Here is an 89,677-nt window from a genome sequence, read left to right on the forward strand (position 1 = left end):
GAGCTTCGCACCTTCTGGTGTTCGCTTGGACTCGTCATCATCGGTGGCCTCGTCGCCCTGCTGTTCACGCATGAGCCGACCGGTAAAAAGCGTCTTCTTCCCGACCATGTGCCCACCAAGGACATCTTCTTTGGTTCCATGAGCATCATGTGGCGTGAACCAAAGACGCTGATCGCGGGTATCGTCCGCGTGATCGACACATCTTCGGAATACGCCTTTCTCGCCATTATGCCGGCGTTCTTCGTGGACCATCTCGGATTTTCCCTTGGCCAGTGGCTGAACCTGCTGTCGCTCATCTTCCTGAGTAACATCCTGTTCAATCTCGTCTCTGGTATGGTGGCTGATAGCCTTGGGCACCGCTTCGTTGTGGCCGTGTTCGGTGGTATCGGTGGCTTTATCGCCATTCCATTGTTCTACTACGTGCCGCTGTGGTTCCCCGGAAACTTCTGGGCCGTGGCGGCCGCAGGCATCTTCTATGGCGCGACCGTGGCGGCTTTCGTTCCGTTGTCCGGCCTGATGCCGCAGATCTGTCCGCGCGAGAAAGCGGCTGCCCTGTCCATTCTGGGTCTGGGTGCAGGGGCATCCACCTGGGTTGGGCCCGCGGTTGTGGCAGGCTGTGAGGCTGTGTTCGGGCCGGGCATGCAGTATGTGATCTGGACGTTTGCCGTGATCTATCTCGCATCTGCCGGCATGACGATGGCTCTGACCATCTCGCCGGAAGCACGTCGCTACAGCGAAGAAGCTGCGGCACGGGGCGAGAGCACTCCGGCCGTGGGTCACTGATTCAGGGCATCCCGTCATCGCCCTGACACTGTAAAAGAAAGGGGCAGTCCGGCATCGGGTTGCCCCTTTCTGCGTTGGGGAACTGTGATGTCAAGGAGAAGACCTATGGAAGCCGATCTGGAACACTATCTGGAGCCCGGGGTAGGGCTGCTGCAGGACAATGCCAGTGGCTGTGCCTGGAAGAACGCTGCAGGAAAAAAAATATCCTGTGCGGCAAGAGAAACAGAGGCCCTTGTCAGTGATCTGATGGTGGATCAGCCTCTGCTCTGGCTTCTGGTCTCTTTTTCTGTCGGTATTTTGTTGGGGAAACGTCTTTTTCGAGGAAATTAAACTTCCTCAGTCGCCTCACGTTACGACATGACCACAAACTCTTGGGCGAGGAGCCTGCGTCATGCTGCATTATGCGATTGTTTTCTTCATCATTTCCATCATTGCCGGTGTTTTCGGTTTCTCGGGCATTTCCGCGGCGACGGCAGGGATCGCCAAGCTGTTCTTCATCGTCTTCCTCGTGCTGGCAGTTCTGGCCATTCTCGCAGGTGTGGCGGGGCTGCACGCTCTCTGAGAACCTGACGCAGGGCTCATGTGAAAAGGGCGGGCGCCGATGGCCCCGCCCTTTTTTTGTTGCTCAGTTTCCGTTCTTGTCCCTCTGGATAAAGGACGGGAGAAGCGGGTTGTCCGTCTGCAGTGAGTTCTTGGTCGGAAGCTGCTGTGTGGTCCAGCCACCGCCCAGATCCGTCATGAGCCTGACCTCGGCCAGAAACTGCTGCTGCCGTACGCTGAGCTGGGTTTCCTGATACTGGAGGGCATTCTGTTCGGCGGTGATGACCGTCGTATAGATCTGGGTGCCCGCGAGATATTCGTTCATCGAGACCTGAACCGCCGCTTCTGCGGATTTTACGGCTGCGTTCTGAAGCGCCAGCTGCTGGTCGAGATAATGCAGGCCGGACATCTGGTCCTCGGTATCCTGAAGTGCTGCCAGAACAGTCTGCCGATAGGTGGCGACAGCATTGTCGTAGTCGGCTTCCGCACTGCGAACCGCTGCGGATCGGGCGCCCCCCTGGAAAATGGTTTCGGTCGCTGCGGCACCAAGGCTCCATGTCCGCGTGGCGGTCTGGATTAATTGCTCAAGCGGATTGCCGCTGTAGCCATAGGAGGCTGAGAGGGTGACCTGCGGAAAGAAGGCTCCGATCTCATATCCGATTTCCGCATTATAGGCCTCCATGTTGCGTTCGGCCTGCGCCACGTCCGGCCGGCGCTGAAGCAGCATGGAAGGAACCGCAACGGGGGCCGCGGGGATCGTCTCGGGGAGGGGGGACGGGGCCAGAGTGAGCTCGGCTGGAGCGCGTCCCGTCAGCGTGGCAATCGCGTGTTCGTACTGCGCGCGGGCAATATGGGCATTGGACAGGTTGGCCTGTGTGGATTGCAGGAGATATCGGGCCTGAAGAACGCTTGTCGGGTCAGCAACACCGGCATCAAGCTGGTTCTGGAGGATCTCCAGATTGTGACGGTACAGATCCACGTTGCGGGCATAGAGCGCAATCAGGCTGTCCTGATAGCGCAGGTCAAAATAGTCCTCTGCGAGCTGAAGCTGGTAGGACAGGCGCATGTTTGCGACGAGCGCGGCATCAGCCTGTGTGGCGGCGACCTGTTCCTGAACCTGGCGCCGGATCATGCCCCAGACGTCCACGGTCCAGCTGGCGGAGGGGCCGGTGGTCCAGGTGTTGGAAGTGTAGGACTGGCTGGAGGTGTAGGGGATGCCGTTGCTGGCATTCGAGGTGCTGCCGCCCTGCGAGTTTCGGTTGAAGCTGAACTTGCCGCTCAGGGTCGGGAAGAGCTGGGCCCGGATCGAATCAATCGTGGCAGCAGCCTTGCGGTACTGCGCCTCGTATTCCTTCAGGCTCTGGTTGGATGTGGCAACGCGTTCCTCCAGATCGTTCAGGACGGGGTCGTTGAAGATCGTCCACCAGTCTCCCTTGGGCATTTTTGCAAGGTCCGGGGCGGCCATCTGCCAGCCCGGCGGGGGAGGAGATTCCTTGAACTTCGCAGAGATGATGGCCTTCGGGCGATGGTAGTTCGGCCCGATCATGCCGCCGATGCAGCCGCTCAGGAAAGGCAGGGTTGCTGCCCCCAGCAGGGCAGTGCGCAGGGTAGACTTACGGAGGGCGGTCATCAGGACTGTGTTTCCCGGGATGAAAGATGGAAGAAGGAGGCGATATGGGCCCGCAGACGGCCCATGGCGCGTCCGAACCGGTCGAGATACAGGAAAATGACGGGTGTGCTGTAGAGCGTCAGAAGCTGGCTGACCACGAGGCCGCCAAGGATCGCGATGCCCAGTGGACGGCGGAGTTCGCAGCCATAGCCGTTGCCGATGATCAGGGGTACGGCGCCAAAGGCTGCCGCCAGTGAGGTCATGAGGATCGGGCGGAAGCGCAGATGACTGGCCTGCCGGATGGCATCCGTGGCGGACAGGCCCTCACGCTGTGCCACCAGGGCGAAGTCGATCAACATGATGGCGTTCTTCTTGACGATGCCGATGAGCAGGATCACCCCGATCATGGCCATGAGGGAAAACTCTTCCCCGCAGACCTGAAGGGCAAGAATGGCACCCACACCCGCAGAAGGCAGGGTCGAGAGGATCGTCAGCGGGTGGATCAGGCTCTCATACAGAATGCCCAGAACGATATAGACGGCAGCAAGCGCGGCCAGGATCAGTACTACCTCGCTGCTGGCCGACTGCTGGAAGGCAGCTGCGTTGCCGGCAAATCCGCCATGAATGTCCGACGGGACATGCAGCTTGACCATGGCCGCCTGAACCGCATCGACAGCCGGCCCAAGCGAGACACCCGGGGCCAGATTGAACGAGATCGTTGTGGCGACGAACTGCCCCTGATGGCTGACGGTCAGGGCTGTATTCGTGTTGCGCTGCCGTGAGACGACGGAGAGCGGAACCATGGTGGCTGCGCTTGTGGCGACCGCTGAACCGCTCGAAGCCGATCTGCCACCGGCGAGCGCGTTGGCGACCGAGTTCTGATAGGAAATCTCGCTCTGGGACAGGGTGGTGGCCGTCGTCGCGGCTTTGACACGGATGTTGTTGGACGCTGTTCCGCCTGCTGCTGTCCCGCCGGAGATGCTGACCCACATCTGTTTCAGCATGGACGGGTCCTGCCAGTATCGCGGCGCCGCTTCCATGACGACGCGGTACTGGTTGAGGTTGCCGTAGATGATGGAGGCCGCGCGCTGGCCGAAGGCATCGTAGAGCGTGTTGGAGATCAGTTGGGGGGTGACGGAATAGCGTGCTTCCGTATCGCGGTTGATGGCGATGTTGATGCCCTGTCCGCCCTGTTCCACGTTCGAGGTCACGTCCATGAGCTGCGGCAGTTTCGAGAGCGCCGCCACGATCCGGGGCGTCCATTCGAACAGGTCTTCGGCTGAGGCGCCTTCCAGTGAATACTGGTAGGCGCCGTCGCCGGAGCGCGCGCCCATGCGCACGCTGCCCGGCGCCATCAGGCGGAGCTGGGCACCGGGAGTATGGGAAAACCTGCGGGTCAGGCGCTGGATGGTGGTGGCGAGATCGTCCGTGCGCTCGGATTTGGGTTTCAGGGCCACGAATATGTTGGCGGAGTTGGCTGAACGTCCGCCCACGCCCCCCATGACGCCTACGACGTCGCGGTCGGCCGCGACGACCTTCATGGCCTTGACCACGATCTTCTGCAGGGCCTGGAACGAGATCGACTGGTCGGCGACCACGCGGCCCATGATCTGTCCGGTGTCCTCGGACGGGAAGAAGCCCTTGGGCATTTTCACGAACAGCACACCTGCGAGCACCAGCGTGGCGGGGAGGGACAGCGCGATCAGGAACTGGTGGCCCAGCGCCCAGTCCAGCGATCTGCCATACCCCGCGGTGGTGGCGTTGATCATGCGCTCGCAGAACCGGCCGGCTTTTTTCCAGAAGCCCGGTCCCTGATCGTTCGAATGGGTCAGGAGCTGGGCGCTGATCATGGGGGTCAGCGTCAGGGAGAGCACCAGGGAGATGCAGAGCGTGATGACCATGGTCATCGCGAATTCGTGGAAGAGGCGGCCAGCAATCCCGCCCATGAACATGATCGGGGCGAAAACGACGATCAGCGAGACGGTGATCGAGACGACGGTGAAGGCGACCTCGGTCGTGCCCCTGATGGCGGCTTCCTGCCGGTCGTAGCCCATCTCCATGTAGCGGGTGATGTTTTCCAGCACGACGATGGCGTCATCGACCACGAAGCCGGTCGAAATCGTCAGGGCCATCAGCGACATGTTGTCGAGCTGGTATCCCATCAGCGACATGACGCCGAATGTGCCGACGATCGAGACCGGGACCACGATCGCCGGAACCATGATGGCGGACAGGCTGCGCAGGAAAAGCAGTACGACCCCCACCACAAGGACGACGGCGATGATGAGGGTCTGTTTCGTATCGTTCAGTGAAGCACGGATCGTCTTGGAACGGTCGATCAGGATCGAGATATCGGTGTTGCCGGGCAGGGCGGACTGAAGCACGGGCAGACGGGTGCGGATCCCGTCGATCGTCTTGATGACATTGGCCCCGCCCTGCGTGAACACGGTGCAGATGATGGCAGCCTCACCGTTGAGATAGCCGGCCTGACGCAGATCTTCGACGCCGTCATTGACTTCCGCAACATCCGTGAGACGGACGGGCTGGCTGTCGCGATAGGCAATGATCAGGTCGCGGTATTCCTCTGCCTTCGTGGCCTGATCGTTGGTGGACAGCATCATGCGCGCGCCGTTGGCATCCAGAAAGCCCTTGGGCGTATGGGCATTGGCGGAAGCCAGGGCGGCGCGAAGATCCTCGAAGCCGATCCCGTAGCGGAACAGGCGGAGCGGATTGATCTCGACGCGCACGGCGGGAAGGGATGCGCCACGGATGTCCACATCACCCACCCCCTGGATCTGGCTGAGCTGGGGGATGAGGATGTTGCTGGCGAAGTCGTAGAGTTCCTGGGGTGTCCGGGTGCTGGAGGTCAGCGTCAGCGCGAGGACGGGTGGACCGTTCGAGTTTGCCTTCATGTAGGTCGGGTTGCTGCGCAGGGTCGTGGGCAGGTCCTGCCGCGCGCCTTGAAGGGCAGCTTCCACGTCACGCGCTGCGCCATTGATGTCCCGAGAGAGATCGAACTGAAGGGTGATGCGCGTCTGGTTGACCGTGGATTCCGACGTCATTTCGGTCACGCCGGAAATTGCGCCCAGGTGGCGTTCCAGAGGTCCGGCGATCGTGCTTGCGATTTCGGAGGGGGAACCGCCGGGCTGGTTCGCGGTCACCATAATGACCGGGAAGTCCACGTCCGGAAGATCGGCGACGGGAAGGGTGAAGTACCCCATGATGCCGCCGATCACGAGAGCAATGGCCAGCAGCGTCGTGCCGACGGGCCTCAGAACGAAGAGGCGGACCAGATTCACGGAGCGCCTGTCTGGGGGTTGGAGGTCTGGGGTTTCGGGGGCTGTGACGGCGGGCTGCTGCGACGGTGGCGCTTGATGAAGGCGCGGGTTTTCGTGCCGAGTTCATCCATGAACAGATAGATGACGGGCGTGGTGAACAGGGTCAGGAGCTGCGACATCATCAGGCCGAAGACGATGGCCACACCCAGCGGACGACGCAGTTCGGAGCCGACACCCGTACCGACCAGCAGGGGCAGGGCGCCGAACAGGGCGGCCAGCGTTGTCATCAGGATCGGACGGAAGCGGAGCAGGGCCGCGCGCTTGATGGATTCAAGTGGGGTATGGCCTTCCAGACGTTCGGCTTCGAGCGCAAAGTCGATCATCATGATGGCGTTCTTCTTCACGATGCCGATCAGCAGCACGATGCCGATGATGCCCATGATGTCGAGATCCATCCCGAACAGATAAAGCCCGATCAGAGCACCGATGGCGGCGGAAGGCAGGGTGGAGAGGATCGTGATCGGATGGACGTAGCTCTCATAGAGAATGCCCAGCACGATATAGACCGCGATCACGGCCGCCATGACCAGCCAGACCTCGTTCGATAGCGACGAGCGGAACGCCGCAGCCGTGCCCTGGAAGGCGGTCTGGAACTCGGGCGGCAGGCCGATCTGCTTTTCCACGCGTTCGATGGCGTCGGTCGCGGTACCCAGCGAATAGCCGCTGGCCACGTTGAACGAGACGGTGGTGGCCGGGAACTGGCCGTAATGGCTGATGAGCAGCGGCGACAGCGAATGTGTCATCGTCGTCACCTGCGACAGCGGCACGAGACCGGATGTCGGCTGGCGTGTCGGACCCGACGTGCTGCCACCGGCTTCGGACGAAATGCCCGGCAGGTAGAGCTGGCTCAGGGAGGTCAGATCGGTCTGGAGTTTCGGATCGGCTTCCAGAATGACGCGGTACTGGTTGGACTGCGTATAGATCGTGGTGATCTGGCGCTGGCCGTAGCTGTCATACAGAAGGTTGTCGATCGTCTGCGGCGTGATGGAATAACGCGCACCGGTCGGACGGTCGAGCGAGAGCTGGGCGACCAGTCCCTCGGCCTGAAGATCGGACGTGACATCCGTCAGCGACGGCTCCTTGCGCAGTGCATCCACGAATTTCGGCACCCAGGTTTTGAAGGTGTCGTAATCCGGGTTTTCCAGCATGAACTGGTACTGCGTGGCGGAAATCGAGGAATCCAGCGACAGGTCCTGAATCGGCTGGACATAGAGTTCGGCGCCGATCACCTGCTGTCCGACGGAAGACAGGCGGCGCAGGATTGTCTGGAGATCGCTTGTCCGCTGCTCGCGCGGCTTGAGGTTGATGAGGAAGCGGCCGACATTCAGCGTCATGTTCTGGCCGTCGATCCCGACGAAGGACGAGATGCTGGCGACGTCCGGATCCTTGAGGATCACGTCTCCAAGGGCGGCCTGACGATCCTTCATGCCCTCGAAGGAAATGGCCTGCGACATCACGGAGATGCCCTGGATGACGCCGGTGTCCTGTGTCGGGAAGAAGCCCTTGGGGATGGTCCAGGCCAGAACGCCGGTCAGGACGATCGTGCCGAGTGTGACCAGAAGGGTCGTGACACGGAAGCGCAGCACGACGTCGAGCCAGCGGCCATAGCCCGCGATCAGCGCATTGATGCCGCGTTCGGTGCTGTTGGACAGACGGCTCCACACGGTGTTCTTCGTGGAGGGTGCATGCGTGTCAGACAGCAGGCGTGCACACATCATCGGGACCAGCGTCAGGGCGACGATGGCGGAAATGATGATGGTGATGGACAGCGTCATCGCGAATTCATGGAAGAGACGCCCGACGACATCCTTCATGAACAGCAGCGGGATCAGCACGGCGATCAGCGAGACCGTCAGCGAGATGATGGTGAAGCCGATTTCGCCCGCGCCTTTCAGGGCGGCAGTATAGCGGTCTTCGCCGGCCTCGACGTAACGGGCGATGTTTTCGATCACCACGATGGCGTCATCGACGACGAAGCCGGTCGCGATGGTCAGGGACATCAGCGAGAGATTGTCGAGCGAGAAGCCCAGCAGATACATCGCCGCCAGCGTGCCGATCAGCGACAGCGGGACGGACAGGCTGGGAATGATCGTCGCCGGAACGTTCCGCAGGAATACGAAGATCACGCCCACAACCAGCAGCATGGCCAGTGCGAGTTCATATTCCACGTCATTGACCGAGGCGCGGATGGTCGTGGTGCGGTCGGTCAGGGGCGTGACGTCAATGCCAGGCGGCAGGTCGAGCTTGAGCTGCGGCAGGACGCGCAGCACGTTGTCCACGACGCCGATGACGTTCGCGCCGGGCTGGCGCTGTACGTTCAGGATCAGCGCGGGCGTGCGGTTGGACCAGGCGGCGAGCTGCGCATTTTCGGCACCTTCGACGACGGTTGCGATGTCGCGCACTCGGATCGGGCCATTGTTCTGGTACGCGATCACCTGGTTCATGAGCTGTTCGACGGACTGGATCTGACCGTCGATGCGCAGCGAGGTGGAGCGTTTGGGGCCGTCGAACGTACCAGTCGGCGAATTGACGTTTACCGTGCTGATGATGGTCCGCAGTGTGTCGATCGCGATGCCGTAGGAGGTCAGCTTCGGAATGTTGACCTGGATCCGGTAGGCTTTGCGGTTGCCGCCCGACAGCGTGACGAGGCCGACGCCGGAAATCTGGCTGATCTTCTGCTCAAGACGCGTGTTGACGTAATCCTCGACCTCGGGAAGCGGCAGCGTCTTGGACGTGATGCCGAGCGTCAGGACGGGGGTGTCAGCCGGATTGACCTTCGCATAGATCGGGGGCGCGGGCAGATCGCTGGGCAGCAGGGAGGTGGCGTTGTTGATCGCCGCCTGCACTTCCTGCTCGGCCACGTCCATCGACATGTCGAGCCCGAAGCGCAGGGTCACGACCGAGGCGCCACCGGACGACTGGGACGTCATCTGGTCCAGCCCGGCCATCTGGCCAAGCTGGGTTTCCAGCGGCGCGGTGACGGACGTGCTCATGACGTCCGGGCCGGCACCCGGATAGAAGGTCGAGACCGTGATCGTCGGATATTCGACCTGCGGCAGGGCCGACACGGCCAGGAAATGGTAGCCGAGCAGACCGCTCAACAGGATGGCGAACATCAGAAGGCTGGTGGCAACCGGGCGCTCGATGAACAGGCGGGACGGATTCACGGTCTTGCTGTTCCCTAATCTTGCTGTTCTGGTCGGCGATCAGTGGTTGCCGGTATCGGCGGGCGAGGACGGATCGTTCGTTTTCTGCGGTGCATCGGAGCTCTGCTGGCCGTTCCGGTGACGACGGTGCTGGCCAGCCGTCTGCTGTTCGGCTTCCGTGGTCTGCTTTGCTGCCGAAGAGGTATCGGGGATTGAGACCTTCTGGCCCGGACGCAGATGGCTGACGCCATCGGTCACGACGCGGTCGCCATCATTCAGGCCCTTCTGGATTACGGCATTCGTGCTGTCTGTCGTGCCCACGGTAACGGGGACGACTTCCACGGTCATGTCCGGCTTGACGCGATAGACGAAGCGGCCATCCGGGCCGGTCTGCAGGGCGTTGCCGGGGATGAGCAGGGCATTGTGCAGTGTCGTGACCAGCAGGTGGGGGTTAACGAACTGGTTCGGGAAGAGGTGCTCGTCCTCATTTGCGAAAATGCCACGCATCCGGACCGTTCCGGTGGAGGTGTCGATCTGGCTGTCGAGGGCTTTGACGGTGCCGGTGGCGAGTTTCTGGGTGTTGTCGCTGTTCCAGGCTTCGACCGTCAGCTCGCCGGCCTCACGCAGATGTGTTGCGACTTCACCAAGCTGGTTCTGCGGAACCGTGAAAATCACGGAAATGGGCTGCATCTGTGTCAGGACCGTCAGCCCACCGGACTGGCCAGCGGTGACATAGTTGCCAACGTCGAGGGCGCGGATACCGACACGGCCTTCGACCGGGGCGATGATGTGACAGTACATCACGTTCAGCTCGGCGTTGCGGACATTGGCGCGGTCGAACTCGACCTGACCTTCAAGCTGCTGCACCGTGAACTCCTGATCCCGGGCCGTCATGGCCGAGGTCGAGTTCTGTTTGATCAGGCGCTGGTAACGGGCGTTGTCCACACGGGCCTTTTCAAGCTGCGCAATATCCGCGGCAAGCGTGCCGCGATACTGGGCGAGCGTGGCCTCGTAGGGGCGCGGATCGATCAGTTCCAGTTCGTCACCCTTATGGACGTGCTGGCCTTCCTGATAATAGACGGCCGCGATATGGCCGTTGACGCGGGGCGTGATGGTCACGTTCGTGACCGGAACGACCGTACCGATTTCCTGAAAGATCACGGGCATGTCGCCGGTATGGGCGGTCGCAACGGCGACGGGCTGGACGTTTCCGTCGGTCGCGGCGGAGCCATGACCATGTCTGTGCGTCGCGCCATGGGGACGGAAGATCGCGAACAGGATCAGAAGAGCGACCAGAAGGACAACGCCCCAGAGGATCCAGCGCCGACGGGACCGTGCGGGAGGTGGGGCGGACTGGGCGGTGCTGTTCGTAAGGCGGTCGCTGGAGCCGGCCGTCTGCTGATCCATGGTGGTTCTGTCTTTCCCGTATACCAGAGCGCAGTGCTCTCAGGCGGCGATGCTGTATGTTTCCATACTTATACGGCAGGTGGTCCCCGCCTGCCATGACGCGACCTTAAATCCTGTTCAGTTTTGGTAATGAAAGGCAAAATGAGCGTAAATGATACGTTCTGTTACTTGTTCGTGGGGCTTGTCTCTTTTCCGGTCAGGGATCATATCGGACTGGAACCGGATGCTCCCGTCACGCGTTGGAATGCGGACACAGGTTTATCCGGACAGAGGAGAACAAGATGGCTGATACAACTGAAACGAAGGTCGAGGGCCTCCTTGATGACGTCAAGGGCAAGGTCAAGGACGGTGTTGGCGGTCTGACCGGCGATGCCAAGCTTCAGGCAGAAGGCAAGTTCGACCAGCTTTCCGGCATGGCGCAGCAGGAATTCGCCGATCTGTATGATGAGGGCGAAACCAAGCTCGAGGCCGCAACGGCTTTCGTTCAGGATCGTCCCCTGATCTCGCTGGTGATTGCCACGGTTGTGGGCATGATCGTGGGCGGACTGCTGTTCGGTCGCAAAAGTTCCTGAGGCGGCAACGGCCCTTTCGACCACAGCAGGGTCTTTGTGCTAGAAGCCTTCCGGAGTAATCCGGGAGGCTTTTTTGCATGGAATGGTTTTACGAGAACAACGGGCAGCAGGCCGGTCCCGTTTCCCGTGAAGAAATCCTGCGCCTGATCATGCAGCAGCGCATCAGGCCCGAGACGCTGGTCTGGACGCCGGAGTTTGGCGAGGCCTGGCGACCGGCCAGCGCTGCCGGGCTGGTGTCTCCGCTGACGGGCCTCCTGCGCATGTCCTCGGGCATTTCGGAACACTGGGCCTGGGTCCTGCTGGTCGGACCATGGCTGATCCAGCGTCTGACGCTTCTGATTCTCGACTGGCGCCAGATTCCGGACAGTGAGCGGATGGGGACGTTCTCCATCATCGGGATCATGTCACTGGCCCTGTTCTTCACGGCTTTCACGCTGGACCGCAATTCCATCCGTGAAGGTGGACAGACGCCGCCGGGTTTCTGGTGGTGGCTGTTTTTGCCGGGATACTTCTGGCGGCGGCGGCAGATCGTCGGGCGCGGCCTGTCCCTGCTGCTGGTCAGTCTGGTGCTGCTGGCGGCCAATGTGACGGAAAAGATCTACCAGCTTCCCCAGATCGAGAGCGAACTTCAGACCCGTCAGGGGCAGATGAATCAGCCCGCGCCATCGAAACCGCCGGTGTCCGGGCAGGATGACGATCAGGAAGAACTCTGAAGCCTCGGGGAAAGAGTCTTTCGAACCACACTTGACATACTAAACTTGGGAATAATGCATTTTTAGGCTTCCCTTTCGAGTCGCCATGATTCACAACCGATTCGGTCACCTGTTTTCGGGGTGATCTGTCGGGGAGAATGCTCAGGAATGCCGGATTACGCCCTTGAAGCTGCCCATGGGGGGCTGGTCGTCGGGATCGACGAAGTCGGGCGTGGTCCTCTGGCGGGGCCGGTTGTGGCATCTGCCGTCGCATTCACAGCGCCTCCGTCAGAAACCCTGTCTTCCCTGCTCGATGATTCCAAGAAACTGACAGCCCGGCGCCGGATACTGGCCTATGAGGCCCTGATTGCCGATGAGCAGGCTCTGATTGGCATTGGTGCGGCATCTGTTTCGGAAATCGAACAGATCAATATTGCCCAGGCCTGTTATCTGGCGATGCGGCGTGCCCTGTCCCGGCTTGGCCGGACACCTGATCTGGCGCTTGTGGACGGCAAACATGCCCCGAAGCTGCCATGCCCCATAAAAATGGTGATCGGTGGCGACGGGATCAGCCTGTCCATTGCGGCGGCTTCCATCATCGCCAAGGTGACTCGGGACCGCCTGATGGCGCGTCTGGCGATACGGCATGATGCCTATGGCTGGGAGCGTAATGCCGGTTACGGCACGGCTGCGCACATGCAGGGTCTGAAGCTCCGGGGGGTGACACCCCATCACAGGCGCGGGTTCGCGCCAATACGAAACATGATTGAAGCAGAGGCACACGCAGCATGAGCGGTGAATTTCCCGTCGACCAGATCCTGCGTGGAGAGTGCATCGAGACGATGAAGACGCTTCCCGATGGGAGCGTGGACTGCATTTTCGCCGACCCACCGTACAACCTTCAGCTACGCGGCGAGCTGCGCCGTCCGGACGAAACTGTCGTGGACGGTGTGGATGATGACTGGGACAAGTTCGCGGATTACGCGACCTACGATAATTTTACGCGCGAATGGCTCAGTGAAGCGCGCCGGATCCTGCACAAGGATGGCACGATCTGGGTCATCGGGTCGTATCACAACGTCTTTCGGCTGGGTGCGATCATGCAGGATCTGGGCTTCTGGATCCTGAACGATATCGTCTGGCGCAAGTCCAACCCGATGCCGAATTTCCGCGGGCGACGTTTCACCAATGCACATGAGACGCTGATCTGGGCGGCGCGTGGTCCGCAGAGCAAGTACCGGTTCAACTATCAGGCCATGAAGGCCCTCAACGACGATCTTCAGATGCGTTCGGACTGGTATCTGCCGCTGTGCACGGGAAATGAGCGCCTGAAGAACGAGCACGGCCTGAAGCTTCATCCGACGCAGAAGCCTGAAAGCCTGCTTCATCGTGTGCTGGTGGCATCCACCAATGCCAATGACGTGGTGCTGGATCCGTTCTGCGGAAGCGGAACGACGCCGGCGATGGCGAAGCGTCTGGGACGTCATTACATCGCCATTGAACGGCATCCGGATTACGTCAAGGCGGCGCGGGAGCGTGTGGCGCGTGAAGAGCGCCTGACGTCCGAACAACTGGCGACGACGCCTGCCAAGCGTGAAATGCCACGTATTCCGTTCGGAAGTTTCGTGGAGACGGGAGCACTCCCGGCCGGAACGCTGCTCTATGATCGGCAGAAGCGTCTCAAGGCGACAGTCACGCCCGATGGTACGCTTGTGTCGGGCAGCCAGCGCGGGTCCATTCACAAGCTCGGTGCGATGTTGACCAATGCGCCGTCCTGCAATGGCTGGACGTTCTGGTATTTCGAGCGGGACGGTCAGTTCGTCCAGATTGACGTGCTGAGGCAGGAAAGTCAGGCACTGCGCAACGTCGGCTGACGGCTGAACGCTGTGGGTATGAAAAAAGCCGGAGGCTAATCTCCGGCTTTTTTTTGTGTCTGGGTCAGAAAACCTAGTGTCCTGCGAAACCGAGGAAGCCGACCGAGGGATCTGCTTTGCCTCCGCTTGTATCGAAATGGGGAGTGGCTGCGACCAGGGATCGTTGCGGGGTGACGGATTTGCCGCCGATCGTCAGATGGCCATTGCCGTTCTTCATCTCGATCCCATGATCGGAGACGCTGTTCTCGATCCTGCCATCCGGGTTGTAGGTTCGCATCGACAGCAGCAGGAACATGATGTCCTTGCGATTCAGGTCGATGGCCATGTCCAGCGGCGTCTGATCCAGCACATTGTGCCCGCCCATGTCGGCACCACGGTTGAGCGCCTCCTTGGCGGCATTCAGCGAGCCCCGGTTGATGGCGTCAAAAAGAGCCGTGGTCGGGTTCACGTCGGCGCGGGCATGACCGGCATCGTCGCCGGACCCTTCTGCTCCAGGTAGGGCGGAAGGGGGAGCGGCGCGCTGGGCGGCCTTGCGCGCCTCGGCCTTTTTCTGGTTGGCCTCGGCTTCCTGTTCAGCCTCGGCGTCGTCGGCATCCTGAGCCTGGGCATGATGCCAGGGTACGAGAATCGTCGGCGTCATTGCCAGAGCGGCAACGAGCAGCAGGCGGGGCAGGGTGGGGAGCAGTCGCATAATGCCAATATACTGTGATCGATCGTCCTGTGCGAGTCTGCAGATGCGTCCTGAGGGGGGCGGAATGTGACATTTTTTCAATGCCCCTCCCGCCACCATCCGATTGCGAGGAAAATCAGGGCTGCGAGCAGGGCCGCCCAGGCGGGAATGAGGTCTTTCGTCCGGGTCTCGCCTGCGACTGCTGCGGTGGTGATGGGCAGGCCCATCCAGTCCGAACCGCTCATGGCCGAGCCTGTGGGAACCTGGCGCAGATGCGGCGTGTGATCCGCGATCCATGACACGGTTCCGCCGGAAGCTTTGGCTGTACCGCCCATGACGGTCGCAGTTGCGCGCAGATCCTGACGTTCCAGCGGATCATGGGAGACCGGGCTGGCAAAAGCGACGAGACCATCCTGCCGGACGCTCCAGATTCCGGGGATCGTGGCAGGGGCCGTGGCGTGCCAGACGCCGTTCGTCCGGGTCAGTGTCAGGGGCTGGCGCTTGCCGTCCGGGGCGGTCACGAAGGCTTCAGGTGAAACCGCCTGACCAGCGGCATGACGCTCTACGGTGAGCTGTCCGTTCTCGATCCGGGCCGTGAGACGGTTTTCCTCGAGGTCCGGTTCTTTCATCAGCCAGTGCGACAGGCGGCGCAGGAGTTCGGCCTGCGGTCCGCCGCCGCCTTCACCGCGCGACCAGAGCCAGAGCTGATCCGACATCAGCATGGCTACGCGCCCACGATCCACCCGGTCCAGAAGAAGCAGCGGTGCTCCGTCAGGGCCGTGCATCAGGTCCTCGCCATGGGACTGGTCGGGGCGAAGTGCACGGTACCAGGGCCCCCAGTCTTCCGTCAGGCCAGCCGTGACCGGATGCGTTTTACCCAGATCGGTCAGGGCGGGCCGGAAAGCGCGTGTAACGATTCCGTCCGTGCCGACATGCGCGGGCAGAACCTGCGCGAGGCTGGTGTCCTGAAGAGTGCCGTCCTGCGTGAACTCTGGTCCGGCGGTGACGAGAAGGCCGCCGCCATTGCGCACGTAATCGGCGATATTGGTCAGGTATTCGTCGGGCAGGATGTTGCTGTTGCGGAAGCCGTCCAGAATGATGAGGTCAAAGCTGCGGATCTTTTCCTGGAACAGTTCCCGAATGGGGAAGGGGATCAGGGCCAGATCCGACAGCGGGGTGCCGTCATCGGTGTTCGGGGAACGCAGGATGGTGAAGTGAACGAGATCCACGGATGGATCGGCCTTCAGCAGACGGCGCCAGACGCGCTCACCCTGATTGGGCACACCCGAAACCAGCAGCACGCGCAGCCTGTCCCGGACGCCACGGATGCGGACGACCTCACTGTTGTTCTCGGTGGACGCTTCCCCGGCCAGAGGGGATACGGACAGGCCGACCAGCGTCTCGCCGGGATGCTGGACCGGCAGCGTGATGTCCTGCGGCGTACCGGTCTGGATGGGGCGTGTCTGCGGCGGGGCGTCGCCGGAGCGGATCGTGAGAATGGCATCCGAAGCGTTCGGAGCGCCCAGATCGTCTACCTGAACGCGGATCGTGGCGTTCTGCCCGACGATGGCATAGGGCGGTGTGCTCAGGATGCGCAGGCGTCGGTCCTGTTCCTCGCCATGCGCCGTCAGCAGAAGATGCAGCGGAAGCGTCTGCCCGTTCGCCCCATGAAAGCGGGGGGGCAGATGGGGCGGAACGTCATGATCCATGCCATCGGTCACGACGATGGCTCCCGCGAAACGCCCCTGCGGCAGATCGGCGTGGTCCAGCGCCTCGAACAGACGGGTTCCGTGACCGGTGCCGCCGGGGACATCCACGCGGTGCAGCGTCAGCCCCGGAAGATGGGCTGCGTCCTGCATGATCTGTTCGGCGGCCTGATCCGCGATGGCGGTCCGGTGGCCGACCTGCATGGACGCCGAGCGGTCCACGACCAGCAGGGCATCCTGCGGCACGGGACGCAGCACCGGATGGAGCGAACGCGGTCCGGACAGCCAGCCCAGAAGAGCCAGAACCGCCAGTGCCCGCCAGAGCATGCCGCGCGCGCCACGCACGGCTCCATAGAGTGCACCTGCAATGGTCAGAACGGCCAGAGTGATCAGAAGCCAGACCGGCAGCATGGGAGAAAGGTCGAACATCATGGTGCGTCCTCCTCATCAACGCTGTCGGGGCTGGCGGCCGCTGCTCCCGGATCGGGACTGCCGAGACGGCGGAGCATTTCGGGGTATTGGGCCTGATCGTTCTTGTAGTTTCCGGTCAGGGCATACAGGACCATGTTCACGCCGAAACGGTAAGCCTGCGTGCGCTGGTCCTCGCTCCCGGGAATGACCGCGAAAGGATGGTTGCCCGATCCGTCTACGGCCCAGGCATGCGCCCAGTCGCCATTGCCGATGATGACGGGGCTGACGTCATCATTCGCCTCGTCCCCGTTGCGCGCGACATAGACCGGCTGCCCGGCAACGCGGCCGGGAAAGCCGCTGTGCAGCAGATAGAAGGTGTGCGCCAGAACGTGCTTTTCGGTCAGCTTGGCGAGCGGCGGCACGACGAGGCCGTCCGTCACGCGCTGAAGCGCGGCCCGGGCTGCGGAACTGGTTCCGGAATCCGTATCGGTCCCCGCGCCCTGCTCGTCGATCAGCAGGATACCGCCATGATCCATGAAGGCGTTGAGGGCTTTGGTACGTTCAGCATCGGGCTGGGCATCCGGCCTGATCGGCCAGTACAGGAGTGGATAGAACGCCAGATCATCTTTGCCCGGCGTGACACCGTCCGGATGGCCCAGCGTCGCGGAACTGCGGGCTGTCGTATAATCGGAGAGGCCCTGAAGTCCCTCGCGGGAGACGGTGTCGATATCGTCATGCCCCGTGAGAACATAAGCCAGCCGTGTCTCGAGTGCGGCCTGCGGCACTGTTGCCGGAAGCGAAGCCGGTGCCTGAGCGTGGGATTGGGCCATTGGCAGAAGCAGGAGACCGGCGACCGCCAGAGCACCCAGCAGGCCCCGCCTGCGTAGGGACAGGACCAGATCCAGCAGCAGCAGCAGCAGGCCCGCAGCCATCAGCGCGGGACCAATCGGGCGATCCGCATGGGCGCCGTCCGGTGAGATCGCGGTTCCGAGCAGGGGCTCTTCCTTCATCTGTGGTGCGGTATCGGCCAGGTTGAGGGCGCGCGTTCCGTGGGCCGGACCATAGAGCCCGGCAGGGTGACTGACCGAGACGGGTGTATGGGTCAGATCCGAGGCGCGGATGGAGCGTGCAGCCTGTGGCGGCATGACGAGCCCCCCGTCGCTTCCAAGGATGCGCCATGGTGCCAGTTCCGAAGGACCGCCGCCTGCAACGCCGGCCGAACGTTCGATCAGGCGTTCCAGCATATCGGGGAACAGGCCGGACAGGGGCACATTGGACCAGTCGGGCGAGGCCGTGACATGGAACAGGACGATCTCGCCATTGCCTTCTGCCCGTGCGGTGACGAGGGGTGTGCCGTCACTCAGCGCGGCCCAGACATGATCCGTCAGGCCGGTCTCGGGCTTCGCCAGCACCTGTCGGGAGACAGTGACATCGGGCGGGATCGTCAGGTCCGAGAACGGTGAGGTCTCGGGGAACGACGCCAGCGTCTGCGGCTTGCCCCAGGACATGGGACCGCCGAGTTGCCGCATCCCGCTCATGAGATGGACGGGCAGGAGCGCATCGGACGTGGCATCGGAATCCGCAGCCTGATCGGCAGCGAGGCCGGGGCCTGCAAAACGGACGAGCATGCCGCCATGACGGACCCAGTTCAGGACGCGGGTCCGCGTCTGATCGCCGGAAAGCGCCCCGTCGGTTGCGATCAGGACAGACAGGGGGGCACCGAGAAGGGCCGTGGCGTCCCCGCTATGCAGGTCGGAAATGGGCTGCAATGCGCGGTTGAGGAAGAAGGCCGATCCGACGAGCGGCGTGGCATCGCCGGGCGTCTGTAGGATGCCCACGGGGCGGCGGTGATCGGCCTGTCCCATCAGATGGACAGCAGCCGGGCCGGTCGCGCCTTCCAGTGTCAGATGATCGAGCTGGTTCCGCAGGAGAGGCGGGAGCGAAATGGTCTGGTCCTGACCGGTTTTGACGGGATACGCCGCGAGTGTTCCGCCATTGGCGTTGGCGGCATGCAGCGTCATGGTCCGTGTCGGGCAGGAGAGCGTGTCCACTCTGGCATGAAGGGCGCCGTCCTGGCCGGTAGACGCGGCAAGACGCAGAATGTTGCAGCCATTCCAGCGCATGTCCTGAACGGAACGGGCCTTTGCGAGCGCCCCATGCAGAGCGGTGTCTCCGCCTGTGGCCAGCCCGTCCGAAAGGATCATCATGCGCTGGCCGGACAAGTCCCGGTGCTGGAGCAGGGTCGCGAGTGCCTGACGGTCAGTGGGCCAGGGCTGAGGACGCAGGCGGGACAGATGTTCAGACAAAGCGTGCGCGTCATGTGTCGTGAACGCTTCAGGCATCGCGCCATCGGGCGCTCGCGCGGCATGCAGGAGTGTCACATCCTGACCGCTGCGGATCGCAGTCTCGCCGAGGGCCAGAGCCGCGGAAATACGCTCGTTCCAGTGGGGAATGGCGGCCCAGCCATCATCGAGAACGAGGGTGAGAGGACCGTTGCCGGCTTCAGCCTGATGTGGCGTCAGCACAGGGCGGGCCAGTCCGAAAATGACGAGGGCCACGGCCGCCATGCGCAGAAGCAGGAGCCAGAGCGGAGAGCGGGCTGCATCTTCACGCCGGGCGGTCAGCCGCTTCAGGATCAACAGGGACGGAAAGGACTGCTCCTGCGGAGCGGGCGGCGTGGCACGGACCAGCCACCACAATGCGGGCAGCGTGAGAAGACCGAGCAGCAGGAACGGGGCGAGAAGGATCATCGGCCGCCTCCCAGGGCCATGTGAAGCGCCAGTAGGGCGGGAAGCGGGTTCTGCGACGTATCATGCACGATGCAGTCGGCATGGAAAGACGCCGCATTCTGTTTCAGGGCTGCGAGATGGGCATTCATGGCCTGTTCATAGGCGGGGCCAAGGCTTTCCATCGCCGGAAGCGTCAGAACGCCGCCTTCAAGGCCCTCGAAACGGATTCGTCCGGAGCGTTTCAGCTCCCGTTCCGCAGGATCGAGAATGCAAAGAAGATGGGTTCTTACCGGGCGGCTGGCGCAGGTCTTGAGAAAGGTGTCGATACGGTCTTCGTCCCACAGAAAATCGCTGATCACGACCAGATCGGAGCGGGAGGGAACGAGCGCCATGCGCGGGAACTCTGGTTCGTCCGCATCGGGATGCAGGAGGGAGGCGGCCAGCCGCGGTAGGACCTGTCGGCCAGCCAGCGCACGTCCCGCCTCAATCCCGGTTAGCAGTCCCGCGCGCTCACCACCCCGAAGGGATGCGGAAGCCAGCGCCAGCGTGCAGAGCTGGGCCCGCTCCGCCTTGGTCGGCAGGGCATCGGACGAGCGCCACTGCATGGATGGCGACGGGTCGCACCACAGCATCAGCGACTGGGCATTTTCCCGCTCGCGTTCACGGACCCAGAACGTGTCCTCGACCGGAGAGCGGGCAGACTGCCGCCAGTCGATGGACGTTGCGGGTTCGCCGGTGTGATAGGGGCGAAACTGCCAGAAATCCTCGCCCGCGCCTGAACGTCTGCGACCGTGAACACCGCTTTGCAGGCTTGCGGCAATCTTTTCGGCTTCAAGAACGAGCGCGGGGAGAGCCAGACTTTCTGCCTGTGCGGACGGCGTGCCGGATGCGGTGCCCCGGTTGCGGCGGAAGAAGCTGCGCAGGGTATCAGACGGACTTTTCACGGCGATCAGAGGAGGGCCTGCGCCTGCTTGCGGATCAGGGCTTCGCGATCCGTTCCCGAGGCGCGGGCGCCAAAGCCCAGTCCGATACGGTGGGACAGGACCGGGCTTGCGAGGGCCACGACGTCATCAAGGCTGGGTGCCAGACGGCCATCAAGCAGCGCACGGGCCCGGGTTGCGATCATCAGCGCCTGCGCCGCACGGGGACCGGGGCCGTAGGACACGGCATCCCGTACTTCTGGCGAGGCAGATGGATCTTCCGGGCGCAGCGAGCGCGTCAGTGTCAGGATCGCATCCACGATCTGATCGCCGACGGGCAGGCGTCGGACGAGGTTCTGGGCCGCGAGAAGGCTTTCGGCATTCATCAGGGCAGACACCGTTGGTGTCGTGGCGCCGGTCGTCTGAAGCAGCATCTGGCGTTCCGCATCCCGATCCGGAAATCCGAGGCTGATCTGGAGCATGAAACGGTCGAGCTGCGCTTCGGGCAGGGGGTAGGTACCTTCCTGCTCGATCGGATTCTGGGTCGCGAGAACGTGGAATGGGCGCGGGAGGGCGTAATCCTTGCCACCCTGCGTGACACGGCGTTCCGCCATGGCCTGAAGCAGGGCGGACTGGGTGCGCGGGCTGGCACGGTTGATTTCGTCGGCAAGGACAAGCTGGCCGAAGATCGGGCCGGGGAGAAAGCGGAATGCACGACGCCCGTCCGCATCCTGATCAAGGATCTCCGCGCCCGTGATGTCCGAAGGCATCAGGTCGGGCGTGAACTGGATGCGCGTGGCGTCCAGACCCAGCACGCGGGAGGCCGTATTGACCAGAAGCGTCTTGCCCAAGCCCGGCGCGCCCATCAGAAGCGCGTGACCACCGGACAGGATCGTGACAAGCACCTGTTCAATGACGCTGTCCTGGCCGAGAACAATTTCGCCGATGGCCTGACGGACGTGACGAAGAACCGGGGCCAGACGGTCGGCTTCAGCCACGTCCGCCTCGCCCTGCAGGGTGCCGGCGGAAACGCCGGAAGAATATTGCTGCTCGCTCATGACGCCAGTCTGACAGGTGTGGGGGTTTCATCAAGGCTCGATTGCACCCAAGTTGGTGTGAGAAGAGAGTTTTTATGCAGTTGGAGGGAAAATTGAGCGATCATGAGTTCCGGCAGGCGGCCCGTCCTGACGTCTCCCTGTCTCCAGATCCCCTGATGCCCCCGTCTTCCTTTCCCGGAACGCCCGGTGCGGGCCCCCGGCTGCTACCTTTTCTTATTCAGCGCGATGGCACCTGGCTCTACCGGGGCTCTGCGATCAAACGCAAAGCCATGCTGTGCATGTTTTCTTCGATGCTGACCCGCGATCCCGAAGGGACGTACTGGCTGAAAACGCCGATGGAACAGGGCATCATCCAGGTCGAGGATGCGCCATTTGTAGCGGTTGAGCTGGATTTTCGCGGGACCTGTGGGCGTCAGCAGAATCTGTGTTTCCGGACGAACATGGACGAACTGATCTGCGTCGGGCCCGAACACCCCCTGTCATGTGACTGGGATCGGCCCTCTGACGAGTGCGCCGCAGTGCCGTATGTGCATGTCCGTGATGGCGAGGGAGCATTCCCCATTCAGGCGCGAATCACGCGCGCCCTGCATTACGAACTCGCGGCCCTTGCCGTTCCCGGACATGTGAAGGGGCAGCCCTGTCTGGGTGTCTGGAGTCAGGACTGCTTCTTTCCGCTTTCGCGCCCCGCGTGATGCAGAAATCCGGCCTGCTGGAGCAGCTTCCGGACCGGAGAGGGCTGGAGCGGATCTGGGACATCCTGCCTGAGGCGCGGCTTGTCGGTGGATCGGTGCGGGACCTACTTGCGGGGGTTGCTGTTCATGATCTGGATCTTGCGACTCCGGAGCCGCCTGAAGACGTGCAGCGTCGACTGGAGGAAGCGGGAATCCGTGTGATCCCGACAGGTCTTTCTCATGGTACCGTGACGGCGGTGCTGATGGAGGTACCCTACGAAATCACGACCCTGCGGCGCGATGAGGAAACGGACGGTCGCCATGCGGTCGTGGCCTGGACGCAGGACTGGACGGAAGACGCGGCCCGGCGGGATTTCACCATCAATGCCATGTCTCTGGACCGTCACGATACGCTTCACGACTATTTCGGGGGGTGCGAGGATCTGAAGAACCGCCGTGTCCGGTTCGTCGGGGAAGCATCGCGCCGGATCGGGGAAGATGCGTTGAGAGCGCTTCGTTTTTTCCGGTTTGATGCGCGATATGGTGATGGGGCTCCTGACAGGGCCGCCTGCGAAGCGATATCAGGACAACTTGGACTGATTGGCACACTTTCGGCTGAACGGATCGCATCGGAAATTCTGCGAATACTGGCTGGCCCCCGCCTTTCGGAAACGATTGCCGCGATGGAGCGGGTCGGGCTGCTTCAGGTCATTCTGCCTTTTCCGGAACCGGCTTCTCTCAATCGCCTGCTGAACTGTGATGCGCCCGCTGATCCACTGCTTCGCCTGTTTGCGCTCTGTCGTCACGGAAGCCACGAACTGGGAGAGCGTCTGAAACTGTCCAACGCGGACTGTGCAAGGATCGAAGCATGGTCCGCAGACAAGCCTGTGCTTGGACTGGCCTCATCGGATGATGATCTGCGGCGTCTGCGTGTGGAACAGAGTATGGAGCGCCTGGTGGCGCGAAGCTGGCTGGAGCAGGCGCGGCTTTCAGGGGCTCCCGATCCGGCTTGGGACCAGTTCCGTTCGCGATTGCAGGCTATGCCGCAGCCCGAGTTTCCGCTGTCAGGCAAGGATGCCATCGCCCAGGGCGTCCAGCCGGGGCCGGGAATGGGGGAATGGCTGAGAACCGGTCGGGACTGGTGGATGGCGCAGGGATGTTTGCCGGACCGGGCGGCGTGTCTGGACTACCTTGCCGCCCGGGAGTGAAGCGGCGGTTTCGTCCTTTTCGCAAGGCCTGCTAAACCCCGGGATATGACGAAAACGACAGCTCTCGATACGGACAGCCGCGTCCTGATGAAACGCATCTGGCGCGAGGAAATGCGCCAGCATGTCGGACGGATCATTTCCGTGATTGTTCTGACAGTCCTGATGGCAGGGCTGACCGCGCTCTATCCTGCGGTCATCAAGCGGGCCGTGGATATGTTCGCAGCCCATGATTCCCGTATCCTGTACCAGGTTCCGGCGCTTGTCGTGATCGTGACCGGGCTCAAGGCCGCGTCCCAGTACGGGCAGACGATCGCCGTGCAGGGACTGGTTCTGGCCGTGATCCGGGGGTTGCAGTCGCGCATGTTCGCCCATTCCCTTCAGGCGGACGTCTCGACGATCGAGAAGGAGGCTCCGGCCAAATGGGCAGCCCGCTTCACCACTGATGCTGTTTCCATCAGGGAGGCCATGATCCGGGTAGTCAATGCGCTTGGCGATGCCGTGACGGTGGTGGGGCTGGTCATTTCCATGATCGTGACGGACTGGGAACTGAGCCTGATCGCTCTGGTGCTTTATCCGGTTGCGGCTGTGCCCATCCAGAAGCTGGGTAAAAAAGTGCGACGCGCCTCGGGCGGGATGCAGGAACAGATCGGCGAGACATCTGCTTTGCTGAACGAAAGTTTTGCCCTTGCCCGTCAAGTCCGCATCTATCGCATGGAAGAGCGGGAAAGTTCGCGTGTGGATCACTCCCTCGATCTGCTGCATTCGGCGTTTCTGCGGATTGCAAAAGGACGCGCGCGCGTTGATCCCGTTCTTGAGGTTCTTGGCGGTGCCGCCGTAGCCGCGGTGCTGGGGTTTGCCGGCTGGCGGGCTGCGCAGGGCGGTGCGACGCTGGGGGATTTTACGGCTTTCATTGCCGCCCTTCTGACTGCTTCGCGGCCAATCCGGGCATTGGGTTCGCTCAATACGGCTCTTCAGGAGGGGCTGGCGGGCCTGTCACGGGTGTTTGCCGTAATTGATGAACCTCCCGCTGTGATGGAACGACCGGGTGCGAAATCCCTGCCATCGGGGAAAGGGCATCTGGCTTTTCAGCAGGTCAGTTATCGTTATGAAGACGGCCGTGTGGGTCTGAAGAACCTGACCTTCGATGTTCAGCCGGGAAAGACAGTGGCTCTTGTCGGCCCGAGTGGTGCTGGAAAGTCCACAGCGCTCTCCCTGATCCCGCGTCTGCATGATGTGACTGAGGGCAGCATCTGTCTGGAAGGGGTGGATCTGCGGGATCTGACCCTTTCATCCCTGCGCGATGCCATCGCGTATGTCAGTCAGGATACGACCCTGTTCGATATGTCCCTAATCGAGAATATCTGGATCGGCCGTCCGTCTGCGTCGCGCATTGAGGTCGAGAAGGCCTGTGCCATGGCGGCGGTCGATTTTCTCGACAATCTGCCGGCCGGTCTGGAGACGCGGGTCGGGCCGGGCGGTCGCCGGCTTTCTGGCGGGCAACGCCAGCGTGTGGCGCTTGCACGTGCCCTGCTTCGCAATCCGCGGGTCCTGCTTCTGGATGAAGCCACAAGTGCTCTGGATTCGGAGAGTGAAGCACGGGTGCAGAAGGCCCTCGCAAATCTGCGTTCAGGCCGGACGACCGTGATCGTGGCCCATCGGTTGTCCACCGTGCAGGCTGCCGATCTCATTGTGGTGATGGATCACGGTGCGGTTGCCGAATCAGGCACCCATGCCGAACTTCTCAGGAAGAACGGCCTTTATGCGCGACTGGTGCGAACCCAGTCTCTGGCGGCGGCCTGAAAAAGCGCCGTCAGTTCAGGCAACAGATCCGTATAGAGGGCTTTCTTGAAACCCAGATTGCGTTCCAGCAGGACGTTCGGCTCAACCCATTCCCAGATGTCGAATTCTGCTGGGTCGTGGAGGTCCAGACGGATATCGGTATCCTGTCCTTCATAGCCCATGACGAACCACTTCTGGGTCTGTCCCCGAAAGCGCCCCCCAAGGGCTTTGCCCATCAGGGTGAGCGGGAGGTCATAGGAAAGCCAGCCCTCGCGTTCTGCAAGAATGCAGGCGTTACGCGTTCCGATTTCCTCCTCCATCTCCCGCAGGGCGGCGACTTCAGGCGTTTCGCCTTGATCGATACCTCCCTGGGGGCATTGCCAGACGCCTCCCGGAAGATCCGCCCGACGGGCAATGAACAGCCTGCCTTCCCGGTTGAAAAGCGCGATTCCCACATTCGGGCGATAGGGCAGGGTCTGGGGATCAGTCACAGAGGGGCTCTCAAGCTGGAAGATACGAAATTGGCAGCCTGATCGTTGCTGGTGCCGCTATCCGCAAAAGCTGAAGGGGGCACCAGAACGAAGCTGTTTGCTGCAGGTCCTCTGAGCCAGTTCGCCAGACGCTCAATCATGACGGGTGTGATCGGTCCAACCATCAGCAGGATCTTCGTGGGCTTTCCGTCCTGCGGAAGCAGGGCTGCAAGTCTGGCGTCCAGAGTGGCCGCATCCGTATCGCCATTAATCCAGGCCGTTGCCGTCATCCCGCGGGTGCGACGTCCGTCCTGTGCGGAGCCTGCCAGATAGAGCAGACCCTTGCCGCTGATGAAACTGGCAATCGGTACGAAATCCGGGGACGTCGCATAGCCCCCTCCCGGTTGATCGTCCCCGTTTTCAGACGCATCCGTCAGCCCTTCTGCGCCTGTGGCCCGGGACAGGCACCACTCCAGTTCGCGCTGGTCGTCGGCTGCGGAGTTTCCATATCCAAGCGCATGCGGGCCTTCATCAACCCGCTCTGGATGGGCGCTCTGCATGGGAAGGGTGACATAGACTTCCCGATGGCTGGCATGGGCGCGCGCAATGATGTCGCTGATATTGCTGACATATGGTGAGATCCCGACCGCCACGGGGGCGGGGATGCGTGAGAGCACGTCATAGGTCAGGGCATCCGAATATCCAAAGCCCTGCAATACGATCGCGATGGCGGTTTTGTCCGTTGGAAGGGCAACCGGGGCTGCTCTGACGATCTCCGGCGAACCGGACGCGGAAGACGTTCCGACTGCTGGAAGGGGCTGCTGTGTAACGGCAGTAGACGTCGTTGCAGGGGAAGGAGGAACAGCCTTGGAGGGAATGACAGCCGGGGGCGTGGGAGGCGTTACGTCGGTTGATCCTGCCGCAGGATGAGCCACCTGTGATGGCTGGACTTCTGTCGTTCTGGCGGGTGGAGCGGTCTCTTTCGGAACCGGGGTGGATGCAATCGAGGAATCGTTGTGCGCAGGGAGGGACGGGCTGGCCGGTGGTGTCGCTTTCGTGATGACAGCGGGTTTGCGCTGATGCATCAGAAAGGCTGTCGCCCCTGCTCCTCCCGCCAGAAGGACGGCCCAGAACGCGATCAGAAGGCGTCCGATAACGGGAAGTCGTTGCCAGAGCCCTGGATGGCTGGAGGCGGGACGGTTCTGCACGATCCGGGATGTCCTTGTCAGTGATGCGCTTCAGGCGGTTTGGGGGCGGTGGGCGTGGAAGCCTTGACCTCGGTCGCCGGTGCCGTCGCCGGAGCCGGATTCGAAAGGCCTGCCATGGCATTGATGACCTTGATGGCCTGCTGAAGCTGGAAATCCGTTGCAGGTTTCGTGGCGTCGAAAGCGGGCCAGCTGGCGTCCGGCATTTTCGGAATGGACTTCGCGATCGGCGGGATATCGGTCCGCGGGGTCTCGTTCGTCCGGTTGCCACCGATATTCGTCAGGATGTGGGACAGGTCGGCTTCGCGATATCCGTAAGCGTCGTCGTCCTTCGTTTCGGCAACGGGAATATCGGGCGTGATGCCCAGACCCTGGATGGAACGGCCGGACGGTGTGTAATAACGCGCAGTGGTCAGGCGGACCGCGCCCTGATCGCCAATCGGGATGAGGGTCTGGACCGAGCCTTTACCGAAGGTCTTTTCGCCAAGGATGATGGCGCGGTGATGATCCTTCAGAGCACCGGCTACGATTTCACTGGCCGAGGCCGAGCCGCCATTCGTCAGGACAACAATCGGCAGACCATTGGTGATATCCGTGCCTTTCGCATCCCAGCGCTGGTTGTTTTCAGCATGGCGACCACGGATCGAGACGATTTCACCATCCTTGATGAAGTCGTCCGAGACGGCAATGGCCTGATCAAGCTTGCCGCCCGGATTGGAGCGCAGGTCAAGGATGATGCCGGTCAGCTTGCCGCCGGGGGCCTTGGTGGCCTGGGCCTTGAGCTTGTCGAAAGCCGCATGCATGGCGCCTTCGAGATCGTCATCGAACTCGGTCAGTCGGATATAGCCCGTGCTGCCATAAAGCGCTGATTTCACGATCTGGACGTGCACGATCTCACGCGTCATGTCGAAGGTGAGGGTCTTGCCGGTCTTGGGACGTACGATCGTCAGGCTGATCTTCGTTCCCGGATCGCCACGCATCTTGCGGACGGCCTGATCGAGCGTCAGGTCATCGATGCTCTTGTGGTCCACCATGGTGATGAAATCACCGGGCTGGATGCCTGCGCGCGCGGCCGGGGTTCCGTCGATCGGGGAGACCACGCGGACATGTCCGGACTCACCCTGAACCTGAAGGCCCAGACCACCGAACTTGCCCGAAATCTCGGTCTGCATGTCGTGGAACTGTGCCGCGGTCATGTAGGAGGAATGGGGGTCGAGATTGCCCACCATTCCATCGAGCGCGTTATTGATGAGGTCCTTGTCGGACACGGGATGGACGTATTCCGCCTTCACCACATCCATGACCGTCCCCAGAAGCGTCAGCAGGCGGACGGTTTCCGCGCTGTTGTCATGTGAGATTTCACGGGCGAGGGCTGCGCCCGGAAAGTCCCCGGAGCCCGCAAGACGCAGGGCGCCCGGTCCGATGGCCAGTCCGGCCAGAAAGGCGGTGCCCAGCAACAGGCCACTGCGAAACTTCATGTGATCTCCATCCTCGGGAACGAAGGAACGTACTGACCGTCGTTGCCTCGGAGGCAGACTAGGCCGGTTCAGGTTGCCAAAGTATTAAGAAACGATCCTACAAGGTCAGACGCGCTCGGCAAACCGGATCATAGGAACGGCGCGGGACTGACGACCTGCGTGCCGTGCCGGAGCTGGACGAAAAGCATGCCGTCAGCGGTCGGCATCTGGCCCAGTGTGGCAGCTTTCCTGATGCTTTGACCACCGGAAACAGTCAACTGTCCCAGTCCTGAGAGGACGAAGCGGTAGTTACGTCCACAATCGAGGATCAGCATCTGTCCAAAAGACCGGAAAGGTCCCGCAAATTCGACTCGGCCGGTACAGGGGGCCTGTACGGGTGCCGAGGAGAGGGCGGCATAGGTGATACCGGTTGCGGGACCCGCTTCCGTCGCCTGTCTCCACCGGATGGCGACATGGCCGGAAACCGGAGCATGACCGCCGGAACTGGATACGCCCTGACCGGCCGAAGTCAGGGCCTGAGCCTGAGAGCGGGCATGACGGGCGCGTTCGAGCTGGTGCTGCCGGGTCAGGGCTGCGGCTTCCTTTTCCAGTTCGGCGCGGGCCTGTGCTTCCTGCCGGACGAGGGCGTCGATTTCTGCAGACAGGTCCGCAGCGGCCTGCAGGGCATCGGCCACAGCCTTGCGGGCTTTCTGTGCGCCCTGATCTGCCGCGGCTTCCTGCCGAGCCGCGATCCGGGTCCTGGCTGCTGCGGTATTGCGGTCACGGGTCTGTCCGGCCAACAGGTCCGCCAGTTCTTTCTGCTGTGTCTGCAGATCGTCACTGATCCTGCGGAGTTCGTCCTGACGTGACTGGAGCGTCTGGGCGCGTTGTTGGGTCAGGCGCGAGAAGCCACCGAGAATGGACAGGGCTGTCACGCTTTCCGATGCTGTCTCGGGGGAGGCCAGCAGGGCCGCATCAGGTGCGATGGACAGACGTGCTGCGACGGGAAGCAAAGGCTCCAGCGCCGCATTCTGTCGGCGGATGTCGGCTTCGACAGCCGTTTGCTTTTCCGTCAGCTCCGCAATGTTGGCCCGAAGCGTCCGGATGCGGTTCTGGGTCGTGTCGACAGCAGACTGGGCGGTATGGGTCTGGGCCATGAAGGCAAGGGTGCGCGCATTGTCCTGCCGGGCTTTTGCTTCTGCCTGTGCCGAGGCGATCTGCTTTGCGTGCAGGGCCGCAGCCTCCTCGGCCTGACGTTTTTCCAGTGCCCGTCGCGTAGCCTGTGCCCGGGCGAGGGCTTTCTGGCCTTCGCTCGGACCGGCGCCCGGTGTGGTCAGCGCCTGTTTTTCAGTATGGTGGGTGTGCCGATGAGACGCATGATGGGCTGTCGCGACAGACGGCGACAGCATCAGGGCAAGCGGCAGGAGATGCCGTGGATCAGGCGCTTTCAAGCAGGGACACACCCGTCATTGCTTCAGGTTGCCTGATGCCCATCAGCGCCAGCATGGTGGGGGCGAGATCGGCCAGACGCCCGTCATGGATGGTCTCGCCCTCGGCATGGGCCAGGATGACGGGGACCACGTTCAGCGTGTGGGAGGTATGGGCTCCGCCTGTCACGGGATCGCGCATGGTTTCGCAGTTGCCGTGGTCAGCCGTTACGAGCAGGACGCCGCCGGCTTTGACAAGCGCGTCATTGATGCGGCCCAGCCCCTGATCGACCGTTTCGCAGGCCTTGATGGCAGCGGGAAGGGAGCCGGTATGGCCGACCATGTCCGGATTGGCGAAGTTCAGCACGATCATGTCGAATTTGCCGCTCTCGATGGCGGCAACGGCCCTGTCCGTCAGTTCGGGAGCAGACATTTCGGGCTGGAGATCGTAGGTCGCGACCTTGGGGGACGGAACCAGAATGCGCTCTTCGCCTTCGAACTGTACTTCGCGGCCACCATTCAGGAAGTAGGTGACATGCGGATATTTTTCAGTCTCCGCCATGCGGAGCTGCGTCTTGCCCGCTTTGGAGACCACATCGCCCAGCAGGTCATCGAGTGCGACCTTGGCGAACAGGACGCTCATATGTGGAGCCAGATGATCGGAATAGCGCGACATGCCGCAAACAGACGCGAACTTCACCTTCCGGCCACTGTCGTATTCCGCAAAATCGGGCAGGACGAGGACGTCCAGAAGCTGACGGATGCGGTCTGCGCGGAAATTGCACGACAGGATGCCGTCTCCGTCCTTCATGCCGGCGTAGTTCCCCAGCACCGTGGGAAGAACGAATTCGTCTCCCTTGTCGCTGTCATAGCTGGCCTGAAGCGCAGAAAGGGCATCCGTAGCATGGGGCCCCTTCGCATCCCGGATGGCCTCGATGGCCAGGCCCACGCGCTCCCATCGGCGGTCGCGGTCCATGGCGTAATAGCGGCCACTCAGGGTTGCGACCTGAACGTTTTCAGGCAGTTCTTTCAGGAACTTCCCGATGAACTCCTTGCCCGAACGCGGCGCCGTATCGCGGCCGTCGCTGAAGATGTGCACGGCGACGGGAACACCGGCCTCGCTGACGATCTTCGCAAGGGCGACCACATGGTCCTGATGGGCGTGGACACCGCCGGGCGAGATGAGGCCCATGAGGTGGCAGGTTCCGCCCGAGGCTTTCAGGGATGCGATGAAATCCAGAAGGACGGGATTCTGCGCCAGTGAGCCGTCACGGGCGCTGCGGGAGATGCGCGGCAGTTCCTGCATCACGACCCGGCCGGCGCCGATATTGAGGTGGCCGACTTCGGAGTTACCCATCTGTCCGTCCGGGAGGCCGACATCCTCGCCCGAGGTCTTCAGAAAGGCATGGGGGCTCGTGGCCCAGAGATGATCGAAGGTCGGAATGTTTGCGAGACGGACCGCATTGTCTGAGTCATCCTCGCGCCAGCCAAAGCCGTCGAGAATGACCAGCATGACGGGACGGAGCGTTGAGGATGCGGACATGGGCTGTCTCCTGCAGGCAAAGGAGGGATGGGACTGTTTCCCATCATGCCATCTTTCCCCGCAAATGCGAACGCCCGCCATGAAGGCGGGCGTTGCATTGTGATGAGGGTAGCGGTTTCAGAGCTTGTCGATGCCGCTCTTGACCGCATCCTTGGCATCGCCGGCGGTCTGCTGGACCTTCCCCTTGATGTTCTGGGCCACGCCCTCACCTTCAAGCTTCTTGTCGTTGGTGACGTGACCGACTTCTTCCTTGACCTTGCCGGTAACCTGGTTGGCAACGCCTTTGATCTTGTCTTCGATGGAGCTCATGATCGCATCCTTTCGTCTTCTGGTGTGTTGGGAATAACGGGCGGAGGTGCGGCAGGTTGCGTCCTGACAGTTTAAGATGCGTGACAAAATACGGCCGTGCTTTCATACATCGCCACAGAAGCATTGCCCGAAGACGTCCTTCAGATTTTCCGGAGAACCAGCATGACCCAGAGTTGCGGCCCGAACGGGCAGACCGGCGGTGGTTGCGGCATCGGCCTGACACCGGAACAGCGGCGTATCCTTCACGAACATGGAACGGAACGCCCCGGCTCCAGTCCTCTCAACGATGAGAAGCGTGCGGGAACCTATGCCTGCGCGGCCTGTGGGCGGGAGCTGTTTTCTTCGGATACGAAATATGACAGCGGCAGTGGCTGGCCGTCTTTTTTCTGGTCTTTGCCGGAAGGGGTCGAAACAACGCAGGACAGCCGCTATGGCATGGTCCGCACGGAAGTCCACTGTGCAAACTGCAAGGGGCATCTGGGGCATGTGTTCCCCGATGGTCCGCCGCCTACGGGACTTCGTTACTGCATGAACGGCCTGGCGCTCGATTTTCGCCCGGCCGAAGGAGAAAAAGCATGAGTCAGGCGCTACAGCCTATCGTTCTCGACCATCCGCTGGTGCGCCACAAGCTGACCCGTCTGCGTGACCGTAATACATCCACGGCCGGTTTCCGTCGCCTGACGCGCGAACTGAGCCTGCTTCTGGCCTATGAAGCCACGCGCAACCTGTCGCTGGTTCCCCGCCACATCGAAGCGCCGAGCGGCGCGATGGAAGGCGAGGAACTGGACGGCAAGAAGCTCTGTTTCGTCTCCATCCTGCGCGCGGGCAACGGTCTGCTGGACGGGATGCTGGATCTCGTGCCCTCCGCGCGTGTGGGACATATCGGTCTGCGCCGGGACCATGAGACGCTGGAAGTCAGCGAATACTATTTCAACATGCCGAGCGATGTTCCGGGCCGGACCTGCATCGTGCTGGATCCGATGCTGGCGACGGGTCATTCCGCGGCGGCCGCTCTGGCCCGCGTGAAGGCAGCCGGAGCCAAGAACCCGATCTTCGCCTGCCTTCTGGCTGTTCCGGAAGGCATTGCCTATGTCCGGGACCTGCATCCGGATGTGCAGATCGTTACCTGTTCCATCGACAGCCATCTGGACGAGCACGGCTATATCGTTCCCGGCCTCGGTGATGCGGGCGACCGTCTGTTCGGAACACGCTGAGGCTTCAGCACACGCTCTTGTGTGCTGAAAGTGCTGCGGTTTTGTGGCGGGTATGGAGGCTCATCCAGAAGGGAGCATTCCATGCCTGCCTATGCCGTATTCATTCGTGAGAAACTGACTGACCCGGCCGAATTCAAGAAATATTCGGAAGTGGTCGGGGAAACCTTCAAGGGTTTTCCAGCTAAGATCCTGGCCGCCTATGGGAAGCAGGAAAAGCTTGAAGGGACTGAGCCCGATGGTGTGGTGATCATCGAGTTTCCGGACGCAGCCTCGGCGCGGGCCTGGTATGAGAGCCCGGCCTATCAGAAGGCCGCCGCGCATCGCTGGAAAGCCGGACCTTACAATGTCGTCATCGTGGACGGGCTCTGAAGGTCAGTCCCGCCGGACGATGTAATGCCGTGCCAGATCGGTCTCGATCTGGTGGGCATGTTCGGTATCGCGGGCTTCCACCATTACCAGTAGTTCGGCAGTCTGAACGGACGGAGACGCGAACAGGCGATGATGGGAGACTTCAATGATGTTTCCGCCGTAATTGCCGATGCGGGCCGAGATGTCCGCCAGCATGCCTGGACGATCCGGGATCTGGAAAATCAGGCGCAGGATCCGCCCGTCCCGCAGAAGGGAACGTAGGATCGTGTTGGCAAGGATGCGGGCGTTGATGTTGCCGCCTGACAGGGGCAGGGCAACACGGCGGCCCTTGAACAGTTCCGGATAGGCCAGAACGGCAGCAAGGCCGGTCGCGCCTGCACCTTCACAGACCTGCTTGGCCTTTTCGGCCAAAGTCGTGATGGCGCTTTCGACCTGAAGCTCGCTGACGACGAGAATTTTCGAAATCTTGTTGCGAAAGGCGTTCAGGCAGTGATCGCCAAGCCTTGTGACGGCGATCCCTTCTGCGATGGTCGATCCGCCCTGCGTCGGGCCGTCTTCCTGCGGATAGTTGGATAGCGAGGCATAGGCCTCGACCTGTACGCCAATGACCTCGACATCCGGGCGAAGCGCCGCCATGACGGTGGCAAATCCACCGATCAGACCGCCGCCGCCCACGGGCACGACGACCGTATCGATTTCCGGAGCATCTTCCAGAAGCTCCAGCGCGGCCGTGCCCTGACCGGCGATGACGGCCGGGTCATTGAACGGGTGAACGAGAACGCGACCGTCCTGTTTCTGGAGTTCGGCAGCCGTTTCGCTGGCCTGCGCGAAATCGTCTCCGGCGAGCACGACATTCGCACTCCAGGCCTGCGTTGCCGCGACCTTGGTGGCTGGCGTGAAGCGCGGCATGACGATCGTGGCGTCAATGCCGAGAAGACTGGCCTGACGGGCCACACCCTGTGCGTGATTGCCTGCCGAGACGGTAATGACGCCGCGTGCCCGTTCTTCCGGCGTCAGGAGGGCCATCTTGTTGGCCGCTCCCCGCTCCTTGAAGGAGCCGATCGCCTGAAGGTTTTCGAGCTTGAGCGTAATCTCCGCGCCTGTCAGCCGGGAAAGGGCCGGGCAGGCGATGGTCGGCGTGCGGACCACTGTGGACGCGATACGCTCATGGGCGCTTTCGATATCCGCGATGGTCACGACAGGGGTGGTGGACGTCAGGACGTCAGACATCAGCGATATGAGACCTTGAGGATTTCGTAGGTCCGGTCCCCACCCGGGGCGGGGACGGACACGGTGTCACCGACATCCTTGCCGATCAGCGCCTTGGCCAGCGGGGAGGAAATCGAGATCAGGCCCTGTTTGATGTCGGCTTCATGGACGCCCACGATCTGATACAGCGCTTCCTTGTCGGTCTCTTCATCGACGAGCTGGATATGGGCGCCAAAACGGACGCGCGTTCCGGTCAGTGTCGAGGGGTCGATCACCTCGGCATTGGAGACGATGCTTTCCAGTTCCAGAACCCGGCCTTCGATGAAGGACTGGCGGTCACGGGCAGCGTGGTACTCGGCGTTTTCGGACAGGTCACCATGTTCGCGGGCTTCGGCAATGGCGCGGATGACGGCGGGGCGGTCAACGCTCTTGAGGGTCCGCAGCTCGTCTTCGAGACGCTGCTGTCCCTTCGCGGTCATGGGGATCTTCTGCACTCTGAAATCCTCGGAAAAAGCGTGACTGAAATTGAATGAATAGCCAGACAACATAGGATTTCAGGGGCTTTTGTGCAAGGTGGCGTATTTTTATTTATCGAAAAGCGATAAAATTCTTGGCAGATGATGGCTGTCTGTGTTTATCGTTTTTCGATAAGGAGGCATTATGAAGAAAATTGATACCCTGCGCCGTGTTCGTCAGATCCTGCGTTTTCTCTCCGGCATCTCATCAGCGTTGTTCTGGAGCGAATTGGTGCTGTTGACAGCCGTTCTTGTTCTCACACCGATGCTTTACGTGTTGTGGAACAAGACGCCTCACTCTTTATCGCAGGAAGAAAAGGACGTATTCAGTTTGGTAATGGGAGTTATTGGGCTCTATTTTTTAAAAAATATTTTCAGAAATTCTATCCGTATTATTGACAATGTTCTTTTGGGAAAGATTTTTTCACAAAATAATTCTATGATTATTTGGAATATTTTTAGAAAAATCGTTTGCTTTGTTTGTATTGGTTTTTGTGGGGATGTGCTTTCAAGTCTCTTTGATCCTGCAACATATGGTCCATTCTCATGGACTTCCTCTCTTTCGGACCTTGCTGATTTCGCGCTGTGTCTGGGGCTGCTTTATCTTATCGCCTTACTTTTCGAGATGGGTGTTCAGCTTCAGTCCGAAATGGATGAGGTCATCTGATGCCCATCCATGTCAACCTGGATGCGATGCTGCGTGAGCGCGGCATGACCCTGACCGAACTGTCGGAACGGGTCGGGCTGACGCTGGCTAACCTGTCCATCCTCAAGACCGGGAAAGCCAAGGCCGTCCGGTTTTCCACGCTTGAGGCGCTGTGTCGTGTGCTGGACTGTCAGCCCGGGGACATTCTGGAGTTCAGCGGGGACTGAGCGGCTTCTGTGACAGGCGCAGCCACCCGAAGGCCGCGCCCAGTCCGATCAGGAAAAAGACCGACATCTTCAGACTGATGAGGAAGCGTTGGCCGAGGCCGATATGAACCGATGTCTCATTGGTGTCCCACAGGTCGGGCACGCCGAAGGTATGCGGATTGTTGCTGTGAATGACGCCGTGAGACAGGTAGTGCCGCATCAATTCATGTGATGAGAGAACGCCCTGATGAAAATGGACCAGCGTCAGGGTGATGCACAGCACGGCCAGTCCGGCAGGCCCTGCCCGGAACGATGTCCCGTCAAGGCAACGCCAGACCAGTTTCATCTGGAGAGCCAGGACGGCGAGGAAAAAGATCAGCAGGAGCGGGGTCGGAAGTGTCAGCCAGATGCCGATCTCGATGGCGAGTATGGCGGCGACCGAAAGGTAAAGCGTCAGATCGGTCTGGAGAGGGAAGCCATCGAGGGCGTTCTTGATCATGTCGCAGATCCTGAAAATCCGTCCCCATGACGGTCTGTCGTCAGTTTATCGGGTTCCTGGGGGCGGTGAAAGGACCGCCGGAACCGCTTTCTCCGTTTTCGGAAAGCGGTTCCGGACGGAGCCCGGAAAGGGTCAGAACGCGCCCTTGAAGTAGGACTGGAGCGGGGCGACCCCCAGATTGTCTTCCTTCATGACCGCGATGGCGTAAGTTGCCGCGCGGGCACCGGCGATTGTGGTGTAGTGCGGGACGCCCATGGTTAGGGCGCTACGACGGATCTCGTAGCTGTCTTGCGCGGCCTGACCGCCCTGCGAGGTGTTGATGACCATCTGCACATCACCTGAGCGGATGGAATCCACGCAGTTCGGACGGCCCTGCATCACCTTGTTCACGCGCTGCACGGGAATGTCGGCCGCTTCCAGACGTGATGCCGTGCCGCTTGTGGCGAGGATCGTGAAGCCCATGGCCACAAGTTTGCGGGCTAGTGGCTGGACATGCGCCTTGTCGCTTTCACGCACCGAGAGGAACACCGTGCCCGCAAGCGGCAGCTTTACGCCCGCAGCAAGCTGGGACTTTGCAAAGGCGCGCTCGAAGCTGGAATCCAGACCCATGACTTCGCCCGTGGAGCGCATTTCCGGGCCGAGGATCGTGTCGGCATTGGCGAAGCGATGGAACGGGAAGACGGCTTCCTTGACCGCGACATGCGGGGAAACCGCGCCGCCATTGAGCTGGAACTCGGTCAGTTTCGCACCCGCCATGACGCGTGCGCCGATCTTGGCAACCGGAACGCCGGTCGCCTTGGCGACGAACGGTACGGTCCGCGATGCACGCGGGTTCACTTCGAGAACGAAGACTTCCTGGTCCTTGATGGCGTACTGCACGTTCATCAGGCCGCGGATGCCCAGTTCGCGGGCCATGGCTTCGGTCTGCGAACGCAGTTCCGTCACCAGTGCCGGGGAGAGCGTGTAGGGCGGCAGGGAGCAGGCGGAATCACCGGAATGGATGCCGGCTTCCTCGATATGTTCCATGACGCCTGCAACATAGACGTTCTCGCCGTCGCAGATGCAGTCCACGTCCGCTTCGATGGCGTCGTTGAGGTAGTGGTCGAGCAGGACGGGGCCGGTCGAGACTTCCGGACCTGCGGCGCGCAGGACTTCGTTGAGGTAGCGCTTGAGGCCCGGCTTGTCATAGACGATTTCCATCGCGCGGCCGCCCAGAACGTAGGACGGGCGGGCGACGACCGGGTAGCCGACTTCTTCCGCGATCTTCTCGGCTTCCGCCGGGCTGCGGGCGATGCCGTTGCGCGGCTGGCGCAGGCCGAGCTTGCGGAGCATGGTCTGGAAGCGCTCGCGGTCCTCGGCGCGGTCGATCGCGTCGGCAGGGGTGCCGAGGAGCGGGATACCGGCGTCTTCAAGGGCGCGGGACAGCTTGAGCGGGGTCTGGCCGCCGTACTGCACGATGCAGCCCAGAACCTTGCCGCCCTTGGCTTCGGTGCGGATCAGGGCGATCACGTCTTCGGCGGTCAGGGGCTCGAAATACAGGCGGTCCGAGGTGTCATAGTCGGTTGAGACCGTCTCGGGGTTGCAGTTGACCATGACCGTTTCGAAACTGGCTTCGCGCAGGGCGTAGGCGGCGTGGACGCAGCAATAGTCGAACTCGATGCCCTGACCGATGCGGTTCGGGCCCCCGCCGAGGATGATGATCTTGTCGCGGTTCGTCGGGCGGCTTTCGCATTCCGGCGTGCCGAACCCGCCTTCATAGGTCGAATACAGATAGGGCGTGTCGGACGCGAATTCGGCGGCGCAGGTGTCGATCCGGCGATAGACAGGCGTGACAGCCAGTTTTTCACGCAGGGCTGCGACATCCGTGACGCTCTGACCTGAAAGGCGGGCAAGCTGGACGTCTGAGAAGCCCTGAGCCTTGAGGCGGCGCAGATTGTAGGCGTCCGTGGGCAGGCCGTTCTTTTCGATCTCGCGCTCGGAGGCCACGATGTCTTCGAGCTGGCGAAGGAACCACGGCTCGAACTTGCAGGCCTGGTTGATCTGCTCGACGCTCAGCCCGGCGCGCAGGGCCTGTGCTGCCATCAGGATGCGCTCGGGACGCGGCTCGGCCAGGGCGGCGAGATAGGCGTTGTGCGAACCATCGCCGGGGGCTTCGACCGGATCGAGGCCGGTGAGGCCCGTTTCCATCGAGCGCAGGCCCTTCTGGATGGCTTCGGCGAAGGAGCGGCCAACCGACATGGCCTCACCCACCGACTTCATGGACGTCGAGAGCAGCGCTGGGGAGCCGGGGAACTTCTCGAAAGTGAAGCGGGGGATCTTGGCGACGACATAGTCGATCGTCGGCTCGAAGGAGGCCGGGGTCGTTTTCGTGATGTCGTTCTTGAGTTCGTCCAGCGTGTAGCCGACGGCCAGCTTGGCGGCGATCTTGGCGATCGGGAAGCCGGTGGCCTTCGAGGCGAGTGCGGAGGAACGGGAAACACGCGGGTTCATCTCGATGACGACCAGGCGGCCATCGGCGGGGTTGACGCCGAACTGCACGTTGGAGCCGCCGGTCTCGACGCCGATCTTGCGCAGGCACGCGATCGAGGCGTCCCGCATGCGCTGGTATTCCTTGTCGGTCAGCGTCAGTGCGGGGGCGACGGTGATGGAGTCACCGGTATGGACGCCCATCGGGTCGATGTTCTCGATGGAGCAGATGATGATGCAGTTATCCGCGGTGTCGCGGACGACTTCCATCTCGTATTCTTTCCAGCCGAGGACGGATTCTTCGATCAGGACTTCGGTTGTCGGGGAGGCATCGAGGCCGCCCGTGACGATCTGGTCGAACTCTTCACGGTTGTAGGCGATGCCGCCGCCAGCGCCGCCCATGGTGAAGGACGGGCGGATGATGGCGGGCAGACCGACATCGGCCAGGGCCGCGCGGGCTTCTTCGAGCGTGTGGGCGATGGTGCTGCGGGGGCTTTCGATCCCGATCTCGTCCATGGCTTCGCGGAACTTCTGGCGGTCTTCCGCGCGGTCGATGACCTCTGCGTCCGCGCCGATCAGTTCCACGTTGTGCTTTTTGAGGAAGCCGGACTTGTCGAGCGCCATGGCGGCGTTCAGGGCTGTCTGGCCACCCATCGTCGGCAGGACGGCGTCGGGCTTTTCCTTGAGGATGATGCGCTCGACGAATTCCGGCGTGATCGGCTCGATATAGGTCGCATCCGCCAGACCGGGATCGGTCATGATGGTGGCGGGGTTCGAGTTGATCAGGATGACGCGATAGCCTTCCTCACGCAGGGCCTTGCAGGCCTGTGCGCCGGAATAGTCGAATTCGCAGGCCTGTCCGATGACGATCGGGCCAGCGCCGATGATCAGGATGGACGAGATGTCTGTCCGTTTTGGCATGGCTCAGGCTCCTGCGTTCGTGCTGTTGGCGGCGCGACGGTCCATGACCGCGACGAAACGCTCGAAAAGATAGAAACTGTCGGACGGGCCGGGGCTCGCCTCGGGATGGTACTGGACGGAGAAGGCGTCTTTCGTGGTCGAGGCGATGCCTTCGTTGGAGCCGTCGAACAGGCTCACATGCGTCACCTTCACATCGGTGGGCAGGGACTTCTCGTCCACGGCGAAACCGTGGTTCTGGCTCGTGATTTCCACGCGGCCGGTCTCGACGTCCTTGACCGGCTGGTTGGCGCCGCGATGGCCGCGCTCCAGCTTGTAGGTCTTGCCGCCCAGAGCCTGTGCGAGAAGCTGATGGCCGAGGCAGATGCCGAAGACGGGGACGTTTGCGTCCAGCACTTTGCGGATGGCGGGGACGGCATAGGTGCCGGTTGCGGCCGGATCGCCGGGACCGTTGGAGAGGAACACGCCTTCGGGCTTGAGTTCCAGGATTTCTTCGGCGGTGGCCGTGGCGGGCAGCACGGTGACGTCACAGCCGGCGGTCACGAGGCAGCGCAGGATGTTGTCCTTCGCACCGTAATCCATGGCCACCACGCGGCGGCGGTTTTCGCGCACGGGCTTTGTGGAGTGCCACACGCCTTCGGTCCAGACGCGCTTGGGCCGTGTCACTTCTTTGGCGAGGTCCATGCCTTCGAGGCCGGGCCACTGGCGGGCGCGGTTCAACAGACTGTCCGTGTCGATACGGCCGTGTTCCGGGAAGGCGAGGATGGCGGTCTGCGGGCCGTTGTCGCGCAGGGTGCGGGTGATGGCGCGGGTGTCGATGCCGCTGATGCCCGCACGGCCATGATCGCGGAGCCATGCGGCGAAGGGCTCGTGGGAGCGCCAGCTTGCCGGGGCGGTGATGTCTTCCTTCACGACGGCGCCGAGGGCGGCCATCTTCGGGGCCTCGTTGTCATCGGCGTTGGTGCCGACATTGCCGATATGCGGGAAGGTGAAGGTCACGAGCTGGCCGGCGAAGGACGGGTCGGTCAGGGTTTCCTGATAGCCGGTCATGCCGGTGGAGAAGCAGAGCTCACCGACGGCGCCGTCTGTGTGGGCACCGAAGCCACGGCCCCACAGGACCGTCCCATCGGCAAGGACAAGGGCGGCGTTGGCGCCGGGAGGGCAGGGATTGGACACGTCCGTCTCTCTTTCTTGTTCTTGCTGGGTTTCAGTCGTGGTGAGGTCTGCTGTCAGATCCTGCAGGGCGATTCCCGGCACGCGCAGCAGGGCTGGCCAGTGCTTGGTCGGGACCATGCGGGACTGACGCCACTTGCGGACGGCTTCCAGTCCGACGCCGGCAAGAGCGGCGATCTCGTCCGCGCCTCCGGCTTTTTCGATGATTCTGTCGATGTCCATGGTCGCCCCGTTGCTGGCTGCCGGATGTACTCTGAAGCCTCTGAATAAGGGATCGGAAACGGAATGGGAAGTTTTTTCCCACTGCCTGTTTTGCGGTTCGAGTTGGGTTGGGAAGTTTTTTCCGAATGGCTTGTTTTGCGGCCACAGGGGCTGCCGGATTGTTGCAAACCGGCTTTTGTGCGATTTTGCCGCCATTCAAGGAATGAGGGGCCGCTCCTTTGTGGGTTGCCCGATGAAGGAGAACGGCGATGTCGCTTCGCAAGCAGATCATGGACGACCTCAAGACAGCCATGAAGGCCGGTCAGTCCGAGACGGTGGCCCAGATCCGGGGGATTACGGCCAAGATCAAGGATCTGGACGTTGCCGCTCGCGCCAAGAGCGCGGAAGTGACGGATACGGACATCATTTCCGCCCTGCGCTCCATGATCAAGTCCCGCACGGAGTCCGCCACGATGTATCGTGAGGGTGGCCGTCCGGAGCTGGCGGAAAAGGAAGAGGGCGAGATCGCGACGATCAAGTCCTACCTGCCGCCGGAACTGGACGAAGGTCAGCTCAAGGCCGGGATCGAAGAGGCCGTGAAGAAGACCGAAGCGGCTGGCATGAAGGACATGGGCAAGGTCATGGCCGCGCTGAAGGAGCGTTTCGGCGCGGATCTGGATCCGGCAAAGGCCAGTGCGCTGGTGAAGGCGCATCTTTCGGCCTGATCCGTCGATCAGTCGCATGATGGAAAGCCGCTCCTCCGGGGGCGGCTTTTTTATGTGTTCGGCTCTGGGACTATAGCCGGGGGCCGTGAATGAATGTCGAAAGCTGCCCCGGATGGATTTCACGGGCGAAAAGGTCACGGATCCGGGTCAGAGTGGTGGAGAGGACGGTTTCGGTGTTGCGGTTGGGCTGATCCAGCGGAAGGTCGTCGGTCACAAGGGCGAGATCCGCGCGTGGAACCCCAATAGTGAGCGGGCGGCGGTCGAGACTTCCTGTTCGATGGCTCCGCGTTCGTGTGTCTAGTGGGCGGGATCGAGCGGCAGGTCGTGCATCCGGTCGGCTTCCAGAGGCAGGATCACACCCAGATCGGCCGGGGGGATGTTGAAGACGTACGGCCTGTGGCCGTAGGGCGTGAATGCATTTCAGGAGCCGCCGCTGGCCTGACCGATGGGGTTCAGTTGATCGCTGTTGAGATTGGGCGTTCCGCGGAACATCATGTGTTCCAGGGCGTGTGCGGTGCCGGGAAAGTCTGCTGGCGCGGTGGTTGATCCGGTCTGGTTGACCAGTCGGGTTGCCCCCATGGGGGCAAGGGCATTGCGCACGATGACAACCCGCAATCCGTCGGGCAGTGTCGTCTGGAGAACGTTGCCCTTCGCGAAGGCTGGAATCATCGCGCCCAGCGTGGCGCAGAGGCAGACCAGACCGAGCGGAATCGTCCGGTGCCAGCGTGTCATTCGGTCATGTCCTTTCCTGATGCTTCCGGAATCGCAACATTCGATACGGTTTGATACAATCGGGGCGAAATGTGGGGTTGGGGCGTTGGGTGGGTGGATTTGACAGCGCGGGGGTTGAGGTCATCACTCTGTCCGGTCAGGCAGGAAACAGGAACGAAGCAGTATGTCGGCAGGCGGTTCAACGAAGGTCGTTTTCATTGCGCTCGGGGTCAATCTCGGGATCGCCTGTGTGAAAGGAGCTGCTGCCCTCCTGACGGGGTCGGCTGCCATGCTGGCCGAGACGGTTCATTCCTTTGTGGACTGCGGCAATCAGATCCTGCTGCTGGTGGGCATGAAGCGCGCCGAAGCGCCAGCGACGAAGGAGCATCCGCTTGGACATCACCGGGAGCTTTATTTCTGGACGCTGGTGGTGGCAGGCGCGCTGTTCGTGGGGGGCGGTGTGGCCTCGCTGCATGAGGGGTGGGAGAAGGTCTGGCATCCTGCGGCGATGGAGTCAGTGCATGTGCTGGGGCATGTCTTTCCCGGCTGGTGGCTGAACGTTGCCATTCTCGGGATTTCGGGATGTCTGGAAGGGTATGGCTTTGTGGCGGCGATGAAATCCCTGCCATCCGGGAAGGGATCCCTGTGGAGCCTGATCCGCCGCAGTACCGATCCGGGGTTGTTCGTCGTGCTGTTCGAGGATGGGGCAGCGCTGGTCAGTCTGATGATCGCGCTGGCCTTTACCGTGCTGTCCGTCGTGACGGGGTGGCATGTTCTCGATGGAGTGGCGTCGCTGCTGATCGGGGTGGTTCTGGTCGTTGTCGCGGTTCTGCTGACGAACGAGACGCGCTCCCTGCTGGTGGGAGAAAGCAGTCCGGAAATCGATGCCTTTGTCCGGGCGGAAGCGGTGAAGCTGCCGGGTGTGGTGGGGGTCAACGAGGTCGTGACAGAGACGCGGGGGCCAGGGAGCATCATCGTTCTGCTGTCTCTGGACTGGGACGATACGTTGACCGCCGGGCAGGTGGAGCGGGGCGTTTCGGCCCTCGAGCGTCTGACGCGGACCCGTTATCCGTCGGTGCTGCGGATGTATGTCGAGGCGCAGGACAAGCGGGACAGTACTCCGGATATTGCCATGCAGCACCCCTGAACGCAGATCGGGCTCCCTTTCGGGAGCCCGACACTGTCTCAGCCGTAACGGACTGGAGGTGTTACTGCTGCGGCTGTGTGGCCGGAGCCGTGCTGGTGCCGGGAGCGGCAGAAGAGGCGCCGGGGTTGGTCATCTGGCCCGGGGTTGTGGAATGCTCGACGTCGTAGGCCGTGGCCTTCTCTTCATAGGATCCCTTGGCGCCCGGATGTTCCTTGTCATACAGGGCTGCCTTGGCGCGGGCTTCCTTGCGATAACGGTGACGGACATACATGCCGGTCACGCAGCCGCCCATGGCGCCGAGGACACCGTGATGGTTGGCGACATGGCCGCCAACGGCACCGGCAGCGCCGTATTTGAGGCAGCCGCCCGGTTCTGCTTCGGCTGTCGTGAGTGACGTTGCCAGCAGGCCGGTTGCGGCTGCAAGCATCAGGTACTTTTTCATGAACGCTTCCTGTTTTCCAAAGCTGCCGGAGCACCCGGTAGCAGAGAGACGGGTACAAGCATGCCTCAGCCGTGCTGTCAGAACAACAGGGAGGGCAGGCGCACGACATTTTCGGCCGGGGCGCGGAAGGTCCAGATGGTGCCGTCCGGTTCATGGGAGCAGGAACTGCTGGCCCCGGGAATGGAGCGGGGATTATGTTCGATCACGATCGATCCGAAGCCCCGGCGTTCCGGCAGGGTGACAGTCGGGCCACCGTTTTCCTTCCAGCACATGCAGAATATCTGCTTGCCGTTCTCTTCCTGAAGGTTCCAGGTGATCGTGATGGTGCCGGTGTCGTTTGAAAGGGCACCGTATTTGATGGCGTTTGTGGTCAGTTCGTAGATGGCCAGACCGATGCGGTCGGCGGTTTCGGGAACGAATTGCAGCGCGGGATCGCCTTCGATCCGCAGGCGCGTGGCAGGGAAGTCACCGGCCACGACGGTCTGGGAGGTGACGACGTCGTGGACCGTGGCGCCGGTCCATTCTCCGTGGATCAGGAGATCCTGGCTTCTGGCGATGGATGTGATGCGTTCTTCCAGAACCCTGACGAACGGGGCCTGCGGGTCAGGGACGGTTCGACGGATCAGGGCCTGGAAAATGGCGAGCATGTTTTTCGAGCGATGGTTCAACTCGTTGAGCAGCAGCGCGATCCGCTGTTCGTTTTCACGCTGGGTCGTGATGTCTCGCGAGACGCAGAGGATGGCCTCGACGCTCTGGTCGGGCTTGAGGAGCGGGGTCAGCATGTTGTCCCAGTGCCGCGCGGACTGGCCGGGAAGCTGGCTGAGGCCCATGAAGCGTGCATTCTGTCCTGCCGCAGCCTCCCTGAGGGCGGCGCGTCCGGGTTCGTGGGCTTCGGTGGGAAGAAGGTTCAGCCATTCCATACCGAAACCGGATGCGCGGTCCACATTGAGGGCTTCGCAGCCGGCCGCGTTCATGTGGACCAGTGTGCCATCCGTCCGGATTTCCTTGATGCAGTCCACGCTGACATTGAGCATGCGATCGCGGATGTCGGCTTTCTGAAGCAGGTTTTCTTCGTGGCGTTTCTGCTCATCGATGTCGGTCAGGATGAGGATGCGCGTGGGATCTTCGCAACCCGCAGGTGCACGCTGAACGATGCGCAGGAGGAACCAGCGGTACTGTCCGTCAGGGGAGCGGATGCGGAACGTCGTGCTCTGTGAGGTGTCGGGGGATGGGCTTTCGCGGAGGGTGCGGGTGACGTCTGGCTGATCGGAGGGGAGGACGATTGGTAGCCATTTCGAGAAGGCGTCCGGGACGCCCAGAGCTGAGGCGTGCTGTTTCCAGGCCGTGTTGAAATGGCGGGGGCCCGTGCCGCCGGGGGAGTCCACGCAGATCAGGTCTGGAAGCAGGTCAAAGGCGAGATAGGAAACGTCTCGTGGCAGGGTCTGTGTCTGTCCCATATCTCTTTCTGACGGCAAGGCGCAGTATTGCGATGGTTTCAGGATCCATGCGCGATATGTGCGGTCGCGCCTTGCAGCATGTATCCCGAAAGTTTCCTTTTCTGAAACCCGCTTCTGACGCGGGTCAGGGCAGCAATACGGCGGCGCCGTCGAAACGGCCGTGCCGGAGATCATCAAGGGCCTGATTGGCGTCTTTGAGGGCATAGGGCGTGTTGGTCACCCTGATGCCGATTTCCGGGGCGATTTTCAGGAACTCCAGACCGTCCTGACGGGTCAGGTTGGCAACGGAGACGATTTCGCGCTCTTCCCACAATGCGTCGTAAGAAAAGGCTGGGATTTCGCTCATGTGGATGCCGCCGCACACGACTTTTCCGCCTTTTCGGATAGCCTTGAGACCGGCGGGGAGCAGGGCGCCGACGGGGGCGAACAGGATGACGGCGTCCAGCGGTTCGGGTGGGAGTTCGTCCGAGCCGCCAGCCCAGACGGCACCGAGGGAGCGGGCGAAATCCTGTTTCTGCGTGTCGCCGGGGGATGTGAAAGCATAGACGTCGCGGCCCTGCCAGCGCAGGACCTGCGTGATGATATGGGCCGCCGCGCCGAAGCCGTAGAGGCCGATCTTTTTGCCGTCCCCCGCCTTGTTCAGGCAGCGCCAGCCGATCAGCCCGGCGCAGAGCAGGGGAGCAAGGTCCTTGTCCTCGCCCTTGTCGCCCATCGGGAAGGCGTAACGGGCATCGGCGACCGTCATGGTCGCGTAGCCGCCATTGCGGGTGAAGCCTGTGAAAAGGGGATGGTCGCAGAGATTTTCCATCCCGTGCGTGCAGTAATAGCAGTGCCCGCAGGTGTGCCCGAGCCAGGGCACGCCGACCCTCTCGCCGACCGACAGACCTGTGACATTGCTGCCCAGTTTGTCAATCCGGCCGACGATTTCGTGGCCGGGGATGATGGGGAGGGTGGCGTGGGGGAGCTCGCCATCCACGACATGCAGGTCTGTCCGGCACACGCCGCAGGCGCCGATCCGGATGCGGATTTCATCCGGGCCGGGTTCAGGATCGGGGAGTTCGACCCATTCCAGAGGCGTGTGGTGGGCTTTGAGCTGCATGGCGAACATGGCGTGTTCTCCTTGGGCTGTTTTCAGGACCGGAAGTCGAGTACTGTGCGGCCTTCAAGGCGACCGTTCTGCAGATCGTCAAAGATCGTGTTGATGTTTTCAAGCTTGCCGGGGGTGACGACGGATTTGACCTTGCCACGGGCGAAGAAATCCATGGCTTCGATCATGTCCAGCCGCGTGCCGACGATGGAGCCACGGATGGTGGTGCCGTTCATGACCATGTCAAAGATGGAGACCGGGAAGTCGCCGGGCGGCAGTCCGTTCAGGACGATGGTGCCGCCGCGCCGGGCATAGCCCATGGCCTGCGAAAACGCCGTCCGTCCGACAGCGGTGACGAGGGCGCCATGTGCGCCGCCGATCTGCTGCTGGATGAACTTGGCCGGATCGGTGTCCTTGGCGTTGACTGTCAATGACGCGCCGAGCTTTTTGGCCGTGGAAAGTTTTTCGTCGTCGATGTCCACGGCGACGACATTCATGCCCATGGCGACGGCGTACTGCACGGCCATCTGGCCGAGGCCGCCGACGCCCGAGACTGCGACCCACTGGCCGGGTCGGGCTTCTGTCATTTTCAGGCCCTTGTAGACCGTCAGGCCCGCGCACAGGACGGGGGAGGCCCGAAGCGGGTCGATGGTCGAGGGCAGGTGGGCGACGTAGTTGGGGTCTGCCACGACGTATTCGGCGAAGCAGCCATTGACGGTGTAGCCGGTGTCGTCCTGCTTTTCGCAGAGTGTTTCCCAGCCGCCCAGACAGTGTTCGCAGTGGCCGCAGGCGGAATAGAGCCAGGGCACGCCCACGACATCGCCAACCTTGACGAAATTATCGACCTGACTGCCGACGGCGACGATATGACCCACACCTTCATGGCCGGGAATGAAGGGCGGGTTGGGCTTGGACGGCCAGTCCCCGCGTGCGGCGTGCAGGTCGGTATGGCAGACGCCGCAGGTATCGACCTTCACGAGGATCTGGTTGGGCTTGATGTCCGGAATGGGGAGCCGCTCGATGGTGAGCGGCTTGCCGAATTCACGGACGACGGCGGCGAGCATTGTATCAGCCATTGGGAAGGTTCCTTGCCGGATTACGATGCGGAGAGGCCCTTAACGGCCTCCACCATCTTGGAGAGCACGGCCTGCGCATCGCCGAAGACCATGGCGCAGTTGTCCTGGAAGAACAGCGGGTTCTGCACGGCGGAATAGCCCATGCCCATGCCGCGCTTGATGACGAAGACCTGACGGGCCTTGTCGGCATTCAGGATCGGCATGCCGTAGATCGGGGAGGACTTGTCCGTCCGGGCGGAGGGGTTCACCACGTCGTTCGCGCCGATGATGAGGGCGACGTCGGTATCGGCGAAGCTGTCGTTGATGTCGTCCATGTCGTAGATCATGTCGTACGGCACGCCGGCTTCGGCGAGCAGCACGTTCATGTGGCCCGGCATGCGTCCGGCGACCGGGTGGATCGCGAATTTCACGTCCACGCCTGCGGCCTGAAGCAGTTTGACGAACTCGTAGAGCTTGCCCTGGGCCTGTGCGACGGCGAGGCCATAGCCCGGCACGATGATGACCGTAGAGGCATAGCGCATCGTGGTGGCGGCATCGCTCGCGGCAACGGATTTGGCTTCTTTCTGCGGGCCTGCGGCAGCCGCGGCAGTGGCTTCACCGAAATTGCTGAACAGGACGTTGGTGATGGAGCGGTTCATGCCCTTGGCCATCATGACCGTCAGCAGTGTACCGGCAGAGCCCACAACCATGCCCGCGATCATCAGGGCCGGATCGGCCATGACATAACCTTCAAGACCGACGGCAAGGCCCGTGAAGGCGTTGTACAGCGAGATCACGACCGGCATGTCGGCACCGCCGATGGGGACGGTCATGCAGATGCCGCACAGCAGCGCGCCTGCGAAGAACAGGAGGGCGAACAGGCCACCGCCGGGCTGATGATACTGGGCGACGGCCATGACGCCGAGCAGGACCGTCAGCATGAAGACAACCGCGTTGACGATGCGCTGTGCGCCGAAGCGGATCGGCTTGTTCATGCGGCCATCCAGCTTCGCCCAGGCGATCAGCGAGCCGGAGAGCGACATGCTGCCGATCAGGCCACCGGCGACGGTGACGAGAAGCTGGCCGATGCCGGTGTCTTTCGGGCCGGTCAGGGCGATGACGGATACGGCCGCGGCCGCACCGCCGCCCATGCCGTTGAAGAGGGCGACCATCTGCGGCATCGCGGTCATGGCGACGCTGCGGCCTTTCCAGCCCGCCCAGCCGCCACCGATGACGAGTGCGAGCACGGCGAGGATGACGTTTACGACGAGATGGGGGCGGGCCGCGTCGGAAACGCTGAAGATCTGGAGGAAGCTGGCCGCGACGACGAACAGCATGCCCCAGCCTGCGGTCACGATGCCCGAGACAGCTGTGACGGGGGAGGACATGCGCTTGAGGCCATAAACCAGCAGGGCCGAAGCAATCAGGCCGCTGAGGGCCACGATATAGGCGAGCAGGATCATGACTTGGCTCCCTGTGCCGGGGCCGATGCTGCGGGTTTCGTGCTGGGTTTGAACATGGCCAGCATCCGGTCGGTCACGACATAGCCGCCGACCACGTTACCGGCGCCGAGCATGACGCCCAGAAAGCCCACGACCTGCTCCAGAACGGACGAGGCGTTGAACAGCGCGCCAAGGGCGCCGACGACCACGATGCCATGCACGAAGTTCGAGCCGGACATGAGCGGCGTGTGCAGGATGGAGGGAACGCGGCTGATGACTTCATAGCCCGTGAAAGCCGCGAGCATGAAGATGTACAGGGCGATGACGAAGGTCATTGCGGTGATCATTTTGCGGTCTCCTTGCCCGCGTCGTTCGCGGCGGGAGTTGTGGTCGCGGGAGTGGCGGCGGGAGCAGGGGCAGCAGGTGCGGGCGGGGCCGGCGAATTCGGATCCACGGCGGCGCGGATGCCGTCATTCGTGATGTATCCGTTATGCGTGAGCGCGGTGCCGGAGATGACCTCATCGGTGAAGTCCGGTGCCAGGCCCTTGTCTTTGGTGATGATCTGCTGAAGCAGATGCATGATGTTCTTGGAGTAGAGTTCGCTGGCCTGTTCGGCGAGCATGGACGGGACGTTGACCGGGCCGACGATGGTCGTGGGGCCGACCTGAACGGTCTGTCCGGCCTGCGTGCCTTCGCAGTTGCCGCCGCCTTCGGCGCCGAGATCGATGATGACCGCGCCGGGCTTCATGGCGCTGATCTGTTCGGCGTCGATCAGGCGGGGCGCGCGTTTTCCGGGGACGGCGGCGGTCGTGACGATCAGGTCGGAGCGGGCGATATGATCGCTCAGAGCCTTGCGGACCTTCTGTTTTTCGTCATCCGTCAGTTCGCGGGCATAGCCGCCCTGACCGGTGGCATCGACGCCGGTGTCGACGAATTTCGCGCCCAGCGACTGTGCCTCTTCCTTGGTCTCGGGGCGGACGTCATAGCCTTCGGTGATGGCCCCGAGGCGCTTGGCGGTGGCCAGAGCCTGAAGGCCCGCCACGCCGAGGCCCATGACCAGAACCTGTGCGGCGCGCAGGGAGCCTACGGCCGTGGTCATCATGGGCAGGATCTTGGGCATGTGCACCGCGCCCATCAGGACGGCGTAGTAACCTGCGAGCGTGGCCTGACTGGACAGGGCGTCCATGGCCTGTGCGCGGGAAATGCGGGGCACCAGTTCCATGGCGAAACAGGTGATTTTCCCGTCGCGCAGAGCCTTCACCAGATCCGGGTTGTTGCGGCCATAGATGAAGGAAACGAGGATGGCACCGGGTTTCATGGCCTTGACCGTTTCCAGCGTTGGCGGCTGGACGGCGAGGAGGATGTCGGCCTCCGCCACGAGGGCATTGCGGTCCGGCGAGAGTGTGACGTCCTTGTAGGTGCTGTCAGGGTAAGACGAGGCGACGCCTGCGCCTGTTTCCATGGAAAAGGCGATCCCCAGCGGGGCGAGTTTGTCGGCGACCTGAGGAATGAGGGCGACGCGGCGTTCTCCGCCTTCGTCACGTTCTTTCAGGACTGAAATCTTGACAGTCATTGGCTGCGATCCTGTGTCTGTCGTCGGGCGCGGGCTGTCGCCTAAGAAGAGGCTGAACAGGAGGGGCCCGCGCCCTGTTCAGCGTCACAATGACGCCTCTTTCGGGCGGAAACCATTGATGGATATCAAAAGGCAGGGACTATATCTGTACGGAAATAATTCGAAATGACCGATCGGTCATTCTGATTTTGCGATAGCGCTGACCGATTGGTCAGTTTTCTGCGGCCCGCCGGGAAGGGGGGCGTGGTGGATTTCGGAAAAAAGTTTCCTTTAAACAGAAGGGCTGGCGCTGTATGCGCTCGGGGACCTTCTTTCCAACCCGCATGAAAGGCTCTTCCTGCCCATGGCAATTGATGCTGCTTTTCTGGACGAACTGCGCAACCGGACTCCGCTTCCGTCGCTGATCGGGCGGCGTAACAAGCTGGTGAGGTCCGGGCGTAACTGGAAAACGTGCTGTCCGTTTCATGGCGAGAAGACGCCGTCCTTCTATATTTACGACGATCATTTCCACTGTTTTGGCTGTGGCGTGCATGGAGATGCCATCAGCTATGTGATGCAGAGCGAGGGGCGCAGTTTTCCTGAAGCGGTCGAGCAGCTTGCATCCGAAGCCGGGCTCGAGGTTCCGAAGGCGGACCCGCGAACACAGGAACGTGCCCGTGAAGCGCAGTCTCTCGGGGATGTTCTGAACCTCGTGCAGGAGAGTTACCGTCGGCGCCTGTATCGTCCGGAGGGGCGTGAGGGGCTGGCCTATCTGCGCGGGCGGGGGCTGACGGATCAGACGATCGAGCGCTTTGGTCTGGGGTGGTCCGGGGACGGGCGTCAGTTGCTGGACGAGTTGCGGCCGCATGGGGTGACGGTCGAGATGCTGATCCGCGCCGGTGTCATGCGCGTGGATGAGCAGGGCGCGCCGAAAGGGGAGCTGTTCTTCAATCGCGTGACGTTTCCGATCCGGGACCGACGGGGACGCATGATGTCCTTCGGCGCCCGCACGCTGGGGGACGGGCAGCCCAAATATCTCAATGGCCCGGAGACCGCCCTGTTCTCCAAGCGGCGCACGCTGTTCAATCTCGATCTGGCGCGCGAAGCCGTGCATCGCGGGGCGGAGCTTGTGGTGGTCGAGGGGTATATGGACGTCATTGCCCTGGATCAGGCGGGGTTTGGTGGGGCTGTGGCTCCTCTGGGCACCGCGATGGGCGAGGAACAGCTTGAACTATTGTGGCGCATGTCGCCGTCGCCGATCCTGTGTCTGGACGGGGATGCGGCAGGTGCGCGGGCCGCGCTGCGGGTCTGTGAGGTTTCGCTGCCGCTTCTATCGCCGGAGCGGACGATCCGGTTCTGCCGGCTTGATCCGAATGATGATCCGGATAGTCTGATCCGCAGTCGCGGGCCCCGGGCGATGCAGGAGGTTCTGTCGGGCGCGACCTCGATGGCGGAGGAGCTGTTCGGGCTGCTGACGGGGGGGATGGTGGACCCCGGCCCGGATCAGCGGGCGGCCTTGCGCGAAAAGCTGGTGGCGCTGTCGCGGCTCATTCCGGACAAGGCGCTGGCGTCGGAATATCGCAGTACGCTGCTGGACATGTTCTTTGCCCGTTTCAGGCGGAAAAAGACCTTCCAGCGCAAAGGGGGCGAAAGCCTGCCGCTGTCCACACAGGCACCCGGAGCAATGCGCGATGTGGAGTCGGGGAATCTGGAGCGGCTCAACATCATGACGGCGATGCTGCTTCACCATCCCGATATCCTTCCGGAAGTGGAACAGGCTTACAGTGGTCTGCGTCTGCCCCCCGCACTGGATCGCCTGCGGGCGGCGCTGCTGGACTGGTCCTGTCAGGAAGAGGGGCGGGGTCCGCTGGCGGAAGAGGGGTGCATGGCCTGGCTGGAAGAGCACGGTCTGGCGGATCTGGCCATCGCGGTGAAGAGTGGTCCGCTGCCGCGCGGGGTGGGGGACGGCAAGGTCAGGGATGAGATCCTGAAGGTGGATGTCATTGAAAGCTGGTGGCATTTTTACGGTCTCGTCAATTTCCAGACCTTCGAACGTGAAGTGACGGCAGACATCCAGAAGACCATCATGCAGGTTTACGCGCAGGATGCACCGGCCGGGGACAATGGTGCCGGGGGGCAAACTTTTCCGGAAGGGCTGCTGGCGCGGATGCGGGTTCTGGACGCGTTGCGCCGGGGTGAGGCCGTCTAGAAAACACGGCGACAAAAACGCATCCGGAATGTTTTTTATTCCAGAAAGGTTGCATTCTTTGGGGCCTCAATCTTGACTTCGGGCGAAGGATCGACCACCTGCACGCTGCCGGATTGCTAACTCGCGGCGGAGTTGACGGAGAGACGAATGGCGACGAAAACAGCCTCTGGAACGGATCGGAACGCGCAGGAACAGGAGGGGGATACCACTCTCCTCGATACGCAGTCCGCTGCCGTCAAGCGGCTGATCGCCAAAGGGCGTGAACGCGGACACATCACCTTTGACGAACTGAACGCTGTCCTGCCGCAGGACCAGATGTCCTCCGAGCAGATCGAGGACGTCATGGCGGCGCTGTCTGAAATGGGCATTCAGGTCATCGAGAACGAAGAGCAGGACGAAGCCGAGGCCCCTGCCGAAAAGGAAGCTGAAGGCGAGACCGAGGAAGCTGAAGGTCCGCAGGGCGGCAACGTCGATGCCGAGGCCGCCAGCCGTACGGATGATCCGGTCCGGATGTATCTGCGCGAGATGGGCTCGGTCGAGCTGCTTTCCCGTGAAGGCGAGATCGCGATCGCCAAGCGCATCGAGGCTGGCCGCGACGAGATGATCGGCGGCCTGTGCGAGAGCCCGCTGACGATTCGCGCCATCATCTCCTGGCATGAGCGCCTCAAGGACGGCGAGATGCTGCTGCGGGACATCGTGGATCTGGAGGCCAGCCAGGGCGGCGGTCCTGATCCGGAGGCGGTCGAAGGCGAAGAGGGTGACGAGGCGTCCGAAGAGGATGATTCAGCCGAGGAAGAGAGCGAAGAGACTGACGGTGAGCAGCAGGAGGGCAGTGGTCTGTCCCTGTCGGCTCTGGAAGAGAAGCTGAAGCCGGAAATCCTGGCGCGCTTCGAAGCCATCGAGCCGCTGTATCACAAGCTTCGCAAGCTTCAGATCAAGCGCATCGAGGCCCTGACGGGTGGCGAGGATCATTCGGACAAGTCCGAACAGACCTACGAGAAGCTGCGTCATGAGCTGGTCAGCCTTGTTGAGCAGGTTCATCTGCATAACAACCGGATCGAGGAACTGGTCGCGCAGATCAAGATGCAGGTCCAGAAGCTGAACGGCGTTGAAGGCCGGATGATGCGTCTGGCCGAGAGCTGCAAGATTTCCCGCGATGACTTCCTCATCAAGTATCGCAGCCGCGAACTGGATCCGACCTGGCTGGACAGCGTTTCCGCGCTGCCGGGCAAGGGCTGGAAGAACCTGACGACCAAGCACATGGACCAGTTGCGCAACCTGCGTGCCGAGATTGCGGCGCTGTCGCATGAGACGGGGCTGCCGGTCGGCGAGTTCCGTCGGGTCTATGCGACCATTTCCCGTGGCGAGCGTGACTCCACGCGCGCCAAGAAGGAAATGATCGAGGCGAACCTGCGTCTGGTGATCTCGATCGCCAAGAAGTACACGAACCGTGGTCTGCAGTTCCTGGATCTGATTCAGGAAGGCAACATCGGCCTGATGAAGGCCGTGGACAAGTTTGAGTACCGTCGCGGTTACAAGTTCTCGACCTATGCGACCTGGTGGATCCGTCAGGCGATCACGCGTTCCATCGCGGATCAGGCCAAGACGATCCGTATTCCGGTCCACATGATCGAGACGATCAACAAGCTCGTCCGGACGTCGCGCCAGATGCTGCATGAGATCGGGCGTGAGCCTGCTCCGGAAGAACTGGCCGAGAAACTCGGCATGCCGCTGGAGAAGGTCCGGAAAGTCCTGAAGATCGCCAAGGAGCCGATCTCCCTCGAAACGCCGATTGGTGACGAGGAAGACAGCCATCTCGGTGACTTCATCGAGGACAAGACGGCTGTCATTCCGCTGGATGCCGCGATCCAGACGAACCTGCGTGAAGCCACGACGCGCGTTCTGGCGTCTCTGACGCCGCGTGAGGAACGCGTGCTGCGGATGCGCTTCGGTATCGGCATGAACACGGACCACACCCTTGAGGAAGTGGGCCAGCAGTTCAACGTGACCCGTGAGCGTATCCGTCAGATCGAGGCGAAGGCGCTGCGCAAGCTCAAGCATCCGAGCCGCTCGCGCAAGCTGCGGTCCTTCCTCGACGACAACTGATCGTCGAGCGGGAGACCGGGGTGATGCTGCCGGGCTGGCTCAGGCCGAAAGGGACATCCACCCGTCTGGCGGTGGATGTCACCTTTCTGGAGACGCGCACGTCCTGTCCGCCTCCCGTTCTGCCGGAAGGGTTTTCCCTGACCCGCGTGACCGGGGGCGATGCCGTGCCGCTCTATCGCGCCCTGTATGCGGGGGTAGGGCAGGATTATTGCTGGTGGATGCGGCGTTCGATGCCGGATCAGGACCTTGCGGATATCCTGCATGATCCCGCTGTTCATTTCATGGTTCTGCGTGACAGTTCAGGCAATTCCTCCGGGTTTTACGAACTGGACCTGAGGCAGGGCGGGGACGCCAATCTTGCCTATTTCGGTCTGCTGTCGCAGGCGATGGGGCGTGGTCTGGGCCGCATGCTGCTGGATCATGCGGTGGCACGCGCCTTTGATGCCGGAAGCTGGCGGCTGCGGGTCAATACCTGCACGCTGGATCATCCTCACGCCCTGCCGAATTACCGGCGGGCCGGGTTTTCGGTCCGGAATGTGGTCTCCGAAACCTGGGACGTGCCGGATGAATATGTCCCGGAAAGACTGAGGCGACTCTGACTTAGGCCTTGCTTTCGGAAGCCTTGCGTGGTTAATGCCGCCTTTCCCTGCCGGGCGATGTGGCATCGCACCGGCTATACCCGTGCCCTGAAACATGGGCCCTGTTTCCGGCATGGGCCGGAGCCAGTCGCGGGTTGACCTCATCCGAAGGGAGTATTCATGCCATTGTATGAAAGCGTGCTCATCGCACGTAATGATGTGTCGCAGGCTCAGGTGGAAACCCTGGTCGAGACCATCGAGACCCTGCTCAAGGACAACGGCGGTTCCATCCAGAAGCGCGAGTTCTGGGGCCTGCGTTCGCTCGCATACCGCATCAAGAAGAACCGCAAGGGCCATTACGTCCTGCTGGGTCTTGACTGCACCCCCGACACGCTGCGCGAGCTGGAGCGTCAGCTGGGCCTGAACGAAGATGTGCTGCGCGTCCTGACGCTGCGCGTTGACGAGATCGACGAGAACCCGTCTCCGGTTCTGGCTCGCAAGAGCGACGATCGTGGCGATCGCGGCAACTTCCGTGGCGGCTCCAAGCCGGCCGGTCGTTTCGAGAGCGGCCGTGGCGGTCCCCGTCGCAGCAGCGAAGACCGTGAGGAATATCGTGCACGTGGCGAGCAGGACGATGCTCGTGAGACGGCCGGAGCGGAGTAAGAAACATGTCCGAGACCAACACTCCCGACGTCAACGAAGTGAACCCCGCTGCCCGTCGCACGGCAGTTGGCGCACGTCGTCCGTTCTACCGTCGTCGCAAGTCCTGCCCGTTCTCCGGCCCCAACGCGCCGAAGATCGACTACAAGGACGTGCGTCTGCTGAGCCGCTTCCTTTCGGAGCGCGGCAAGATCGTGCCGAGCCGCATCACGGCCGTTTCGGCCAAGAAGCAGCGTGAGCTGGCACAGGCGATCAAGCGCGCCCGTTTCCTCGCCCTGCTCCCCTACGTTGTGAACTGAGGAGAGCATCATGTCCCAGACCGCACTGATCCTGCTGCAGCGGGTCGAGCATCTCGGCCAGATGGGCGACCTGGTGCACGTGAAGCCGGGCTATGCCCGTAACTTCCTGCTGCCCCAGGCCAAGGCCATGCGCGCCACGGTTGCCAACAAGAAGCGTTTCGAGACCGAGCGCGCGCAGCTTGAGGCCCAGAACCTCAAGAAGCGTGAAGAGGCCGAGCGTCTTGCCGAGCGCATGCACGAACTGTCCGTCGTCATCATCCGTCAGGCTGGTGATAGCGGAAGCCTGTACGGTTCCGTCAGCACCCGCGACATCGCGGCTGCCGCTACGGAAGCCGGCCTGACGATTTCCCGTCAGCAGGTTGTCCTGGCACACCCGATCAAGCAGCTTGGCCTGACGGAAGCACGCATCGTGCTGCATCCGGAAGTGTCCATCCCGCTGACGGTCAACGTTGCCCGTTCCGCTGAAGAAGCAGAGCGTCAGGCTCGTGGCGAAGCAATCGGCGTGCAGGACGAGGATGAGAACATCCTTGGCGAACTGCAGGCTGAGAACGCCGCCGAAGAGGCTGCTGCCGAAGCTGCCGAGGCATCGGAAGAAGCCGAAGGCTGATACCGCGGACCTTGTCCTGAAAAACCCGGCCGGGAGTATTCCTGGCCGGGTTTTTTTGTGTCTGTTCTTCTGGAGGAGTACAACTACAGGCCTGTTCGGGCTTTTTCCCGATATTGGATACAGGAGATCGGAATGAAGCGGATTCTGGATTTTGTCTTGAAGAAGTTCATCCAGACGGGAAGCCTGCGGGTTACGTTCAGCGATGGCAGCGTGCGCCTCTATCGCGGACGGATGCCGGGGCTGGAAGCGGGACTTCATCTGCTGAACAGCCAGGCGGAGCGCGCCCTGATTATCAATTCCGGTCTGGCGTTCGGCGAGGAATACATGGCGGGCAGCATCGTGCCCGACGGCTGTACGCTCGAGACGCTGCTGACGGTCCTGATGGAGAACATCAACGGGCACGGGCATGTCTTCGAGGAGATCGAGGATCGTCTGCGTTATGTGACCCGGGCCTGGAAGACGCTCAATTCCCTCAAGAAGTCCCGTAGCAACGTCGCGCATCACTATGATCTGAACGGCAAGCTGTACGATCTGTTTCTGGACAAGGACCGGCAGTATTCCTGCGCTTATTTCCAGCGCGAGGACATGACGCTGGAGGAGGCGCAGGTCGCCAAGAAGCGGCATATTGCCTCCAAGCTCAATCTGGATCGTCCGGGGCTGGAAGTGCTGGATATCGGCTGTGGATGGGGTGGGATGGCCCTGACGCTGGCGAAGGATTATGGCGCAAAGGTTCTGGGAATCACGCTGTCACGCGAGCAGCTTGAGGTCGCGCGTCAGCGGGCGAAGAAGGAGGGGCTTGAAGGGCAGGTCCGGTTCGAGCTGATCGACTACCGCAATCTGCGCCAGCAGTTTGACCGGATTGTCTCGGTCGGCATGTTCGAGCATGTGGGGCCGCCGCAGTTCGAGGCATTTTTCAAACAGTTGAAAGCCTGTCTCAAGCCGGACGGCGTGGCGCTGATCCATTCCATCGGACGCATGGACGGGCCGGGAACGACCAATCCCTGGATCCAGAAATACATTTTCCCAGGGGGCTACTCGCCGGCGCTGAGCGAGACGCTGGCAGCGATCGAGCGGTCCGGGTTGTGGATGACGGACTGCGAGGTGCTGCGCCTGCATTATGCGCGGACGCTGGCAGAATGGCGCAAGCGTTTCGATGCCAATCGCGACAAGGTTCTTGCCCTGTATGACGAGCGGTTTGTCAGGATGTTCGAGTTCTATCTCGTGGGGGCTGAGCTGGCGTTCCGGGTGCAGGGCCACATGAACTTCCAGCTTCAGTTGACCCGGTCGATCGACGCTGTGCCGTTCACGCGCGACTATATGTTCGAGCGCGAACGGGAAAGCACGAAGTCGTAAGGAGTTTCAGCGGCTGGCGAGATTCAGTTCCGCCAGCAGTGCGAACTCGGCAACTGACAGGGTTTCGGCCCGGCGGGTGGGTTCGATTTCCGCCTTCTCCAGAAGGCGTTCACCCCCGATGGATTTCAGCGAGGAGCGCAGCATTTTACGGCGCTGTCCGAATGCGGCGGCCGTGACCTGTTCCATGGCGCGGAAAAGCTGCGGGGAGGGCTGTTCTGCATGTGGGATGATGACGGCGACCGCGGAATGGACCTTGGGCGGTGGCGAAAAAGCGGCGGGCGGGATGCGCAGGGCAACCGAGCATGAGGCGCACCATTGGGCCAGCACGGCAAGACGTCCGTATGCCGAGCTTCCCGGTGCGGCGCAGATACGCTCCGCGACTTCAAGCTGGAACATCAGCGACAGGCGTTCCCATTGTGCGGCCTGACGCAGCCAGCCGACCAGCAGGGGAGTAGCGACGTTATAGGGCAGATTGGCGATGATCTGGCGCGGAGCAGGGGCAAGCGTGGCGGCGTCCAGCTTCAGGGCGTCCTGACGCACGACGTGCAGCCGGTCCGGATAGTAGGTTGCCAGTTCGTCCAGGAGCGGCCAGGCGCGCTCGTCGATTTCCACGACATCGACGCGGCTGGCAGGTGTGTCGAGCAGGGCGCGGGTCAGGCCGCCGGGCCCGGGCCCGATCTCGACGACGCTGCGTCCGGTCAGGTCACCCCCCAGAGCCGCGATCCGGGCGCAGATGCCGGGATCGAGAAGGAAATGCTGGCCCAGGGATTTTTTTGCATCAAGGCCATGGGCCTGAATGGTGTCGCGCAGTGAGGGCAGGGACACGTCAGTTGAAAACCGTCTTGGCGGCAGGACGCATCTCGATGATGGCACGGCGCTGCAGGTCTCGCTGAAGCTGGCGGGAGGCCTGTTCGACGCGTTCGTTCATGAGCTGGTCGGCGATTTCGCTCGGGCTCTGCTGGGCGAGATTTTTCTGCTGGCGGTTGCAGACCATGAGCAGGGCGATGCCGTCCATCGAGACCAGCGGACGGCTGACCCTGTTGGGCGGAAGCGATTCGAGGACCGCCTTCATCTGGGGCATCAGACGTTCCAGAACCTGTGAGCCCGGATTTCCGGGGCGTTTTTCACCCAGGGACTTGTTGAGCGCTTCCATTTCGGGGCAGCTATGGATGTTCTGTACGGCGGCCGTAGCCCGCTGGAGCGCCACTTTCTGCTGGTCGGTCGGGTTTTGCGGATTGAGTGGTGTATCGAACGGGAAGAAGGCCTGTCGCAGATCGAGGACGGTGCCCATCTGCTTGCCGACCACGCGCTTGGCCTGCACGGTGGCGATCACGAAGCCACCCGCGACCTGGATCGGGTTGGAAATGGCGCCGATTGGCATCTGGCGTACGATGTTGACGACCTGCGGATCGAGATTGTCTTCCTGCACCCAACCCATGGAGCCGCCGTCGAGGGCCGACTGGGCCTGCGAGAACTGGGCCGCAACGATCGGGAAGGGCGCACCTTCGCGGAGCTGGGAAATGATGGTTCTGGTGAAGGTGAGTTCGGCTTCATCATGGCGGGGGTCGGCCACGGGAACGAAGATTTCGCTCATGAAATACTGGGCGCGTCCCTGTTCTGCCTGGAGGGCCTGCTCGCGCTGGCTGATCTGGGTGGCGGTGATCCGGCCTTCCTCGCCCAGCTTTTCGCGCAGGACCTGCATCCAGCCGATCTGGACGCGGATCTGGTCGATCAGCGTCGTGAGTGATACGCCGTCCGACGCCAGACGATCACGCAGGGCATTCTTGGGCATGCCGTTGCGCTGTTCGATATTGGAGATGGCGCCGGCGATCTGGTCGGGCTCCACGTTGATGTGGAGTTTGAGGATTTCCTGCGTTTTCAGACGTTCGTCGATCAGCTGATGGATGATCTGGCCGCGCATGCGTCCCATGATCTCCGGGCTGATGGGAAGGCCGGTCGAGAGCACGAAGAGTTTTGCGCGGTTGTCCACGTCACGCTGGGTGAGAACCTGTCCGTTGATGACTGCCAGGATCTGGTCTTCAGGCGGTTTGACCGGAGCGGCTGCCTGTTTGGCGGCGGCAGGTTTCGGGTCTGCCTTGTGATGCGGGGCGGCCATGGCCGGAAAGGCTGCCGAGAAGGCGAAGAGGGCAGCCAGGGCCGTGGAAGCGGTGCAAAGGGTCTTGGACATGCTCAACCGTTGATTCCGAAAGTGCCGATCGTCTTGAACGTGAAGTTGAACAGGACGGTCTCGTTACGCTGTTCGCCGCCGATACGCGTGTATTGCTTGATATACATGATATCCAGCCCGAAACAGTCATTTGAATAGCCGATCGTGCCACCATTTGCGACGAACTGTTTCCGTGACAGGCTGCGACGGAAGAAACCGGACGCATGGTAATTGCGCCAGTGAGTGGAAAATCCGCCTGTCACTTCGCTGGTCTTGATCATGTAGGGCGCGTTGGGGCCGTATTCGCGGAAGTTCGTGGCGTAATAATAATACGGCGTCACGGGGGCGTAGACGTAGCCACCTGTCAGGCGGAACATCGGAACGCCCGTGCTGATCAGCCCTTCGCCGTAATCGAACTGGTGGGTCCAGGGATTGAATCGTCCGCGGGCCGTGACATCCACATACTGGTTCGGGCTGACGCGCAGGCGTGCCACCGGATCCGACAGGTGATGTTCGAGGCCGGAATAGGGCAGGCGGTTGTGATCGATATGTTCCTGGAAGCTTTCGCCGACGAGCATGTCGATGGCGTGGCCGTTCCAGGACCAGTTCTGATGGATGCCTACATTGGCGCGGATGCCGCCATCGAGGCGGTCCGTTCCGAGGTAGCGGTTGAGGGAAAACAGTGTCGTGTCCGTGAATTCGTAGGACAGGCTGTCTTCGTTGGGCAGGTGGCGGTTCTGCGAGTTGCCGGTGTTGGGAGCGGCAATGATCTGGGCGATGGGTTCCAGGATCTGGGAGCCATGTCCCTTGGCGAAGCTGCGCAGGAAAGGCCAGTTCATCCGCAGGGCAATGGTCGGCTGGACCTGTCCCACGAGATGGTTGCCACCGGCGCCGGTATAATAGGTCGGCTGCTGGTAGGCCTGCGTGGCGTGATAAACCATCGAATCAATCCGGGCCGTGAGCAGGAACTGCTGGCCGAGCCGGTTGTGGAAGGGGCGGTCCCACTGGATGGCCGCCTGTCCACGCTGATCGTTGATGCCGTTTTTGCGGTACAGATTGAAATCCGTTGTCTGTACGCTGAGGCGGCCGCCGAACATGTCCGGCTGTCCCTGAAACGCATAGGTCAGCCGCGGAAGGGCCCAGGGAAGATCCGAGTTGCGGATGACGCCCTGGTTCAGGCCCTGATAGGCCTGTCCGTCGAAGCGCAGATAGGAGCCGACGCCGTATCCTTCGAGGAACAGGTTGGAGTTCAGCATTTCCGAACCGTAGCCGGGGACACGGTAGTCACGCATGTAGTTGGCGGAACTGGCGACGTTGATGTTGGCGCCGACCTGCCAGTTCCGGTTGATGGCGAAATTGCCGCGTCCGAAGACGTAGCCCTGCAGGCCGTACTGGCTGGATGATCCGACATTGTTGCCGAAGGTGTTCGTGTAGCGGCTTTCGTCGTGTGTGTCGTAGGCAATGCCGCCCGTGACGTCGATCGATCCGAAATTGAGGCGGTTGCGGTACTGCGCAGTCAGTTCGGGGCCGGTCTTGGTGGAGACGAGGCCGCGGACCGTGAGGTCCTGCTGCTCGTCGATGGCCCAGAAATAGGGGAGCGTGAAATAGGTGCCGAGGTAACGGTCATGCGGGCTGATGCCGGGCATCAGGAAGCCGCTCTGCCGTTTGACGGACGGATCGGTCATGGAGAAGAACGGAAAATAGAAGACGGGCAGGCCGAGCATCTTCAGCCAGGCATGGTCGAACTCGAGCCGCTTGTGCTGCACGTCCTGCGTCGCGTCAAACGCCTGGAACTGCCAGAAGGGGGGCAGGTCGGGGTTTTTCTCGCAGATCTTGCAGGCCGTGTAGACGGCGTGCGTCAGGTCGTTCAGCATCCCGTTGGTGCGTCGCATGCCGTTGCCGGCAAGCTTGGCGTTGTCTTCCATGCGGATATAGATGCCGCTGCCGATGCCATCGTGCATGCCGTGGCTGAACTCGACATAATCGGCATAGGTCGTGCTGCCATCGGGTTCGACGACGGCGACATGGCCCTTGGCCGACAGGATGCCGGTGCTGCGGTCATAGGTGACGCGGTCGGCGCGCATGGCGTGATCGCCCTGCCAGACGCGGACGTTTCCATCCCAGGTGATCAGGCCGTTCTTGGCGTAGCTTTCGCTGTCCGCGAGATAGGTCAGGGGATCAGTCTGGGAGGTCGGTTTTCCGATGACGATGACATGGGAGTTGTCGCGCTGCATCGTGTTGGCAGACATCTTCTGCGGCGCCACGAGCGCGGTTCCAGCCATCAGTGTGGCACCGACGAACGAAGCGCGTCTGCGTGCGCGTGTTGGGAGCCACAGGGGCACCGTCATCAACCATCCTCCATGTGCAGCAGAAGTGCTACGGCGAGGCAGAGCCCCGCACCCGTCGGCGCCCATGCTGCAAGAACCGGCGGCAGGGCGCCGGATTCACCAAACTGTTCGGCCACTTTCGAGATGGTGAACAGCGCAAAGCCTGCGGCGATTCCCGATCCCAGCATCCGGGCTACACCGCCGCGCCGTGTCGGGCGCATCGAGAAGCCTGCGGATACCAATGCCATGGTCCCGGCCAGAATGGGAAGGGCCAGTAGTGACTGGAAATGAAGTCTGTGCCGGATCGAGGGGAATCCCGAGCGCTCCAGAAGGTTGATGAACCCCGGAAGTGCGAAGACGGACAGGGTATCGGGCGATGCAAAACTTTCCTGCACGCGGCCGACTGTCAGATCGGAGGGAAGGGTCATGTCTCCGATATGCTGCGGCAGGTGATCCGGATGCAGCACGGAGGTTCCATGGAGGATCCACTGGTGGTCCCCCAGAGCGCCATTCGGGGCTTCGACGCGGACGATCAGGCGGTCACGGTCATCGAGACGGAAGATCGAGACGCCCGAAACTTTCAGCTCTCCGTTGATGAGATGCACGTCCTGCGCGTGGAGGATCGCAACGCCGTGGGGAACCAGCCCGTCATCGGACTGCCTGAGCCACAGGGCACCGCCGTTCAGCGTCAGGGGACCGCCGCCGGTGCGCAGATAGGTCTGGTCGAGCATCTCGGCGCTGCGGAACATGTCGGACGACAGGGCGGAAATGCCGGTTGTCGTCAGCAGTCCGGTCAGCAGGGCACAGGCCAGCGGGCTGGCGAGGAACTGCCAGGCGGAGATGCCGGCTGCGCGGGCGACGATCAGTTCGGACGAGCGTGTCAGGCGGGAAAAGCACACGATCCCGCCCAGGAGGATGCCGAAGGGCAGGACGTAAATGATGTAATAGGGGACGTGAAGCGCGGCGATCCGGATTACGAGGCTTGCCGGGACGTTCGGACGCGTGGCTGCACGTCGCAGAAGGTCGATGAAGTCGAACAGCGACACCAGTCCCGTCAGGGCCAGCACCATGGAGAGAGTGCTGAGCATGAACTGTCGCGCGATGTAGATCGCCAGTGTCGTGGAGAAGCCGGCATGATCGTCGCGGGTGCTGAAAACCTGAAACAGGGATGTCAGCCACGGGCCCAGACGGGGAGAGGAGAGTGCTCTCATCGGGCAGCCTCTGCGGATGTCGGGGTCGATGGGGTTTCCCGCACGCTTCCGGTCCACTGTTCCAGGAACAGGAGGATCGCGCAGACAATGGCGGGCAGGATGGCTTCAAGCCAGATCAGCGGCACCAGAACGAGGTGTCTGCCGGCGAGGTTCTGAAGCATGAGCGAGACGGCGAGCAGCCCCACGACCGTGAGGATGGCCGTCAGGGGGCGAGTGATGTTGCCGTGGCGGGAAAAGGCGCCGCGCAGCACGGTCACCAGACCGATCATGGCAAAGGACAGGGCTGTCAGCGGGGAGGTGAGCCTGCGCCATGCCACGACGATGTTCTTGCCGCGGTCACGTTCGGAGACCTCGTGCGGATCGGGATGGAACAGTTCATGGAGCGACATCTCGTCGGGGTCGCGGTCTTCATGACTGTTCTGGCGCGAGGAGGTGAGGTCGATCGTGTTGCGTCCGAATGTCAGGACATTCAGCCGGCCGGTGTGACGGTCGATTTCCTCGCGTGAGCCGTCATAGAGAACAACGCGGGGCTGGTCATTGACCACGACCATGGTCCCGCGTTCCGCCAGGATCGTGGTGTGGGAATCGGGGTTGCGGTCATCCTCGACCAGAACGCCGTGCAACTGGCCGTCATTGGTCCGACCGCGCACATAGACCGTCATGTCACTTGAGAGGCTGGTGAAAACGCCGTCCTGAAGCAGGAAGGCGGCCATGCGGTTGCGGATCTGGAACTCGTAGCGATGGAACGCATGATAGGATACGGGCGCGAGCCACAGGGTCAGGGCATAGCACAGGATTACGGAGAAGAAGGCGCAGAGCAGGCCGGGACGTGCGAGCTCCAGCGGCGAGCGGCCGGCTGCGCGCATGACCGTGAGTTCCCGGTCACCGACCATCCGCTGATAGGTGAAGAGCACGACGAGAAACGTCGTGATGGGCAGGATGACGGCGATGAAGGATGGCAGCATCAGCGACGTGAGCTGGATGAAAACCCGCAGGGACAGGCCGTGCTGGACCACCATCGAGACGAAGTGCAGCGACTGGGTCAGCCAGATCAGCGCCGTCGCACCTCCTGTCAGCGCCAGCAGGGCGATGAGGAGCTGACGGAGAATATAGCGGTCGAGCAGAGGCAGGATCTGCCGCCCGGAGGTACCGGAGGATGAGGCCATGGCCCTTCATCTATCCCTAGCGCGTGGCGGGAGGAAGGCGAAAAAACGAAACAGTTTCTATCGCAGATAGGACGCCCGGTCGATGGACGTCCTTGTAACTGTCAGGCTGTGATAGAGCTGTGTCGTGGCAATGCCGACCAGAAGCCCCGCCCCGGCCGCGAAGACCAGAGTAACGTAGCGCCAGGGTTTCTGCATGCGTGTCGTGGCTATTTCCATCTGCAGCACGGCCATGTCCATCTGGCAGCGTCCCAGCCGGTTCTGGGCAGCGCGGGTGTCTGCCTCACTCTGGCCGAGGCGGCGTTCCAGACTGGAAATCCGCTCCCGCAGAATCTTTTCGCGGTCGGTGGCATCTTTCTGGGCCACCGTCCCGATCCGGGTGATGAAAAGATTTTTCAGCGCGCCGCCGGTGATGTTGTCGCGCCGGGCCATCTGGCGGATCCGTTCCAGCGCACTGGCGGCGTGTCCGGGCTGCTCGTCCAGAACCAGTGCCAGAATATCGGACAGGATCTTGATTTCCCTGGGGTCAGGCGCGCGCGCCATGCTCAGGAAGGCGTCGCGGCGCCCGCGCGCGGTTCGGCGGCGCGGCGGAGGCGGTCACGGATGGCGAGGCCCAGTCCGTGGCGGGGGATCGGCTGGGCGGCGATGGTTTTCAGGCCGCGTCGGGTTCCTTCCGCATCGAGAAAGCGCAGTCCGGCGAAGAGGCGGGCCGCTGCTTCCTCCAGATTGCCGCTTTCGCTCAGGTTCCAGGTCAGGCCCGCGCCGGGAAGGGGCGTCCCGAAGGCAAGCTGGGCCTCGTTGGGGGCGATGGAGGTCGCATCCAGCCTGACGGGCAGGCTGGGGGCGTAGTGGGAGGCCAGCCTTCCGGGAGAGGCCGGGGCGATTTCGGAAAAATCGTCCGGATGGCGGATGGGCCCGCAGAGTTCGGTCAACTCTTCGAGTGTCACACCGCCCGGACGCAGGAGAACGGGCACGTCCCGGGTCAGGTCCAGCACCGTGCTTTCCACGCCGATGGAGCAGGGGCCGGAATCCAGAACCGCGTCGATCCGTCCGTCTAGCGAGCGCAGGACGTGGAACGCGTCGGACGGGCTGACGGTGCCCGAGACGTTCGCGGAGGGCGCGGCGACGGGCGCGCCGACTTCACGAAGCAGGGCCAGAGCCGTTTTGCCGCGTGGAACGCGCAGCGCCAGTGTGGACAGACCCGCAGCAGCCAGATCGGAGACGGTTGAGTTCGGCGAGCGGGGCAGCACCATTGTTAGCGGACCGGGCCAGAAACGTTCGGCCAGTGCGTGCGCGATTTCTTCCATCCTGCCGCTCAGCGAGGCCTGTGCGAAGGCGCTTTCAGCATCCGGAAGGTGGCTGATGAGCGGGTTGAAGCGCGGGCGTCCCTTGGCGGCGAAAATTCGGGCGACAGCGGTGTCGGACGAGGCGATGGCGCCGAGGCCGTAGACGGTCTCGGTTCCGAATGCGACCAGCTTGCCGGCTTTCAGGAGTTCTGCGGCGCGGCGGATGCCTTCAGGCGTGGCGGTCAGGCGTTCGGTGTGGCGTGTGTCGCTCAAGATGCGCCTCCCGTGCAGTAGAAAGAGCCGTTCAGCCGATCGGGTTTGCCGTAGCGTAGGGGCGCGCCGGTCTCGTCGAGCAGGGCGCCCCCTGCGGCTTCAAGAATGGCCTGGGGGGCGGCCGTGTCCCACTCCATCGTGGGCCCGAAACGGGGATAGAAATCCGCAGCCCCTTCGGCGACCCGCATGAACTTCACCGATGACGACAGCTTGTCGATGGAGGCGACCTCGCGGCCGGCGAGCCAGCGGTCCAGCAGTTCGGGATTGCCGTGATGGCTGGAGGCCAGAACGCGCAGGCCCTCGGCGGGGGGCGTGGCGGTGTGGATCGGCGTGCTGTGTGTACCGTCTGAACGGTGCGCGCCGAGGCCCTGACCGCCGCTATAGATCAGGCCGTAGCCGGGGAGAGCGACCACGCCCAGAACCGGCCGGTCATGGCGGACCAGACCGATATTGACGGTGAAGTCCTTTCCGCCCGATGCAAAACCGCGTGTTCCGTCCAGCGGATCAACCAGCCAGTAGGAGTCTTCCGCACTCACCCGGATGCCAGCCGACATTTCTTCCTCGCCAATGGCGGGAATGGACGGGCAGGCCGCGCGCAGTCCGGACAGGATATGCTGTTCGGAGGCATGGTCCGCCTCCGTAACCGGGGAGGCATCGTCCTTGATGTCTGTCCGGAAGCCGCGTTCACGGATGGCGTTGATGATGTCCGAGGCTTCGGAAGCGAGCCGGAACGCCAGGGCCAGAAGGGCGCGGTCATCGTCCGCGGGGACGGTGATGGGGGAGGCAGAAGTCATTTGCGAAGGCTACTCCAAGATGTCTTTTGCGTCATGTCCTGATGCGCCCGTTATTGCGGACAGGTCGGGACAGGCGCCTGATCTCCGTTCCATTTTGCAAACGGGATTTTTGTAGCGGCACTCAGGGCGATATCGGCGTGGCATGTCGTGACGGGAGACTGGAGCGTGGTGCGGAGCGCGAAATAGAACGGTGTGCTCCCGGGTTCTCCGTCCGAGCGGGTGAGTTCGTAAACCCTGATCTTTGCCGGGCCTGGCTGCGGGACAGGATAGCTGCCCATTTCACGCGATGCGATGAACAGAAGGAGGCTCGGCTGTCCGTTGACGCGGCCGGAAGCGAAATGGATGGTCTGCACGGCGTCTTCGTCGGTGTGCGGAATATCACGCAGGGTGTCGATCAGTTGTCCCGGATGGTCCGGATCTTCCGTATCGACCAGTGTTGTGCGGTCGGGCTGGTTTTCGTCCGGGGCACTGATGACATAGACGTGATAGGCCCACGCATTGCCGTTTTCGCGCCACAGGGGGCTGACGGTCACATCCGGGAAGCCCGTCGGATGAAGCGTGACGGGCGTATTGCCGATCGGGATGGGGTGGATGTCGGTGATTTCTGGGTTGGACGTGGCGTTAAGTGGAGCGGCATGTCCCTCTGTGGAGCCGAGAGCAAGGCCGGAGCAGAGCAGGATCTTCAGGAGAAAACGGCGCATGGGTGTTCTTTCTTCAGGCTGACAGGGCGGAGGACTTGTATGGGCGGTCGGTGTTCCCGATAACGGAGACAACGCGTTCATGTTTCAGACGACAGGATCATCATGCTTTCAGTGACTTTCGATTCCCTTCCAGCCTTTTCTGCAGATGCGCCCAGAGCCGTTGTACTGCTGTGTGATGCGGCGGGCGGTGAGACGTTCGCGGCGCTGGACAAGGCGACGGCAGGCGCGGTTTCGCGCGCCGTTGCATTGAAGGGCTTCAGGGGTGAGGCCGGACAGAGTGTGGTACTTCCCGCTCCGGCCGAAGGGCTTTCCCAGATCGTTCTTGCCGGTGTGACGCCGAAGGGCGGTGCGGCTGTTGATGCGGTGGCTGTCGAGAATGCTGCCGGTCGTGCGGTCCGGTTGCTTGAGGGTGTTGAGGAGGCAGTTCTGGCCCTGACCAAAGGGCTCGAACAGTTTGCTCCGGAAGCGGCTCTCGGCGCGCGTCTGGCCTCCTATGATTTCAGTGTGTACCGCACGAAGAAGTCCGATAGCCGTCCGGTCCTGAAGTCCCTGAGCGTTGCCGTGTCTGACGTGGCGGCGGCGCAGGCGCGGTGGACCGCTCTGGATGCGGTGTCGCAGGGCGTGATCCTGACGCGGGATCTCGTGAGCGAACCGCCGAATGTGCTTTATCCTCAGTCTTTTACACAGCGTATCGAAGAGCTGCGTGAGCTTGGCCTGACCGTTGAGGTGCTGGACGAGAAGGCCATGACTGAGCTGGGCTTCGGCGCGCTTCTGGGCGTGGCGCAGGGCAGCATCCACAAGCCGCGGACGGTGATTGTCCGTCATGAGGGCGGTGGCAGCGAGGCGCCTCTGGCGTTCATCGGCAAGGGCGTGACTTTCGACAGCGGTGGCATTTCCATCAAGCCGGCGGCTGGTATGGACGAGATGAAAACCGATATGGGCGGGGCTGCGACCGTGATCGGTCTGATGAGTGCGCTGGCCCGTCGGAAGGCACCGGTCAATGCGATCGGTGTGGTCGGACTTGTTGAGAACATGGTGTCCGGCGGGGCGCAGCGTCCGGGCGATATCGTGCGAGCCTATGACGGGCAGACGATCGAGGTTCTGAATACCGATGCGGAAGGGCGCCTCGTTCTCGCGGATGTGCTGTCCTATACGCGGAAGCGGTTCAGTCCGAAGCTGATGGTCAATCTGGCGACGCTGACGGGTGCGATCGTGGTCAGTCTTGGCTATGAGAATGCTGGTCTGTTCAGCAATAGTGATGCGCTGGCCAAGGGGCTGGCCGAGGCTGGCGCGCAGGTTGGCGAAGGGCTGTGGCGGATGCCGATGGGCGCGGCCTATAACCGCGAACTCGACTCCGATATTGCGGATATGAAGAACATCGGCGGCCGTCCGGGCGGTGCGATCCTCGCGGCGGAGTTCCTCAAGCGCTTCGTGGGCGACACGGACTGGGCGCATCTCGATATTGCGGGAACGGCCTGGAAGACCAAGGCGTCCGCCATTGCGCCCAAGGGTGCGACGGGCTTTGGCGTGCGGCTGCTGGACCGTTTTGTGAAGGCGCATGAAGCCGACGCCTGAGGGGCAGGATCACGCCGTGGATGTCGGGTTCTATCATCTGACGCGCACGCCGCTTGAGGACGCGCTTCCGGCCCTGCTGGGTCGGACGCTGGATGCGGGCGAGCGTGCGCTTGTGCGCTGCCCCGATGTGGCTGCGGTCATGGCGCTGGATGCGGCGCTATGGTCCTGTCGGGACCCGGTCTGGCTTCCGCATGGTACGGTCAAGAGCGGTCATGCGGCCCGGCAGCCGATCTGGCTGACCGAGGGTGAGGATGTGCCGAATGAGGCGCGGTTCCTGTTCCGGGTGGACGGTGCGGGAAGCGATGAGTTCGCGCCATTCACGCGGATATTCGATCTGTTCGATGGCGGAAATCCGCAATCCGTTCAGCGGGCAAGACAACGCTGGGTGGCGATGAAATCTTCAGGTCACAATCTCGTGTACTGGAAACAGGAAGAGCGGGGCTGGAAAAAGGCGGGTTAAGGTTTCAAATTGTGTCTGAAACCATTGATGGAGGACGTGCCGTAGCCGGAGTGTCTTTCATTGCACTGGAGAGGACATCTGACTGTGCCAGACCCCACGAATTCTTCCCCCGCGCCTTTGAAGACTGACCTTCGCCGCGTCGATATCAATCCTGACTTCTGGTATCCGCTGGCGTGGTCGAAGGATCTTAAACGGGGAAAGACGATCGGGCGTCGGTTCGGGCGTCATCCCATTGCTCTGGTACGTCCCGAGGAAGGCAGCGTCTTTGCGCTCGAAGACCGCTGCGCGCATCGTCAGGTTCCGCTCAGTCTCGGCAAGGTCAGCGGTGAGGCGGTTCAGTGCTGTTATCACGGCTGGGCCTATGGCCGGTCGGGTCGGTGCATCGATGTGCCGTACCTGGGGAAGGGCAAACTGCCGAATGGGGTGAAGACCTATCCCTGTCGCGAGGCCGGGGGATTGATCTTCATTTTCCCGGGGGATGCGGCAAAGGCGGAGTCCGTGCCGCTGCCGCCTCTGGCACAGGTGGACAATCCGGCATTCAAGACCCGGCGTTTCAGCCCGGTCGTGAAGTGTCATTACACGTTCATGCATGAGAACCTGATGGATATGAACCATCAGTTCCTGCACCGCCGCCAGATGGGGCAGATCCGGGCGCGGTTCCTGGGGCAGGATGCGGGTGAGAATTTTATCGAGGCGCGCTACAGCTTCGCGCGCAGTGGAAACCAGCAGCCACTGGCGGAACGGCTGATCTTCGGCAAGCATCACGATGATCCGAACCGGGAGCAGCCGGTCGAGGAAATCGTCAGCATTCGCACGACCTATCCGTATCAGAGCCTGAAAATCCATGACAAGGACGGCGATCTGATTATGGAACTGTTCAGCGTTTACGTCCCGGACACGGCGGACGGGATGAGCACGCAGACTTTCGGCCTGCTCTCGGTTTTGCGGCCGAAGACGCCATTCCTGATCGACATGATCTGGCCTGCGCTGGGTATTTTTACGCACCGGATCTTTGAAGAAGACCGGGAAATCATGGAACTGGAGCAGAACGCCTGGCGCGAACTCGGGGGCGATCATAACGTCGAGGTCTTCCCGATCGTGCGGAAATTGCGGGATCTTCTGGCGGCCAATGGGGTGGCGCCGGGAACGGATACGACGGCGTTGGCTGAAGTTCCGAGGGAACAGCCGGCTGATCCTGTCGTTGTCTGAGGACACAGACAGGAAACAGTCATGAAGACAGTCACGCTCAGGAATGGTGTTAGGGTCCCCGCGCTTGGGATGGGGACCTGGAATGTCGGCGACAGCGCGGCCCGGCACGCGGATGAGGTTGAAAGCCTGCGCAAGGGGCTTGAGGCCGGCCTGCGGGTGATTGATACGGCCGAGATGTACGGCAATGGCCGGTCGGAAAAGCTGGTGGGCGAAGCCATCGCGGATGTGCGTGATGATGTCTATCTCGTCAGCAAGGTCGTGCCGTCAAATGCGTCCTATGATGGTGTACACAAGGCGTGCCGGCGTTCGCTGAAGCATCTCGATACGGACTGGCTGGATCTCTATCTGCTGCACTGGCGTGGGGGCACACCGCTGGAAGAAACGATCCGGGCGTTCGAGGATCTCAAGGATGACGGGCTGATCCGGGGATGGGGCGTGTCGAACTTCGATGTCGATGATATGGAAGAGATCGAGGACCTGTCCGGTAACTGTCTGGTCAATCAGGTTCTGTATAATCTCGAGCATCGCGGGACCGAGTTCGATCTTCTGGATCATGATCTGAAATCCGAAACCGTGACGATGGCCTACTCGCCGCTGGGGCAGGGCGGAGAGCTTCTGGATCATCCGGCGCTGAAGGATGTGGCGTCCCGGCATGAGACGTCGCTTGGCCCTGCGGATACGGCCCAGATCGCGCTGGCCTGGGTGCTGCGGCGACCAAATGTCATGGCGATCCCGAAAGCCGGGTCTCCGAAGCATGTGGCCGGAAATATCGCCAGTCTGGAAATCAGCCTGACGGATGAGGATCTCAAAACGCTGGACGGTGCTTTCCCTCCACCGAAACGCAAGGTATCTCTCGCCATGATCTGACGGTCGTGGTGGTATGCGGTCCGTTTTCACTTAACCTGCGGACCGCGCCCTGCATAATTTTTCGTCCCTGTTTTACGCCGATCCGGTGTCTCTCTGCCTCGCGGCTCTGGTCGTTCCTGCATGTCTGCAGGCGATGGAGGCCGGGCGTGCTGGGCGATCGGCGGTCATCTGCGCTGCGGCGCTGGCCGCGATCCTGTCGATGTCTCCGGCTGTTCTGGCTGTCGCGCTCGGTGTGATCGTTGCACAGGAGCGGGAGGCGTGTCCGGCCGTGTGGACAGTTCCGGCTCTGCTGTTGAGCGTCCTTTTTCCTGCACAGACCTTTGTTCTTCTGGGGCTGCTGCCAGTTCTGTTCTGGCCTGCGCTTGTGCGTCGTCAGGGCGGGGCCTGCCCTGCCGTTATGAGTCTTCTGGGCGTCTCGCTGGTCTGGCATGAGCCTGCGGCTGTTCCGGCGGAACTTGTTGCGGGCCTGGGTGCTGCGGTGATCGGGCTGGTGGGATGGTCCGTCCTTGGTGCATCCCGACCCGGAAATCTGGGGCTGCTGCGGCCTGTTCTCCTGATGGTTCTGGTCGTGGCGGCGCAGGCCGAAAGCCTTGCAGTCTGCGCGCGGATCGCACTGGAGGCGCTGCTGCTCGATCTGGTGCTGCTGGTACTGACGGCTGCATTGGGGCGGAGATTTCCAGTGCTCGCCATGCTGCGTCTGCCGTTTCCGCCTTTGCCGGGACTGGTTGTGCTGTGGCTGGGGATTCACGCGGCGCTTGGCATGGCGGCAGGCGTGGAGGGGTGGAGCGTTCTTGGTGTGGCCGTGGCGCTGCTGCTGGGGCTTCTGGGCCTCTCCGACATTCTTGCGCTGGGGCGTCTGTTCCCTGCGGGCCGGGAGGGCGTTTCGGGCGCGTCTGTTCTGCTTCTGGGCGCAGGAAGCCTGCTCATACCCGCTCTTGTGTTCGGGCTGACGAGCCCTGTGCTGCACGCCATGGGCGGAGAATGGGTCTGGCCGGTCTGGAGCATTGGTGCGGGGGATGGGGCGCATCTGCGACTGATGGCTTTTGTGCTGGCTGGTGCCGGGATCTGGGTTGCTCTCGTGCGGCCCTGGAGGATCGTGGGTGGTGTGGTGCAGGCGGCATCCACTCTGGTTCCCGCGCTCGGGCAACTGCTGACGATCGGGGACGGACTGTTTGATGAGGCCCCCTCCCTGAACTGGACGATGCGTCGTGTCATTGCCAGCGGGCGACTGCGTCTCAGGGGGCTGAAAAACATGAGGGCGCCCGTGCTTCCCGACCTGCGTCAGGGTGCTGTCGGACTCTGGCTTGTGCTTCTGGGTCTCGTTCTGGCGGTGCTGGGAGTGATGGCGTGATGGCGCATGAGGTCGGGATGGTCCTGCTGGCGGTGCTGGAGGCGCTCTTTCAGTTGGGCCTGCTTCTTGTGCTGGCGCCCGTCATTGGCTGGTGTCTGGACGATCTGCCGTTCTGGCTGGCTGGCCGGTCGGTCGGGACGATGCGCTTTCGTCTCCTGCAGGCCGGGCGCTTCTGGAAAACACTGTTCCGGGCTCCGCTGGGCGGCCGTCCGGCGCTGGCGCTCACGGCGGGTGTTCTGACGCTTCTGTGTCTGCCTGCGGTGACGATGGGATGGGTTTTTTCGTCTCTGGCAGACCCTTTGGTCATCGGGCTGGTCATGTTGCTGGGGCGGGGCTTTGTGGGCCAGAGCCTGCTGCCGGGTGAGACAGGCCGTTTCGTCCCTGCCGTTCTGCTGCTGTGTCTGACCGAAGCCCTGATCGCGCTCGCGGCGCCTGGGACGGATGGGCTCGCGGGCCTGTGTGCGATGCTGCATATCGAGCCTGAGCCTGGTCTGGAAGGTGCGCTTGCCGCCTGTGCGCTGGCGCTGGGCATTGCGTGTCCTCCCCTGCGGGCTCAGGACGTTACGGGGATGCTGTCCGGCATCCGCGACCGTCATGAGCGGGAAGCGGCCCGGAGCATCGCTGATGTGCTGAACTGTGGCTGGCTGCTGCTGCTGGGGGATCTGGCTCTGCCAGTGAGCGTCGGGCTGCCGCAGGAGGGCGTTCAGGGCTGGTGGCTCGGGCTGGTGGCTCTGGGGGGACGTCTGGCGCTGACGGTTGCGGTGGCGGTCGGGCTGCGGCTCATGGCGCAGGAGCGGAGCGCGCGGCTGACGGCCCTGTTTGCCGGTGTGGCGCTTCTTCTGGCTCTGGCAGGGAGGTTTGGCACATGATTGTCGGGTTCGGATTGCTGCTGCTGCTGGCTCTTGCAGGGCTGGGAAAGGACGGGCGGGGGCTGCCGCTTTATGGCGCGGTCTGTGCCTTTGCAGGGGCGACGGTCTGTTCCGGGCTGATGGCGCTTCTGACGTCTGTGGCGCTGGTCGGGCTGAATGGTCTGGCCTGGGCATGGCTGCGGCGGTTTGCAGCGGAAGCGCCGGATCGGGCGGCTGTCCTGCCGGTTGTGGGAACGCTGGTGCTGCTGCTCGCGCTTGGCCTGTCTGGTGCGGGGCTGGGGCTGGCGCCGGTTCTTGGGGCGGGGGCCGTTCTGACCGGACTGTGCGGGGCGGCGTGGGGACCGCCGCTGGTGCAGTTTACCGGCCTGTTGCGGGCTGCCGACGGGCTTATTGTCGTGTCCTGTGTGCTGCATTCCTGGCCGCTTTTCATGGCGGCACTGAGCCTGTGGGGCGTGCTGGCGGCTCTTGGCGTCACGCTTCTGCCGCGTCTGGCATGGCGTCGGGTGGAGGACGTCTGATGCATCCGCTTGCTCCGATCGGAACGCTGTTTGCCGTGACCGTCTGGCCGCTTCTGGCGGCGTTCCTGCTGCTTCTGACGCCTGAAAACCGACAGTCCGCCAGTAGTCTGACTTTCGCCGTGGCCGGGCTTGTCATTACACCGCTGGCCGTGTGGCTGATGCCGGGGACGGATGCACTGGCTGCCGCGTGTTCGTGCATCGTGACCGCCATTCCGCTTCTTCTGCCGCCAGCGCAGGACCGGACCGGCCGCGTTCTGCCGTTTCTCGTCACGGGCTGTGCGCTTCTGGCGCTGAACATCCATTCGGCTTTCGCTGTGACGGTGCTGTGCGGTGCGGGCACGGTTCTTCTGGCCTGGCGGGAAGGCCGGGGCCCGCGAAAGGCCCTGGTCGTGTGGGATATCGCCCGCAGCAGGCTGGGTGGCGTGGTGCTGGGGCTTCTGGGGGCGTCACTCCTGCCCATGCAGCAGTCTTCGCTGGGTGCGGTGCTGCTGACGGTCGGGTTGTGCATGGTGGCGGGGCTTGGGCCGTCGCCGGCTCCTGCGCCCGAGGCGGCTCTGCTGGATACGGGGCTGCGGTTTTCGGCGCTGATGCTGATGTTCCGTCTGAGTGCGTATCCGCTGGTTCATCTGCTTATGCTGATCGCGGGTTTCGGGACGATCCTCATGCTGGTGACGGCGCGGTCCTCCGGTCGGATCGTGTCGTTGCCGATGTTGTCTGCGTTCGGTGCGCTGGCCGCGGCGACCGGGGAAGGGACGGCGATCGTTCTGCTGCTGCTGGCGGCGCTGGGGCTTGCCGTTCTGGATCTGCGGGAGGCCGAGGACACCGATGCGATCGCGTCGGGTGCTGCGCCCTGGCCGGTGTTCTTTGCGCTTGTCGGGATCGGGCGCTCGCTTGAGACGGGACAGTTGATCCTTCTGGTCGGGTGTCTGCTGCCCGCCTTGTGGTCTGTGCGGCATATGACGCTTCTGCCCGCGTTCGGACGTGGAGAGCGCGGGATGGTGGCGGTGATGCAGGCTGTTCTGTTGCTGGGGGGACTGTGCGGGCCGTTCTTTCTTGCCTGGCATCCGGTGACGGGGTGGCGGCCATGAGGAGCATGGGTCGGATCATCCGCAGTGGCGAGCGGGTGGCGCTGTCGCATTATTATCTTGAGCCCGCGCAGTGGAGCGGGATGCTGACGGCGTCGGGGGCGACGCTGCCCCTGATCTCCTGCTGGGCGGATGACGCCCGCGCCTACGTGCTCTTGCTGGAGGGAGACTGTCCGCTTCTGGCGAGTACGGGTGTCGAAGATCGTCGGTATCTGGCGCCGTCTTCGCGCTTTGCCGGGGCGGAGTGGGGCGAGCGTGTGTCGTACGACCTGTGGGGCGTGGAAGCGATGGATGCCCGCGGGAACGGTGCCCCCGCGCTGGATGAAGGGGGCTGGACCTCGACCTGGCCGCTGTCATCGCGTCCCGGACCTGCTGCCGGCGGACTGCGGCCGCTCGCGGGACATCATCTGCTGCGTCCCGAACAGACCGGACTGAGTGGCCCGCTGGAATTTTCCTTTGAGGTTCTGAAGGGGAAAATCCGGGATGTGGAGGTCTGTGCCGGGGCCGCGCATCGTGGTCTGGTGGCCCGGCTTGTGGGAAAGACGCCGGAAGAGGCGATGCCGCTGGTGTCGCGTGTGACGGCGGGCGGCTTCGTGGCGCACCCGCTGGCCTTTGCCCGGGCCGTTGCGCAGGCGCGCGGGCTGGCTCCGGGGCCGGGGATTCGGGATGTCTGGATGATTCTGCTGGAGATCGAGCGGATCTCGATTCATCTGTTCGATATGGCGCGGACGGCACGGGGCGTGGATGCGGAGCTTCTGGCGACGCATTGCGATCATGCGCGGGAAGCCATTTCACGGGCCTGTTCGGAGCAGGGCGTCTCCCGGCGCCTGATGGATATGGTGGCCTGCGACGGGTTCCGGGAAGGGCTGGAAATCGTGCCGCTGGCGCAGGCCGTGCATGCGGTGATGCAGCCGCGGCTTGTGGTACTGGAAGAGCTTCACCGGGTTTTTGCAGCGCGTCTGAACGGGTTTGCGGTGCTGGATGTACGGCTGGCGGAGCGCTTTGCTGTGGGCGGTGTCACGGGACGTGCGAGCGGGCGCAGCATGGACATGCGGCGTCGGGAGGCCGGAATGCGGCTGGAGGCTCTGCGGGCGACAGGATCGAGCCGGGGGGATGCCCGGGCGCGTGAGGGGTTGCGACTTGCGGAAATCCGGGACTCGCTGGCACTGATGGAGCGGATTCTGGGGAGCATCGGTCTGGAGGATGACGAACCCGCGCCGGACCGGACGGAAGAAGGGATCGGCGTGGCTGAAGGCGCGCGCGGGGACGTGTGGTACTGGGTGCGGCTGAAGGACGGGCGCATCGAAAGTCTGCATGTCCGCGATCCGGGCGCCTCGCTTCTGCCGGTTCTGGGGGCGATGCTGCGGGGCTATGCTGTTGATCGTGTCCCGGCGGCTCTGGGTTCGATCGGGCTTTCACCAGCGGGGATCGCGCTATGAACGGTATGCGACGGACGGGGCCTCTGAGTCTGCTTTATGCTTTCATGGATGCGACGCGCTGGCGCCCTTCGGCGGACGGAACAGCCCCGCGCCGGGACCGTCCCATCGGATTGTATGTTCTGGAGACCGGGGGATGCGAGGGCTGCTTCATGGAGATCGAGTCCCTGAACGGCAGCGCTTTCGCTCTGGAGCAGGCGGGGTTTGTCTGTGTGAATGATCCGGCGGATGCGGACTGGCTTCTGCTGACGGGGGCGGTAACGCGGGTCTGTGCCGAGATGGTGGATCGGGTGTGGCGGGTGATGCCGCCGGGCCGGAGTCTGATTGCGGTCGGGGCCTGTGCGGTCGATGGGGGGCCTTTTCCGGCCGGTTATGCGACGCTGGGGGGATTGCAGGCCCTGACGCCCGTACGGCGTTCGATTGCGGGATGCCCGCCCTCGCCGGAGGACATCCTGCGGGCATTGCAGGAGCTGGCGCAGGTCTGACCGGCCTGTCTGGAAGCGGGATTTTTCCCGAAACAACGAAGTTTTGTCCCTGAACGGCTTGCCGTGCCACGGTTTCGCGTTAAAGCAGATGGACGCACTGGGTGCGTTTTTCCATGAGTTTCGGTCGCCTGACACTCAGGTCGCCGTATAGAGCACAGGGCTAGAGATGGCTGATTATCGCCTTGGAATTGATCTTGGTGGCACGAAGATCGAAATCGCGGTTCTGAATCGTTCGGGCGATCTCGTCCTGCGTGAACGGATTCCCAATCCCGGTGTCTATAACGAAGCCGTCCTGGCCATCCGGGATCTGGTGACGGATGTGGATCACCGCCTTGGCGCGGTGCCGAGCCACCGCGTGTCGGCGGGGCAGCATACGTCCACGCTTGGCATCGGGATTCCGGGTTCGATTTCGCCTGAGAGCGGGCTGATCAAGAATGCCAATGCGACCTGGCTGAACAACCAGCCTTTCGGGCATGATCTTGAGGCTGCGCTCGCCCGTCCCGTCCGGACGGAAAATGATGCCAACTGCTTTGCCCTGTCTGAAGCCGCCGATGGCGCGGCGAAGGGCATGCTGACGGTGTTCGGTGTCATCATCGGCACGGGCATGGGGGCGGGCATCGTCAATAATGGCCGCGTGCTTGAAGGGCGTCATCACATCGCAGGCGAGTGGGGGCATCTGCCTCTGCCCTGGCCAACGGAAGAAGACGAGCCGGCACGTGACTGCTTCTGCGGGAACAAGGGCTGCATGGAGCGCTATCTGTGTGGTCCTGCGCTGGCTGCGGACTGGAAGGGGCCAGGCCACCGCAATACGGCCGGGATCGAGGAGGCTGCCGCCAATGGCGATCAGGCCGCCATCGCGGCGCTGGGGCGTTACACGGAGCGTTTTGCCCGGGCCTGTGCGATGGTCATCAACTTCCTTGATCCGGATGTGATCGTCCTCGGTGGTGGTGTGTCCAACCTGCACACGCTGTATGAGCGCGTGCCGCCGCTGCTGGCCAAGCATGTGATCACGCCGGTCTGCACGACGCCGATCGTACGGAACAAGCACGGTGACAGCTCGGGCGTGCGTGGCGCAGCATGGCTGTGGGACGTGACGGAATAAGCCCGTCGCACACTGGATATGAAAAAGGCCGCCCGGGTGATCGGGCGGCCTTTTTTTGTTGGGTCTTCTACCTTCACGCGGGTTCTTCTTCCACCGTTTCCGACATTTCTTCCGCTGCCTGTTTCAGGCGGTGATAGGAGCGGCGGGAGAAGGGGAGGATCGCGATATAAAGCAGTCCGGCGCCGGCAAGAGCGCCCCAGGGGTCTGCGACCAGAAGGGCGGCGTAGAGGCCGGTTCCGAGCATCAGGGGCAGGACGTAGCGCGCCGGGACCTTGAAGTTCTTGAAAGACCAGACCGGCAGCGTCGAGACCAGAAGCAGGCCGGTGACGATCAGGCAGACGGCCGAGACGAGGGGCAGGCGTGCAAAAGCGGCCAGACCTTCGGCATGGAGGCGGTCGGCTTCGAGACCCAGAAAGACGGGAAACAGGACAAGTCCCGCTCCGGCAGGGGCCGGGACGCCCGTGAAGAAGCTGTAGGAATAGTCCGGCTTGTCGTCGTCATCGAGGCTCGCATTGAAGCGCGCGAGACGCAGGGCCATGCAGACCGTGAACAGGATGCAGGGGACGAAGGCGTAGCGTCCGGCATGTTCGAGCGACCACATCAGCAGCACGAAGGAGGGCGCCACGCCGAAGCACACGAAGTCCGACAGGCTGTCGAACTCGGCACCGAAGCGGGTGGCGCCCTTGAGCAGGCGGGCGATCCGTCCGTCCAGTCCGTCGATGCAGGCCGCGATCAGCAGGGCAACGGCCGCGGGTTCGAACTGGTGTTCGAGCGCGAAACGCATGCCGCTGAGCCCGGCGCAGAGGCCGAGCATCGTCATGATGTTGGGGATAAGGCGGTTGAACGACGGGCCTCGCACGCGGGTGCGGGGATTGCGACCCATGCGGCGGAGTCTGCGGCGGATCCGGCGTTTTCTGGCGGGGCGGCTGGCGTCAACCGTCGGAGGCAGGGTCATGAACGGCGTCTGGCTCAGAGTTTTGCCAGGACAGTTTCGCCACCAACCATGGTCTGTCCTTCCACAACCAGAGGTTCGACGCCGGGGGGCAGGTAGACATCGGTGCGGGAGCCGAAGCGGATCAGACCGAAGCGCTCTCCCGCTTCCACGCGGTCACCTTCCTCCACGAAGCACAGGATGCGGCGCGCGATCAGACCGGCGATCTGGACGACGCCGATATTGCGGCCGTCCGGCAGGGTCAGGCGCAGTTCGTTGCGTTCGTTGTGTTCGGAAGCCTTGTCGAGGCTGGCATTGAGAAACTTGCCGGCATGATAGGCAATTTTCGTCACTTCACCGGCGGCGGGCATCCGGTTGATGTGGACGTTCAGCACGGACAGGAACGTCGAGACGCGCCAGACCGGCGTGTGGCCCATTTCCAGAGCGGCTGGCGGGGTGACGAGGGCGACGGACGTGACGCGGCCATCAGCGGAGGCCAGTACCAGATCGGCGCGCGGCGGCGGGACGCGCTTGGGGTCGCGGAAGAAGTAGAGGCAGAACGCCGTGAAGGCGATGCCTGCGTTGCCCAGCAGGCGGGTGGCGCGCCAGGGCGTGGCCCGTCCGAGCAGCCCGACGAGCGAACCCGCGAGGAGGAAGGGAGTCGCGGCGCGATGCGGCGGCGACAGGACAAGCTTGAAGGACTGGATCAGCGACATGGAACGCACTCTTACGGCACACGGCGGGAGGGTCAAGAATTCGCCACAAAGAAGGCGTTTTTCGGGCAGGTTTTCCGCAGCCCCGGTCTTCAGGCGGGTTCGGCGACCTGTCGGGGGAGCGGGACGCGCAGTTTTTCGTCGATCAGCGGCGTTCCGGCATAGACGTTCTTGCGGGCTGTGACGATGTGTACGCCGCCGCAGGGAAGGCGCATTCCCCGCCCGATCCTTTCCATCAGACGGCCATGTGTGGCGGACAGGGTGGCAGGCGGGGCCATCAGGGCCCCGGAGTGCTGCTCGATCCTGAACAGTGCCTGGTCGAGCAGGCGCGTCAACTGGCCGCTGCTGTAGGGAATGCCGTGGCCGAAGGGTGTGGCGTCGGTGTGGGCCCAGTAGCCGGAGCGGTTTGGAACAACCAGAGTCAGCACGCCGTCATCGGTGAGGGTGCGCCAGATGGCCCGCAGGAAATCCGGGGCGACACGCGTGAACTCGAGCCCGTGAACCACGAGGACGGCGTTCATCGAAAGGTCGTCAAAGGGAAGGCGGCCGCTGTCCACGATGCAGTCTGCCCGGGCGGGGTGGCCTGTTTTGTGGATCTGGGGGTGAAGGAGGCGGGCGGAGACGGCGAATTCGGCACTTTCCGGGAGGTAGGGGGCTGTGTAGCCTATTCCGAGGATGCGTCGGCCACGCATGGGGGGCATGATGCTTCGCAGGCGCTCGTTGAGGAGCAGGGCCGTGCGCTGACCCTGCCGGCTTTCATAGAAAGTCGCAGCATCATCGGAACGGGTGCGGGCCAGAGACGTCAGCATGCAGCAACCTCATCAGCAAGACAGTCCAAGGGGAACAGTCATGCCACTCGATATCAAGCCGATTCCGGTTCTGTCCGACAATTATGCCTGGCTGCTGACCGCGACGGCGGGTCCGCGCGCTGTTGTGGACCCCGGCGAGGCGGGGCCGATCATCGAGGAAATCGGGGAGGGACGGCTGGACATGATCCTGCTGACCCATCATCACGCCGATCATACGGCGGGGACGGAGGCGCTGCGGGAGCGCTATGGCGCGAAGGTCTATGGGCCACGCCAGAAAAAGGAATGGCTGCCCCGACTGGATCATGACGTCGAGGACGGGGACAGTTTCTCCCTGGGCGGCACGGAGATCCAGGTCCTGTCCACGCCGGGGCATGCGGTCGGGCATGTGTCGTATGTGGTGTTCGAGGTGCCGGCGCTGTTCTGCGGGGATGTGCTGTTCAGTCTGGGATGTGGGCGCCTTCTGGAAGGGACGGCGCGGGAACTGTTCGACAGCCTGCATCGCTATGACATCCTGCCGGACAGGACGCTTGTCTGTGCGGGGCATGAATATACCCGTTCCAATCTGGCCTTTGCCCTGCATGTCGATCCGGACAACGGGGCGCTGAAGGCCCGTGCGGGGGAAGTCGAGCGTCTGCTGGAAGAGGGGCGGCCGACGTTGCCGGTGACGCTGGGAGTGGAGCGCAGGACCAATCCTTTCCTGCTTGCTCCGGATGTCACGACGTTCGCCCGGCTGCGCAGGGAAAAGGACAGTTTCTGAAGGCACAAAAAAGCCCCGTCTCTTTCGAGCGGGGCTTTTTTGTGCGGTGTCTTCGGGCTTTACCAGCCGAAGATGACCTTCTTGAGAAGTTCGGCACCGAGGCCGACGACGACAACGCCGCCAGCCCAGATCGCCACGAACCAGCCCACTCGTTTCATCCAGTGAAGGAAGCCCGGTTTCTGGTCAGGCTGTCCGTATTCGATCCGCATGGGCCGGCCTCCCTGTTCTCAGTGGTAATTCTGTCCGGCGGCCATCTTTCCGCGGAACACGTAGTACGAGTAGGCCGTGTAGGACAGGATCAGTGGCAGCAGGAACATCGTGCCGACCAGCAGGAAGGTCTGGCTTTCCGGCGGGGAGGAGGCCTGCCAGATGGTGATGGTCGGCGGTACGATGTACGGCCACACATTGATGCCCAGGCCGCTGAAGCACAGGAAGAACAGACCCAGCGTTGCAACGAACGGCAGTAGGTGCGAGCGCGGGTTGCGCAGTCCGAGGAAAAGGGCGCCTGCCAGCACGACGACGGCCACGGGGACAGGTGCCACCAGGGCCAGCTGCGGCATGGCAAGCCAGTGCTGCATGTAGGTGGTGTGCAGCATGGGCGTCCAGACGGAGACCAGGGCGATGGTGATCAGCATCAGTCCGCCGAACGCGAAGGAAACCCGGCGCATCGTATCGTGGAGTTCGCCTTCACAGCGCCACAGCAGCCAGGTGGCGCCAAGCAGGGCGTAGCCGATGACGACGGCAACGCCGCAGAACAGGGCGAAGGGGGAGAACCAGTCGAAGCTGGAGCCTACGAACACGTTGTTCTCGACCTTGATGCCCTGGATGAGGGTTCCAAGGATGACGCCCTGCATGAAGGCCGCTACGAAGGATCCGCCGCAGAAGGCCCAGTCCCAGAAGAACTGGCTCATGGGGGATTCCGCCTTGAAGCGGAACTCGAAGGATACGCCGCGCAGGATCAGGGCCAGCAGCATGAACAGGACCGGCAGGTAAAGCGCCGGAAGGATCGTGCCGTAGGCGACGGGAAATACGCCGTAGAGCGCAGCGCCTCCGAAGATCATCCAGGTCTCGTTGCCGTCCCAGACGGGGGCGACGGTATTGACCATGAGGTTGCGGTGTTCACGGTCCTTTTCCTTGAGGAACAGGATGCCGATCCCGAGGTCGAAACCATCAAGGCAGATATAGAGGAAAATGGAGGTTGCTGCGAGCAGCGCCCAGACGACGGGGAGCCAGAAGGAGGCTGTTTCTGTCATGGTTCTTACTCCGCCATGCCAGCGTCGGGCTGGGGCTGATGGGAGACCTGTGTTGTACCCGCAGCGCGCTGGGGCTGATCTTCGGCCGGGCCGTGCTGATCCGGATGAGGCTCCTCAGCGAAGGTCCGCAGCAGGATGGTGATGCCACCTGCAAACACGATGAAATAGACCACGACGAAGGCGACCATCGAGGTTGCGATGTTCGGGAGCGCGATCGGGGAGACGCTGTCGGACGTCCGCAGCAGGCCATAGACCGTGAAAGGCTGACGGCCGACTTCAGTCGTGATCCAGCCGCAGAGCAGGGCCAGGAAGCCCGCGGGCGACATGAACAGCGCGATACGATGCAGAAGGGGCGTGTCGTACAGTCTGCCTTTCCAGCGCAGGTACAGGGACCACAGGCCGACCAGCACCATGAGCATGCCGAGCGCGATCATGATCCGGAAAGAGAAGAACAGCAGCGGCGAGTAGGGACGGTCTTCCTTCGGGTAGTCCTTCAGGCCCGGCACCTTGCCGTCAAGGCTGTGGGTCAGGATCAGCGAACCCATGTACGGGATGCCAATCTTGAAATGCGTCGTCTCGTTCTTCATGTCCGGAATACCGAACAGAAGCTCAGGTGCGCGGCTTTCGGACTCCCAGTCCCCTTCCAGGGCGGCGATCTTGGCCGGCTGGTATTCCAGCGTGTTCAGGCCCTGCGTATCGCCGGCCAGAACCTGGATCGGAGAGACGATGGCGGCCATCCACATGGCCATGGAGAACATCAGGCGGACCTGTTCGGAAGCCTGACGGCCTTCACGACGGGCCTTGAGCAGATGCCATCCGGCCACGCCAGCCACGATGAAGGCTACGCACAGGAACGCGGCGAGCCCCATATGGACGATGCGGTACGGGAAGGACGGGTTGAAGACGATCTGCCACCAGTCAACGGGAAGGAAGCGTCCGGTTGCCTCGTCGATACGGTAACCGCGGGGCGTCTGCATCCAGGAGTTCGAGGACAGGATCCAGCTCATGGAGATCAGGGTGCCGATCGAGACCATGCAGGTGGCGGCGAAATGGAGGCCTTTGCCGACGCGGTTGAGGCCGAACATCATGACGCCGAGGAAGCCGGCCTCCAGGAAGAAGGCCGTCATGACTTCATAGGCCAGCATCGGACCGAGGATCGGACCGGCCTTTTGAGAGAAGGCCGACCAGTTCGTTCCGAACTCGTAGGACATGACGAGGCCGGAGACCACGCCCATGCCGAAGACGACGGAGAACACTTTCAGCCAGTATTTGAAAAGGTCGAGATAGGCACTTCGGCCCGTCTTGAGCCACAGTCCTTCGAGGACAGCCAGATAGGCTGCCAGACCGATTGAGAACGCCGGGAATACGATGTGGAACCCGACCGTGAACGCGAACTGGAAACGCGCCAGGAATAGAGCCGACAAGCCAAACATGTCGATTGCCTTCTGGGTAGATGGCGCGACACGGCAATCGTCGGGAAAGACGTTGGATCCCTAGGGAGGCCGCGCACGCACAACAGGGTAACGAAATTGTGATTGCTTCGTATGTCGCCGTCTTCTGACTCTTTTCAACGCGTTTAGCCAGAAAAAGTTTGATATGCAGGCCATCTTTTTGACAGGAATCAATGCGTTATCATCAATTTCTGGGGTGGTCAGGGACTCTGGAAATGTTGGCTGATGAGCGCGGATGTGACCTGTGCATCCGGGGTCATCCTGCCGTTGATGACTGGAACGGACAGCGAGAGCGGTTGTTCCCGCATGCCTGACGGAATGGACGTTTTCTGCAGCAGTTTGCGCAGCATTTCCTGAAGATCCGGTGAGAGTCGCGACTGTATTTCCGGGCGTTCGAGCAGATGGGCGGCCAGTTCATGCCAGCGGGTCACGGTAAGTGTGAGTGTGCCGTCGTAGTCTGGCAGGTTGAGGGGCCCTGCCAGTATGATCCGGTTGTCTGGGGAGGTTGTTGCGGGAGAGGCGGATGCGTCCTGCAGAAGGAGGCGCCCATAGGATGTGGCGTCGAGAAGGGAAAGACCTGCGGATGTGGGGGGGGCGGTCAGGGCGATCGCCAGATGGGCGTTCTGCAGGTCGCTGGCGAAACCGTATGGCAGGGGAAAGCCTGTTACTTTCGCGGCGTTCACGTTTATGCCCAGACGGGTGGCGCCAGCTTGCGCCTCCGGAAACCGGATGAGGCGTCCTGAGAGGGACAGGAGGGAAAACTGCCTGTCCGGCCAGCGGCCTGAGAGCGCCAGTTCAAGCTGTGGGACTGAAAAGGTCAGATTTCCGGGATTTCTGAGGCGGATCTGGAGGTTCGACGCAAGGGCCGTCAGAATGTTTCCATCCAGAACAAGGCGCGCGGCCTGATGCCCTGTCAGTGACAGGGGGAGACCTGATCGAAGCAGGTGAATCCATGATCCGCCGAGACGAATATGCTCTCCTGCCCATCCCGCGTCGTAGGGAGCGGCGGTCCGGGTGGCATGGGCCGTCTCCAGTCTGTCGAGTTCTACCCAGGCGCCGAAAGGCCAGCCGCCCTTGCGGAGCGGAGTCGCTTCAATGGTCCAGCCGTTTTCGCGTGCGGTGGCCATGGCGGTCTGGGTGGTGGCTTCCAGCCTGTTGATCGTATGGTACCAGGCGACTGTATCCAGCGCGGCTGATATTGCGAGGACGGCAATCAATACCACAGCGCATCTGCTGTAACGGACAGTAAAGAACGGACGATCCATTGAGCATGTCTTTTCAGATCTGGCTGTGGGATTGGTCAAGCCCCATCCGTTTTATCCCCAGCCATTCAAAGCGCTTCGAAAAAGCCGGAAAATGCTCACGTGTCCGTGATTCCGGGTAGGGTTTCTGAAAGGATGTGTTAGCGAAAACCGCGGAAGATCAAGGGGTGTGGAGATTCTGTTTCAGTCAGAACGTCAGGAGAAGGCTGGATACGGAATACTGTTGAAAGATTTCAGTTTTTTGCAGCCCGGTCATGCATTTTTCGGGTCCACAGAGTTATCCACAGGATCTCGGGGCAGGGCGTGGGTTGTGCACAGTTCGTCCCATGCGCTTTCCAGTGACTGCGTGAAGGCCTTGCGTTCCTGCTGGGGCGCAAGAGGCTGGCCGATGACGACGTGAAGGACGCCCGGGTGTTTGAGCCACGGATTGCGGTCCCAGAACAGTCCTGAGTCGGTGGCGACTGGTACGACGGGGACGTCCGCCTGTCGCGCCAGGGCAATGATGCCCGGCTGGATCGGATGGCGTTCTCCGGGGAGGGTCCGGGTACCTTCGGGGAAGATGATGATCTGGCGATTGTCGGCGTGGGCGGTTTTTGAAGCCTGCATCATGTCGCGAAGGGCTTTTGAACCGGCTTTCCTGTCGACGGCGATCATGCCGGTCAGGAGGAGCATCGGACCTACGACGGGGATACGGGTCAGTTCGGACTTGATGATGTAGTCGGGCCGGTCAACGAGGTTCATCCAGATGAAGCCGTCGAAGAAGGACTGGTGCTGAGAGGCAATCAGCAGGGGGCCGGAGGGAAGGTTTTCCTGCCCCGAGATATCGATGCGGACCGAGCAGATCCGGGTAAAACCGGCCAGGACGGCCCGCGCCCAGAGTTTGGCGTAGGACAGGGCCAGATCCTGTCGCTTCATCAGGCGGATCGGAATGGTTCCGAGGCCCATGAACAGGGTGATCCAGAAAAGATAGAGATTGAACAGGACGCCGCGCAGAATGCTCATCATGCTTTTCTGCACACCAGAAAAGCAGCCTCGGCACAAGGGCTGTCAGATGCCGTCAAGTCCTTCGCGTCCGTCCGGAAGGCCGGTGAGAGCGCCGATTTCCGCCCCAAGAAGCTTGTTGTATTCACGGAACATCAGGAACAGCGTCCGGCGGGACAGGGGGCCTTGCAGGGCGAGAGGTACGACCGGATAGGGAATGAGGGCCAGATCGGGGGCGACGCGGTGGATTTCGAGCATGGCGCGGCGGATATGGTAGCCGGCCGTGACAACAAGCAGGCGTCTGAGGTGGCTGTCCCTGGCCCACTGGGCCGTTTCGTGGGCATTGCCGATCGTGCTGGTGGCGCGGCGACCCAGTGTGATCCGTTCTGCCAGAGGTGAGGAGGGAGGTTCCTGTTGCAGTCGGAGAATATGCTGCAATGTGACATGGGGGCCGACGCCTGAAATCAGGAGCAGGTGTCCATAACCGCCCCTGAGGAGGGTAATGGCGGTATCCACCCGCTGCTCTCCGCCCGTCAGGGCGACAATGCCGTCGCAGACGGAGGCGGTCGCGGAGGTTTTGCCAGCATCCTGAACGAACCATGCGAATCCCGCCAGCCAGAGACCTCCCAGTGCCAGACATGCTCGGAACATGCGCCTCATGGCAGGCGCCGGAGCCAGAGGAGCACGACCGTCTGTGCGGTGATCCAGCCCAGACAGGCGGCCATCAGGGGGAGGGCTGCGAGTCCCTCGAGAAGCATGCGAGGCAGGACGTGGAGGGTGTTCCACCAGCTTGCGAACATATCCTCCCATGTCGTGACCGGGAGCGTGGCGATGCCGGTGTCATGCGAGAAGGGGGCAAGTTTCCTGGCGAGCATGGTGATGACCGGGCTCAGGAAAAACACTCCCGCAAGGCCTCCGGCGAGGCTGAGGAGTGCGGCCCGTCCTGCGATCCTGCTGGCAATGGTCAGGTCACTGGCGCCGAGGAAATGGACGATTTCGACGGCCTTGCGCTGGGCCATGACGGAACGCCGGACGGTCATGCCCACCGACAGGATCGCGATGGCGGCGATGAGGCTGACGGCAAGCCAGGCACAGGCGACGAGGCTGCTTCCCAGGCCATTGAGGCGCTCTCCCCAGCGGCGGTCTTCTTCCACGACCGCTTCGGGGAGGGCCGCATGGACGATGGCGCCCAGATCGGGTGTGCCGGTATGGGCGACGATCAGGACGACGGGCAGGGAAAGCCCGGGCAGATGCCCGCTCCCCGAGACTTCTCCCAGCCATGGGGCGAGGAGGGTCTGCACCTGCTGAGGCGAGAGTTCCCGGACTGTCGTGACATCGGCCGTTCTGTGCAGGGTCTGGATCAGGGCCTGGGTGCGGTCTTCAAGGCGGGGCGTGTCGGACGGGATTTCAATGGTGGTGGCGTTGCGGGCGGCGCCTGACCAGCCCTCGGCAAGCGTCTGAACGCCTGTCAGGCCGGTCAGGGAGAGGCCGGCAAGCAGGGTCATGAGTGCCACCAGAAGCGGGAGGCTGCCCGAACGCAGGCCGGGCGAGACAGGCGCGCTCACAGGCTGCCGCTCCCAGGGGCTGGATTTCCGTCCTGAGTTTCGGAGCCGGCAATTGTGCCGTTCTGGAGGGCGATGGATGATGCGGGGGCTTCGCGGACCAGGGCTTCGTTATGGGTCGCGACGATGACGGTCGTTCCCATGCCGACCAGTTCCTGAAAGGTGGCCAGCAGGCGGCGTGCCTGAACGTCTTCCAGGGCATTGGTGGGTTCGTCGGCCAGCAGGAGTTCCGGTCGGCCGATCAGGGCGCGGGCGATGGCGGCCCGCTGCTGTTCGCCGCCGGAAAGGGTTCCGGGACGCTTGTCTGCAAGATGCACGACGTCCAGCCATTCCAGAACGGCGAAGGCCTCACGTCTGGTGTCACGTTCGGAAGCCCCGCGCAGTCTGAGAGGGAGCGCCACATTGTCGAACACCGTCCATTCCCCGATCAGGCGATAATCCTGTGGAACAAACCCGATCCGGCGTCTCAGGTTGCGCAGGGCCGAACGGCTGGCATGACTGACGGAGACGCCGAGCATATCCATCTGGCCACCGGAGGGGCGTGTTTCGAGTGTCAGGAGGCGAAGAAGACTCGACTTGCCAGCGCCAGACGGCCCGAGCAGCCAGCGGAATTCTCCCTGTGGCACGGTGAGCGTCAGATTCCGGAGAACCGGTTGTCCCACGCCGGGGGGCATCATCGAGACATTCAGGAGGCGGATCATGAGGCTTT

At 62.5% G+C, this 89,677-nt stretch carries 85 protein-coding genes (1 of these 85 running past the window's edge); 36 read left to right on the forward strand and 49 right to left on the reverse strand.

Going from position 1 to position 89,677, the window contains the following annotated elements:
• The 3 genes from ABF859_RS03120 to ABF859_RS03130 all read left to right on the forward strand — a co-directional run.
• Positions 1-783 carry the 3' portion of an MFS transporter gene (locus ABF859_RS03120; RefSeq protein ID WP_415526018.1) on the forward strand. The gene continues 528 nt to the left of window position 1, outside the view, so the window shows 783 of its 1,311 coding nt (coding positions 529-1,311); its start codon lies off the left edge, out of view; its stop codon occupies positions 781-783.
• A gap of 105 nt (positions 784-888) precedes the next feature.
• The gene (locus ABF859_RS03125; RefSeq protein WP_415526020.1) at positions 889-1,113 is read left to right on the forward strand and encodes a hypothetical protein; all 225 of its coding nucleotides are present in this window, start codon (positions 889-891) and stop codon (positions 1,111-1,113) included.
• A gap of 61 nt (positions 1,114-1,174) precedes the next feature.
• On the forward strand, positions 1,175-1,345 hold the full coding sequence (locus ABF859_RS03130; RefSeq protein ID WP_011251938.1) for a DUF1328 domain-containing protein: 171 nt from the start codon (positions 1,175-1,177) through the stop codon (positions 1,343-1,345).
• A 63-nt stretch (positions 1,346-1,408) separates the two neighbouring features.
• Here ABF859_RS03130 and ABF859_RS03135 read toward each other — a convergent pair whose 3' ends face one another.
• Genes ABF859_RS03135 through ABF859_RS03150 form a run of 4 tightly spaced genes read right to left on the reverse strand, consistent with a single transcriptional unit; the run spans position 1,409 to position 10,823 of the window.
• A complete protein-coding gene (locus tag ABF859_RS03135) occupies positions 1,409-2,953 on the reverse strand; it encodes an efflux transporter outer membrane subunit (RefSeq protein ID WP_415526022.1) in 1,545 nt (514 codons plus the stop codon).
• Positions 2,953-6,231, reverse strand: a complete 3,279-nt coding sequence (locus tag ABF859_RS03140; RefSeq protein WP_415526024.1) for an efflux RND transporter permease subunit — start codon at positions 6,229-6,231, stop codon at positions 2,953-2,955. The genes ABF859_RS03135 and ABF859_RS03140 overlap by 1 nt, the downstream gene beginning before the upstream one ends.
• On the reverse strand, positions 6,228-9,437 hold the full coding sequence (locus tag ABF859_RS03145) for an efflux RND transporter permease subunit (RefSeq protein ID WP_415526026.1): 3,210 nt from the start codon (positions 9,435-9,437) through the stop codon (positions 6,228-6,230). Before ABF859_RS03145 ends, ABF859_RS03140 begins: the two co-directional genes overlap by 4 nt.
• 39 nt (positions 9,438-9,476) lie before the next feature.
• The gene (locus ABF859_RS03150; protein ID WP_415526028.1) at positions 9,477-10,823 is read right to left on the reverse strand and encodes an efflux RND transporter periplasmic adaptor subunit; all 1,347 of its coding nucleotides are present in this window, start codon (positions 10,821-10,823) and stop codon (positions 9,477-9,479) included.
• Positions 10,824-11,104: 281 nt separating this feature from the next.
• On the opposite strand from ABF859_RS03150, the gene ABF859_RS03155 reads away from it, so the two are divergent.
• From ABF859_RS03155 to ABF859_RS03170, 4 genes are all read left to right on the forward strand, one after another.
• Entirely contained in the window at positions 11,105-11,395 is a 291-nt protein-coding gene (locus tag ABF859_RS03155) for a CsbD family protein (RefSeq protein ID WP_415526030.1), read from the forward strand.
• Positions 11,396-11,472: 77 nt separating this feature from the next.
• Positions 11,473-12,108: a DUF4339 domain-containing protein gene (locus ABF859_RS03160; RefSeq protein WP_415526032.1), complete on the forward strand. Its 636-nt coding sequence runs from the start codon at positions 11,473-11,475 to the stop codon at positions 12,106-12,108.
• A 147-nt stretch (positions 12,109-12,255) separates the two neighbouring features.
• Entirely contained in the window at positions 12,256-12,879 is a 624-nt protein-coding gene (locus ABF859_RS03165) for a ribonuclease HII (protein ID WP_415526034.1), read from the forward strand.
• Positions 12,876-13,961, forward strand: coding sequence for a site-specific DNA-methyltransferase (locus ABF859_RS03170; RefSeq protein WP_415526036.1), 1,086 nt, complete (start codon positions 12,876-12,878; stop codon positions 13,959-13,961). The genes ABF859_RS03165 and ABF859_RS03170 overlap by 4 nt, the downstream gene beginning before the upstream one ends.
• A gap of 73 nt (positions 13,962-14,034) precedes the next feature.
• Here the strand turns inward: ABF859_RS03170 and ABF859_RS03175 are convergent, their stop codons facing one another.
• The 5 genes from ABF859_RS03175 to ABF859_RS03195 form a co-directional block, all read right to left on the reverse strand.
• On the reverse strand, positions 14,035-14,652 hold the full coding sequence (locus tag ABF859_RS03175; protein ID WP_415526038.1) for an ankyrin repeat domain-containing protein: 618 nt from the start codon (positions 14,650-14,652) through the stop codon (positions 14,035-14,037).
• Positions 14,653-14,729: 77 nt separating this feature from the next.
• Positions 14,730-16,769: a VWA domain-containing protein gene (locus tag ABF859_RS03180; RefSeq protein WP_415526040.1), complete on the reverse strand. Its 2,040-nt coding sequence runs from the start codon at positions 16,767-16,769 to the stop codon at positions 14,730-14,732.
• Positions 16,766-19,498, reverse strand: coding sequence for a DUF4159 domain-containing protein (locus tag ABF859_RS03185; RefSeq protein ID WP_415526042.1), 2,733 nt, complete (start codon positions 19,496-19,498; stop codon positions 16,766-16,768). Before ABF859_RS03185 ends, ABF859_RS03180 begins: the two co-directional genes overlap by 4 nt.
• The gene (locus ABF859_RS03190) at positions 19,495-20,421 is read right to left on the reverse strand and encodes a DUF58 domain-containing protein (RefSeq protein WP_415526044.1); all 927 of its coding nucleotides are present in this window, start codon (positions 20,419-20,421) and stop codon (positions 19,495-19,497) included. Before ABF859_RS03190 ends, ABF859_RS03185 begins: the two co-directional genes overlap by 4 nt.
• A gap of 5 nt (positions 20,422-20,426) precedes the next feature.
• Entirely contained in the window at positions 20,427-21,455 is a 1,029-nt protein-coding gene (locus ABF859_RS03195; RefSeq protein WP_415526046.1) for an AAA family ATPase, read from the reverse strand.
• Between the two features lie 155 nt (positions 21,456-21,610).
• Between ABF859_RS03195 and ABF859_RS03200 the strand changes: the two genes are divergently transcribed.
• From ABF859_RS03200 to ABF859_RS03210, 3 genes are read left to right on the forward strand one after another with little or no spacing between them, the layout of a single operon-like run.
• Positions 21,611-22,147, forward strand: coding sequence for a DUF1285 domain-containing protein (locus ABF859_RS03200; RefSeq protein ID WP_415526191.1), 537 nt, complete (start codon positions 21,611-21,613; stop codon positions 22,145-22,147).
• Positions 22,144-23,334 carry a CCA tRNA nucleotidyltransferase gene (locus tag ABF859_RS03205; RefSeq protein ID WP_415526048.1) on the forward strand — a complete coding sequence of 397 codons (1,191 nt, stop codon included), beginning with the start codon at positions 22,144-22,146 and terminating at the stop codon, positions 23,332-23,334. The genes ABF859_RS03200 and ABF859_RS03205 overlap by 4 nt, the downstream gene beginning before the upstream one ends.
• A 45-nt stretch (positions 23,335-23,379) precedes the next feature.
• Positions 23,380-25,134, forward strand: coding sequence for an ABC transporter ATP-binding protein (locus tag ABF859_RS03210; RefSeq protein ID WP_415526050.1), 1,755 nt, complete (start codon positions 23,380-23,382; stop codon positions 25,132-25,134).
• Here ABF859_RS03210 and ABF859_RS03215 read toward each other — a convergent pair.
• The 6 genes from ABF859_RS03215 to ABF859_RS03240 form a co-directional block, all read right to left on the reverse strand.
• The gene (locus ABF859_RS03215) at positions 25,092-25,604 is read right to left on the reverse strand and encodes an RNA pyrophosphohydrolase (RefSeq protein WP_415526052.1); all 513 of its coding nucleotides are present in this window, start codon (positions 25,602-25,604) and stop codon (positions 25,092-25,094) included. The genes ABF859_RS03210 and ABF859_RS03215 overlap by 43 nt on opposite strands.
• Entirely contained in the window at positions 25,601-26,791 is a 1,191-nt protein-coding gene (locus ABF859_RS03220) for a divergent polysaccharide deacetylase family protein (RefSeq protein ID WP_415526054.1), read from the reverse strand. The genes ABF859_RS03215 and ABF859_RS03220 overlap by 4 nt, the downstream gene beginning before the upstream one ends.
• A 17-nt stretch (positions 26,792-26,808) precedes the next feature.
• A complete protein-coding gene (locus ABF859_RS03225; protein WP_415526056.1) occupies positions 26,809-28,266 on the reverse strand; it encodes a S41 family peptidase in 1,458 nt (485 codons plus the stop codon).
• Positions 28,267-28,394: 128 nt separating this feature from the next.
• Complete coding sequence (locus ABF859_RS03230; RefSeq protein ID WP_415526058.1) at positions 28,395-29,696, reverse strand: murein hydrolase activator EnvC family protein; 1,302 nt, start codon at positions 29,694-29,696, stop codon at positions 28,395-28,397.
• On the reverse strand, positions 29,683-31,215 hold the full coding sequence (gpmI, locus tag ABF859_RS03235) for a 2,3-bisphosphoglycerate-independent phosphoglycerate mutase (protein WP_415526060.1): 1,533 nt from the start codon (positions 31,213-31,215) through the stop codon (positions 29,683-29,685). Before gpmI ends, ABF859_RS03230 begins: the two co-directional genes overlap by 14 nt.
• Before the next feature lie 117 nt (positions 31,216-31,332).
• The gene (locus tag ABF859_RS03240; RefSeq protein ID WP_415526062.1) at positions 31,333-31,524 is read right to left on the reverse strand and encodes a CsbD family protein; all 192 of its coding nucleotides are present in this window, start codon (positions 31,522-31,524) and stop codon (positions 31,333-31,335) included.
• A gap of 162 nt (positions 31,525-31,686) precedes the next feature.
• On the opposite strand from ABF859_RS03240, the gene msrB reads away from it, so the two are divergent.
• The 3 genes from msrB to ABF859_RS03255 all read left to right on the forward strand — a co-directional run bounded on the left by msrB (position 31,687) and on the right by ABF859_RS03255 (position 33,107).
• Positions 31,687-32,103: a peptide-methionine (R)-S-oxide reductase MsrB gene (gene msrB / locus ABF859_RS03245; RefSeq protein ID WP_415526064.1), complete on the forward strand. Its 417-nt coding sequence runs from the start codon at positions 31,687-31,689 to the stop codon at positions 32,101-32,103.
• Entirely contained in the window at positions 32,100-32,738 is a 639-nt protein-coding gene (gene upp, locus ABF859_RS03250; protein ID WP_415526066.1) for a uracil phosphoribosyltransferase, read from the forward strand. Before msrB ends, upp begins: the two co-directional genes overlap by 4 nt.
• 81 nt (positions 32,739-32,819) lie before the next feature.
• Positions 32,820-33,107, forward strand: coding sequence for a DUF1330 domain-containing protein (locus ABF859_RS03255; protein WP_062457645.1), 288 nt, complete (start codon positions 32,820-32,822; stop codon positions 33,105-33,107).
• Positions 33,108-33,110: 3 nt separating this feature from the next.
• Here the strand turns inward: ABF859_RS03255 and ABF859_RS03260 are convergent, their stop codons facing one another.
• Both ABF859_RS03260 and greA read right to left on the reverse strand, forming a co-directional pair.
• The gene (locus ABF859_RS03260) at positions 33,111-34,337 is read right to left on the reverse strand and encodes a threonine ammonia-lyase (RefSeq protein ID WP_415526068.1); all 1,227 of its coding nucleotides are present in this window, start codon (positions 34,335-34,337) and stop codon (positions 33,111-33,113) included.
• Positions 34,337-34,810 carry a transcription elongation factor GreA gene (gene greA, locus ABF859_RS03265; RefSeq protein WP_415526070.1) on the reverse strand — a complete coding sequence of 158 codons (474 nt, stop codon included), beginning with the start codon at positions 34,808-34,810 and terminating at the stop codon, positions 34,337-34,339. The genes ABF859_RS03260 and greA overlap by 1 nt, the downstream gene beginning before the upstream one ends.
• A gap of 166 nt (positions 34,811-34,976) precedes the next feature.
• Here greA and ABF859_RS03270 point away from each other — a divergent pair, with 166 nt between their 5' ends.
• Complete coding sequence (locus ABF859_RS03270; RefSeq protein WP_415526072.1) at positions 34,977-35,498, forward strand: hypothetical protein; 522 nt, start codon at positions 34,977-34,979, stop codon at positions 35,496-35,498.
• Positions 35,498-35,704 carry a helix-turn-helix domain-containing protein gene (locus tag ABF859_RS03275; protein WP_415526074.1) on the forward strand — a complete coding sequence of 69 codons (207 nt, stop codon included), beginning with the start codon at positions 35,498-35,500 and terminating at the stop codon, positions 35,702-35,704. Before ABF859_RS03270 ends, ABF859_RS03275 begins: the two co-directional genes overlap by 1 nt.
• Here the strand turns inward: ABF859_RS03275 and ABF859_RS03280 are convergent.
• The 3 genes from ABF859_RS03280 to carA all read right to left on the reverse strand — a co-directional run bounded on the left by ABF859_RS03280 (position 35,691) and on the right by carA (position 40,961).
• Positions 35,691-36,182 (reverse strand): hypothetical protein, encoded by a 492-nt coding sequence (locus tag ABF859_RS03280; RefSeq protein WP_415526076.1) that lies wholly within the window; start codon positions 36,180-36,182, stop codon positions 35,691-35,693. The genes ABF859_RS03275 and ABF859_RS03280 overlap by 14 nt on opposite strands.
• A 132-nt stretch (positions 36,183-36,314) precedes the next feature.
• A complete protein-coding gene (gene carB, locus ABF859_RS03285; RefSeq protein WP_415526078.1) occupies positions 36,315-39,569 on the reverse strand; it encodes a carbamoyl-phosphate synthase large subunit in 3,255 nt (1,084 codons plus the stop codon).
• A 3-nt stretch (positions 39,570-39,572) separates the two neighbouring features.
• Positions 39,573-40,961, reverse strand: a complete 1,389-nt coding sequence (gene carA, locus ABF859_RS03290) for a glutamine-hydrolyzing carbamoyl-phosphate synthase small subunit (RefSeq protein WP_415526080.1) — start codon at positions 40,959-40,961, stop codon at positions 39,573-39,575.
• 248 nt (positions 40,962-41,209) lie between these two features.
• On the opposite strand from carA, the gene ABF859_RS03295 reads away from it, so the two are divergent.
• Complete coding sequence (locus ABF859_RS03295; RefSeq protein ID WP_415526082.1) at positions 41,210-41,665, forward strand: GatB/YqeY domain-containing protein; 456 nt, start codon at positions 41,210-41,212, stop codon at positions 41,663-41,665.
• Positions 41,666-41,735: 70 nt separating this feature from the next.
• On the opposite strand, the gene ABF859_RS03300 is transcribed toward ABF859_RS03295, so the two are convergent.
• Together ABF859_RS03300 and ABF859_RS03305 are read right to left on the reverse strand one after the other, a co-directional pair.
• Entirely contained in the window at positions 41,736-41,879 is a 144-nt protein-coding gene (locus tag ABF859_RS03300) for a hypothetical protein (protein ID WP_415526084.1), read from the reverse strand.
• Positions 41,880-42,085: 206 nt separating this feature from the next.
• Positions 42,086-42,397 (reverse strand): insulinase family protein, encoded by a 312-nt coding sequence (locus tag ABF859_RS03305; protein ID WP_415526086.1) that lies wholly within the window; start codon positions 42,395-42,397, stop codon positions 42,086-42,088.
• A 163-nt stretch (positions 42,398-42,560) separates the two neighbouring features.
• Here ABF859_RS03305 and ABF859_RS03310 point away from each other — a divergent pair, with 163 nt between their 5' ends.
• Positions 42,561-43,523, forward strand: a complete 963-nt coding sequence (locus ABF859_RS03310) for a cation diffusion facilitator family transporter (RefSeq protein WP_415526088.1) — start codon at positions 42,561-42,563, stop codon at positions 43,521-43,523.
• Between the two features lie 61 nt (positions 43,524-43,584).
• Here the strand turns inward: ABF859_RS03310 and ABF859_RS03315 are convergent, their stop codons facing one another.
• The 7 genes from ABF859_RS03315 to ABF859_RS03345 all read right to left on the reverse strand — a co-directional run bounded on the left by ABF859_RS03315 (position 43,585) and on the right by ABF859_RS03345 (position 50,579).
• Positions 43,585-43,965, reverse strand: coding sequence for a hypothetical protein (locus ABF859_RS03315; RefSeq protein ID WP_415526090.1), 381 nt, complete (start codon positions 43,963-43,965; stop codon positions 43,585-43,587).
• A gap of 77 nt (positions 43,966-44,042) precedes the next feature.
• Positions 44,043-45,422 (reverse strand): sensor histidine kinase, encoded by a 1,380-nt coding sequence (locus tag ABF859_RS03320; protein WP_415526092.1) that lies wholly within the window; start codon positions 45,420-45,422, stop codon positions 44,043-44,045.
• Between the two features lie 124 nt (positions 45,423-45,546).
• On the reverse strand, positions 45,547-46,530 hold the full coding sequence (locus ABF859_RS03325) for a zinc-dependent alcohol dehydrogenase family protein (protein WP_415526094.1): 984 nt from the start codon (positions 46,528-46,530) through the stop codon (positions 45,547-45,549).
• A gap of 23 nt (positions 46,531-46,553) precedes the next feature.
• Positions 46,554-47,585, reverse strand: a complete 1,032-nt coding sequence (gene adhP / locus ABF859_RS03330) for an alcohol dehydrogenase AdhP (RefSeq protein WP_415526096.1) — start codon at positions 47,583-47,585, stop codon at positions 46,554-46,556.
• Positions 47,586-47,605: 20 nt separating this feature from the next.
• Positions 47,606-49,027: an NAD(P)(+) transhydrogenase (Re/Si-specific) subunit beta gene (locus tag ABF859_RS03335; RefSeq protein WP_415526098.1), complete on the reverse strand. Its 1,422-nt coding sequence runs from the start codon at positions 49,025-49,027 to the stop codon at positions 47,606-47,608.
• Positions 49,024-49,353: an NAD(P) transhydrogenase subunit alpha gene (locus ABF859_RS03340; protein ID WP_415526100.1), complete on the reverse strand. Its 330-nt coding sequence runs from the start codon at positions 49,351-49,353 to the stop codon at positions 49,024-49,026. The genes ABF859_RS03335 and ABF859_RS03340 overlap by 4 nt, the downstream gene beginning before the upstream one ends.
• Positions 49,350-50,579, reverse strand: coding sequence for an NAD(P) transhydrogenase subunit alpha (locus tag ABF859_RS03345; RefSeq protein WP_415526102.1), 1,230 nt, complete (start codon positions 50,577-50,579; stop codon positions 49,350-49,352). The genes ABF859_RS03340 and ABF859_RS03345 overlap by 4 nt, the downstream gene beginning before the upstream one ends.
• A gap of 343 nt (positions 50,580-50,922) precedes the next feature.
• Here ABF859_RS03345 and dnaG point away from each other — a divergent pair, with 343 nt between their 5' ends.
• From dnaG to ABF859_RS03380, 7 genes are all read left to right on the forward strand, one after another.
• Positions 50,923-52,767: a DNA primase gene (gene dnaG, locus ABF859_RS03350; protein ID WP_415526103.1), complete on the forward strand. Its 1,845-nt coding sequence runs from the start codon at positions 50,923-50,925 to the stop codon at positions 52,765-52,767.
• A 147-nt stretch (positions 52,768-52,914) separates the two neighbouring features.
• A complete protein-coding gene (gene rpoD / locus ABF859_RS03355; RefSeq protein WP_415526105.1) occupies positions 52,915-54,873 on the forward strand; it encodes an RNA polymerase sigma factor RpoD in 1,959 nt (652 codons plus the stop codon).
• A 23-nt stretch (positions 54,874-54,896) separates the two neighbouring features.
• Positions 54,897-55,472 (forward strand): GNAT family N-acetyltransferase, encoded by a 576-nt coding sequence (locus ABF859_RS03360; RefSeq protein WP_415526193.1) that lies wholly within the window; start codon positions 54,897-54,899, stop codon positions 55,470-55,472.
• Between the two features lie 159 nt (positions 55,473-55,631).
• On the forward strand, positions 55,632-56,114 hold the full coding sequence (rpsF, locus tag ABF859_RS03365) for a 30S ribosomal protein S6 (RefSeq protein WP_041110770.1): 483 nt from the start codon (positions 55,632-55,634) through the stop codon (positions 56,112-56,114).
• 5 nt (positions 56,115-56,119) lie between these two features.
• Positions 56,120-56,410, forward strand: a complete 291-nt coding sequence (gene rpsR / locus ABF859_RS03370; RefSeq protein WP_062509557.1) for a 30S ribosomal protein S18 — start codon at positions 56,120-56,122, stop codon at positions 56,408-56,410.
• Positions 56,411-56,420: 10 nt separating this feature from the next.
• On the forward strand, positions 56,421-57,017 hold the full coding sequence (gene rplI / locus ABF859_RS03375; RefSeq protein ID WP_415526107.1) for a 50S ribosomal protein L9: 597 nt from the start codon (positions 56,421-56,423) through the stop codon (positions 57,015-57,017).
• A gap of 132 nt (positions 57,018-57,149) precedes the next feature.
• Positions 57,150-58,370 carry a class I SAM-dependent methyltransferase gene (locus ABF859_RS03380; protein WP_415526109.1) on the forward strand — a complete coding sequence of 407 codons (1,221 nt, stop codon included), beginning with the start codon at positions 57,150-57,152 and terminating at the stop codon, positions 58,368-58,370.
• A gap of 6 nt (positions 58,371-58,376) precedes the next feature.
• On the opposite strand, the gene rsmA is transcribed toward ABF859_RS03380, so the two are convergent.
• From rsmA to ABF859_RS03425, 9 genes are read right to left on the reverse strand one after another with little or no spacing between them, the layout of a single operon-like run.
• Positions 58,377-59,195: a 16S rRNA (adenine(1518)-N(6)/adenine(1519)-N(6))-dimethyltransferase RsmA gene (rsmA, locus tag ABF859_RS03385; protein ID WP_415526111.1), complete on the reverse strand. Its 819-nt coding sequence runs from the start codon at positions 59,193-59,195 to the stop codon at positions 58,377-58,379.
• Position 59,196: 1 nt separating this feature from the next.
• Positions 59,197-60,558 (reverse strand): peptidylprolyl isomerase, encoded by a 1,362-nt coding sequence (locus tag ABF859_RS03390; RefSeq protein WP_415526113.1) that lies wholly within the window; start codon positions 60,556-60,558, stop codon positions 59,197-59,199.
• A gap of 2 nt (positions 60,559-60,560) precedes the next feature.
• Entirely contained in the window at positions 60,561-62,885 is a 2,325-nt protein-coding gene (locus tag ABF859_RS03395; RefSeq protein WP_415526115.1) for an LPS-assembly protein LptD, read from the reverse strand.
• Positions 62,885-64,075 carry an LPS export ABC transporter permease LptG gene (lptG, locus tag ABF859_RS03400; RefSeq protein WP_415526117.1) on the reverse strand — a complete coding sequence of 397 codons (1,191 nt, stop codon included), beginning with the start codon at positions 64,073-64,075 and terminating at the stop codon, positions 62,885-62,887. Before lptG ends, ABF859_RS03395 begins: the two co-directional genes overlap by 1 nt.
• Complete coding sequence (gene lptF, locus ABF859_RS03405) at positions 64,072-65,241, reverse strand: LPS export ABC transporter permease LptF (RefSeq protein WP_415526119.1); 1,170 nt, start codon at positions 65,239-65,241, stop codon at positions 64,072-64,074. The genes lptG and lptF overlap by 4 nt, the downstream gene beginning before the upstream one ends.
• Positions 65,242-65,298: 57 nt before the next feature.
• On the reverse strand, positions 65,299-65,781 hold the full coding sequence (locus ABF859_RS03410; RefSeq protein WP_415526121.1) for a hypothetical protein: 483 nt from the start codon (positions 65,779-65,781) through the stop codon (positions 65,299-65,301).
• A 2-nt stretch (positions 65,782-65,783) separates the two neighbouring features.
• Positions 65,784-66,797, reverse strand: coding sequence for an L-threonylcarbamoyladenylate synthase (locus ABF859_RS03415; protein ID WP_415526123.1), 1,014 nt, complete (start codon positions 66,795-66,797; stop codon positions 65,784-65,786).
• Complete coding sequence (locus tag ABF859_RS03420) at positions 66,794-67,591, reverse strand: 3'(2'),5'-bisphosphate nucleotidase CysQ family protein (protein WP_415526125.1); 798 nt, start codon at positions 67,589-67,591, stop codon at positions 66,794-66,796. The genes ABF859_RS03415 and ABF859_RS03420 overlap by 4 nt, the downstream gene beginning before the upstream one ends.
• Before the next feature lie 50 nt (positions 67,592-67,641).
• Positions 67,642-68,292, reverse strand: coding sequence for a hypothetical protein (locus ABF859_RS03425; RefSeq protein WP_415526127.1), 651 nt, complete (start codon positions 68,290-68,292; stop codon positions 67,642-67,644).
• Positions 68,293-68,394: 102 nt separating this feature from the next.
• On the opposite strand from ABF859_RS03425, the gene ABF859_RS03430 reads away from it, so the two are divergent.
• The 11 genes from ABF859_RS03430 (at position 68,395) to ABF859_RS03480 (ending at position 79,249) form a co-directional block, all read left to right on the forward strand.
• Positions 68,395-69,867, forward strand: a complete 1,473-nt coding sequence (locus ABF859_RS03430; RefSeq protein WP_415526129.1) for a leucyl aminopeptidase — start codon at positions 68,395-68,397, stop codon at positions 69,865-69,867.
• Positions 69,851-70,327 (forward strand): DNA polymerase III subunit chi, encoded by a 477-nt coding sequence (locus ABF859_RS03435; protein ID WP_415526131.1) that lies wholly within the window; start codon positions 69,851-69,853, stop codon positions 70,325-70,327. The genes ABF859_RS03430 and ABF859_RS03435 overlap by 17 nt, the downstream gene beginning before the upstream one ends.
• 84 nt (positions 70,328-70,411) lie before the next feature.
• Positions 70,412-71,536, forward strand: coding sequence for a Rieske 2Fe-2S domain-containing protein (locus ABF859_RS03440; RefSeq protein ID WP_415526133.1), 1,125 nt, complete (start codon positions 70,412-70,414; stop codon positions 71,534-71,536).
• A 21-nt stretch (positions 71,537-71,557) separates the two neighbouring features.
• Entirely contained in the window at positions 71,558-72,403 is an 846-nt protein-coding gene (locus tag ABF859_RS03445; protein ID WP_415526135.1) for an aldo/keto reductase, read from the forward strand.
• Positions 72,404-72,488: 85 nt separating this feature from the next.
• A complete protein-coding gene (locus tag ABF859_RS03450) occupies positions 72,489-73,754 on the forward strand; it encodes a hypothetical protein (RefSeq protein ID WP_415526137.1) in 1,266 nt (421 codons plus the stop codon).
• Positions 73,754-74,623, forward strand: coding sequence for a hypothetical protein (locus ABF859_RS03455; protein WP_415526195.1), 870 nt, complete (start codon positions 73,754-73,756; stop codon positions 74,621-74,623). Before ABF859_RS03450 ends, ABF859_RS03455 begins: the two co-directional genes overlap by 1 nt.
• Entirely contained in the window at positions 74,620-75,141 is a 522-nt protein-coding gene (locus ABF859_RS03460) for a hypothetical protein (protein WP_415526139.1), read from the forward strand. The genes ABF859_RS03455 and ABF859_RS03460 overlap by 4 nt, the downstream gene beginning before the upstream one ends.
• Positions 75,141-76,229, forward strand: a complete 1,089-nt coding sequence (locus ABF859_RS03465; protein ID WP_415526141.1) for a hypothetical protein — start codon at positions 75,141-75,143, stop codon at positions 76,227-76,229. Before ABF859_RS03460 ends, ABF859_RS03465 begins: the two co-directional genes overlap by 1 nt.
• A gap of 5 nt (positions 76,230-76,234) precedes the next feature.
• A complete protein-coding gene (locus ABF859_RS03470; protein ID WP_415526143.1) occupies positions 76,235-77,665 on the forward strand; it encodes a hypothetical protein in 1,431 nt (476 codons plus the stop codon).
• Positions 77,662-78,147 (forward strand): NADH-quinone oxidoreductase subunit B family protein, encoded by a 486-nt coding sequence (locus ABF859_RS03475; RefSeq protein WP_415526145.1) that lies wholly within the window; start codon positions 77,662-77,664, stop codon positions 78,145-78,147. Before ABF859_RS03470 ends, ABF859_RS03475 begins: the two co-directional genes overlap by 4 nt.
• A 166-nt stretch (positions 78,148-78,313) precedes the next feature.
• Positions 78,314-79,249 (forward strand): ROK family protein, encoded by a 936-nt coding sequence (locus ABF859_RS03480; RefSeq protein ID WP_415526147.1) that lies wholly within the window; start codon positions 78,314-78,316, stop codon positions 79,247-79,249.
• Positions 79,250-79,322: 73 nt separating this feature from the next.
• On the opposite strand, the gene ABF859_RS03485 is transcribed toward ABF859_RS03480, so the two are convergent.
• The 3 genes from ABF859_RS03485 to ABF859_RS03495 all read right to left on the reverse strand — a co-directional run bounded on the left by ABF859_RS03485 (position 79,323) and on the right by ABF859_RS03495 (position 81,702).
• A complete protein-coding gene (locus ABF859_RS03485) occupies positions 79,323-80,204 on the reverse strand; it encodes a CDP-alcohol phosphatidyltransferase family protein (RefSeq protein WP_415526149.1) in 882 nt (293 codons plus the stop codon).
• A gap of 14 nt (positions 80,205-80,218) precedes the next feature.
• Positions 80,219-80,896 (reverse strand): phosphatidylserine decarboxylase, encoded by a 678-nt coding sequence (locus ABF859_RS03490; RefSeq protein ID WP_415526151.1) that lies wholly within the window; start codon positions 80,894-80,896, stop codon positions 80,219-80,221.
• 89 nt (positions 80,897-80,985) lie between these two features.
• Positions 80,986-81,702, reverse strand: coding sequence for a methyltransferase (locus ABF859_RS03495; protein WP_415526153.1), 717 nt, complete (start codon positions 81,700-81,702; stop codon positions 80,986-80,988).
• A gap of 40 nt (positions 81,703-81,742) precedes the next feature.
• Between ABF859_RS03495 and gloB the strand changes: the two genes are divergently transcribed.
• Positions 81,743-82,459: a hydroxyacylglutathione hydrolase gene (gloB, locus tag ABF859_RS03500; RefSeq protein WP_415526155.1), complete on the forward strand. Its 717-nt coding sequence runs from the start codon at positions 81,743-81,745 to the stop codon at positions 82,457-82,459.
• Positions 82,460-82,518: 59 nt separating this feature from the next.
• On the opposite strand, the gene ABF859_RS03505 is transcribed toward gloB, so the two are convergent.
• The 8 genes from ABF859_RS03505 to ABF859_RS03540 all read right to left on the reverse strand — a co-directional run bounded on the left by ABF859_RS03505 (position 82,519) and on the right by ABF859_RS03540 (position 89,669).
• Positions 82,519-82,668, reverse strand: coding sequence for a DUF2474 domain-containing protein (locus ABF859_RS03505; RefSeq protein WP_415526157.1), 150 nt, complete (start codon positions 82,666-82,668; stop codon positions 82,519-82,521).
• Positions 82,669-82,686: 18 nt separating this feature from the next.
• Positions 82,687-83,712: a cytochrome d ubiquinol oxidase subunit II gene (cydB, locus tag ABF859_RS03510; protein ID WP_415526159.1), complete on the reverse strand. Its 1,026-nt coding sequence runs from the start codon at positions 83,710-83,712 to the stop codon at positions 82,687-82,689.
• A gap of 5 nt (positions 83,713-83,717) precedes the next feature.
• Entirely contained in the window at positions 83,718-85,145 is a 1,428-nt protein-coding gene (locus tag ABF859_RS03515; protein ID WP_415526161.1) for a cytochrome ubiquinol oxidase subunit I, read from the reverse strand.
• 218 nt (positions 85,146-85,363) lie between these two features.
• Positions 85,364-86,428 (reverse strand): DUF2125 domain-containing protein, encoded by a 1,065-nt coding sequence (locus ABF859_RS03520; RefSeq protein ID WP_415526163.1) that lies wholly within the window; start codon positions 86,426-86,428, stop codon positions 85,364-85,366.
• Between the two features lie 249 nt (positions 86,429-86,677).
• Entirely contained in the window at positions 86,678-87,427 is a 750-nt protein-coding gene (locus tag ABF859_RS03525; RefSeq protein ID WP_415526197.1) for a lysophospholipid acyltransferase family protein, read from the reverse strand.
• Positions 87,428-87,472: 45 nt separating this feature from the next.
• A complete protein-coding gene (locus ABF859_RS03530; RefSeq protein ID WP_415526165.1) occupies positions 87,473-88,066 on the reverse strand; it encodes a YdcF family protein in 594 nt (197 codons plus the stop codon).
• Entirely contained in the window at positions 88,063-88,971 is a 909-nt protein-coding gene (locus ABF859_RS03535; protein ID WP_415526167.1) for a cell division protein FtsX, read from the reverse strand. Before ABF859_RS03535 ends, ABF859_RS03530 begins: the two co-directional genes overlap by 4 nt.
• On the reverse strand, positions 88,968-89,669 hold the full coding sequence (locus ABF859_RS03540) for a cell division ATP-binding protein FtsE (RefSeq protein ID WP_415526199.1): 702 nt from the start codon (positions 89,667-89,669) through the stop codon (positions 88,968-88,970). The genes ABF859_RS03535 and ABF859_RS03540 overlap by 4 nt, the downstream gene beginning before the upstream one ends.
• Between the last annotated feature and the right edge of the window lie 8 nt (positions 89,670-89,677).

The sequence above is a fragment of the Gluconobacter sp. genome (genome assembly GCF_047722525.1).
In the GTDB taxonomy this organism is placed as follows: Bacteria; Pseudomonadota; Alphaproteobacteria; order Acetobacterales; family Acetobacteraceae; genus Gluconobacter.

Bases quoted from the DNA above. Each gene is read 5' to 3' on its own strand.
- ABF859_RS03155 (WP_415526030.1), top strand. From the start codon at position 11,105: ATGGCTGATACAACTGAAACGAAGGTCGAGGGCCTCCTTGATGACGTC.
- ABF859_RS03225 (WP_415526056.1), bottom strand. From the start codon at position 28,266: ATGAAGTTTCGCAGTGGCCTGTTGCTGGGCACCGCCTTTCTGGCCGGA.
- ABF859_RS03135 (WP_415526022.1), bottom strand. From the start codon at position 2,953: ATGACCGCCCTCCGTAAGTCTACCCTGCGCACTGCCCTGCTGGGGGCA.
- ABF859_RS03340 (WP_415526100.1), bottom strand. From the start codon at position 49,353: ATGATCACCGCAATGACCTTCGTCATCGCCCTGTACATCTTCATGCTC.
- ABF859_RS03170 (WP_415526036.1), top strand. From the start codon at position 12,876: ATGAGCGGTGAATTTCCCGTCGACCAGATCCTGCGTGGAGAGTGCATC.
- ABF859_RS03275 (WP_415526074.1), top strand. From the start codon at position 35,498: ATGCCCATCCATGTCAACCTGGATGCGATGCTGCGTGAGCGCGGCATG.
- ABF859_RS03325 (WP_415526094.1), bottom strand. From the start codon at position 46,530: ATGTTCGCCATGCAGCTCAAAGCCCACCACACGCCTCTGGAATGGGTC.
- ABF859_RS03310 (WP_415526088.1), top strand. From the start codon at position 42,561: ATGTCGGCAGGCGGTTCAACGAAGGTCGTTTTCATTGCGCTCGGGGTC.
- ABF859_RS03435 (WP_415526131.1), top strand. From the start codon at position 69,851: ATGAAGCCGACGCCTGAGGGGCAGGATCACGCCGTGGATGTCGGGTTC.
- rplI (WP_415526107.1), top strand. From the start codon at position 56,421: ATGTCCCAGACCGCACTGATCCTGCTGCAGCGGGTCGAGCATCTCGGC.
- carA (WP_415526080.1), bottom strand. From the start codon at position 40,961: ATGGACATCGACAGAATCATCGAAAAAGCCGGAGGCGCGGACGAGATC.
- ABF859_RS03130 (WP_011251938.1), top strand. From the start codon at position 1,175: ATGCTGCATTATGCGATTGTTTTCTTCATCATTTCCATCATTGCCGGT.
- ABF859_RS03360 (WP_415526193.1), top strand. From the start codon at position 54,897: ATGCTGCCGGGCTGGCTCAGGCCGAAAGGGACATCCACCCGTCTGGCG.
- ABF859_RS03185 (WP_415526042.1), bottom strand. From the start codon at position 19,498: ATGATCCTTCTCGCCCCGTTCCTGCTGCTCGGTCTTCTCACGCTGCCC.
- msrB (WP_415526064.1), top strand. From the start codon at position 31,687: ATGACCCAGAGTTGCGGCCCGAACGGGCAGACCGGCGGTGGTTGCGGC.
- ABF859_RS03200 (WP_415526191.1), top strand. From the start codon at position 21,611: ATGCCCCCGTCTTCCTTTCCCGGAACGCCCGGTGCGGGCCCCCGGCTG.
- ABF859_RS03490 (WP_415526151.1), bottom strand. From the start codon at position 80,896: ATGTCGCTGATCCAGTCCTTCAAGCTTGTCCTGTCGCCGCCGCATCGC.
- cydB (WP_415526159.1), bottom strand. From the start codon at position 83,712: ATGACAGAAACAGCCTCCTTCTGGCTCCCCGTCGTCTGGGCGCTGCTC.
- ABF859_RS03195 (WP_415526046.1), bottom strand. From the start codon at position 21,455: ATGAGCGAGCAGCAATATTCTTCCGGCGTTTCCGCCGGCACCCTGCAG.
- ABF859_RS03465 (WP_415526141.1), top strand. From the start codon at position 75,141: ATGCATCCGCTTGCTCCGATCGGAACGCTGTTTGCCGTGACCGTCTGG.
- ABF859_RS03480 (WP_415526147.1), top strand. From the start codon at position 78,314: ATGGCTGATTATCGCCTTGGAATTGATCTTGGTGGCACGAAGATCGAA.
- ABF859_RS03180 (WP_415526040.1), bottom strand. From the start codon at position 16,769: ATGATGTTCGACCTTTCTCCCATGCTGCCGGTCTGGCTTCTGATCACT.
- ABF859_RS03475 (WP_415526145.1), top strand. From the start codon at position 77,662: ATGAACGGTATGCGACGGACGGGGCCTCTGAGTCTGCTTTATGCTTTC.
- rpsR (WP_062509557.1), top strand. From the start codon at position 56,120: ATGTCCGAGACCAACACTCCCGACGTCAACGAAGTGAACCCCGCTGCC.
- ABF859_RS03165 (WP_415526034.1), top strand. From the start codon at position 12,256: ATGCCGGATTACGCCCTTGAAGCTGCCCATGGGGGGCTGGTCGTCGGG.
- ABF859_RS03540 (WP_415526199.1), bottom strand. From the start codon at position 89,669: ATGATCCGCCTCCTGAATGTCTCGATGATGCCCCCCGGCGTGGGACAA.
- dnaG (WP_415526103.1), top strand. From the start codon at position 50,923: ATGGCAATTGATGCTGCTTTTCTGGACGAACTGCGCAACCGGACTCCG.
- ABF859_RS03410 (WP_415526121.1), bottom strand. From the start codon at position 65,781: ATGGCGCGCGCGCCTGACCCCAGGGAAATCAAGATCCTGTCCGATATT.
- ABF859_RS03280 (WP_415526076.1), bottom strand. From the start codon at position 36,182: ATGATCAAGAACGCCCTCGATGGCTTCCCTCTCCAGACCGATCTGACG.
- ABF859_RS03460 (WP_415526139.1), top strand. From the start codon at position 74,620: ATGATTGTCGGGTTCGGATTGCTGCTGCTGCTGGCTCTTGCAGGGCTG.
- rpoD (WP_415526105.1), top strand. From the start codon at position 52,915: ATGGCGACGAAAACAGCCTCTGGAACGGATCGGAACGCGCAGGAACAG.
- ABF859_RS03455 (WP_415526195.1), top strand. From the start codon at position 73,754: ATGGCGCATGAGGTCGGGATGGTCCTGCTGGCGGTGCTGGAGGCGCTC.
- ABF859_RS03125 (WP_415526020.1), top strand. From the start codon at position 889: ATGGAAGCCGATCTGGAACACTATCTGGAGCCCGGGGTAGGGCTGCTG.
- ABF859_RS03305 (WP_415526086.1), bottom strand. From the start codon at position 42,397: ATGACACGCTGGCACCGGACGATTCCGCTCGGTCTGGTCTGCCTCTGC.
- ABF859_RS03445 (WP_415526135.1), top strand. From the start codon at position 71,558: ATGAAGACAGTCACGCTCAGGAATGGTGTTAGGGTCCCCGCGCTTGGG.
- ABF859_RS03395 (WP_415526115.1), bottom strand. From the start codon at position 62,885: ATGACGGTGCCCCTGTGGCTCCCAACACGCGCACGCAGACGCGCTTCG.
- ABF859_RS03525 (WP_415526197.1), bottom strand. From the start codon at position 87,427: ATGAGCATTCTGCGCGGCGTCCTGTTCAATCTCTATCTTTTCTGGATC.
- adhP (WP_415526096.1), bottom strand. From the start codon at position 47,585: ATGGCTGATACAATGCTCGCCGCCGTCGTCCGTGAATTCGGCAAGCCG.
- lptG (WP_415526117.1), bottom strand. From the start codon at position 64,075: ATGAGAGCACTCTCCTCTCCCCGTCTGGGCCCGTGGCTGACATCCCTG.
- upp (WP_415526066.1), top strand. From the start codon at position 32,100: ATGAGTCAGGCGCTACAGCCTATCGTTCTCGACCATCCGCTGGTGCGC.
- ABF859_RS03470 (WP_415526143.1), top strand. From the start codon at position 76,235: ATGGGTCGGATCATCCGCAGTGGCGAGCGGGTGGCGCTGTCGCATTAT.
- ABF859_RS03380 (WP_415526109.1), top strand. From the start codon at position 57,150: ATGAAGCGGATTCTGGATTTTGTCTTGAAGAAGTTCATCCAGACGGGA.
- ABF859_RS03315 (WP_415526090.1), bottom strand. From the start codon at position 43,965: ATGAAAAAGTACCTGATGCTTGCAGCCGCAACCGGCCTGCTGGCAACG.
- ABF859_RS03530 (WP_415526165.1), bottom strand. From the start codon at position 88,066: ATGAGGCGCATGTTCCGAGCATGTCTGGCACTGGGAGGTCTCTGGCTG.
- ABF859_RS03175 (WP_415526038.1), bottom strand. From the start codon at position 14,652: ATGCGACTGCTCCCCACCCTGCCCCGCCTGCTGCTCGTTGCCGCTCTG.
- ABF859_RS03425 (WP_415526127.1), bottom strand. From the start codon at position 68,292: ATGCGCCGTTTTCTCCTGAAGATCCTGCTCTGCTCCGGCCTTGCTCTC.
- lptF (WP_415526119.1), bottom strand. From the start codon at position 65,241: ATGGCCTCATCCTCCGGTACCTCCGGGCGGCAGATCCTGCCTCTGCTC.
- ABF859_RS03210 (WP_415526050.1), top strand. From the start codon at position 23,380: ATGACGAAAACGACAGCTCTCGATACGGACAGCCGCGTCCTGATGAAA.
- ABF859_RS03430 (WP_415526129.1), top strand. From the start codon at position 68,395: ATGCTTTCAGTGACTTTCGATTCCCTTCCAGCCTTTTCTGCAGATGCG.
- ABF859_RS03320 (WP_415526092.1), bottom strand. From the start codon at position 45,422: ATGGGACAGACACAGACCCTGCCACGAGACGTTTCCTATCTCGCCTTT.
- ABF859_RS03335 (WP_415526098.1), bottom strand. From the start codon at position 49,027: ATGATCCTGCTCGCCTATATCGTGGCCCTCAGCGGCCTGATTGCTTCG.
- ABF859_RS03345 (WP_415526102.1), bottom strand. From the start codon at position 50,579: ATGACTGTCAAGATTTCAGTCCTGAAAGAACGTGACGAAGGCGGAGAA.
- carB (WP_415526078.1), bottom strand. From the start codon at position 39,569: ATGCCAAAACGGACAGACATCTCGTCCATCCTGATCATCGGCGCTGGC.
- ABF859_RS03495 (WP_415526153.1), bottom strand. From the start codon at position 81,702: ATGCTGACGTCTCTGGCCCGCACCCGTTCCGATGATGCTGCGACTTTC.
- ABF859_RS03390 (WP_415526113.1), bottom strand. From the start codon at position 60,558: ATGTCCAAGACCCTTTGCACCGCTTCCACGGCCCTGGCTGCCCTCTTC.
- ABF859_RS03160 (WP_415526032.1), top strand. From the start codon at position 11,473: ATGGAATGGTTTTACGAGAACAACGGGCAGCAGGCCGGTCCCGTTTCC.
- ABF859_RS03505 (WP_415526157.1), bottom strand. From the start codon at position 82,668: ATGCGGATCGAATACGGACAGCCTGACCAGAAACCGGGCTTCCTTCAC.
- ABF859_RS03260 (WP_415526068.1), bottom strand. From the start codon at position 34,337: ATGTCTGACGTCCTGACGTCCACCACCCCTGTCGTGACCATCGCGGAT.
- gloB (WP_415526155.1), top strand. From the start codon at position 81,743: ATGCCACTCGATATCAAGCCGATTCCGGTTCTGTCCGACAATTATGCC.
- ABF859_RS03485 (WP_415526149.1), bottom strand. From the start codon at position 80,204: ATGACCCTGCCTCCGACGGTTGACGCCAGCCGCCCCGCCAGAAAACGC.
- ABF859_RS03295 (WP_415526082.1), top strand. From the start codon at position 41,210: ATGTCGCTTCGCAAGCAGATCATGGACGACCTCAAGACAGCCATGAAG.
- rpsF (WP_041110770.1), top strand. From the start codon at position 55,632: ATGCCATTGTATGAAAGCGTGCTCATCGCACGTAATGATGTGTCGCAG.
- ABF859_RS03420 (WP_415526125.1), bottom strand. From the start codon at position 67,591: ATGACTTCTGCCTCCCCCATCACCGTCCCCGCGGACGATGACCGCGCC.
- ABF859_RS03150 (WP_415526028.1), bottom strand. From the start codon at position 10,823: ATGGATCAGCAGACGGCCGGCTCCAGCGACCGCCTTACGAACAGCACC.
- ABF859_RS03270 (WP_415526072.1), top strand. From the start codon at position 34,977: ATGAAGAAAATTGATACCCTGCGCCGTGTTCGTCAGATCCTGCGTTTT.
- ABF859_RS03515 (WP_415526161.1), bottom strand. From the start codon at position 85,145: ATGTTTGGCTTGTCGGCTCTATTCCTGGCGCGTTTCCAGTTCGCGTTC.
- ABF859_RS03240 (WP_415526062.1), bottom strand. From the start codon at position 31,524: ATGAGCTCCATCGAAGACAAGATCAAAGGCGTTGCCAACCAGGTTACC.
- ABF859_RS03255 (WP_062457645.1), top strand. From the start codon at position 32,820: ATGCCTGCCTATGCCGTATTCATTCGTGAGAAACTGACTGACCCGGCC.
- ABF859_RS03520 (WP_415526163.1), bottom strand. From the start codon at position 86,428: ATGGATCGTCCGTTCTTTACTGTCCGTTACAGCAGATGCGCTGTGGTA.
- gpmI (WP_415526060.1), bottom strand. From the start codon at position 31,215: ATGTCCGCATCCTCAACGCTCCGTCCCGTCATGCTGGTCATTCTCGAC.